The organism is Spirosoma horti (assembly GCF_054776595.1).
Genome location: NZ_BAAHBQ010000004.1, coordinates 692,057 through 796,742, shown reverse-complemented (window position 1 = coordinate 796,742; position 104,686 = coordinate 692,057). Strand labels below are relative to the sequence as shown.

Below are 104,686 nucleotides of genomic sequence, written 5' to 3'. Positions count from 1 at the left end.
AGGCGGGTGTTCACCTCTTCCATTTCGAACAGAGTCGTTAAGCCCCGTACTGCCGATGGTACTGCTGTCACAAGCGGGAGAGTAGGAAGATGCCACCTATTGAAACCACAGAAGGCCTGTCCCAAAAGGACAGGCTTTTTTGCGTTTAAAGACAATTAACGCTTAGTAAGCATTTACAGATCGACTAACTTTAGGTCTTTGTTTCACACAGAGCAATAATTAAGAGTCCGAACTATTTAATGCGCATCTTTCCTCTCGTAGTGGCATGTTTGTTATGTGCCCGTATCGTAGCATTTTCCCAGTCAGTTTCTGCCCAAACTGACCCGGTTGATTTAATAAATCCATTAATGGGCACGGCTTCCAAGCCAAGCTTATCTACGGGAAATACTTACCCGTCAATTTCCTTGCCCTGGGGAATGAATTGCTGGATGCCACAAACTGGCAAAATGGGCGATGGCTGGGCTTATACGTACGATGCCGATAAACTTCGTGGCTTTAAGCAGACCCACCAGCCCAGTCCCTGGATCAATGATTATGGCCAGTTTGCCATCATGCCAATCACGGGTAAACTTCGGTTTAATGAAGACGAACGAGCTAGCTGGTTCTCGCATAAATCAGAAATTGCTAAACCGTATTACTATAAAGTGTATCTGGCTGATCATGACGTAACGACGGAAATAAGCCCGACGGAACGTGCGGCAGCCTTACGATTTACATTTCCGCAAACAGAGGAGGCATATGTTGTGATTGACGCCCTGGATAAAGGTTCTTATGTGAAAGTTATCCCCGGCGAAAATAAAATCATTGGCTATACGACCAAGAACAGCGGGGGTGTACCGGATAACTTTAAAAATTTCTTTGTCATTCAATTTAATAAGCCGTTCGCTACTACAGCCGTATGGCATGGTAAGGAGCTAGAACTAAAAGAACTCGAACAAAAAGCAGATCACGTTGGGGCTGTTATTGGCTTTAAAACTAAAAAAGGGGAGCAGGTGTACGCTCGCGTCGCTTCGTCATTTATAAGTGCTGAACAGGCCGAACGGAACTTGGACGAGATCGGTAAAGATTCCTTTGATACAGTTAAAGACAAGGCAAAAGCTATCTGGAATAAGGAGCTAAGCAGAATTTCGGCTGAGGGAGGAACGGATGAGCAACTCAAGACCTTTTACTCCTGTCTCTACCGGACAATGCTTTTCCCGCGCAAATTCTACGAGTTGGATGCTACAAAAAAGATTGTGCATTACAGCCCTTATAACGGACAGGTCTTGCCCGGTTATATGTTCACCGATAACGGGTTTTGGGATACGTTTCGGGCGGTTTTTCCGCTCTTTAACTTAACTCAGCCGACCTTAAATTCACATATCATGGAAGGCCTTGTAAATGCTTACAAGGAGAGTGGATTTCTGCCCGAATGGGCCAGCCCAGGCCATCGGGACTGTATGATCGGCTCGAACTCGGCGTCAATCATTGCCGATGCTTATTTGAAAGGTAGTAGAGGGAGTTACGATATTAATACATTATACGAAGCCATTCTAAAGAATACCGAAACAGAAGGACCGTTTAGTTCAGTAGGCCGGAAAGGGGCGAGTTATTACAATAAGCTCGGCTACGTACCCTATGATGTGAAAATCAATGAAAACGCGGCTCGGACGCTGGAGTATGCGTACGACGACTTTACAATTTATCAATTGGCGAAAGAACTGAAGCGTCCACAGGCAGAAATAGACCGATTCGCCAAACGCTCACAAAATTACCGGAATCTCTTCGACCCATCGACCAAGCTCATGCGGGGGAAAAACGAGAATGGTACGTTTCAGGCCCTTTTCAACCCATTCAAATGGGGCGATGCGTTTACGGAGGGTAACAGCTGGCACTATACCTGGTCCGTTTTTCACGACGTACAGGGGCTGGTCGGTCTAATGGGTGGGCGTCGGGAATTTGTAAAGATGCTGGATTCGGTTTTTGTTGTGCCCCCAGTATTTGATGATTCGTATTACGGTACTGTCATTCATGAAATTCGCGAAATGCAAATTATGAATATGGGTAATTATGCCCATGGCAATCAGCCTATTCAGCACATGATTTATCTGTATAACTATGCAGGTCAGCCGTGGAAAACGCAGTATTGGTTGCGCGAAGTGATGAATCGACTTTATCAGCCCACACCCGATGGCTACTGTGGAGACGAGGATAATGGACAGACATCGGCCTGGTACGTATTCTCCGCAATGGGTTTCTATCCCGTTTGCCCCGCTACCGACCAGTATGTATTGGGCGCTCCACTGTTTAAGAAGATAACGGTGAAGCTCGAAAATGGGAAGACACTTACCATAAATGCGCCGGCAAACAATGCGCAAAACCGGTATGTTAAGGCTCTAAACGTAAACGGGAAACTGTATAATCCGAACTGGGTAAGCCACAAAGAGTTGATGCAGGGTGCCCGGTTAGACTTTCAGATGGTAGATAAGGCCAACACCCAACGCGGTACTGACGCGGCTAATTTCCCTTACTCGTTCTCGTCAGCCAAGAAATAAGAAGAAAGGTGAGTTCTGGGCGTCAGATGTTGTCCCAGAACTCGCCGATCTGTTTTAAGACCTCATCAACGGTATCTGCCACGAGTAACAAGGAGCGGTTCTCCGCTCGCAGGAAGCCGTCCTCTACCATTCGATCGAGTTGTTTAAGCATGAGGTCATAAAAGCCGTTTGTATTGATAATGGCGACGGGGCCATCATACAGCTTAAGTTGCCGCCAGGCCAGAATTTCAAATAGCTCATCCATTGTTCCGTAGCCGCCGGGCAGAGCAATAACGCCCTTAGCTAGCTGCACCATCTTGAATTTCCGCTCGTGCATCGTCTCCACAAAATGCAATTCAGTGAGGGTTTGGTGAGCTACTTCAAGGTCAGCCAGGAAGTTAGGAATCACGCCCGTTACCTCGCCACCGTTTTTTAGCACAGCGTTGGCGACATTGCCCATCAGACCAAAACCGCCCCCGCCGTAAATTAGCCGGATATTATTTGCCGCCATTTTATCGCCAAGTTCCGCAGCGACCTCATTATAGATTGGGTTGACGCCGAGACTGGACGCGCAGTAAACAACAATACTATGCATGGAAAATACGGGTCTTCGCCCATTAATAATTCAGAATAATTCCTGCTACACGAGTTGATCTGCAAGTACGTCAATGGTTAATCCACCAAAGTCACCGGAACTCATAAACAGAAAAACGTCGGCCGTGTTGCGCTGCTCGGTAAGAAAAGCCTGCAACTCATCAGGCGTTGTAAAAACGCGCAAACTAGGTTTTTCGAACGCCAAGAGTACATCATTGACCGTTATGGTGTCTGGATTGCCTTCTGACGCATTTTTATCAACGTAAACTACACCGACGTCCGCGACATCTAAGGTGCCCTTATATTGCTCTAAAAACGCTTTATTCAAGCTGCTGAACGTGTGAAGTTCAACAACAGCCAGCAGCTTCTTGTCTGGGTATTGTTGCTTGACAGCTTCCGTTGTCGCTTCGACCTTGGCGGGTGAGTGGGCAAAATCGCGATAGACGATCCGCTTATCGTTTCCGGCTAGCTTTTCCAGTCGCATAGCCACGTTTTTGAACGTTGGAATTGCTTCGTAGAACTGCTCTTCTGTAATGCCGATGCGGTCGCAGAGGGTCATAGCCCCAGCAATGTTTTTCAGATTGTGCTGGCCAAAGATCTGAACAGGCACTTTCGAACCTTTCTTGGTCAACAAAACAGTTTGCCCATCAACAATGGTTGCCGGATGTGGCAGGTACGGGATTTTCGTAATGTCCGTGCGTTCCTTCTGGCCAATGATGTCAAGCATATCATCGGATTCATCAAAAATCAGAATTCCTGCTTTAGGCATGGCTTCCGCCAATAATTCAAACGCATCGACGTATTCATCCCAGGTTGGGTAAATATTGACGTGATCCCACGCAATACCGCTTATGAGCGCAATATGTGGTTGATAATGGAGAAACTTTGGTCGGGCGTCGATGGGTGAAGATGGATATTCATCCCCTTCTAAAATGATAATCGGTGCATCAGGCGTCAACTGAGCCATGGTTTCAAAACCGTCTATCTGCTCACCAACCAGGTAATCGAATTTCCGTTTATGGTATTTCAGGACATGCAGAATCAGGGCTGTTATCGTTGTTTTGCCGTGGCTTCCGGCAATTACGATTCGTTGTTTCTGCTGGCTCTGCTGATACATGAATTCGGGATACGAATAAATAGGTAGCCCTAACTCCAGGGCTTTCACAAGCTCGGGATTGTCTTTACGGGCGTGCATACCAACAATGACAGCATCTAATTGAGCCATTATTTTATCGGGAAACCAGCCTGTTTGGGTTGGTAACAAGCCATGCTGTTGCAAACGGCTTCGCGATGGCTCGTGGATTTCATCATCGGAGCCAGTGATGGTGTAGCCTTGTTGTTGCAGCGCCAGGGCGAGATTATGCATGGCACTGCCGCCAATGGAAATAAAATGAATAACCTGAGACATTCGGTAAAATCAATCAGTGTCGAGTGACAAAAGTAGACGTTCTTTTTGGTTTGAAGAAAGAAGACAATCCCTTAAGGGAGAAAGTATGTTTCTACATTATTAATTTTCTGTTATTTCCGAATCAAACCCCTTACTTTTTCGTTGACTATCGTGCGCATGTCCTTTCTTTGGAAAGCCCGAATTTCGGGGTCAATTTCGCAGCTGTTTTTTCAAACCAAAACCGCAACGGTCAGCACCGTATCAACGGACTGTGCCGCAGTAGGACAACCCCATTTTATGCTCTAAACGCAGGGATGAAGACATATTATGACCTGATTGACCAGACGTTCGAATTTCCAACGCGGGAATTCAATGTCGAGAACAATGAACTGATGTTCAATAATGTTCCGCTGATGGATATTGTCAAGGAGTATGGTACGCCCTTGAAACTGACCTATTTGCCGAAGATTACGGAGCATATTGAACATGCTAAACTGCTGTTTAAAAATGCGATGAAACGGTATAACTACAAAGGTAACTACACCTACTGTTACTGTACCAAGTCATCTCACTTTCGGTTTGTGCTCGACGAAGTTCTCAAGAATAACGTACACCTCGAAACTTCTTCGGCTTATGATATTCAGATACTGAGAGAGTTATACAAGTCGGGTAAGGTGAATAAGAGCACGTACATTATTTGTAACGGCTACAAGCGTCCGCTTTACACGCAATATATCAGCGAACTTCTCAATGAAGGGTTTACCAATTGTATTCCGGTTCTCGATAACCTGAAAGAAATTGAAGCTTATGAGAACTCGGTAACGACTGATACCGTGAATTTTGGTATCCGAATTGCAACGGATGAAGAACCGAATTTTGCGTTTTATACCTCGCGTTTAGGCATTCGGTATAGTGACGTAAATGAACTGTACCGAAATAAAATCCAGCCCAATGAAAAATTCAAGCTCAAAATGCTGCACTTTTTCATTAACACGGGCATTAAAGACAGTGCCTATTATTGGAGCGAACTGAGCCGCTTCATGTATAAATATTGTGAATTACGGAAAATGTGCCCCGATCTCGACTCCATCGACATTGGGGGCGGCATGCCGATTCAGACGTCGTTCCAGTTTACGTATGATTACCAGGCCATGATTGATCAGATCGTGGAGAGTATTCAGTGGATTTGCAACAAGAACAACGTACCCGTGCCGCATATTTTCACGGAGTTTGGTTCTTATACGGTTGGCGAGAGCGGAGCGGTCATTTATAAAGTGATCGATCAGAAGCTACAGAATGACAAGGAGTTATGGTACATGATCGATGGTTCGTTCATTACGCAGCTACCCGACTCCTGGGGCTTAGGGCAGAAATACATCATGCTGTCGGTCAATAACTGGGAGAATCCTTATCAGAAGGTCAACCTGGGCGGATTAACGTGCGATTCGCATGATTTTTATAATACAGAAGCCCACAGCGCCGACTTGTACCTGCCAATTTTCGATCAGGATACGGAAGATCAATACATTGGTCTTTTTCACACAGGTGCTTACCAGGAATCGTTAGGTGGGTATGGTGGTATTCAGCATTGTCTCATTCCGGCTCCTCAACACGTTATTGTGGATAAGGATGAAGAGGGTAATCTGAGGACCCGGTTGTTTGCACCCGAACAAAATAGTGAGGTCATGCTTAAAATTCTGGGTTATGGTAATGCGGAGCCCGGTATGACAGAACTCGAAGCAACAGAAGCCGCCGAAGAGCGTGAAGAAGAAGCCGAGTTAGTGAAAGAAGAGAATTAGCATTTAAATTTTGTCCTACTGACGAAGCCGACCGGCTTTGTCGGTAGGACAAAAAATTACTTTACCGTACAGTTTTTGGCACTATATTCGTTTATCAATCTGAAGATTAGAGATAAAACGGGACCATTATATTTATGAAAAAATTACTAATACTTGGTGTGATACTGGCGACCTTATCGCTTGGATCTTGTTCGCGTAAGGCGAATTGCCCTGCCTATGGAAGTGTACAAAAGCCTGCTTCGGGACAGGTTCGGGCGTAAAAAGAGAACGTTCAAATAAAAACACCTCTGGTCTTTCTAAAAGCCAGAGGTGTTTTTATTTTTACTAATGACACCGTAAGGTGTGAAGTCTTTAGCACATGACTTTTAGGCATATTCCAGCACAAATCGGGATGCCTCCAATAAACTGGTTGCACAGCCGTCGTATTCGGCTGAGGGCTGCGGCTCATGGGCAATACGAACCGTTCGCACGCCAACGCGTCTACCCGCTTGCATATCACGAAGCGCATCACCAATCATCCAGGATACATCCGGCTCAATATTGTATTTGGCTATCGCTTTTTCGAGCAGCAACGAGCCCGGCTTTCGGGTAAGTGATTCGCTATCGTACTTAGGATGATGAGGACAGTAATAGATATCGTCAATGAGCTGGCCGCATTGATCCTGTAAGTAATTGTAACAGGCCATAACATCATCGCGCGTATACAACCCCTTGGCAATACCTGCCTGATTGGTAATAACGATCAATAAATAACCCGCGTCTTTTAATAAACGAAGTGCTTCGGGCACACCATCGGGAATGATAAAATCCTCGACTCGATACACATAGTCCGTTCGATCTTCGTTTAACACTCCATCGCGGTCTAGAAATATGCACTTGTTCATTAATACAGTCGTCGTTTGTTAGAAAGCAATAATACAATTAGTTAGTCAAATAATCGTATTATTGCTCTAAAAATATTGATAAATGTTATAAATGAAGACTAAGAGCTTCCTTTTAATCCGTTAAGTTACACCAGCACGCTTATACCTTATACGCCTAAGTCACGCAATCGTTGCTCTAATGCCTGGATTTTAGCGTCGGCATCAGCGAGTTTCTGGCGCTCCCGCTCCACAAGGTCTGGTTTAGCATTAGCAACAAATTTCTCGTTCGATAGTTTTTTCAGCGTCGATTCCCGGAAACCAATATTGTAGTCCAATTCTTTACGAGTGCTGGCAATCTCCTGTTCAACGTCAATTTCTCCGGCAATGTTGACAAAAAATTCATCACCTTTAATCAGGAAAGAAAGCGCCAGCCGATCAGTTGAAGCTGCTGATTCACCATCCGACTTCTCATTAACGTAACTAATGGCCGAAACATTGGCCATTTTCTGGATCAACGCGTCAAGTTTTTCAAACCGGCCAGATGAGGCTGTTTTTATGGCCAGCGGGAGTTCGGTTTTGGGCGAAATCTGCTTGGCGTTGCGGATATTCCGAATATTGGAGATAACATCGAACAACGTCTCAAAATCGGTCAATATTGACTCATCGACCGTTCCTGCTTTAGGAAATGGCGCGATACAGATACTATCACCGTCTTGCCGTTCGCGAATATCCTGCCAGATTTCTTCGCTAATAAAGGGCATAAACGGATGCGCCAATCGCATAAGCCGCTCAAAGAAATCAATCGTAGCCTCGTACGTAACCTTATCGATGGGTTGGGACTTTCCCGTTTCGGAGTCAAAGGGAGGCTTGACAAGTTCAAGGTATTGCGAACAGAAATCATCCCAGATGAGCTTGTAAACTGCCTGCAACGCATCCGAAATACGGAATTTACTGAAATCATCTTCGATCTGAAGCAGCGTCGCGTTCAGTTTCGATTCAAACCATTGAATAGCTAATGAATTACTATCAGGGGAATGACTATTTCCTATTAAAATATTCGCCAGACGATCAGAAGCAGCTTTATCAGATACACTCCACCCTTTCACCAACCGGAATGCGTTCCAGATTTTGTTGCTGAAATTCCGGCCCTGCTCGACCAGTTTCTCATCGAACATCAGGTCATTCCCTGCTGCCGAACTGAACAACATACCCGTGCGAACGCCATCGGCTCCGTACTGGTCGATGAGATCGAGCGGATCGGGTGAGTTGCCTAAGGATTTTGACATCTTCCGGCCGAGCTTGTCGCGAACGATACCGGTCAAGTAAACATTCTTGAAGGGCGCTTCACCCCGGTATTCATACCCGGCAATAATCATCCGGGCCACCCAGAAGAACAGGATTTCGGGGGCCGTAACAAGATCATTGGTTGGGTAGTAATAATTGATATCCGCGTTGTTGGGGTCTTTTAGCCCGTCAAAAACGGACATGGGCCACAACCACGACGAGAACCAGGTATCCAGCACATCTTCGTCCTGCGTCAGATCGGCCTCGGTCATGGCAAACAGCAGTTTTTCATGCTGCACTTTCTCCAGCGCTTCGTGCTTGTTTTTGGCTACGATAACCGTTCCATCCTGCATGTAAAACGCCGGAATCCGCTGGCCCCACCAGAGCTGACGGCTAATGCACCAGTCGTGGACGTTCTCCATCCAGGAGCGATACATGTTCTTGAACTTGGGCGGAACGAGCTGGATGGTGTCGTCCATAACGTTCTTAAGCGCGGGCTTCGATAGCTCGTCCATTTTCAGGAACCACTGCAACGAAAGCTTGGGCTCGATAACGGATCCGGTCCGCTCCGACGTACCGACATTGGATTTATAGTCTTCGGTTTTCTCCAGATTGCCTGACTCTTCCAGCAGTTTGATAATGGCTTTGCGGGCGGCAAAGCGGTCCATGCCAACCAAGATCTGCGCTTTCTCATTCAGCGTACCATCGTCGCTGAGAATATCCAGCACGGGCAGGTTGTGTGTGATACCCAACGCATAGTCATTCGGGTCGTGGGCGGGCGTTACTTTCAGGCCACCCGTTCCAAAATCCATCGTTACATACTCATCTGTAATGATGGGAATTTCGCGGTTGATGAGCGGAATAATAGCTTTACGGCCATGCAGGTGCGTAAAGCGTTCGTCATTTGGGTTCACGGCAATAGCCGCATCGGCCATAATCGTCTCTGGCCGAACGGTAGCAATCGTGATTGACTCCTGCCCGTTGCTGCCGGCTATTTCGTAGCGAATGTAGACCAGCTTTTGCTGAATCTCCTTCGTGATGACTTCCTCGTCGGAAACCGCCGTGCGTCCCTGCGGGTCCCAGTTGACCATCCGAACGCCCCGATAAATCTGGCCTTTTTCGTAGAGGTCAACAAATACATCGATTACGGAGTCGTACAAAGGGGGCTCCATCGTGAAGCGGGTACGATCCCAATCGCAGGAAGCGCCTAGTTTGCGAAGCTGCGACAGAATGATGCCGCCGTATTTGTGCGTCCATTCCCAGGCATATTCCAGGAACTCTTCGCGGGTCAAGTCTTTTTTATTGATGCCCCGTTCCTTTAGCATGGCCACCACTTTCGCTTCAGTTGCGATGCTGGCATGATCCGTTCCGGGTACCCAACAGGCGTTCTTACCTTCCATGCGCGCCTTCCGGACCAATACGTCCTGAATGGTGTTGTTGAGCATGTGGCCCATGTGCAACACACCCGTTACGTTCGGGGGCGGGATAACAACGGTATACGGCTCCCGATCGTCCGGGACTGACTTAAAGAATTGTTTATCAAGCCAATATTGATACCATTTGGCTTCAATTTCCTGGGGGGCGTATGTTTTTGAAATCTCCATAAATCAGCTGAAATTCTGTCTTCCAATAGTACCAGGACGGTTGATGTAGTAAAAACCGATGGTGAGGGCTACAGATAAAAAGCAAAATTAACTAAATTGGGTAGGGCGAAAAAACGAAAGCGGGTCTTTGCCAGTTTTATACGAACACTTCATGAATAGGCGAACATGGATTTTGGAAAAATACATAATCTCGATACTGTTAATTTCAACCTACCGCCCGGAGCGGCCTTCAATGGCCGAATTTGGGCGGCCGTTGAGCCGCTGCCTGTCAGCGATCGCTATAAACCTTCCGTTTTTATCGGTGGCCCTGTCTGGGCTAACAAAGATTATGTCGGGAAAGTGTACCCATCTCATGCCAGGGAGAAGGATTTTCTGCATTACTACACCCGGCAATTCAACACGATTGAGTTGAACCTGACCCATTACCAGATTCCAACGCCGGGTATGATTGAAAAGTGGAAGTCCGAAGCAACGGAAGGGTTCACCTACTGCCCTAAATTTCCGCAGGCCATCAGCCACGAACGCCATTTAATTGCCGCAGAAGGACTAACCGAAGAATTTGTCAATGCAGTACTGAGTCTAGAAGAGTTTCTGGGTATGACGTTTCTCCAACTGCCACCCACTTTTGGGCCGGACAAATGGCCGGTGCTCGAAGCCTACCTCAGAAGCCTGCCCGACGAACTGGATGTAGCGGTGGAGTTTCGCCATCCGGACTGGTTCAGCAAAGCGCAAGTCTGGCAGCAAACCCTTGAGCGACTGTATGGGCTGCATCGGCATGTGGTGATTACCGATGTGGCCGGTCGGCGGGATGTATTGCACATGGGGCTGAGCAGCCCCGTTCTGACCCTGCGGTTTATTGCCAATGAAGGTCACCCGACAGATTATACCCGTGCCGATGCCTGGGTACAACGGTTGAAGACCTGGTTTGATAAAGGACTGCAGAAAGCATATTTGTTTGTTCACGGCGGTGGTGACAACGACACGGCTCCCGAACTGATTCTGTATTGGACACGCGAATTGAACAAACACTGCGGGTTAAACCTGCCCGAGCCAGTGTTGCAACCGAAAGTAGTGCAGGGCAGTTTGTTTTAAATTATATTGCGTTCTATGAACTATAAAGATAGACTTGTTTCCGACTACCAGATTATGCTGGGTAAACCTGTCATTAAAGGTACTCGTATTACAGTGGAATTAATTCTGCGTAAACTGTCGGAAGGTGCTGTAATTGCTGATTTGTTAGCCATGTATCCGCACTTGCAGGAAGCAGATATATTGGCTGCACTAATGTACGCGTCTGATGTTATGGCTAATGAAGAGGTAATTATGCTGAAAGCAGCATGATAATCGCTGACGAAAACATTGATCATAGTCTTATCGTATCGATTCGTGAGTTAGGCATTGAGGTATACTCTGTGTATGAGTCTAATCGAGGCATCCGCGATGAAACCGTAATTGAGTCATCACGTAATCCGCCCCGGATAATTCTGACAGAGGATAAAGATTTTGGTGAGTGGGTATTTGCGCATAATGTAAAAGCAATTAGTGTTCTTCTTCTGCGGTATCACTTTAAAGAAACAGAGGCTATGCGCGAGATTTTGATCAAACTTCTGTCCGAAAGGCTTACCGAATTAGTCGGTTGTTTTACGACCGTAACAGTGCAAAAAATAAGAATACGCCGAATAGATTGATTCCTTTTTTTGCTAACCGAAAGTAGTGCAGGGCAGTTTGTTTTGATTTAAACGTCTGAGCGTTACCTTTGCTTCATGATTCTACAGGCAACAAAATATCGGCATCACCATTCTGAGCGGTAACGCAGCAGAACGAGATGCGCTTGTTTGTGAATTCGGTGAGATACTCCTGATTAACACACGATACAAAGCCCGGTTCTGCAAGGAGCCGGGCTTTTTTATGTATGAAAACGGTCATTATAAAATACAACGCGGGCAACGTTCAGTCGGTTATGTATGCCCTGGAGCGGCTGGGTGCCAGTTATCTGCTTACGGACGATGAGGCTGAAATCCGCTCGGCCGATAAGGTTATTTTTCCCGGCGTAGGCGAAGCCAGCACCGCTATGGCCTACCTGCGCGAACGTGGCCTCGATCAACTGATTCCATCGCTGAAACAGCCGGTGTTGGGAACTTGTGTGGGTATGCAGCTTATGTGCCGCCACTCGGAAGAGAATGACACGACCTGCATGGGGATCTTCGATATTGATGTCCGGCGGTTTCCGAATGAGCCGGGTTTTAAAGTGCCACATACTGGCTGGAACAATATACATAGCCTGCAAGGGCCACTAACACAAGGACTGCCCGATAGTGCCTACGTTTATTTTGTTCATAGTTTTGCGGCTGATATTTGCCCCGAAACCACGGCTGTCTGCGATTATGTCCGGCCCTTTAGTGCCATGTTGCACCGAGATAATTTCTATGCAGCGCAATTTCATGCCGAAATTAGTGGAAATGCCGGGCAACAAATTTTAGAGAATTTTTTGAAACTTTCTTAACCGCAACGGGTGCGCTAAGTACACAAAGAACTACCATTACGCTCTTTGCGAAATCTTTGCGCCTTCGGTTCCCATCCTATGCATATCATTCCCGCTATCGACCTGATTGACGGTAAAGCCGTTCGACTCACCCAGGGTGATTACAATCAGAAGAAAGAATATAACGCTCGTCCGTTGGAAGTAGCTCAGCAATTTGAAGATGCTGGTCTAACCCGCCTGCACCTGGTTGACCTCGACGGTGCTAAAGAAAAACGCGTCATAAACTGGAAAGTCCTGGAGTTGATCACGTCCAAAACCAGCCTGCATGTTGATTTTGGTGGCGGTGTACAATCTGATGAAGATTTACGGGTTGTGTTTGAATGCGGAGCTAAACAAGTAACGGGGGGAAGTATCGCCGTAAAGAATCCTGACCAGATGGAGCGCTGGCTCTCGCGACTCGGTTCGGAAAAACTCATTCTGGGAGCCGATGCCAAAAATGAGAAAATTGCCGTCAGTGGCTGGGAAGAGGGCACTGACGTATGGATTTATGACTTTCTGGAGAATTGGGTCAGCAAAGGGATCAAGTATGTCATCAGTACCGATGTCGCCAAGGATGGGTTATTGCAGGGTCCTTCGTTCGATCTATACCGGAACATGCAGGACCAGTTCCCGAATCTGAATATCATTGCCAGCGGGGGCGTCAGTAACATGGCCGACATTGAAACCCTGGCCGATATGAACGTCTTTGGCGTCATTGTCGGTAAGGCGATTTATGAGGGGCGCGTGACGTTGAAGGAGTTACAGAAAATGAACAATCTGTAAATACTATGAAACAGTCAACACTTTTAATATGGTTTTCGCTGTTATTAACCCCAAAAGTAATTGCTAACATTTCATATGATTCGACGGTGAAAAGAGTATTTCCCAAACTGGCGGAACAAATAGGTTTGAAAGATCCTGACCTAAAGACGGATGAATATGAAGTGCGAATCTGGTTCAGTGGAGGTCTACAATATGGGGATGCTCAAGCCGCTTATGTTTTGCGTAAAACGCAGAAATGGTTCACAGTAGTAAAGTATATCATTAATTCAGATGAGCGGGGCTTTCGATCTGTTAAACGATGGAAACCAGCCGTCACGGTTACGCTAGCTTTCTGGCAGAGGCTTTTGAAACAAAATATCCTCACTTTGCCGGATGATTCAGTTGTGTTCGATCGATTATATCCTAAATTAAGACCAATGTCACTTGTCGATACAGTTCAGGCTGGAATGGAGGCAGATGGAAGTTTTACGGTTAAGGGGCACAGGACGGCGAGAAGACGAAACCTTATCTCTGATGGAGACATTTATTCATTTGAGGTATTCGGGCTACATAGTTACCGTGTTTATAGCTATAGCAATCCCGATTTATATCTCAGGGATGAACCTAAATGTGAGGAACTACAGAATGTAGTTGATATTATAGATGATTTAAAGCTGCTATTTAGTTCTGATAAAGTAGGAAGAGAGAAGGCTAAAGCAATTAATGAGAATTGAATGATTCAGGAATACACCATCAGTACCGACAAGAAAAAGCTTGATCTTGAGGTCATTCACCAATTTCTGAGCCAGGAGGCTTATTGGTGCAAAAATATCCCGGTCGAGATTGTTAAACGGGCCATCGATAACTCCCTGTGTTTTGGCGTTTATCAGGGAACCAGCCAGGTGGGTTTTGCTCGCGTCATAACCGATTTGGCCACCTTCGGTTACCTGGCTGATGTGTTTATACTGCCCGAACATCGGGGCAAGGGTTTATCGAAACAACTCGTGGCGTTTATCAGGGACTATCCATCTTTGCAGGGCCTTCGCCGAATGATGCTGTTTACGCTCGATGCCCACGGGCTCTATAAGCAATTCGGTTTTGCGCCAGTTGAAAATCCCGAAAATGTACTAGCTATCAAAGCGTTTACCGCCTACTAATGCTTACAAAACGAATCATTCCCTGCCTGGATATTAAGGACGGCCGCACCGTAAAAGGGACCAACTTTGTCAACCTTCGCGATGCGGGCGATCCCGTTGCTCTGGCTGCTATTTATGCTGAACAGGGTGCCGATGAACTGGTTTTTCTGGACATCACGGCCACCGTCGACGAACGAAAAACACTTATTGAACTCGTTCGTAACGTTGCCCACACGATCAATATACCGTTTACGGTTGGCGGGGGCATCTCATCCGTAGCCGATGTGTCGGCGTTGCTTAACGCGGGTGCCGATAAGATTTCGATTAACTCATCGGCCGTTCGCAATCCCGATTTGATCAATGAACTGGCTCTGGAATTCGGAAGCCAGTGCGTAGTGGTAGCCATTGATACGCGTTATGTAGCTGGTGAGCATATCGTTCACACGCATGGTGGCCGAAAACCAACCGAACTTCGCACAATTGCCTGGGCAAAAGAAGTGGAGAATAGGGGAGCCGGTGAAATCCTGCTGACCTCGATGGATACCGACGGTACCAAAGCCGGGTTTGCCCTTGAACTGACAGCCCAGATTTCGGGAAACGCCAATATTCCCGTCATCGCATCCGGTGGAGCCGGTACGATGGACCATTTTGTGGATGTGTTCACCAGCGGAAAAGCCGATGCCGGCCTGGCTGCCAGTATCTTTCACTTCAAGGAAATTGACATCCCCGATCTGAAAGGGTATTTGCGGGAGAAGGGGATTGAAATGAGAATTTAGTTTTTGTCATGCTTCGAAGCATGACAAAAATTAAAATTTAAACCCCAGGTCCAGCGACACAACTCTGTTTTTGGACGTCAACTCGCTGGCCCGCGCTACGTTGATCAAGCCGCGCTGGTAACTCATGCCAATGTTAAACGCATTGTTCTGGTTAATTTTGTACTGTACGCCTGCACCCAGCAACAGTTCGATATCGCCAAAACCATATTGTCGGCGGGTGCCGCCACTCTCGGCCATATAGAGTCCATTGCGTGCGGGCTCCAGCGCCCGCTCTGCTAACTTAATACTGATCAGCCCACCCGTCTGTACATATAGACGCATGTTAGGGCCAATGTTGTTGGCAAATAGCTTCACCGTTGCCGGAATTTGCAGGTACTGCAAATTGTAAACAGACTCTTTTTCGGGGGCACCCGGATTCCAGACGATCTGGCCAAACGAGCCGGGCATCTGAAAACCCGACCGCTTGATGGTGTAGAAAAGGCCGGTGCTGAACGCGTAGCGATCTTTAAAGAAAAAATAATCGAGCGTTGGCCCTACGCTCATCCGCACGCCCGCGCCGTTGTTGCTGAATCCGCGATAGGTACCCGTTCCTTCGGCTGTGTTAAGATCGAGCGAGGGCGCAAATCGAATGCCCATTTCAATGAGGTGGCTGGGCCAGGTATAATCAGGGCCTGAACCATAGCCGTTGTTGTCGGTTGTTTGGTTCTCTGCCGCCTGCTGTTTCCGGCGCCGACGCTTGCGATCATCGTCATAGTCGCGACGGTTTTTGTCCTGACCGTCGTAATTATCGCCCAAAATTTTACGGAATCGTTTCTCCGTAACGCTCGATTCCTTCGTTCTCATTTGGTAGAGTGCGGGCGAAGAGGACTGCGCCCAACCACTGCCAGCAGCCAACATGACCAAAATCAATCCAAACCCTGCAACTTTTTTCATAATTTTGCACGTTTTCTATATTGAAAACACGTGATTTTCATGCAAATACGGTTGGCCATCGTAGGCCTTTTTTGTTTATTTCTAATGTCTTCGTGTACTAAAAACGAAGATGTTACCCTAATCCGGCTTGATCAACAGCTCTTCTCCAGTAAATCACCCGACAGCATTCGGGCTTTACTGAACCAGAATCAAGGTATATCTCAATTGTACTTTAACGCGAATGGAGCCGGAAATGATACGACACTCGTCCGAGATTTGACCAACCGGGTCAACAACCCGGCCCTCAATGAGTTCAATAACCAAATTCAGGCCGAGTTTGGCGACATGACCGACCTGAAAAAGCAACTGGCCGAAGCTTTTACGGCCATCAAAAAAAACTTTCCCGATTTCAAAGCACCTAAAGTGGTTACGCTTGTAACGGGGTTTCTCGGTCCTGACCTGGTGGTTAGCGATAGCCTGATCGTTATTGGTATCGACTATTTTGCCGGTCCCAAAGCCAAGTATCGCCCGCCGGGGCAGGAGTTTCCGCAATACATCCTACGTCGTTACCAGAAAGAATACATCGTTCCGGCCATTATTTTCGCCATCTCCGACAAATACAATGCCGCAAATCGGGCCGACCAGACCATGCTGGCCGATATGGTCTATTATGGCAAAGGTTATGTATTCACGAAAACAATGCTTCCAGAGGTTGCCGACAGTTTAGTCATCGGTTATTCAGACAAGCAACTGACCCAAACGTTTAACGCGCAGGATGTTGTTTGGGCGCATTTTATTGATAATCAATTGTTATATCAAACGAGTCCTGCCATAAAACAGCGATATTTGAACGAGCGGCCCTTTACGGCCGAAATCGGTCAGGCATGTCCCGGCGCTATTGGGCGTTGGGTCGGCTGGCGAATTGTGGGCCGGTACCACGATGAACACAGTAGCGTGGGTATTGCGGAATTAATGCGTACTGCCGATGCCCGTCTGATTTTCGAGCAATCGGGTTATAAAGGACAAAAAGAGTAGAGACGTAATTCGTTGCGTCTAGTCAACCAAACTAATGGCAAAAAGAGGAAATTTTGGCGCAGAAGCCAACGAGGAAGACAAGAAGAAATTCAGTCGCGATGGGTTTAAAAAAGCCGTCAGCATCTTTCGGTTTGTGAAACCCTATCGGGTTCAGTACATAATTGGGTTTGTGTTTTTGATCTTGTCAACGGGCACAACCATGAGTTTTGGGTTACTCATCGGGCAGATTACCAGTGTGATTCAGGGGAAATCTGCCTACACATTGAATCAGGTTACGCTGTTCTTTGTGGGGGTGCTCATTGCACAGGCTCTTTTCTCGTTCTTTCGGATTTATTTTTTCTCGCAGGTGAGCGAACGGGCCATGGCCGATGTACGACGGGCGGCTTACAGTAAAATTATCACGTTACCGATTCCCTTTTTCGAGCAACGGCGTGTAGGCGAATTGACGAGCCGGATCTCGGCCGATATTTCGCAATTGCAGGATGTGCTGACGCTGACCGTAGCTGAATTGTTCCGGCAGGTGGGTACGCTGACGATCGGTACGGCCATTATTTTCTACGTTTCCTGGAAATTGACACTCTTCATGCTGGCGACCTTCCCGGTTATCATCGTGGCGGCCATGTTTTTTGGCCGGTTTATTCGGAAGCTGTCGAAGAAAGCGCAGGATTTGCTGGCGCAGGCCAACATCATAGTTGAAGAAACCCTCCAATCGGTCAATGTGGTCAAGGCATTTACCAACGAAAAGCTAGAAATTAACCGTTATGGCAATGCTTTACAGCTTGTTGTCAACACTGCCTTACACGCGGCCCGCTTCCGGGGTGTATTTGTCTCATTCGTCATTTTCGCGCTCTTTGGCGGTATCATTGGCGTGGTATGGTATGGCGGTTCGCTGGTGATGTCCAACGAAATGCCATTTGCCGACCTACTGACATTTATCGTTTACACGACATTTATTGGTGGCTCGGTAGCGGGTATGGGCGATTTGTACGCTCAGCTGCAACGGACGATTGGCTCATCGGAGCGGATTCTGGAAATTCTGGAGGAACCATCCGAAGTCAATGCCGAAGAAGAAACACCTTTGTTTGTTCCGGTACATGGGCGTGTACAGTTCAACGATGTCCGGTTCTCCTATCCTTCCCGCCCAGACGTGCCGGTGTTGAAAGGTATTTCGCTCGATGTAGCCGCTGGTCGGAAAATTGCCTTGGTTGGGCAAAGTGGCGCTGGCAAATCGACCATTGTGCAGTTGCTGATGCGGTACTATCCAATTGGTGGTGGCCAGATTACGGTCGATAATCGTGATTTGTCGAGTTTTAACGTAACTGAATTAAGAAAGAACATTGCTGTGGTACCTCAAGAAGTGATGCTTTTTGGCGGTACCATTCTGGAAAATATTCAATATGGTAAACCCGGCGCGTCGGAAGCCGAAGTTCGCGAAGCCGCCAGGAAAGCGAATGCCCTTCAGTTCATCGATTCCTTTCCCGAAGGCCTGCAGACTGTTGTTGGCGAACGGGGTGTTAAACTGTCGGGTGGCCAGCGGCAGCGAATCGCGATTGCCCGCGCCATCCTGAAAGATCCGGCAATTTTGATTCTGGACGAAGCAACAAGTTCGCTCGATGCTGAATCGGAGCGTTTGGTGCAGGAAGCGCTGGACGTGCTGATGCAGAACCGGACAACGATCATTATTGCACACCGGCTGGCCACGATCCGCAAAGTGGATATGATCTACGTCATGCGCGAAGGGCAAATTGCCGAGTCGGGTAAGCACGATGAGCTGGCAACCCAAGAAGATGGTATCTACGCCAATCTGGTTAAATTGCAGTTTGAGACGACAGAATAATAAGTTCATGGTTTGTGGTTTGTCGTCTGTATCGACAAACCACAAACCATGAATCACAAACTCTTCAATAAAATGACTCCTGCTTCCAAAACGTTGAAAAACTTCAACCTCCGCCATACGAATGGCCGGGAGGAGGTGCTTGATTTGTTTCTGAACGCGGGTCACGCGCTGGCGCACAACGATGTTGAAAATGGCCTTGGTCCCGATCATGACCGGGTAACGATCTACAGAACGCTGCGGACATTCCTGGACAAGGGCTTGTTGCACAAAGTCCTGGACGACGAAGGAGGGACAAAGTATGCCCTATGCCGCGACAATTGTTCCGCTGGTCATCATCATCATGATCACGTGCATTTTAAATGTGAAACCTGCGGACAAACGACCTGCCTGGATAAAGTCAGTATTCCATCCATTGCATTACCGGAAGGATATAACCGGAAGGAAATGAATCTGCTCATCCAGGGCGTCTGTCAGGGTTGCAATAAGTAATTGACTCATTATTGTCGTGCTGACGAAGCCGGGCGGCCGGTGCCGAAGAATCTTCGGTAGCATAAAGACTAGTGATTGCCAACTTTAAAATGCTTCGGCACCGGCCGCCCGGCTTCGTCAGCATGACAATAGCAGAATGAATCCCGAAACCACTTTTCTCGAACGTCAGCAACAGTTTAATCAAAAGGAGCAGGTTGCCCAACGGAAATACAACCAATTGGCGTTCTGGCGGCTTGTCTGGTTCGTCGGAAGTGTGGTTGCCGTTTGGTTACTGATCCGGCTGGATCAGCAGCTCGCAGCAGTCGGTACCTTACTAGTGGGGTTGATTGGTTTTTTGGTTTTGCTGAAACAGCATCAGCGCATTCGGTATGAGCGAGACCTGAACCATCAGTTGTCGTTCATTAATCAGGACGAATCGGCCCGGCTTAAACGCCACTATGTACGTCCCGAAACGGGTGAGCAGTTCACGAGTCCTACACACTATTACACAGGTGACCTGGATGTGTTCGGCAAACACTCTCTCTTCAGGCTTCTTAACAGAACCCATACCTATGGTGGTCAGAAACGGCTCGCTACGTGGCTCAAAACCCCGTCGGGGTCCGATTCCATCCGGCTCCGTCAGGAAGCTTCAGCGGAGCTAAAACCAATGATTGACTGGCGCCAGGAGTTTGAAGCGCTGGCTTATATCGAATCAACAATCAGCCAATCGCCCGATGCGCTCATCAAATGGATCACGGCTGAAGTAGCGCCTGTACCGATTTATCTGACAGTTGTCCGGTTCCTTTTTCCAGCCATCACCCTAAGCTTGTTCATCGCCTGGCTGATTGGCTATGTTCCGGGAGTAACCATATTACTGGCTCTGGCGGTTCACGGCATCGTGCTGAGTCAAACGTCAGCGCGGGCTCAGGAGGTGAGCGAACAAACGTTTGAGATGTCAACAGCGCTGAAAGCATACCGATCCTTGTTTAGTCAGGCCGAACAGCTCAAAGGCGAAGCCGTCCGGCTGCAGGCTATCCGAAAGGCCCTGACAACTGACGAAAAATCAGCTTCTGAAGCGATTGGCCAGCTAGGCCAACTCACGGAAGGATTAAACTACCGACGAAATCCCTATTTCTTTCTTTTTTTCGGTGTAGCGACACTCTGGGATATTCACTACCTGCTCCGGCTCGAAAACTGGCGAAAAACCTATGGGCCATCGCTCAGCTACTGGTTCGAGGCACTCGGCGAACTGGAAGCTCTGAACAGTCTGGCGGGCTTCGCCTATGCCCATCCGACCTACACCATACCCGACATTGTCGACGATCAGTTTGTGCTAGAAATGGCGTCGGCTGCACACCCGCTGTTAGCCCCAAATAACAGCGTTGCCAATTCGCTTGTGCTACGAGGTTCTGGTAGAACGATCTTGATTACCGGCTCCAACATGTCGGGTAAGAGCACATTTCTGCGCACAGTAGGCACTAACGTCGTGCTGGCGCTTGCCGGGGCTGTCGTTCGGGCCGAGCGGTTCAGGTGTTCGCCTGTGCAGGTATTTACGAGTATGCGCACACAGGACTCACTCGAAGAAAGCACATCGTCATTCTACGCCGAGCTTAAGCGCCTTCAAACACTCATTGGTTTGACGGGGTCTAACCAGGTAAAGGCCTCGTCTGGCATCAAAGAGCTGCCTGTCCTTTATTTTCTTGACGAGATTTTAAAAGGAACAAATTCGGCTGATCGTCACCGCGGGGCAGAAGCCCTCATTCGTCAATTACATCGAACGACAGCTTCTGGCTTCGTCTCGACGCATGATCTCGAGTTAGGCCAGCTATCCGACGCGGATGGATTCGTCCGTAATTATCATTTTCAGTCTGATCTCAACAACGGCGAGTTGGTGTTTGATTATAAACTCCGCGATGGCATTTGTAAGAGTTTCAATGCCAGCCAACTTATGCGGGCAATCGGTATTGAAATGGATGCCGTTCAAAAATAGAGTCTGTGTGCGTGTAAAAGGACCGCTCTATTCATACGGATCATATACTGTAATTACGCAGATATATCTGGGCTAAATCCAAAACAACCCCAAGAACCCCTTGTTAGCTATAGTGAAAACAGTATATTTGCTGTCAGGAAAATAGTATGCATGCATACTGTTAATAGCTAAGTGAAGTAAATGACTGACAGACATAAGCTTTTGATAACATGGTGCATAAAAAAAGCCTTCTCAATTGAGAAGGCTTGCGTTAGGGTGGTGGTGATGGACGGAATCGAACCGCCGACACAAGGATTTTCAGTCCTTTGCTCTACCAACTGAGCTACATCACCCTGAAACGTGGGTGCAAAAGTAGGCGTTCCCCGGCTTTTTGCAACACATTTACTAAAATATTTTTAATAAAGTTATAGCGCCTTTGTCAATCGGTTGATTTTCAGGGGCAGTAAGTCACTTTAATCGAATGGAAATTTTTCAGCAAATTTTGTTTGTCGCAGCTTTAGTCGCCGTAGCCTGGTACATTACGCAGCGAATCCGACTCATTTCCCGGGCTATTAACCTCGGTCGACCCGAAAATCGGTCTGATCATGCCGGCGAACGGTTGAAAACAATGCTGCTCGTGGCGTTCGGTCAGAAGAAGATGTTTACCAACTTATTGGTTGGGGTTATGCACTTCGTCATTTATGCCGGGTTTATCATCATCAATCTTGAGATACTGGAAATTATTCTGGATGGCGTTTTGGGTACGCACCGTCTGTTTGCGCCTTACATCACACCCATTTACCCAATTCTGATTGACGTATTTGAGGTACTGGCTTTTGGCGTACTGGCTGTATGCGTCGTTTTTTTGTGCCGTCGATTTGTTGTTAAAGTGGCCCGCCTTCAACCCGAACGCCACCGCGAAATGGCTCGTTGGCCCCAGGTTGATGCCGCCATCATTCTAATCGCTGAAATTCTGCTGATGATTGCCTTTCTGACCTGGAATGCATCGGACAGCGTTCTGCGCGATCGTGGCGTTGGCCATTATGGCGAATTGAAAGGCATTGTGCCTGATTTTATCATTAGCCAATACCTGAAACCACTTTTCACAAATTTCAGCGACACGGCTTTGGTCGTTTATGAACGCATTGCCTGGTGGTTTCACATTCTGGGCATTCTGGCGTTTGCCATCTACGTGACCTATTCCAAGCACCTGCACATCGCCCTGGGCTTCCCGAACGTCTACTTCTCGGATCTCCAACCGAAAGGGAAAATGCAGAACATGCCCGAAATTACTAAAGAAGTTCAGCTTGCGCTTGGCTTGCCGGTTACTACCGAGGCCGATGGTTCGCAGCCGAATGACAATGGCCAGCAGCCGGCTGAAATTGGACGATTCGGCGCCAAAGACGTGCAGGACCTGAAATGGATAAACCTGATGAATGCCTATAGTTGCACGGAGTGCGGACGTTGTACGTCGGCCTGTCCAGCCAATATTACGGGTAAAAAATTGTCGCCCCGTAAAATCATGATGGATACGCGTGATCGGCTTGAAGACATTCAACGGGGCTGGAAAGAAAAGGGGAATGACTATCGGGATGATAAATCACTGTTGAACGATTACATTACGGCTGAAGAGCTGAATGCCTGTACCACCTGCCAGGCTTGTGTAATGGCCTGCCCGATTAACATCAATCCGCTGGACATCATTCTTCAATTGCGCCGGTATCGGGTCATGGAGGAGTCTGAAGCGCCAGCCTCCTGGAATGCCATGTTCAGCAATATAGAAAACAACATGGCTCCCTGGAAATTCTCACCAAGTGACCGGTTCAATTGGGCTGATCAGGTAAATGATTAACAGAGTTAGGGTTTATGGTTTACGGTGGCCCGACGCATCGGTTGCTCATATATCAGCCCACCATAAACCATAAACCCAATACCGAAAACATACTATCAATGTCTACAACGGAAAAAACATATAAAGTGCCCACCATGGCCGATATAACTGCCTCGGGCGAAGAACCAGAGATTCTGTTTTGGGTCGGCTGTGCTGGCTCGTTCGATGATCGCTACAAACGGGTAACCATTGCCTTCGTTCGCATCCTGAACCATGTAGGCATTAAGTTTGCCGTATTAGGGCCGGAAGAGGGCTGTACGGGCGATCCGGCTCGTCGGGCTGGAAACGAGTTTCTGTTTCAGATGCAGGCAATGTCCAATATTCAGATTCTGAACGGCTACAACGTGAAGAAAATCGTAACAGCCTGTCCGCACTGTTTCAATACGCTCAAAAACGAGTATCCTAAACTGGGCGGTAATTACGAAGTGATTCACCATTCCCAGTTTTTGCAGGGTCTTATCAACGAAGGGCGCGTTCGGGTTAAGGACGGTGAGTCGTTCAAAGGCCGTCGGATCACGTTTCATGACTCCTGCTACCTGGGCCGAGCCAATAAGGTGTATGAAGCGCCCCGCGAGGTCCTGGCGGCCCTGGATGCCGACTTAGTAGAGATGAAGCGCGTACGGGCAAATGGGCTCTGCTGTGGTGCCGGTGGAGGGCAGTACTTTAAAGAGCCAGAACCGGGTAAGAAAGACGTGAACGTCGAACGGGTAGAGGAAGCGCTCAGCACGGGTGCCGATACCATTGCCGTTGCCTGCCCGTTCTGTATGACCATGATGTCTGACGGTGTCAAGAACAAAAACAAGGAAGACTCTGTCCGGGTGTATGATATTTCGGAACTCATTGCCCAGGGCCAGGGACTTTAATTTAATGATGCCTTCTGAGCGATGAATTATTTCAAGCGAAACATCATTCATACGGTATCATTACTAATTCATCATTGACCGATGTACATTGATTTTGACAAATTGCCTGACACGGCCCGCATCTGGGTGTATCAGGCAGACCGCCCTTTGTCCGAGGGCGAGGTGAAGACGATTGACGAATCACTACGGTCGGCCTTAGGCCAGTGGGCAGCCCACGGCCAGCCATTGCTGGCTTCGGCGCATGTGGTCGAGAACCGGTTTGTGATTGTTGGTGTCGATGAAGATTATTCCTCTCCGAGTGGTTGCTCGATCGATGCTTCGGTGCGAACCGTACAGGAAATTGGCCGGCAAATAGCCGCTGACTTTTTTGATCGCAGCGTAGCTATACAGGCGACGGATGGATCAGTACTGACGTTCGCTTTACCGACGCTTAAAGCGGCTGTCGCCGATGGCACACTGACACCCGATACACCCGTATTCAATACATTAGTCAAAACGAAAGCTGAGCTTTTGTCAGATTGGCGGATTCGGGCTGCTGATTCGTGGTTAAAGCGCTATTTTAAATTTATACCTGCTTAGAATAAGAATTTAAGTAAGTAAAGCCGGTCAATTGCTTCCTTGGTTGGGGCGATTGATCGGCTTTAACGTTGGTACCTGTTGAAACGTTCACTGCCAAATCGTCATAGTAGCCTGATTTTAAACCTTTTTTTTGAACAAAGGATTGATTTTTGCAGTCAACTTCAGATAAGGCTTAGCGAATAGGTTTTCATAATTATTGAATTCGTTAGGTTCTGCCGACGGTAAACGGCAATTTACTCTTACTTTTATGGCGACTATACCCGAAGTTATGTCAGATACGCCAACTCGCGACGACCAGGACGCTGGCTCGGACCAATTGTTACCAGACGGAGATCCCGTTGAACAGCCCTCGGCTGATACACCCGCTCGCCGGTACACGGACGAGCAGAAATATCAGGTTTTCAATAAGGAGTTCATGCCTCACATCGACTCCATGTACAACTTTGCCTTTCGGCTGACGACCGATGAGGACGATGCCAATGATTTGGTGCAGGATACTTATTTAAAGGCATTCAGGTTTATTTCGTCATTTGAACAAGGAACTAACGCCAAAGCATGGCTGTTTCGAATTCTGAAGAACAGCTTCATTAATGATTACCGGAAAAAAAGTAAAGAGCCAGCTAAAGTAGATTATCAGGACGTTGAGACGACCTATAACTCTGAAGATGCTGAATCTGAACATACAGTCGACCTACGGGCTGAGTCTGTTTCCGATTTAATTGGCGATGAAGTGGCAACAGCGCTGAACTCGTTGCCGGTTGATTTCCGGACGGTTATTATTCTGTGTGACATCGAAGGATTCACGTATGAAGAAATGGCTAAGATTCTGGATATTCCAATAGGAACCGTACGGTCACGTTTGCACCGGGCTCGTAACCTCTTAAAAGAAAAATTGCGTGATTACGCATCTTCAATGGGTTATAAAGAAGAAAGTGAAGAATAAACCGAACTTTTTATAACTCTATATTGGTTCTGCTAATAACTTAACGGTATTATTATTCTTGGAATAAATTAAATTTTTCCAATGCAAACGTCATTGTCACCCTCATCTTCATCAGATGCGAAGCCCGAGATGAAAGAACATTGCAGCCACCAGGCTGACTGCCTGAAGATGATCCAATTGATTTTGGATGGGGAAGCCACAGAACAGCAACTCGCCCGATTGAAAGCAAATCTGGTATCCTGCCAACCGTGTATCCAAATGTATCACCTCGAAAAAGAGGTCAAAGAGTTATTGACAAAACGAATAGAAAAGAAGTGCTGCCCCGACCAACTCGTGGAAAGGATCAAAACCAAAATTCTGACGTTCAGTTAAGTAGCAAACGCGTTCAGTTGGGGTAATTAGGGTAATGCTCATGGCACCCTTAATTACCCCAATTTTTTATATACCCACCCAATCCAACACGACCGTGGACGGTAAACTCATTATTTTTTCTGCCCCTTCCGGCTCGGGCAAGACGACCATTGTCAAACATTTACTAGCCGAAAAGGCAAATCTTGGCTTTTCTATTTCGGCCTGCACGCGCGATCGCCGGGGCCGGGCCGAAGAAAATGGTAAAGATTACTACTTCCTGACGCCAGAAGAATTTAAGCACAAGATTGACCTGGACGAGTTTGTCGAATGGGAAGAAGTGTATGTAGGCGCTTTCTATGGCACATTGAAATCTGAAATTCAGCGGCTTTGGGACAGTGGAAAGCATGTGTTGTTCGATGTGGATGTGCAGGGCGGCTTAAAATTGAAAGAATACTATGGCGATAAAGCACTGGCCGTTTTCGTGAAAGTGCCGGATGAAGAAACGCTTCGCCAGCGCCTGATTGGCCGAGGCTCGGAAACCGAAGAAAGCTTATCTAAGCGACTCTTTAAGGTCCACTTTGAAATGAGTTTTCAGGATCGTTTCGACGTCATTCTGGTGAATGACGATCTGGAAACATCATTGAAGAAAGCCCAGAAGCTGGTCGATGATTTTGTGAATGAAAATAAGGTGCCGTCAAAAGGGACAATAATCTAACCGTATTGGGAGTGAATAAGTAAGCGTGTATACGACGGGCGTCAGCCCTAAACGGTAATCCACTCTTGTTCATGACTCGCTGCTCCTCACGCCTATGAAAATCGGCTTATTTTTTGGCTCCTTTAACCCTATTCATGTTGGTCACCTGATCATTGCCAACACGATGGCCACCACAACCGATCTTGAACAGGTATGGTTTGTGGTGTCTCCCCAAAATCCCTTCAAGAAGACCAAAAGCCTGCTGCATGAGTTCGACCGGATGGACATGGTTGAACGGGCCATCGCTGACAATAGCCGTTTAAAAGCGACAAATATTGAATTTTCGATGCCTAAGCCCAGCTATACCATCGATACATTGACGCGGCTTAGCGAAAAATACCCGCAGCATACGTTTCGGTTGATTATGGGGGAAGATAATCTGGAGCAGTTTGCCAATTGGAAAAACTACGATAAAATCCTGGAATACTACGGTCTGTACGTATATCCGCGACCGAAAAGTAAAGAAAGTGCGTTTAAAACGCACCCAAATGTTCGGTTGGTGGAAGCGCCTTTGCTGGATATTTCAGCGACGTTTATTCGGGATAGTATTCGGGCCAACCGCTCTATTCGATACATGGTTCCGGATGTAGTCGAGGAAATGATCGAGCGGAAAAAGTTTTATATATAATGTACCTACGAGCTTTAGCCCGTATTTTTATCGGTGCAAGCACGGGCTAAAGCCCGTGGGTATATAAAGTACATGAATTCGTTTCATGGAATCCCGTTCTGGAATGTAATCTCGGTGGCCAGACCAATGGCACTCATCCGGATAGCCACCGACCGGCTCATTGACTTGCCACCGGGTTGATCGCAATGGGGGCCTTTTTCAAGGAAATAAATGTAGAATTTTTGGTTCCGGTCGGCAATCTGATTGACATCAGGGCGGCCGAGTAATTCGCCAATCGTATTCGCGGTTTTGCCTTTCAGGTTTTGAATCTCGGCTCTAAAATCGGGTTCGAGGGTTCCCCGAACGCCATTGCACCCGCCCCGATCTCCGCGCCATTTCTTTAGATTCAGCTTGCCAAACTGGTCAGGTACTGGCGTACAACTACTAACCAGCACAGCCGCAAGTAATGCGTATAAACGTTTCATAGTCTGTTGATTGACCAAAAAAGCCCCAAGTAATCGGGGCCTTTGGTTATTCATTACTGCTCGTTATAGAGAACCTGAAGCAGCGTTTGGCCGACTGCCTTAAGCGTTCCCCGATCAATGTTGCTCATATTGTCTTCTGCGGTGTGCCAGGCAGGGAAGAAGCCGCCCGTGCCGATGTTCGTGTGAATGATGTCAATCATCGGAATCTTGGCAATTGTATTGGGTGCTACATGGTCGTCAGTGATCTGGCCACCGGGCGTATCGACAAAATACTGGCTATAGCCTGCTCGGCTGGCCGTTTGCCAAACGTTGTTAACAACCGTCGGCGCAAATTGCATGGAAAGCCCTTCTTTGGCAAAAGTAGCCCCCTTGGCACCAACCATGTCCAGCAAAATACCGTAATAGGCTGAGTAGCCCGGCTTATGAAGGTTTTTGGCCCAATAGCGTGATCCCAGACAGAAACCAATGTAGTCGAACTGGTTGCCGCTTTCTTTCTCAAAATCGTTGCTGGCTTTTTCCCCATTTCCCCAATCTTCGGCGTCGAAGAAAACAATGTCGATACCCACGGTTGGTTTTGTTTGGCTTTGCTGGATGGTACGCGCCAGTTCGAGTAAAACCCCGACACCACTGGCCCCGTCATTAGCCGCCGTGACTGGTTTCTTTTGATCGGCCACATCCGCATCCTGATCGGCGTGCGGGCGCGAGTCCCAATGCGAGGCCAGTACAATACGCTTGGTTGCCTTGGGATTTATACTGCCAATAATGTTACGGGCGTTCAGTTTCTTGCCATCCCAGGTGGTTGCCACAAAGGACTGCTCGGTTACCTCACAACCAAACTGCTTCAACTTGGCAGCCAGATAATTTCCCGTTTGCACGTGAGCGGGGGTATTGGGTACTCGTGGTCCAAAGGACACCTGACGATCGACATAGCTATAGGCGGAATCAGCGTTAAACGCTGGGGCCGAAACAGTAGCCGTAGCCGGTTGCTCAGTCGTCTGAGTAGCCTCGTTTTGCGATTGCTTGGTTCGACAGGCCCCCGCTGACAGCAGTAACAGGGCTGGAATAAGAAAATAATACGATTTATTCATTCAGGTAAGTCTGGGCCAATCTCCAGATTTGCCCGTCATTTTTACACTCAGGCCAAGCTGGAGCTTGGCCCAGATGCTGAACACTACTCTTCGTAGGCCCAGTCGATCTGATGTTTCATATCTTTAATGGCCAGTCCCTGTGCTTTAAAATACGACCGGATCTGGTCTACCTTGTCGTATTGCCGCTGTTCCTTATACTCACGATAGAGGGTTAGCAAGCCTTCCAGTACAGGTTGATTGTCGGTTCCTTCTTCGAGCAAGCCAAGCACGTCCTGCATGAACGTGATGAACGACTCCTTTAGTAACGTAAAGACCTCTTCGCCCAGTGCCGACGCCTGGAGCTGGTTGAGGTAAAGCATATTGATGTACTTCAGCAGGGTAAACAACTGCGCAATGCCAACGGCCGTGTTGAGGTCGTCATTCATGGCGTCATAAAACTGTTGAACGGCCTGCTGAATCTCTTGCTGTTTGGCTGCGTTAACGGCTCCTTCATCAGCTGAATAGGTCATCGATTTCACAACCCGCAAGCCATTGGCCAGCCGCCGGTAGCCTTTTTGAGCTGCTTTGAGCGCATCGTTCGAGAAGTCGAGCGTGCTGCGGTAGTGCGATTGGAGCATAAAGAAGCGTACCGTCATGGGGCTATAAGCCTGTTCGAGCAGATAATGACTACCTGCAAAAAGTTCTGACGGTAGAAACGAATTTCCCAATGACTTCGACATTTTCTGCCCATTCACGGTCAGCATGTTGGAGTGCATCCAGTACCGAACCGGATCAATGCCCGTCAGACCATCGCCCTGCGCAATTTCGCATTCATGATGGGGAAACTTTAGGTCCATACCGCCCCCGTGAATATCAAACTGTTTGCCTAAGTACTTTGTACTCATGCAGGTACACTCCAGGTGCCAGCCGGGGAAACCTTCGCCCCAGGGCGAGTTCCAGCGCATTAGGTGTTCGGGAGAAGCATTTTTCCAGATGGCAAAATCAAGCGGGCTGCGCTTTTCTGACTGCCCGTCCAACTCACGGGTTTCATTGAGTAAATCGTCCAAAATTCGGCCAGACAGTTTGCCATAGTTGCCACCCCGCTTGTTATATTCTTCAATGTTAAAATAAACCGAGCCGTTTGATTCATACGCCAGTCCATTTTCCAGCAATGCCTGAACGGCTTCGATCTGCTCGACCATATGGCCCGTTGCCGTTGGTTCGATACTGGGCGGGATGGTATTGAACTGCGCCATCACGGTATGAAAATCATTCGTGAAGCGCTGCACAATTTCCATGGGCTCTACCTTTTCCAACTTAGCCATCCGGCCAATTTTATCTTCTCCCTCATCACCATCGCCCACCAGGTGTCCTACGTCGGTAAGGTTACGGACGTAGCGCACCTTGTACCCGATGAATGTCAGGTAGCGATACAGCGTGTCGAAGGTCAAGAATGTACGGACATTGCCCAGGTGAACATAGTTATAGACTGTAGGGCCGCAGACATACATACCCACATAGGGGGAATTAAGTGCCTCAAACGGTTCTTTTTTGCGCGATAGGGTATTATATACCTGAAGTGGCTGCATTCTATTTTTAGTCATGTTCCATTCGCCTGATTCGACGAAGGAGGAGTCTTTCTGCATTTACCTGTCTACTTTCGAAGGGGATTCCTTCGGGTGGCGGCTTGCCCCGGGACAGGTAAAAACAAGCGCCCAAAGTTAGGGATTGTTCGTCGGAAAACGGTAGCCCGGATGGTTTTGGCTATATTCGCATTTTGTTTTGATAATAGACCCGTTCCGGTTCTGAAATGCAGGTAGTTGAGGTAGGCGAAAACGCCCGATATAAGAAAGAATTCATTCAGTTTCCCGTACGTCTCTATCGTGCTGACTCCTGCTGGATCAGGCCACTGGATGCCGATGTCGAAGAAGTGTTCGATCCCGTACGCAACAAGCGGTTTGAGCATGGCGAGTGTGTTCGGTATCTGCTGCTAAACGACAAAGGGGAAACCATTGGTCGCCTGGCCGCTTTTATCGACCATGAAATTGCCAATCTGGACAATGACCAGCCCACGGGCGGAGTAGGTTTTTTTGAGTGCATCGATGACCAGACGGCTGCTTTCAAGCTATTCGATGCCGGAAAAGCCTGGCTACAAAGCCGGGGAATGGAAGCGATGGACGGGCCTATTAATTTTGGCGACCGCGACCGCTGGTGGGGGCTGCTGGTGGATGGATTCGACAGAGAACCCAACTACTGTATGCCGTATACCAAAGCGTATTACATTCCTTTCTTCGAGAATTACGGGTTTAAGGACTATTTTAAGCAATATACATTTGGCATTCCGACCACCTGGTCGAAACTGGTAGACATGTCGCAGGCCGTGAAAGACCGGGCTCAACGCATCTTTCAAAATCCGGATTATACCTTTCGCACGATTGATAAAAAGCAGTTGCCCGCAGCCGCTGAACAGTTCAGGCATATTTATAATGCCGCCTGGGGTGGGCACAGTGGCGTAAAGGAAATGTCGGCCGCACAGGCGCAGTTGCTCATGCAGAAGCTAAAGCCCGTGATCGACGAAAAAATTATCTATTTTGCTTACTATCAGGGCGAGCCCGTTGCTTTCTTTGTTTGTTTGCCCGAACTCAATCAGGTATTCAAACACGTAAACGGTAAGTTGGACTTATTGGGTAAGCTGAAGTTTCTGTGGCATATTTTACTGAAGACTAATCATAAGGCCTTTGGTGTCGTGTTTGGCGTGGCCCCCGAGCATCAGGGAAAGGGCGTCGAGGCCGCCATTGCCTTGCGCATGCCCCATGAAGCCGACAACAACCCTAACTTCCAGTATACGGAGTTGGAAATGAACTGGGTAGGTGATTTCAACCCGATTATGGTGCGGTTTGTGAGTCAGTTAGGCTCGAAGATTGTGAAGACGCACATTACCTACCGCAAATTATTCGACGAAACAAAACCCTTCAAACGTTGCCCCGTGATAGGGCGAAAGAAGTGAAGTTAACCGGTTTGTGGTTCATTGTTCGCAGCCTGAGCAAATACCCACAAACCACAAACCACAAACTGCAAAAATGAGCTTACTTACCGTTGGTTCCGTCGCATTCGATGCCCTGGAAACCCCATTTGGCAAAACCGACAAAATTATTGGTGGAGCCGCTACTTATATCACCCTGTCGGCTTCGTACTTCACGAAGGAAAATAATCTGGTGGCTGTTGTCGGCGACGATTTCCCTCAGACAATGATCGATGGTCTCAATCAGCACGGCATCAATACCGATGGATTAGAAATTCGGGTGGGGGAGAAAACGTTCTTCTGGTCGGGTAAGTACCATAACGACATGAACACCCGCGATACGGTGGAAGTACAACTGAACGTAATGGAAGATTTCGACCCGAAAATTCCCGCATCGTATCAGGATTGTACGTACCTGATGCTGGGAAACACGGCACCCTCTATTCAGCAAATGGTCATTGAGCGCTTAAACGAACGGCCTAAACTGATCGTGCTGGACACCATGAATCTCTGGATCGAAATCGCCAACCCCGACCTGATGAGCCTGCTTAAGCTGGTCGATGTGCTGGTCGTTAACGACGAAGAAGCCCGCCAGTTAACACGAGAATATTCGTTGGTAAAGGCTGCGGCAAAAATCAAGACGATGGGGCCTAAAACCGTCATCATCAAAAAAGGTGAGCATGGAGCTCTGTTGTTCAGCGAGGAGAAAACATTCTTTGCGCCGGCGCTTCCACTCGAGGAAGTATTCGACCCAACCGGAGCGGGCGATACGTTTGCGGGTGGTTTTATTGGCTATCTGGCACAAACGGATGATATTTCCTTCGATAACATGAAGCGGGCAATCATTTATGGCTCAGCCATGGCATCGTTTTGTGTCGAGAAGTTTGGCGCCGAACGAATCATGAATCTAACACAGGAGGAAATCAAAGAGCGCGTAAACGAGTTCGTAACGCTATCTGCTTTTGGTTTATAAAGTCTGTCACTATAACGAAGAAGCCGCAGGTCATCTGACCTGCGGCTTCTTCGTTTGTTAATGATACTAGTTGGCTCAATTAGGCCAGGAAAGGCGTAACAAGCGCCAGAACGTCAGATTTGCTGAGTGGTTCATCAAACGCCTGGCTAACCATTTCAGCCGTGACGCGCGAATCGCCAGCCAGTGCTGTTGCCAGGTTTACACCAGCCTGCGTCAGGTTTTCCTCACCTTTATAGTTGCCTTCTACAACTAAAGGAAGACCTTGCAAAGCGGCAGTGCCACCCGTGATCCATCCTTTCTGACCCCGCATATACCGTACGTTTGCTGCGTGAGCGGCTTCGGTAGCGTGAATTTGAAGCGCAACCTGCAGAATGGCGGGTGCTGGCATCAAGTTAGGGGCCTGACCTTTGTAAGCGCGAACGCCTGTGTCTTCCAATGTCTGAGCAATGGCCGAGAATGTAGCGAAGTTGCTGAACGTATCGGTGAAGGTACCTTTCGCCGAGAAGTCAAACTTAGGTTCAGCTACAGCTTCAGCGCCAAGAACTGATTTTAACAAACGTACGTGCACCTGTTCGTGCTGACGGATCAGTTCAAACGCAGCTTTGTAGTTGTTTGGGATCATCGACAGGTTACGGCCTGCGTCATAAAAGCGGTACTCCAGATACTCTAACGTGAGCGCGAAGTTAAGCACATCTTTTACACCCTGTGGCAGCGAGCTCGACTGGCCATAAGCCGTCGTCAGTGCAGAAGCCATAATAGCTGGAGCAGCTGCGGCAATAGTTTTCTTTGTTAGGGAGCTAAATAGACCCCGACGCGAGACGTGGGCTAAGCGATCAAAAATCTCGCCATCCACTTTCTCAATTTCGCTAAGTATGTTCTGTAAGTTCATTGGAGTTGAGTGGTTTATGCGAGGCTGCTTACTAATGCGCTTGCGTCGATTGTTTCAAAGATGTATTTCTGTGCGATTGGCAATACGAACGTTGGCTCGTAAGCAAGGTGCAGACCGGTATCGCTCGTGACGATCGTTGGGCCAGCAAACGCATCTGAATGAGGGTATTGCAATTCACGCAGGATCGAATGGTGGCGAGTCTCAACCGAGACAATTTTACCGGCCAGTGTCAGATAATCTGCATTTTTGATGTACTTACCAGCGCCGTTATAAGCACCTACGCCTACTTTCTCGAACGCTTCGGCAGCACCTAATACAGAGGCACGGCTGTTAAAGTCGATGCTCGAGAAGTCGAATGTCAATTGTGGTACCAAAGCACCAACCGCAGCTTTGAAAAGGGCGCGGTGGATAATTTCGTGGCCACGGATATCCATCCACAACATTTGATCCGCCGATGACATGTTTGGGTAAGGTTTGGCAAGCACCATTTCGTAGAAAGCAGCTTCAAGCTGTTCCAGTACATAAGCAAAGCCAAGGATACCATTGTCTCCTGTTGGTAATGAAACCATTGGACCAGCGGCACGAGCGCCACTAGCAGGTACTACAGAAGTTTGATCCGCATTGGAGCAAGCTGTTAGCAAGCCACCTGTTACGGCTGCTGCTCCTGCTACTCGCAGAAACGACCGACGGCTGGCAGCGGCCTCCGAAGTTGTCGTCTCAGGCCGATTTGTAACGTTTTCCATTGAGTATAACTAGTTAAGTGTAAGCCTGGCTATTTGTCAACCAAGACGCTCATATCTACGCGAACCATGAAAATAGAGATTTTTAATAATTGCTAAACGATTTTAAATGATAATGACTGTTATGTCATATTGTTGATATTCAGCTAATTATGATATAATAATTTTAAATGTTCATAGAAAAAGACAAAATGTAAATTAATAAAGTAAGGACATATGGATACTTATAATGGCGCTTCACAAATGGTTGTTTCAAGCTTATAGTCGCAATCGTGAATAGTATACGTTTTTAGAAGAATACGAGTTAGTTATAAATACCGTTAATTTGGGTTTAAACTATAGTCAATAGCAGAATAGTAAGATGGCGGATTTTACGAATCAGGTTGCCTTCATTACGGGGGCCGGGTCAGGTATTGGGCGGGCCACAGCGCGAGCTTTTGCTGGAGCTAAGGCTCGGGTAGTGGTTGCCGAAATAAACGAAACGAATGGCCAGGAAACGGTTGAACAAATTCAACAGCTGGGCGCGGAAGCGCTGTTTGTCCGGTGCGATGTGGCTGATCCTGAACAGATTGAATTTGCCATCAGGCAGACCGTTAAAGCCTTCAACCGATTGGATATCGCCGTAAATAACGCGGGTATCGGTGGGAAATATGGGCGGTTAATCGAGCAGACGCCGAGCGATTTCGACCAGATGATGGCCATTAATGTTGGGGGTGTGTTTTATGGTATGCAGGCGCAGATACGGCAAATGCTCGCTCAGCAGGTCGCCGATAAATCGAATGCCGATGGGTCTGTAACGGGCGGGCGAATCGTGAATGTATCCAGTATTGCCGGGGTTCGGGGCATGCCAATGGGAGCTCCCTACAGTGCTGCCAAACACGCTGTCATTGGCTTGACGAAAACAGCTGCGCTGGAATATGTACGGCAAAATATTCGTATTAACGCCGTTTGCCCGGTTTATACTCATTCTACTATGGTCGACGAGCTTATCACAACAGCGCCCGGCATGGAGGAACGCATGCGCCGGATGATTCCTATGGGCCGTTTCGGACAACCGGAAGAAATTGCTCAGACAATTCTGTGGCTTTGTTCTACTGAAAACACCTTTTGTACAGGCCAGGCGATTCAGTTAGATGGAGGTATGACGGCAGGGTAAATGCTTGTTAGACAATTTGTTAGCCCAAATCAGATGTTATTCCTTCTTGGCTGACATCTGCTGGAATTGCTTTAGCCATTCATCCTCTTTAGCACGCATTTGGGCTTCTTCTTCATCTGTTTTGTCGCCGTAACCACACAGATGTAGCATGCCGTGGGCCAGTACCCGACGCATTTCCTGCTCGGGGGCGATGGCTAATTGCCGGGCATTATCGGCTACCCGATCAACGCTAATGAAGATATCACCCTCCAGAATGTCTTCCTCTTCGCTTTGATCAAAGGTGATAATGTCGGTGTAGTAATCATGCTGCAAATAATCCCGATTGACCTGTAGCACGTGCTCGTCGGAGCAAAAAACGTAGTTTAAGTCGCCAATGGTATAGCCTTCCAGGGCGGCCTGTTGTTTCAGCCATTGGGAAATTACCCGCTTCTGAAGAAGTTTGTAGGGAACGTCCTCGTTAAAAAAACGAATCATAAGTGATGGTCGTCTATTAAAGTAATGCATTTATAGTGGGCCATACATACCGGCAAGCGTCTGATCGACTGCCGTCCGGGCTCTCCAGAGAAACCAGTTCATGGTTGATGGCGCCTAAGCGTTCGTAAAATTTTCGGGCACTGGCATTCTGCGGCAGTACCCACAAATAAAAACCCGAATCTGGATTTATAGAGGCCGCCCAACGAGCGGCCGATTTGATAAGATGCGTACCGACTCCCTGCCCTTTCTGGCTTTTAAGAACGTGCAGGTTATCGAGTAATGTTCCCCAAATGGCATCGTGATCCACGTATACACAAGCAAACCCACAAATTGACTGGTTATATTCTGCAACAATAACATGCTGATTCGCTGCTGGCTGACTCAGACGATGCTGCCAAACCGAGCGCCGGTTTTCGAGTACACCACCGTCCAGAAATTCATCTTTCCAAATACCTCTGTAGTTTTGCTGCCAGCTAAGGCTATGGAGTTGAGCAATAGACTCCATATCATCAATACCTGCCTTTCGATACGTTATCATTCCTGGCTAGCGTTGTTTAATCTGCACAAAAGTCAGGTATTTCGTTCTAAATTCATCTCCCAGTTTACGTTTTAGCTCATGAAAGCAATTTTGCTTGCCGAAAAGAACCAGCCGGTACAACGTATTGATGCCCCCATGCCGACTGCCGGGCCCGGCGAAGTTCTTATTAACATAGATTCTGCGGCTTTGAACCACCGAGATGTCTTCATTCAGCAGGGGTTATATCCGGGTATCAAGTTGCCCGCTATTCTGGGTTCCGACGGTGCGGGGGTTGTGATGGACGTTGGTGAGGGCGTAGATGCAGCCTGGCGCGGGCAGGCCGTTATTATTAACCCGGCTATGTACTGGGGTGATAATCCGGGATTTTACGGGCCTGATTTCCAAATCCTGGGTATGCCTACCCATGGCACTTTCGCCGAATACCTGGTGGTCAATAAGGCCTATATTCATCCCAAGCCTGCACATTTATCATTCGAGCAGGCAGCTGCTCTTCCATTGGCGGGCCTGACTGCCTGGCGGGCGCTGATGACGCGGGCGGCCCTGCATACATCCGGCACACCCGAAAAGGTGCTTATTACGGGTATTGGTGGCGGAGCCGCTCTGTTTGCGTTACAATTTGCCGTAGGAGTCGGCGCCGAAGTTTGGGTAACATCGGGCTCTGACGAAAAACTGGCAAAAGCAAAGGCATTGGGTGCTACCGGCGGAATCAATTACCGTGACCCAGACTGGGCTAAAACGCTCATGAGCCAGACGGGTGGAGGCCGCAATGGCTATTTCAATGTTATTATTGACAGTGCGGGTGGCCCCGGTTTTGCTAAGTTGATTGACATGGCAGCGCCGGGCGGACGAATTGCCTTCTTTGGGGGAACAACCGGAAACATTACCGATATTATTCCGCCAAAAGTATTTTTCAAACAACTATCTATTTTCGGGTCAACGATGGGTACCGAACGCGAGTTTGCGGACATGCTCTCGTTTGTCGATGCACAAAAAATTGTGCCTGTTGTGGATGAGGTTTTGCCGCTCGATGAGATTGACGAAGCCATGAAAAAGATGGATTCAGGCCGACAGTTTGGGAAAATAATTCTTAAAGTAAATGGGTAACGACTTAGTAAGTTAATCTATACGTAGGTTTTAGCCCTAATTCATCTATATTTTCTGAGAAACAGGCCTTTAATTCATAGTTATCCACAACTCGATTGTGGATAACTAGGTACTTACGCACATTTTCGCGATTGATGGTAAATTGTAGTCAACCCTTCCTGTTGCGCGTTTTACCTTTGTGACTATGCTTACAGTAACGCACTCCATAAATCAAACGTTATCGGAACGATTGGTGGCTTATCAACAGGCGGGCTTGCTACGGCAACTCCGAACGGCCGATGAGTTTGTTGACTTTTGTTCCAACGATTATCTGGGTTTTGCCCGGTCTGCGTCTCTTCGACAAGCTATTCAGCAAGCGGATCGTCAAAGCGACAATGTGCGCACGGGGGCTACGGGTTCGCGCTTACTGGCGGGTCAAACAAGGTTAGCCGACGAGGTAGAACAGGAGCTGGCCCAATTCTACCAAACAGAAGCCGCCCTGCTTTTTAATTCCGGTTACGACGCTAATATTGGCCTGCTGGCCTGCCTACCGAAAGCGGGTGATACGCTGCTGACAGATGAACTGATCCACGCCAGTATGATCGACGGAGCACGGCTTAGTTATGCCACACGTGATCGATTCAAGCACAACGATCTGGCCGATTTGACCATGAAGCTTCAACAGGCAGCCCGGCAGGATGGCCAGATTTTCGTGGCCGTAGAGTCCGTTTATTCGATGGACGGCGACATGGCTCCGCTAACTGAGTTAGCTAACCTTTGCGATCAATATGGGGCGGCTTTACTCGTAGACGAAGCTCATGCAACGGGCGTGTATGGGTCCGGGCTCAATGGCCAGCAAGGAGAAGGGTTAGTCGTGGCGCTGGGTTTGCAGGACCGTGTGTTTGCCCGGGTACATACCTTCGGAAAAGCGCTGGGCGTTCATGGGGCGGCTATCGTCGGACCGGCTATACTCCGGCAATACCTGATCAATTTTGCCCGTCCCTTTATTTATACCACTGCGCTGCCTCCTCACAGCCTGCTGGCCATTCGCTGTGCACATGCGCATATAAGCCAGAATCCGGGCGCTTCCGACCAACTTCACAAACAACTTGCTTACTTCCGCCAACGGGTAGGCGAGGTGTTACCCAGTACAACCTGGACCGATAGCCAGTCGCCTATTCAGTGCCTGCTTATTCCGGGAAATGACCGGGCTCGGGCGGTCGCGGCTGAAGCGCAACGAATTGGGCTGGATGTACGGGCTATTCTGAGCCCTACGGTTCCGGCAGGGCAGGAGCGGTTGCGCCTTTGTGTTCACGCGTTTAATACAACGAACGAAATAGATAAACTGCTGGCTAGCCTACAAACGGCCCTGGCGGATAACTTAACTAATGAATAAGCAGACACTGATTGTTGCCGGAATTGGCACGGAGATTGGGAAAACGGTGGCTTCGGCAGTGCTGGTTGAAGCACTACAGGCAGATTATTGGAAACCAATTCAATCTGGTGGGCTGGATGATTCTGATACCGATACGGTGCGCCGGTTAATCAGTAATTCAACGTCTTATTTCTATCCCGAAGCATATCGGCTAACCCAACCGTTGTCGCCCCATGCAGCCGCCGAAATTGACGGGATCACCATTGAGCTGGATACGCTCACTCCGCCTAAAACGCAGAACAGGCTCATTATTGAGTTAGCTGGTGGCCTGATGGTGCCACTTAATAACCATGACCTGACGATTGATCTGGTGCAGAAATTAGGCTTCCCGGTCGTGCTGGTATCGCGGAATTATCTGGGTAGCATTAACCATACACTTCTATCGGTTGATGCGTGTCGAAGCCGCAACATACCGCTGCTCGGTATTCTGTTTAATGGCCCGACTGTACCTACTTCAGAGACGTTTATTTTAAACTACACAGATTTGCCCTGCCTGGGGAGAATAGGGCAGGAGGAGACTATAACAAAGGAAGTCATTAAAAAATACGCTGGTTCGTTAACACTAGACCTGTAAGGTTTTGGAAACCTTACAGGTCTTCTTGCTGCAGCACTACCAGGTTTTGATTAATTCATCGAAGCGCTCCAGCAAAAATTTGGCTTTTGGCCCCACATGTCCGTCACCAATAGTCAACTCACCAATTTGGGTGATGGGTAGTACTTTCTTGGTCGAACTGGTTGTAAATGCCTCATCGGCGTCGTACAGTTCAGATAATAATACGGGTCGTTCATCGACCTGAAAGTCGCCCTGAGCCAGTTGAATGATCGTTTTTCGAGTAATACCGTGCAGAATATGCCGGTCTGGCGTGATGAGTCGATCCCCTTTCACGATAAAAAAATTACTTCGGCTCAGTTCACTTATTTCTCCTCCTTTCTGGTAGAGCAGGTCGGAGGCACGGGCCGCCCGAATGGCTTCGGCCATGAGAATAACCCGTTTATAATCGGTGCTTTTTACTTCGGCCATCTCCCGAACATACTCATCCAGAATCACCTTTATGCCCTGCTCATACTGAATAGTGGGCGTTGGGTGGATCATCTCGGTGAGAATAAGCAGGTTAGGTCGTACCACGCTGATGCTGTCGGCCGAGTAACCGCCGGTCAGAATGAACCGAAATGCCAGGTCACTGGGTGCGGTTAGCCCGGTTTTCAGGCCCGCTTCATTGCTTTTCTCCAGCAGGTTCATAACGATCGCGTATGTTTCATCCTTGCTCAACGGCAGTGGCAAATGCATTCGCGAAGCAGAATTCTGAAATCGTTCCCAGTACCAGTCCCACTGAAATGGGCGGCCATTGTAGGTCAGAAAATAGTCAAACAGCCCATATCCCCGAAGCAGGCTGAGGTCTGTAATGCCAACTGCAAGCTGGTCGGTAGGGGCAATCGTGCCGTTGAAATAGCCGTAATGCATGGGCGATGGGTTGGGTAAACTCATGGTCAAATATACGTGAAAGGAGCTAACGGTGCCGGTGGCAGGCTTCATTGGCTATTTTTAGCCTAAGTCTTTAACAACCAGCTGCACCGTGTAGCGGCTCTTTTGCTCCAATAATAATCGTTTATTTGGCAACACACGCTCAATGGTCCCCTGATCGTAATAACGAATGGTAATCAGCTCGAGACCATCGTTGTAGCTGACCCGAAAATCCTGTTTCAGCAGATCCAGTAAAGCGGGCACCCGATCCGGATTGTTATCGACAACGACCGAAAAACTGATGGCTGTATTTTGCATCAGATTTATTTTGACGCCGGCCTGAGCAAATCGCCCGAAGATCCGGCTCAAATTATCTTCGGCTATGAATGAAAAGTCATTTGGATGAAGCGAGATCAGTACCTGATTGACTTTGAAGATAAACGACGGAACGGTCAGGTGACGTTCGTAATTGCCAATAACGGTGCCGGGTGCATCGGGCTTCAGAAATGACTTCACATAGAGCGGAATTCCCTTATTCTGTAACGGCTTAATTGTTTTCGGATGAATGACGGTAGCGCCATAATACGCCAGTTCGATCGCGTCCTGGTAGGTTAGTTTGTCAAGCAACACTGTTTCGTCGAACCACTTCGGGTCGGCGTTCAACACACCGGGCACATCTTTCCAGATGGTAACGCTGTCTGCCTGCAGGCAATACGCAAAAATGGCAGCTGTATAATCCGACCCTTCACGACCGAGGGTAGTGGTTCGACCGTCGTCCGTTTGCCCAATGAACCCCTGTGTTATATTAACGCCCGTTTTTTTTACCGCGCTTTTGATTTGCCGGCTTGTTACCTCCCAATCAACCCGGCCTTCCCTAAACGTTGTATCGGTTCGAACGACCTGGCGAGCATCAATCCAGCGGGTCGAAAGGCCTGTCTTGATCAGGTAAGCCGCGATAATCTGAGTGGACAAGAGTTCGCCCACCGAAACGATCTGGTCATACACCTCATCATAGAGAACACTGGCCGGGCTTTTTAGGTAATTTTCAAGTTGAGCGAACGTATGATGGACTTGGGTGAAGTTGCCGGTCAGGTCATTCATGATGTCCGTGTGGTAAGTCATTAAGTCCGCCAGTTGAGCCTGGAGGGCACCTGACCGCTTATCAACATAAGCCCGAACAATGCTTTCCAGTGCGTTGGTTGTCTTTCCCATCGCCGACACGACAACTACGGTATTCTGTCCTTGTGAGCTGACGATGTCGGCTAAATTACGCACTCCGGCAGCATCTTTAACGGAAGCACCACCAAATTTGAAAACTTTCATACCGGTAAAAAAAAGACAGGATTAACGGGATCGATAGGTTTTTGCCACCCTGTCAATCCCGTTAATCCTGTCGAAATGAAATTACTTAAACGCTTATCGTTCGGCCTGTAAAGAGTAACTCACGTACGGAATCGGCAATTCCCTGTGGATCAAATCCACATTCGTGCTGTAACTCAATCTGTTCGCCATGCTCGATGACGGCATCTGGAATACCCAGTCGTTTCACACGAGCCATATAGCCATTGTCGGCCATAAACTCGAGTACGGCGCTACCGAAGCCGCCCATTACGCAACCGTCCTCAACCGTCAATACGCGGTCGAATCGACTAAAAATCTGGTGTAATAAGGCCTCGTCAAGCGGTTTGACGTACCGCATGTCGAAGTGAGCTGGTTTGATTCCTTCTTTGGCCAGCAGGCGTACAGCGTCAACAGCGTAGTTACCGATATGACCGATCGTCAGGATAGCTACGTCTTCGCCATCAGAAATCAGTCGCCCTTTACCGACGGTCTGTTCTTCGAGTGGGGTGCGCCAGTTTGGCATTACGCCTTCGCCACGGGGGTAACGAATGGTGAAGGCCTGTTTGCCCTGCTGAATCGTATCTGATTGTGCGGTAAACATCATGTTGCGAAGCTCCTGTTCATTCATGGGAGCAGCCACAATCATATTGGGTATACAGCGCATATAAGCCAGGTCATAGGCACCGTGGTGTGTAGGTCCGTCGGCACCGGCAAAACCGGCCCGGTCGAGACAGAATACAACCGGTAGTTCCTGGATACAGACGTCGTGAATGACCTGATCGTAGGCCCGTTGCATGAACGTTGAGTAAATGTTGCAGAAAACGACTTCACCCTGCGTGGCCATACCCGCCGAAAACGTAACGGCGTGTTGCTCGGCGATACCCACATCAAAGGCCCGCTTTGGCATGGCCTTCATCATGATGTTCATCGAAGAGCCGGAGGGCATTGCCGGTGTAACGCCAACGATACGCGGATTTTTTTCGGCCAGCTCAACGAGCGTGTTGCCAAAAACGTCCTGATATTTGGGTGCCTGGGGCGTATCGTAAATTTTCTTCTGAATAACCCCCGTTACCTTGTCGAACAGGCCCGGCGCGTGCCATTTGGTCTGATCTTTTTCGGCGGGTGCATACCCTTTGCCTTTCACGGTAAGAACATGCAACAGTTTCGGCCCCGGAATGTGCTTCATATCGTCCAGAACACTAACCAGATGATCAATGTCATGACCGTCGATTGGGCCGAAATAGCGGAGGTTAAGCGACTCAAATAAATTGCTCTGCTCAAGTAACGAGCTCTTAATCCCCGACTGCACCTGCGATACCAACTCCTGGGCCGTTTTGCCGAGCTTGTCCATTTTTCCAAGCAAGTTCCAGACTTCATCTTTCACCCGGTTATAGGTTTGTGAAGTCGTGATGTCGGTCAGGTATTCGCGCAGAGCCCCCACATTAGGGTCGATGCTCATGCAATTATCGTTGAGGACAATGAGCAGATTGCTATCCGTAGCACCGGCATGATTCATTCCTTCGAAAGCTTCACCTGCGGTCAAGGCCCCATCGCCAATAACGGCAATGTGATTTCGTTGCGTGTTGCCCTGTAACTGTGAAGCGACAGCCATGCCTAATGCCGCCGAAATAGACGTAGAGGAATGACCGACGCCAAAGGAATCGTACTCGCTTTCTTTCCGTTTTGGAAAGCCGGAAAGTCCTTTATAGAAACGATTTGTGTGGAATTTTTCCCGCCGACCTGTCAAAATCTTATGGCCATAGGCCTGGTGGCCTACATCCCAAACCAACTGGTCGTCGGGAGTATTAAAAACATAATGAAGGGCAACGGTTAGTTCTACTACCCCCAGGCTGGCACCAAAATGGCCACCGAAAACAGATACATCGTCAATGATAAACTGACGTAATTCATCGGCGACCTGAGGCAAGCGGGATTTATCGAGTTTACGAAGATCTTCGGGAGTATTAATTGTGGCAAGGAGACTGCCGGGGGTAATCAGCATGGTGATAGCAGATAAGCGTCTGTCTTACAACAACACACGTATATAAACCTTTGTTCTGTTGGCGGCTTACCAACAGCGTTTGTAAAGCGAAGCTACTACAAATTTCACTAATTATAAAAAATCTAAGCCTTTGGTTGCCTGTATACATACGCAGGCACCAAAGGCTTAGATTTTTAATGGAAGGGTAAGTACTTTTCTCAGAGTCTTCCTGGTTGGGTCAACAGTATAAGTAACTATCGATCAGCGCTATTCTCATGTCAATTCCGTTGGCTAGCCCGAAAAAGCTTCTGTTTCTCTTCCCGGGTAAGGCTTTCGTATCCGGAGCGGGAAATTTTATCCAGAATAGTGTCTACTTCGTCCTGATCGGGCGTAGAAGCCGACGAAGAAGCAGATCCTGCGGGAGAGGCATACGTACTGGCCTGGGTATTGGCATTGCTTCGTTGCCGGTACGAGACCTTTATGGCGGGTTTAGGTCTTAGTAAATTACTCCAGCCATCAGCGAGCCAGTAGATCGGCCGCCCGAGGTCGGTGCCATTCTGTAACAATTTAACGTAAGCAAACCCCATCAATGCGCCACCAAGGTGGGCCAGATTACCACCGGCATTCAATCCGGCCGATTGGGCAACAGACAAAATGATGAAAAAGAAAACGATATACTTGATACGTACCGGTCCAAAGAATAACAGATGGAATGTATAGTTAGGCAGTAATGTAGCAGCGCCAACGGCTACCGAGAAGGCAGCAGCGGAAGCGCCCAGCATCCGGGCGGTATCTGCCTGACTCTGAAAGTAAGGCACCAGGTTATACATGGCCAAATACAGTAAGCCACCGGCCACTCCACCCATGATATACAGGCCCATCAGCCGACGATTACCCAGGTATTCGTCAATCAACCGGCCAAACCAGTATAAGAACAGCATGTTGTAGAGAATGTGGAAAATCTCTTCATGCGTGAAAAAATACGTAAATAGCGTCCAGGGTTTGTGCAAAAACGCATTTACATCACCTGGAATCAACAACTGCGACATGATGAAGCCATATCCTGAATTCTGAGCCATTGTCAAGCTGACTTTGGTAATCAACAGAACCAGAAATATGACGACATTGACTAATATCAATTGCACCAACGTGTTGTTGGGCTTATTGAATTCGCTCCGAAAATCATCGAACAACCCGCTCATCCCTAATAAAACGTTTTTCGTTGTGAACCCCAGTATTTCACCAATATAAATGCAAACAACATGCCACCGATATGGGCGAAATGAGCAACGTTGTCAGCTTGTGCCCGATAAACTCCCGAGTAAATTTCAAGGGCTCCGTAAAAGATAACGAGATACTTGGCCTTCACCGGTATAGGTGGAAACAATAAAAACAGTTGAGTGTTCGGAAACAATAATCCAAAACCCATAATCACACCAAAAATTGCCCCGGATGCGCCGACCATTGGTTCATCGACCTGATTTGTGAAGATCCGGTTGATAATGGTTACGCTATCCTGGATATTGTTGCTATCAGTTGGATAGACTTTGAATTTTTCAATAAAGGGCGCTAGCCCATCATAATAGGATCCCGCATGTTGATCCACAAACGACAGGAAACTTTCATAACCGGGATTCGCCCGGTAGGTCTGAACTGTTTCATATACGTCGTGCATCTCAAAATAGTTTACACCAGAAAATAATAATGCTGCGCCTAAACCCGTAAAAAAATAAAAGAACGTAAAGCGTTTGGGTCCCCAATATCTTTCCAGCATAGGCCCGAACACGACCAAACCAATCATGTTACTGAAAATGTGGTTGAAGCCACCATGCAGAAACATATGGGTTAATAACTGAATCGGGTTGAACTTATCCGATAAAAACGAATGTAATCCAAATTGCTGAATTATAGACTCGTTTGTAATGAAAAAAACCAATACGTTTAGTATTAACAGAACGCGAACTACTGGAGAAAGTGAAAACATGTTGTATTGACAAGTTAGGCTGATTAACTCAATTATCAGCGAAAAAGGCCCGCAATTTTATCCAACGATAACACCACCGTAACGGGTTCACCCGTTGGTGTGTAACTTGGGTTTGCAGACGCAAATAATTGATTGACTAAAGCTTTCCGTTCCGTTGTACTCAGTCGATTCCCATAACGCATAGCCGATCGACGCGCCAGCGAACGCGCCATCGACTCAACTCGGTCCAGCTTAAGTCGGCCAGTGTCTGCCCGCAGTTGGGCCAGCAGATTGGCAAATAGCTCCTCTTCATTTTCTCCCATAATCAGCGCCGGTACACCCCGAATAACAAAGGTGTTGGCCCCTAGTTCATCGAACTCAAATCCCAGATTCGTCAAATCATCACGTAGATCGAGCGCTAATTGAAAATCGACAGGCATCAACGTAATCGTCTTCGGAAACAATAGCTGCTGAGACGCTCCGTTCCGCTTGGTGAGGGCTGCCTGAAACTGATCATACAAAATGCGTTCATGCGCACGCCGTTGATCGATCAGCAACATGCCAGACTTGATGGGTGCCAATAGGTACCGATTCTGGATCTGAACAATGGTATCATCATCAACCAATACGGGTACGTCTTGTTCCGGCACTTCTAAACTAACCTTTAGCTGATTGGCCCGGCTTCCCAGCGTAATCGGTTCACCATCGGTCGATCCCTGTTCGGGCGATGGCAGAGGCTGGGCCGCACCACCTAACCAGTCGCCCCCTGTTTCAGGCGTATCGGTTGAGGTTACTGAGCGGTCATTTGGGGTAGGTGCGGCAATGCCGTCGTATAAAGCCTGCCAATTGTTGACAGAGGGCTTTTTAGGAATATCAAAACTGCTACCTGCTGCTTTGTCCAGCGAATCATTTCGCGATGAGCTTCGGTCATTAACAGGCTGGGTTCCCCCAGATGCCCAGGAAGGGCTCATAGGGCGGGCATTTGTATTCGATGGTGTCGATGGCGTGATGGGCGAAACAGGGCTATCTGTTCTCATTTCCGAAGTCTCAGATTTTGCCGGTCCTGGACGAACACCAGCCAGAAAGTTTACGTCTGAGTCAAAATCAAGCGAAGGAAAAAGGTTATAGAGGCCTACCGCTTTCCGAACGGCGGCCATCATAATCGCATAGACAGACCGCTCGTCGTCAAACTTTATTTCTGTTTTGGTCGGGTGAATATTGATGTCGATGTGTGATGGGTCGATGTCAATAAACAATACGTAGAAGGGGTGGCTGCCTTCGGGCAAGGTACCTTCGTAGGCGCCAACGACTGCATGGTGCAGGTAATTATGTCTGATAAATCGATTGTTGACAAAAAAGAACTGCTCGTTCCGGGCCTTCTTGGCCGACTCGGGCTTCCCAATATAGCCATGGACGGTTACGTAAGGCGTTTGCTCTTCGCAGAAGTTAAGCTGCTCGCGGTAGCTTTTGCCAAACATGTCAACAATCCGGCGGCTCAGCTTCCCGGCGGGAAGGTTATAAATTTCCTGATCGTTATGAAAAAGAGAAAACGCGACTTCCGGATTGGCCAGCGCTACCCGCTGAAACTCGTCAATGATATGCCGCATTTCGACGGAATTCGACTTCAGGAAATTTCGACGGGCCGGTACGTTGAAGAACAGGTTTTTGATCAGCAGGTTGGTGCCGGGCAGGCATGAAATGGATTCCTGCGCTTTGATGTCTGAACCCTCGATCCGAATCAACGTACCCAGTTCTTCCTCTGCCCGCCTTGTTCGCATCTCGATTTGGGCCACCGCAGCAATCGAGGCCAAGGCTTCTCCCCGAAAGCCCATCGTTCGGATACGGAACAAGTCGTCGGATGTGCGGATTTTAGACGTTGCATGCCGTTCAAAACTCATGCGTGCGTCAGTTTCAGTCATGCCGAGACCATCGTCGACAATTTGAATCAAATTACGACCAGCTTCCCGAATAATGACCTGTACGGACTTCGCTTTAGCATCTACCGAATTTTCGAGCAATTCTTTCACCACCGAGGCCGGTCGCTGAACAACTTCGCCAGCGGCTATCTGGTTAGCAATCGAATCGGGTAGTAGCTGAATGACGTTTAACATAACGGATAAAATCTCCTTGAACGGCTGGTTGCCGTACTAGACAATATACAAAATAACCCGTTAAAAGCCCTTATAATTCAACAGAATCTGAGGGAAATTTACCAGATACAAAATGCCGCCAGCGCGAAACGGATTAGGTCTCGTACTGGCGGCATTAAAGGCTTTCAGCCGGAAATCGTTAGACTTTGATTTCTACATCAACACCACTTGGCAGTTCGAGCTTCATCAGCGCGTCTACCGTTTTAGCACTGCTGCTGTAGATATCTACTAACCGCTTGTACGTGCAAAGCTGGAACTGCTCCCGAGCTTTTTTGTTGACGTGGGGCGACCGCAGAACGGTGTAGATTTCTTTGTTCGTTGGCAAAGGGATGGGACCACTTACGATAGCACCCGTTGATTTAACCGCTTTCACGATTTTCTCCGCCGACTTGTCAACCAGCATGTGGTCGAACGACTTTAGCTTAATGCGAATTTTTTGACTCATTGTGTTGTGGTTCGTTATGTGAACAGGGCCGCCGAAAGAACCATTTACTCCGACGACACAAAAAAAAGGTAGTCGACCGGTTCTGACCGACTACCCTGGATCTATAAAGACGTATTACTTGCTACCTTTTTCTTTCGCTACAACCGTGTCCGAGATGTTCTGCGGTACCACTTCGTAGTGAGCAAATGTTAAGTTAGCCGTAGCACGACCCGACGACATGGTGCGTAGGTCCGTTACGTAACCAAACAGTTCAGACAGTGGAACGTCGGCTTTGATTACCTGCGAACCTGCTTTCGTATCCATGCCTTTCATCACACCCCGACGACGGTTCAGGTCACCCGTAATTGGACCCGTGTATTCTTCTGGTGTCAGCACTTCAACGGCCATGATTGGTTCGAGCAGTTTCGGACCAGCCTGACGGGCTGCTTCACGGAAGCCTAAACGAGCTGCCATTTCGAACGAAAGGGCGTCGGAGTCAACATCGTGATACGAGCCGTGGAACAACCGAACTTTCATGCTTTCGAGTGGGAAGCCTGCCAGCGGTCCGTTTTTCAGCGACTCGTCAAAGCCTTTCTGAACGGCTGGGATGAATTCGCGGGGGATAACACCACCCACAATGCCATTCACAAACTCCAGACCTGACTGAACAACACCCGTTTCGTCTTCGCTCCGTGGTCCAAGTTCAAACACGATGTCGGCGAATTTACCGCGACCACCCGTTTGCTTCTTGTACACTTCCCGGTGCTCGACGTTTTTGGTCAGCTTCTCTTTGTAAGCTACCTGTGGCGCGCCCTGGTTTACTTCGACCTTAAATTCACGACGCATCCGGTCAATGATGATCTCGAGGTGAAGCTCGCCCATACCACGGATAATGGTTTGGCCGGTTTCTTCGTTCGATTCGACTTTGAGGGTCGGATCTTCTTCAATCAGTTTACCAATTGCTTTCGAGAAGTTGTCCTGATCGGCTGATTTCTTCGGCTCGATAGCGTAACCAATAACGGGCTCGGGGAATACCATCGACTCCAGAACGATTGGGTTCTTTTCGTCAGACAGTGTATCGCCCGTCTTGATGTCTTTGAACCCAACAACGGCACCGATGTCACCGGCTTCCAGACGATCAATCTGGTTTTGCTTGTTGGCGTGCATCTGGAAAATCCGCGAAATCCGCTCTTTGTTGCCCGAACGGTTGTTCAGAACGTAAGAACCTGATTCGAGAACACCCGAGTATGAACGTACAAAGCAAAGACGACCTACATAAGGATCGGTTGCAATTTTGAACGCAAGCGCAGAGAAGGGCTCGGTCGACGAAGGTTTCCGGGAGATCTCTTCACCTGTATCCGGGTTCGTTCCTTTGATGCTCTCTTTGTCCAACGGCGATGGCAACAGAGCCATCACGTAATCGAGCATGGTTTGAACACCCTTGTTTTTGAAGGACGAACCGCAAAGCATCGGAACAACTTTCATCGCGATGGTTGCTTTGCGCAAAGCCGCCAGGATTTCATCTTCCGAGATCGATTCTGGATCTTCGAAATACTTCTCCATCAGCGAATCGTCGAATTCGGCAACTGCTTCAAGAAGTTTCTCCCGCCATTCCGTTGCCTCGTCCAGCATATCGGCTGGAATTGGAACTTCCTGGAATGTCATTCCTTTATCGTCTTCGTTCCACTGAATACCACGGAAGTTTACCAGATCAACTACACCTTTGAAGTTTTCTTCTTCGCCGATGGGCAACTGAAGAGGAACAGCGTAGCTACCCAGCATTTCCTTCACCTGCTTACACACGTTCAGAAAATCGGCACCGGAGCGGTCCATTTTGTTGACGAAGCCCAGACGAGCGACGTTGTAGTTGTTGGCCAGACGCCAGTTGGTTTCTGACTGAGGCTCAACGCCGTCAACGGCGCTGAACAGGAACACCAGACCATCCAGTACACGCAGCGAACGGTTCACTTCAACGGTGAAGTCAACGTGGCCCGGCGTGTCAATGATGTTGATGTGGTACTTATTCTCGCGGTAGGTCCAGTCAACAGTTGTAGCGGCTGAGGTAATGGTAATACCCCGCTCCTGCTCCTGCTCCATCCAGTCCATCGTAGCGGCACCATCGTGTACCTCTCCGATCTTGTGGCTTACCCCTGCGTAATAGAGAATTCGTTCGGTTGTGGTCGTCTTACCCGCATCAATGTGGGCAGCGATACCGATGTTTCTCGTGAAATTTAAATCGCGAGCCATTAGCTTGTTATACTGAGAGTTATGTTTTTCTAAAATCGAAGGAAGAAGCCATTCCAGTTTGTAGAAGGCTCCTTTGCGAATCAGGACGCAAAATTACTGAAAGTCAACCACAAATCAAATTGAAACACAAAGAATATAGTCGAAGCTAGTCCTTGTAATATCCATATATGGTACTAATTTCGTTAACTAAAAGTATACCGTAACTTGAAAATTATGAAAAATCCGTATGTAGCTCTGCTGCGTACTGCCTGGACATATGCCCGGCAAGAAAAACGTCAGTACGTTTTTGTTTATTTTCTCTTTGTTCTGGCCAACGTGGCGAGTGCCGCAAATCCGCTTCTGTTCGGTTGGTTTGTTGGCGAACTACAACAGCAACGGACCGATATTCCCCAGCTCATCTGGACGTATGCCGGAGGCTATATGGGGCTAATGTTGCTGGAGTGGGCTTTTCATGGTCCGGCGCGCGTTATGGAACGTCGGCTGGCGTTCAATCTGAGTCGTAATTTTCTGGATGAACTCTTTCACCAAACCCTGCACTTGCCAGTGGGCTGGCACAAGGATCATCATAGTGGCGCGACCATCAACCGGATTCGGAAGGCCTACGATGCGCTGAAAACATTTTTTCAGGGTGGATTTGTGTATTTGCATGCGTTCTCGAAACTGATATTTTCCTTCGGGGCGATGCTGTACTTTTCTCCTTTATTTGGCTGTATTGGCCTGGCGCTGGGTGCGCTGACCGTTTGGGTTATTCTGCGCTTCGATCGTCCATTTATTAAAGCGCTCGATGAAACCAACGAGCGCGAGCATGTCGTTTCATCGACTCTTTTCGATAGCCTATCGAACATCATTACGGTGATTACCTTGCGGTTAGAGCAACGGGTTCAGGCCAGTTTTGCGCAGAAAGTAGCGACCGTTTTTCCGCCGTTCATGCGGCAGGTTCGGATTAATGAGTGGAAATGGTTTGTGGCCTCTATACTGGTCGCGCTCATTTACATCGTTCTGGCAACGGGCTATATTTATCAGCACTACATTCCCGGACAGGTTTTCCTGATTGGCGGATTAGTGACGCTACTGGGCTATGTCAATCAGTTTACGAGTGTATTTCATGATGTGGCCTATCAATATACCCAGATTGTGCAGTTCAATACCGATGTACAGACCGTGCGCAGTATCAGTGAAGCGTATGCGCAGCACGAACGCCCAGACAATGAATCAATGCCTGCCAACTGGCAAACCATTGATATTGCCGGGCTTAATTTCTCGCATGGTCGACTTCAGCATTCACGGCATAAAATTCCTAATCTGAGCAATTTGCGAATTTGTCTGAGCCGGGGTAAACGGGTAGCCTTTATTGGCGAAAGCGGTTCGGGTAAAAGCACGTTGCTGACGCTTCTACGAGGATTGTATCCGCCAGAACCGGGCCTGACGGTATGGGTTGATGGCCAGGAAATGCACGACTTGAATGCCGTGACGAACACGGTAACTCTTTTTCCACAGGAACCGGAAATTTTTGAAAATACGATTGCGTATAATATTACGCTTGGCCTGCCATTCAGTGACGAAGCCATCGATGAGGTTTGCCGGGTAGCCCGTTTCAACGATGTCGTGCAGCATCTGCCAAACGGTCTGGAAACGAATATCCAGGAAAAAGGAGTGAACCTGTCGGGTGGGCAACGGCAACGGTTGGCGCTGGCACGGGGTGTTCTGGCTGCCCGCACCAGCGATATTGTATTGCTGGACGAACCAACCAGCAGCGTAGATCCGAAGACAGAACTAGCCATTTATCGGGAGTTACTGCATGAGTTTTCCGATAAAGCAGTTGTTTCGACGCTGCACCGGCTTCATCTGCTGCCCATGTTCGACTACATCTACATTATGGAAAAAGGTAGCATAGTGGATGAGGGGAGTTTTTCAGAACTGCGTCATCGGAGCGTCATTTTCCAGGAGATGTGGGCGCACCAGCAGGAAGTGATGCATCAGGAAGACTTAGTTGTCGTATAAGTCATATTTAACGAAAATGGCCGGGCTACTCACGTGAGTAGCCCGGCCATTTTATATAAGGTAAGTGCTTTTTCTATTATTCAACGGGAGCCTCAACGATGGCGACAATTTTCCAGAGTGCCCGTATGTCCTGTAATGGAACGGTTACATTGCCGCCATTAGGATTGTCGGAATGGAGCGTCAGGTATTTACGGGTCAGGAGTTCGTTGTCCCGAATGCGTTTGACAACAAAATAATCCCGATACATAATGGCATACACGCCCCCTGACTGGTATTCCCAGTTATTTTCACTAACCGGTATGGCCAGCACTTTGGCACCGTGGGTTAGCTGGGGACTCATACTACTCCCCGAAATCTCGAGAACAACGCCATTCTTATGCCCCTTCATAATGGGTTTCCGAACACGAAACGACTCTACATCATTCATGCTGATACCATCACTGAAGCTCTCGACGAAACTGGCATAGAATTTAACCGGCACGAAGGGCACTTCAATCGTATCATCGTCTGAAGGCATAATGCGGGCGTTGGCCTGTGGGGCGTTGAGGATAGGCGTAATTCCCCGAATCAGATAATCGGCACTGATCTGAGGATAGCAGGCCAGTAAACTCATAATGGTATCGTAAGAAGGTTTGGCCCGACCATTCAAAATATTATAAAATTTTGATGGGTTTTCGCCTAACTCCTTGGCAATCTGATAAATGGTTATGCCCAGGGCATCAAAAACCTGCTTTAGTCGATCTTGGACGGTCACGGAGGTTAGATTTTCATTTAGACAATTTTTAACCATTGTCGTCTGGATAAGTAGTATATATAATACAAGTAAAATATATTGCGCTTGTATTACAGCAAACATAGTCAAAATATAGACGAGTTCATGTACCTAAAGAGACTTTCTTACCTAAAAATTAATGAACCATAACCGACTCTCTACTCATACGCTGCCAACCGTATTGTTTGTGGATATGAACAGCTTCTTTGCTTCCTGCGAACAGCAGGACAATTACTGGCTGCGCGGGCGGCCCGTTGGGGTATGCGTTTATACAGGGCGGAAAGGCTGTGTTATTGCGCCTTCGGTAGAAGCCAAAATACGAGGTATAAAAACGGGTATGCGGCTGGACGAAGCCATGACGCTATGCCCCGAACTCGTTCCCATAGAAACTCATCCAGCTCGGTATCGGGAGTACCATGTCAAGATTATTGATGTTCTGCGCACATTCTCGGACGATGTTGTACCCAAAAGTATTGACGAAGCTGTTGTCGATTTAACGAATTACCAGTTGGTGTATAAAGACATGCCGCAGACTGCCCTGGCGATTAAACAGGCCATCCGGCAAAAAGTGGGCGATTGGCTGCGTTGTTCAATTGGCATTGCCCCGAATGTCTTTCTGGCCAAACTGGCATCTGATATTCAGAAGCCGGATGGGCTCACGGTGATCACGCCAGAAACGATTGATCAGGTGTTACAAACGCTTCGACTGACTGACTTGCCGGGCATTGGGCACCGAATGGCCGAGCGGCTTCAGGCAGGTGGTGTACATACGCCACTCGATCTCAGATATGCTTCGCCGGAGCACCTCCGGGCCGTATGTAAAAGTATTATTGGCTGGCACTGGCACCTGCGGCTTAACTTTGGTGGCGAGGTGGATCTGGATACCAATACCGATAACAAAAGTATGTCGGCTATGCGCACCGTTTCGGCCGATCAGCGCAACACCCCTGAACGTCTGGAGGAATTAGTGCAATCGCTCTGTCTGACACTCGAACGACGGATGGTGCGGCAGGGCGTTTTTTGTCAGGATATGTCCTTTTCCTGCCGCTACCAGAATGGAAAAACCTATAATTACGAAGTACATTTTTCAGAACCGAAGCAGGACGGCCCCGAACTCTTTACCCTGATTATGGAGCGGTTGGCGAAGTTTCAACAGGCACATCGGTGCGAACCTGTTCTGAACGAACACCTGCGTAGCGTGGCCGTAGCGGTGTATCGATTTATACCAACGGAAGTTGTGCCGCTAAGCCTGTTTGGCAACGATACGCGTAAAAACAAATTCCGCCAGACGCTTTATGATGTGAAAACAAAATTCGGCCCCGATAAACTGCTGCGGGCCACCGAACTGCGCGACAATCCGGCCTATAGGGATGTAATTGGCTTCGGAAACATAAAAGATCTCTAAAGTCAGGGCCAAACACAGCGTTTAGCCCTGACTCAGAAATCAATGAAGTGCCCCCATTTTACCGGCCTGAAAATCGCTGAAGGCTTCCATGATTTCCTCCCGTGTGTTCATCACAAATGGGCCATACACCGCTAATGGCTCCCGAATAGGCTCTCCGGCCAGAATAAGTACCTTCACTCCTGACGTAGTCGCCAGATCAACGGTGTCGCCATCAATGGATGTAAGCGCGACCTGACCACGCTCAATTGGTTTACCATTTATGGTTCCCTGACCACTCAATACATAAACCATAAGGCTATGTTCGGCCGGAACCGTAATCGGTTCAGATTGGCCACTGGTCAGCGTTAAATCAGCAACGATAATGGGGCTGAACGTATTCGCCGGACCTTGTAAACCGGCCAGCTCGCCCGCGATGACGCGTAGTTGGCCGCCATTGGGTAACGTACCCTTCGGAATGCGCGATGATGCAATGTCCTGATAACGCGGTGGACTCATTTTGTCTTTGGCTCGTAAGTTTACCCACAATTGAACAAAGTCGAGCTTGCCGCCTTGCCGGGAAAACGCCTGTTCGTGTTTTTCTTCGTGAATAATGCCCGAAGCTGCGGTCATCCACTGCACATCACCTGCAAACAGCTTTCCGTGGTTACCCGCCGAATCACGATGCTCCAGTGCCCCATCGTACACAATAGTTACCGTCTCGAACCCCCGGTGCGGGTGCTCATCAACGCCTTTCGGCCGATCGGACGGCTGCACCTGCATAGGTCCGTGATGATCCAACAACAAAAAGGGATTGAACGGCCGGGATCCCTGCGGATGAAAAGCATTTAAACCAATGAAGCCATCACCAACACTATTGGGCGTGGCTGTGTGTATATCAGAAATTGTACGTTGCGTTGTCATAATACGTGTAGATACATGTAATTTGAAAACCAACTTATTTTCCGACTAGTTCATTTGATTTTGGTTAGCCGACAAGAACCGCCAACCAGCTTAATGCTGTATAAGGCGTTGTTCGTTCGGACAGAAAAAGGTTGTTCGACCGCCCACGACGGAGCGTTCTATACGGGTATGGCAGCGGGGACAGAACTTGTGCGCTTCTACATCGTCGTAGGGGGAATTGTCCCATTCCCGAACGTGGATCAGAAAGCTATTCGGAAAATCCCGGTAAGTAGCTTCGTAGCGGATTGCCGTTTCAAGAACAAGCAGGATGGCTGCGTGAAGCGCGCTCATTTGCGCATCCGTGAGAGTATCCGCCCGTTGTTCGGGGTGTATAAAGGCTTGAAAAAGCACTTCGTCGACAATCCAGTTGCCTAATCCGGCTACTACACTTTGATCAAGTAGAACGGGTTTAATAAGGGCTTTTTTACGTCGTACCCGATTGGCCAGGGTTTCTGGGGAGATAGCAAGACCGTCTTCTCCAATCTTTTTGCGCATTAAAAACGTAGGTATGTCGTCTATCAAGCCGATACGCTCAAATTTACGAGGACAGAGAAAGCCAAGATTGAAGCCATTGGTAAACTCAAAAACGATGCGGGCAAAGCGGGGTCGTTCCAGCGAAGCGTGGTAATATTCCAGATCACCCGTCATACCGAAATGCATGTGTACGATTGTGTCGGGTGCATCGGTCAAAACAAACAGGTTCTTGCCCACACGTTGTGTAGCCGTAAACTGCCTGCCGATCAGTGCGTTTTGTAGTATTGATAAATCAGTTGTTAACAGCTTTTTGTCTTCAACATCAATATGGCTTATCGGCTGAAAAAGTGATGATGTTTCGAGGTACTGGCGTCTGATTTCAACTTCTGGCAGCTCCGGCATTGGTTGTGAGTTTGCGAAACAACCATTGGTTCACAGAAGTTGTTTTTCACTATTTATTCGCCAATCCAAGTGGAGAGTTTAGCATTGTTAAAAAAAAGTATTTATTTTGCGGTGTATTTGTCTGACAGTCAGAAGTCATTTTTGGCATAATTAGGAGTTAGATTAAAAACATTTTTAGAGGGCTATACGTTGTAGGAAGGCAATAGGTTGACCAGGGCGACGTTCCATTACAAACCTATTCAGGCTTAGCCCTTGCTTTTAGTACCGATTGTTATTTGCGCATTCACTAAAAAACCTCAGATGTAACAACCTCTACACAACCGCGAAAGCGGCTTTTTTTACAAGTTTGTGCATGTTCAATTGTTAAACTGAAAATTTTCAATGGAAAATAATTCGCAAAAGTCCAAAACAAACGGGGCCCTTCTGGCAGCTCTCATTATTATGACTGGCCTGGCTGGCGTGTCGAGTTACCTGTACTTCGATCAGAAGAAAGTCTCTGAAAATCAAGAGGTGACCATCTCTGAGCGGGTAGAAGAATTGTCGACAACCCGCGTCAAACTGGATTCGATTTCGACCGCTTTGGATGCTAAGATTGCTGAAGTACAAAAGTTGGGTGGCGACGTTTCGGAGCTGGAAAAAATGAAAGTGCAACTGGAGCAGGATAAAGCTTCTTTGCGGAAAGGAAACCGAATCTCTATCGCTAAATACGACGCTAAAATCAAGCAATACGAAGCGTTTCTGGTCGAAAAAGACACGCTCATTGCTAATCTACAGCGTGAAAACGTAACCCTGGCGTCGAATGTTAAAGTACTGGATGAAGAGAATACAGGTCTGAAAACAGAGCGGCAACGCCTGACGGATTCAGTAACGACAGTTGTTTCTCAAAATCAGGAGCTTTCTACTAAAGTTACACGGGCTGCTGCCTTGAAAGCACAAAACGTGAAAGTGTTTGCTGTGAACGCCAAGGGCAAAGTAAAGGAAGACGACTCTTATAAAGCTAAACGGTTAGACAAAATTAAACTGGTTTATACACTGCTTGACAACCCGCTGACCAAAGAAGAGCCTAAAGACGTATTCGTTCGGGTACTTGACCCATCGGGCGCTGTTGTATCTGACATGGCGAATGGATCGGGTACGTTCTCTGTAGACGGTAACGAAACCATTTATACCACAAAGCAAACGGTGAACTACACCAGCAATGGCCAAAATGTTGAGCTGCTGTATACCCGTGGTATTCCCTATAAACCCGGCAAATACACAGTAGAGCTCTATTCGGAAGGTTTCCGGATTGGTTCGGGCGAGTTTGCGGTTCGTTAGAACAAGCATCGATCTCAATAAAAAAGCGCGGTACCCAACGGTATCGCGCTTTTTTATTTGCTTAACTCTATAACAGATGGGCATTTTGAGCCGAAAATAACAAGGTGTATCTATTGCCTTACACCAGCGAAGTAGAGAGTCTCCTGTGGGTCGCTCTGTAAATTGATCCGCAGCAGCTTGCCTTGCTTTTCCATGCCGTTGTCGGTAAAAACCCGATCTGTCTGTAAAGTACCAATGTTCGAATTGGCAATCCGTAATTGAACACCGTTAGCCTGACGGCTCAGGCTGACATTCTCAATTAAACGGCTGGTTTTAACCGGAGAAAGCTTGGTGTAAACCAATGTAACAGTGCTGTCAGATTGAGCTTTTAATTCAGCATAGGGCATTTGCCCGGCCGAAATGGCAACACAGGAAGGATCAAGATAGAAGTTAGTCCGGTAGGTGCCGACTACTTCACTGGCCAACGAGGTTGCATTGGGTTGAATATCACCCTCGTGCTGGCAGGCAGTCAGCGTTCCTAGCAAAGCGCAGAAAAGCAGTCGTTTTTTCATAGTTATTACCTATTTAATTGGGAGACCCAACTGAGTTTGAAAGGGTTGGAGTCTCACTCACTTTTTTTTCGGTCTCCGCTGGCTCTAAATTAACAGCCTCAACCCAGACTTTCATCTCATTCAATGTCATTTGACCAAATTGAGTTGTGAAGGCTACATCAGCCGCATCGCGGCCATAGGCTACCGTAATACGATTGCCCATGGGTTTTGCTTGGGTGGCATCGAACGTAAACCAGCGCCCGTCTACATACGCTTCGAACCAGGCATGAAGATCCATCGGATCGAGCTGATATAAATAACCAACAACCATGCGGGCCGGAATATTCAGCGCCCGGCAAAGTGATATGCCCAGATGCGTAAAGTCCCGACAAACGCCAATCCGGCTGGCGGCCGTATCAACTGCCGATGTACTGGCATTACTGGTTCCATACTGGTACGTTATCGTTTCATTGATCCATTTACGGATTGCTTCCGCCTGGTCGTAGCCTGATTCCACGTTTTCTGTTATCTGGGCGGCCAGATCGCCTAACTGATCCGACTGGCAATACCGACTTGGAAGCGTATAATGCAGCACATCGTCGGGGAGTTCTTCCACTGGCGTATAGGGCGCACCGGGAGCCGTGTCGATGAGGTCGGCTGTTTGTACAGTGGCCGAGAAATGAATCGAAAATGGGCCTTCTGGAGCTACTACCCGTTGGCAGAGGTTCCCATACATGTCGGTAAACTCAGTGATATTGACAGCGGGGGTGATTTGGTATTCCTCCCGCATGATCCACTGACCCGCACCGGATCGGGGGCGAAGCATTAAGATAAGTGGAGTTGGCGTTTCGGCAAAAAAGGATAATTCACAGCCAGCATTGAGTTGCATCTCTAATAGCAGTAAGAATAATGGGGAGTTCGTTTAACATATAGATTAACACACGTTAACGCTGATAGTTAGTAAATTGAGACTCTTTATTTACTCACTTCCTGACAATCACAAACTCCACACGCCTATTTTTCTGGCGTCCATCGTCTGTGTCATTGGGGGCAATGGGTTTTGATTCGCCAAAGCCTTTACTGGCTATCCGGTCGGGTTCAATACCTTTGCTGATGAAATACTCACGGACAGAATCGGCCCGATCCTGCGAAAGTTTGGCGTTTATTTCGTTGGAACCCGTGTTATCCGTATGCCCACGCACTTCAATAACCATTTTCGGGCTCTCATTCAGGGTCGTGACAAGCCGGTCGAGTTCGGGTCCTGACTCCGGCCGAAGTTCAGATTTACCCGTGTCGAAAAAGATGTTGTTCAATCGCACAACGCTTCCGCTTACCAAAGGGATCATGTTCAGTTGTTTACCCGTAATCTCCTGAAACCCTTTGGCTTGTGTCAGGTCAATGTTATCACCTTCGGCAATGAAATCTTTCGCGATAGCCCGCATGGAATATTTCTGCCCATATGGCAACACGATTTTATACTCACCCGTAATGGGGTCGGAGGTAGCTTCGCCCACTTCGGCACCATCAGGCAAGGTTTGATAGATAATGCGAGCCTCCACCGGTTTCCCCGTGGTTTGATTGATAACCTTGCCACTAATAAGTGCAACAGGGTCTGGGCGAGGAGCTTCCGTTTTACCAGCCACATCATCGCCACCGCCACCCAATTTGCCGGGTTGGTTATCGGGCTGACTATCGCTGAGCTTCACCCGAACAATGTCGCCCTTCCCCAGCGTGTTTTTGAACGTGGTCAGATACGCATAATCGCCCGAGGCACTAAGCGTGTAATACGCATCGTACCCATCGGTATTGACCTTTGGCCCGAGGTTAACCGGCTTCGACCAGTGTTTCCATGTTTTGTCTACGCGTTTGCAGACATAGATGTCGTTGCTACCCAATCCGCCCTCCCGATTGCTGGAGAAATACAGCGTAGCACCATCAGGGGCCAAAAAAGGCGTTGTTTCGGTAAATTTCGTATTGACCTCATCGCCAAGGTCCATTGGCTTGGTCCATGACCCATCTTTCTGCCGGAAACTAACATAGATGTCGTCTTCCTTGCTGTTTTTCTTCTCGCTGAATGCCATCAGTAGCACCTTCCCATCCGCTGACATAAAGCCACAGTCAAACTGGCCTTTACTCATGTTGACATAGTTAGGAATGTCTATTTTCTGCGGTGGCGACCAGCCGCCAGGGGTTTTCTTACTCAGCGAAAAACCCCTGGTTTCGTAGGTTCCGTTGTTGTATTGCCCTTTTATGAGCATACTGTTGCCATCAGGCGTGATGCTATACGCGCAATTGTATTCGTCTTTGTTGAGAGGGAAACCCATCCGTCGGGCGGGGCCCCACCTACCACTGGCAGGATCGAATTCCGAATACCAGATATCCTGACTGCCTTTTGTACCGTGTGTATTATTAGGGTGGCTGATCCGGGCAAAGTAGAGCGTCTTCCCATCCGGTGAAATCATCGGATTAATCTCGTTATATTCCGAGTTGACCTGATTACCCAGGTTTTCAACCCCTGGGTTTGCACTAGCCGTCTGGGTCGAGTCTCCCTTGGGTTGCCCGTTTGTAAGCAACGAGATATGCAGTAAAAAACAGGCTACAAAAGTGCCGGAAACATTCATGGATCTAACAAGGAACAGTAAGGTGCTTATAGAAAGAACGTTGGTGTGAGTGGGTTTTGTATGAAACCGATTTTGTTACACCACCCGCAACTTTGCAAAGCTGAGGAGCAGGACTTTTTCGCCTGCGTTCTCAAAAGCAATCGTCGCTTTTCGTTCAGTTCCATTTACATCTACAGCTTTAACCGTGCCAAAACCAAACTTGGCGTGCTCAACGCGCTGGCCAGCCGCCAGCTCGGCTGTGCTGCTTGGCGCAAAATCGGCCGAAGGTGTATGCGATACCAGCGGCTGTGGCGCTTGCGAACGAGCTGTTTTCTGCGCCAGCGACCGAACGAAGCTCATCGAGCCGGTTGATGTGCTTTCGCTCCGATCCCGTTCCGGACGGTCAAAATCCATCCGGCTGGGGGCCGATCGCTGTTTGGCCATCTTCAGGTATTGCTGGTCCATTTCCATCAAAAAGCGGCTGGGTTCGCACATCTTCAGACGACCATAATGGTAGCGCGTTTCGGCATACGACATCGTCAGGCGCTTTTCGGCACGCGTGACGGCTACGTAAAAAAGGCGCCGTTCTTCTTCCAGGTCGTTGCGGCTTTCGAGCATCATCTGACTTGGAAACAGGTCTTCCTCCAGGCCAACAATGTGTACATTCTTGAATTCCAGGCCCTTTGCTGCGTGGATGGTCATCAGAGTCACCTTGTCGTTGTCGCCGTCGTCTTCTTTTTCGTCGGCTGTGGTAAGCAGCGATACCGACTGTAGGAACGCGCTCAGGCTCTTTTCTTCATTGTCGGGGTTATCGACAAATTCCTTGATCGCGTTCAGCAATTCCTGTACGTTCTCGTAACGAGCCAGACCTTCAACGGTCTTATCGTCGTACAGCTCTTTGAGTAGGCCCGACGCTTTGGCAATGTGCGAAGCTACTTCGAACGCATCTTTCTGATCGAGCAGGAGTTTGAAGCTCTTGATCAGATCGGCAAACGCTTCAATGGCAATCGCCGACCGACCGGCCACATGCTTTGATATCTCGGCAACAATCTCCCAGATCGAGTCCTGTTTTTCGGCCGCAATCACGCTAAGCTTGGCAATGGTCGTATCGCCAATGCCTCGTTTGGGTAAGTTAATGATCCGCTTGAACGCTTCTTCGTCCTGTTGGTTGACCGTAAAGCGCAGGTACGCGATCAAATCCTTGATTTCTTTCCGCTGGTAGAACGACAGGCCGCCAATGATGCGATACTTGATGCTCACCTTGCGTAAGGCTTCTTCAAAAGCCCGCGACTGTGCGTTGGTTCGGTAGAGAATGGCAAAGTCGTTATTGACCAGCGAACCGTTCATTTTCGCTTCAAAGATGGACGAAGCTACCAGCCGACCTTCTTCATTGTCGGATGAGGCTTTAATAACATCAATCAGCGTACCGTCTTCATTGTCGGTGAAAACGTGTTTTTCTAGCTGATTTTTGTTCCGGGAAATAATGGAGTTAGCTGCCTGAACAATCGTTTTGGTAGACCGGTAATTCTGCTCCAGCTTAACGATCTTGACGTTTTCTTTGCCGTAATCACGCTGGAAGTTGAGGATGTTTTCGATGTTAGCCCCCCGGAACGCGTAAATGCTTTGCGCATCGTCGCCCACGATACAGATGTTCTGGTGAACAGCGGCCAGTTTGCGGGTGATGAGGTACTGAGAGACGTTCGTATCCTGAAACTCATCGACCATTACGTGCTGAAACTTGTGCTGGTATTTGTTCAGAATATCCAGATGATCGCGGAACAGCACGTTCGTATTGAACAGCAGATCATCGAAGTCCATGGCATTGGCTGCAAAGCAACGTACCGCATACTGTTTGTAAATCCGGCCAATATGGGGCATTCGGGCTGCCTCGTCATCCGCCAGAATAACCGCATTGTTCAGGTAATCTTCCGGGCCGATGAGCCGGTTTTTCGCACCGGAAATACGGCTAAAAACACTGTTAACACGATATACTTTATCATCGAGCCCCATTTCTTTAACGATACTACGCAGCAGCGACTTGGAGTCGTCGGTGTCGTAGATCGAAAAGTTGCTTGTATAGCCAATAGCCTTGGCTTCGATCCGTAAAATCTTGGCAAACACCGAGTGAAAGGTACCCATCCAGATGTTACGGGCTTCCGTACCGACAACTTTCTCGATACGACTCCGCATTTCGCCAGCCGCTTTGTTGGTAAACGTCAGCGACAGAATACGGAACGGGTCAACTCCGGTTTCAATCAGGTGGGCAATCCGGTAAGTCAGTACGCGGGTTTTCCCCGAACCGGCCCCGGCTATAATCATTAGCGGGCCGCTGCCGTGCATAACGGCCTCCCGCTGAGGGTCATTTAATCCAGAAATATAATCAACCATTCCGCTCATTTCTCTTCCTTCTATAACAAGTAAAAGTAAGAAAAAATTTTGTCGGGGCCGTCAGGAAGACGACCAATACTCAGACCATCGGCCCCATATCAACGCCCATCAGATCGGATACCGACGAAGGCGTGGCGACTCCACCATCGCCTTTGCGGTAACGGAACCACTCGCGGCTCTTATAATTGTAAACAAAGCCTTCAAGAATGCCGTAATCATCCTCTTCAATTAATCGGATAATTTTCTTTAAGTCATGACCAGACGTTCTGGGTTGTGCTACTTCTATAATAATTCGGGTTAACTGCGCTTCATTATCGAACAATAGTACGTCGGGTACTTGATGGCCGGGTCCCTCACCCAAGGGAGTTTCTGGCAACGGTTCCAGCAAAATAGCCCTCTCACGGTAGAATAAAATGCCTAAGCCGACCGTCAATTTACTGATTACCCGCTGGTGGTCGAGAGGTGAATTGGTGCCATCGTCTTCCTGCACCAGAAAAGGCGAATTATAGTTTTGCTCATACATGGCCATTAGACGAATTTGTCTCTCTAAGTTACAGAAAAACAGCGCGTAAGCAGAGAACTGGCGAAAACGTTTAAAATTTCTCAATTATTGTGCAACGTTCTCAATTTTCCCGTTTCTTTCTGTCGTTAACAAACTAAATTACCGAAGACGCTGAACCTGTTGGAATCGAACCGAAACGTGGGGCCGTCATACCCGGACCGTCATGCCGACCTCGTCAAACGCTGCCAACAGGGTGAGCGACGAGCGCAGTATGACTTGTATCAACAATACGTTAAGGCAATGTATAACGTTTGTCTGCGAATTGTAAACCACGAAGCTGAGGCCGAAGATGTGCTACAGGAGGCTTTCGTGGATGCCTTCAGTCATATTAATTCGTTTCGGGGGCAAAGTACCTTTGGCGCGTGGTTAAAACAGATTGTTGTGCACCGGGCCATCAACCACCTGCGTAGTAGACGATTAGAGCTGGTGGATATTGAGTCGCACCGGCTGGGTGAAGATGACGGCCTCGACTATGCCGATACGGAGCCTTATGACGAAGAAACTACCCAACTGGAGGTTGAGCGCGTTAAGCAGGCCATGCAGCAACTACCAGAGGGCTACCGAGTAGTATTGTCATTATACTTATTTGAAGGCTATGATCATGAAGAAATCGGTAATGTCCTCAACATAAGTGAAACCACATCGCGGACACAATATTTACGGGGCAAAAAACGATTACTGGAATTGTTGTAAGTTCTGTGTGAAGGACAGCAAAAGAAGAGTACAACTAACAAATACGAACGACGAATCAACAGATTCGACACCATAAAGATGAAAAAAGATAATCTTGAACGCTTCGTCCGTGATAACCGCGAAGCCTTTGACGACAAGGAGCCACCCAACAATTTGTGGCAACGACTAGAAAATGGGCTGGATAAACAGCAAACGAACCGGGAATCGCCGTTTACCCAGATTCATAAAACCTCCGACCAGACTCTATCAGCCGATGGGAAAGGATCGCGGGCAGGCGGGCGGCAGATTGGCTGGCCTTCGCTCGATTGGCGCGTGGCGGCATCCATTGCTGTACTTCTGCTGGCTGGTGCTTTTATGTACATGAATCAACAGTATGGCGTTACGCACCAACCCGATGTGGTAGCCGCCAGCCCCATGTACGCCAAAGAAGTCGTACAATACACTCGATTGATTGATGATAAGCGGGCTGAACTGAAACAGATGACGGAAGATAATCCGGCGCTCTATCAGGAATTTGCGACCGACCTTGTGCGGCTCGAAAAGTCATATAAATCGTTAAAAGCCGATTTGCCTCAAAACCCGAATCAGGAAATGCTCATTCAGGCCATGATACAGAATTTGCAACTCCAGATTAACCTGCTCAATGAACAGCTGCGCGTTATTCAGCGCATTAAACAACAAACTCATGAAAATCCTGTGTAGTCTATTGTTGTGCCTGCTACCAATGCTTACCTGGGCCGAAGAGCAAGTAGGACTTAGCACAATTGAAAAAAAGAAGACCATTATCAAATTGTTCGATGTGAACAGTAGCGATAATTTATTGATCGACAACCAGTTCGGCCAAGTATCGGTTGGCTTGTGGGACAAAAGTGAAATCCGTGTTCAGATTACGATCATTGCCAATTCTGATTCCGACGAACGTGTTCAGAAATTCCTGGATGCGGTCTCAATTGAAGAAAAACGTACGGGCAATCAAATCATGGTTCGTACGAACTTTAGCCAGAACACCGTCTCCAACTGGAGCTTTGGGAAGTGGAAAGACGGTGGGGAGCGCAATTTTGTTAAAATCAATTACGAAGTAATGATGCCCCGACAGAATGCGTTAAGCGTGCGAAACAAGTTTGGCAACACGAACATCCCGGCGTTTCAGGCTCCCTTAACGGTCTATAGCCGATACGGTAACTTCAGTGCCGATGACCTGACCAGTCGTCAGAACGATATTGATGTAGCCTATGGCAAAGCCGATATCGGCAACTTTGGGCAAGGAAAGGTGGACATGGCGTATGGCGATCTCGAACTTTCCCGGGCCAATGTGCTGGTATTGACCAATAAATTTGGTAAAATGAGCATTGGTAACGTAGGAAAACTGGACGCCGATATCAATTATTCGGGGGCCAAAATTGGTACACTACGCGAATCCGGAAAGATCAAAATCGAGTTTTCGAGTGGATTCCGAATAGATCAATTGCCCAAAACAGCCGAAAATTTGAGCATTCAGGCCGCTTATTCGTCTATTGGCTTACCGCTCGACAACGATAACGACTGCGACTTCGACGTAACCGTAAGTTATGGCAATTTTAACTACGGATCAGGCTCAACCATGCACTTTACTTCGCAGCCGAGTGACAATGATAATCACCGCGGCCCACGACTCACCAAGCAATATATTGGCAAAGTCGGAAGCGGCTCCGGCACCAAAGTACGCGTCGTATCGAAATTCGGGAATGTGAGTTTCAGGTAATTTCTCAACCCGTATTTAGGTGATTCTTCTGATTTTGCTTTAGCTGAAAACTGACTGGTAAAATCGTAGTTGATCAAAAAATCACCTGAGTTCCGGTTCAGATAACTTCTCGATTACCGCTTTATGTTGTGGATACGCGCGCAGGAGCTTCGCCTGACTAGCTATCTCGAAATCCGTAAAGTCGAAGCCGGGTGCTACGGTGCAGCCGACCAACGAAAAGTCGGTGCCCAGCGCTGGCTTTGAGCCAAACCAGCAGCCCGCTGGCACAACCGCCTGAAATACCTCGCCCTGTTCCGGGTTGTTACCCAGCCGAATAATGGTTAATTCACCGGCTGGCGTGATGACAAAAATCTCGAGCGCACCGCCAGCGTAGAAATGCCAGATTTCGTCGGACGCAATCCGGTGAAGGGCTGAAATGTGATGACTTTCGAGCAGGAAATAAATCGCGGTGCCAAACGAACGTGCCCCATCGAACCGATCCGGCAACCCTATTTTCGGAATCAGCTCGGCAGCTCGGTATGTTTCGGCAAAGTAACCACCCTCAGGGTGCGGCTGCATGGCAAACTTGTCGACGTAATAAGCAGCGGTCATGATTAGTTTTGAATGATCGAGTGATTGAATAAATAAGGGTCTTTATTCAATCACTCGATCATTCAACATTATAGTTTACTGCGCAGCTTTCACTACGGTCAGGAAATCGCGGGATTTGAGGGAAGCTCCGCCAATGAGCCCGCCATCTACGTCGGGCCGCGCGAAGAGTTCTTCGGCATTCTGCGCGTTGGCGCTGCCACCGTACAAAATTGTTGTGTCCTGGGCTACAGAATCACCATATTGGCTGGCGATGTGCTGGCGCAATTCGAAGTGCATATCCTGCGCCTGCGCCGATGAAGCCGTCAGGCCAGTGCCAATCGCCCAGATCGGTTCGTAGGCAATAACAATGTTGGCAAACGAATCGGCCGAAAGGTGAAACAGACTTTCGGTGATCTGGTCTTTTACGAAACCGATGAAATCGCCGTTTTCGCGCAGATCGCGAGATTCACCGCAGCAGAAGATAGGCTTCAGGCCATTCTCAAGAGCTACGTTTACTTTCTCAGCCAGTTGTGCGTTCGTTTCGTTGAAATATTGCCGGCGTTCGCTGTGGCCGATGATAACATACTCAACACCAATGGATTGAAGCATAGGCGCCGAAATCTCGCCAGTGTAGGCTCCGGATGCTTTCTCGTGGCAGTTTTGTGCACCCAGTGCAATTTTGCCGCCAACTGGTACGTATTGCCGTGCAGTAGCCAGGTATAAAGACGGAGGACATAAAACGACTTCCACATCGCCCGTGACCTCATCTTTCACCATGTTGATTACTTCCGATAGCAATGCTTTCGCTTCTTCGGATGTCTTATTCATTTTCCAGTTGCCGGCAACGATTTTCTTACGCATAGATAATTAATAATGAGGTCAAAATCAGATTCTTAAACCCAAGTGTACTATTACTTCACAGGTATTTTTGGGCGAAATTAGGGCTTTTCAGTCGAACACCTTGCCCAACAGACACTAAATTTTGATTACCTATCAATAAGTATAAACCGCTATCTGAAGAAAGCATAAACTAACTTTATGGTTATTGTGTTATTCGGATAAAAAAATGAGTAATTTTAATGTAACAAATCTACTGTATGAAAACGCTGGCATTGATAATCGGGCTATTAGGCATCTGTGCCGTTGCCTGGGGAGATGATCAAGAGCGCCGAGCCGCCAAGGCAAAGGATCGTACACCTGATAAGGAGCGTTATGGCTTTTTTATTGCTGATAATCGTTCCTGGACGCGGATTCCGTTTCAGCTCCATTCGAACCTGATCATTGTGCCGGTTAGTATCAATGGATCGGATACCCTTAAGTTTATTCTGGATACGGGCGTTAGCAATACCATTATTACCGATCCCAGCGCTTTTCGTAAAAAACCGCTTACCCTGACACGCAAGGTTAAAATCAGTGGGGCGGGAGAGGGGGGAAGCCTGACTGCGTCTATCGCTATCGACAACACATTGATGATGGGCGGCCTACGGGCAGCACACCATAATCTGGTTATTCTGGATGAAGACATTTTACGGTTATCGGAGTATGTAGGGACACCCGTTCATGGCATTTTTGGCTATGAAGTCTTTGCGAACTTCGTTGTAAACGTAGATTTCCAACGGCGCGAAATTACGTTGATGAAACCCGAAAAATACAGTTATAAGAAGCGTAAAGGCGACCGGTATCCGATTACCATTCAGGATACAAAAGCCTATACGGATGCGCTATCCGTATTTGATGGGGAAAAGAGTCTGCCGCTTCGGGTTGTGCTGGATACAGGTGCCGGGCATGCGCTGCTACTTGATCGATCGCGGAGTTCGGCCTCAATGCCAATGCCCGTCAAAAGTATTCGGGCCCAGTTGGGACGGGGGCTTAACGGCGTCATCAATGGAGTGATGGGGCGTATTCAGAAAGTCCGGTTTGGGCGCTACGAGCTGGATAACATCCTGGCGTCGTTTCCGGATAGTCTCGGATTTGGCATGAAATTGGTCGATATGCCCGAGCGGCAGGGAAACGTAGGCTGTGAGTTGCTCCGCCGTTTTAATGTCACGTTCAATTATCCGGATCGTTATATCGTCATGAAGCCCATTAAACGGCTCCTGAAAGAAACGTTTGAGCATGACATGAGTGGCATGGAACTACGAGCCAAAGGTGAACAATTTCGTAATTATTACGTCGATAAAGTCGTGGCTGGTTCCCCCGCCGATCTGGCTGGTTTAGTAGAGGGCGACGAAGTGTTGTTTGTCAATAGTAACTCGGCTAATGAATTGACCGTTAGTGATATCTATAAAATACTTCAGAAGGGGGAAGGAAAAGAAGTGTCGATTCTGGTTCGGCGTAATGGCCAGATTATTATCACGAGTTTTGTGCTTAAACGATTGATTTGACGGAATGCGGACAGGATGTCGGAAGGCCGCACCATTGCATTACACTAAGTCAATCCATGCGTTCTAGTTTAAATCGGAACGTAGTGCCCCGATCTACTTTGCTCATCACTGAAATCTTGGCTTTGTGGGCGTTCAGAATATGTTTGACGATCGCCAGACCAAGGCCTGTTCCACCCCGATCTTTGGAGCGGCTTTTTTCAACCCGGTAAAAGCGTTCAAAGATGCGGCTCAAATGTTCAGGTGGAATACCGGGCCCATCATCGCGAATGGATACGAGTATAGATTTTTTATCATCTTCGAAATTGACCTGCACGCGGCCATTTTCATTGCCGTATTTTACTGCGTTTTCAATCAGGTTCGTCATCACCTGTGTGATACGTTGCGCATCGGCTTTTACCCAAACGGGTCCGGCATGAGAGCTTTTTAGCTGGAGCGACGTATTTTTTGCATGCGCAATTTTCTCTAGTTGTTCAAAGATATCCTGCGTAACATGCGTCAGGTCAACCCGTTCGAAGTTCATGCGCACTTCTCCCGTTTCCAGCTGCGAAAGAGCGACCAGGTCTTTAACCAGCGCATCGAGGCCGTCGAGGCTTCTGGCAGCTTTCGCCAGGAATTTGTCCCGCACCTTCTCATCATCCACGGCCCCGTCGATCAGGGTATGAATAAAACCCTGAGCGGCAAAGATCGGCGTCTTCAGCTCGTGCGACACATCAGCCAGAAACTCCCGCCGGAAGAGTTCCAACCGCTTTAGTTCGTCAATTTCCTTTTGCTTCCGGGCGACATAGACAAAAATCTCATCGTTCAGCTTCTTGAATGGATTCGTATTCTTGATAATTGACTTTCGAGAGATATTAAAGTCGCGAATTTTCAGTTTATGAATGGTTTTATACATCTTATTTACCTCCCGAAAGACGAGAAGTTCAATCGCGTAGAAAACCAGAAAAAAAGAGATAACAAACGATGAGATACCCACCACAAAGAGCATGGTGCTGGTAACGCCTTCCACAAACGTCAGAAACGCCAGTGTTAACGCCGAAATCAGGCAGGCCAGTAAAAGCGCAATTAAGCGGGGACTTAGGGACATAGGGTAAAGTTAAGTAGTTTCCGGTTTGTCGTTTACGGTTGGCCAAGACGTAATTACTCGTGCGCTAGCCAACCATAAACGACAAACCGGAAACCATAAACTTCATTTATTCGGGCTGGTCGGTAAACATATACCCAACGCCCTTCAGGGTACGAATGTGGGTATCGCCGATTTTTTCGCGGAGCTTACGGATGTGAACATCTACCGTGCGTTCGAGAACATAAATGTCGGCACCCCAGATTTTTTGGAGCAACTCCTCCCGACTGCAAACTTTGTTCGGGTGCTGAGCCAGAAAGAATAGTAGTTCAAACTCCTTCTTCGGTAAAATCACCGACTTGTCATTCTGACTTACAGAATAGTTTTTACGGTTGATCAGCAGATCGGCAATGGCAATCTGTTCGCCGGGGTCTGCTTTCTGCGCTTCGCGCCGGAATAGGGCGTTAATACGGCTCATCAGGGCGCGGGGCTTGATGGGCTTGGTAATGTAGTCGTCGGCACCCACGTCGAAAGCTGCCACTTCGGAGTATTCTTCCGAGCGGGCGGTCAAATAAAGGATGAACGTCTGGCGCAATTCGGGTATATTACGCAGCTGCCGTCCGGCTTCGATGCCGTCCATATGAGGCATCATAATATCGAGCAGAACTAATTCGGGCATATACGTCTTGGCAATTTCAACGGCTTTTCGGCCGTCAGTTGCGGTACGGACGTCATAGCCCTCCTTGTCTAGATTGTATTCGAGCATCTCCACAATATCGGCGTCGTCGTCAACGACTAAAACGCGGTGCAGAGGTTGAGCAGCCTTGGCAGCACTCATACGGAACTGGTTTGATAAGAATGGTTTACCTTGGTAAAAGGTTACCGAATGATCGGTAGCCCGAAGTTACGTGGCTTATCTACAACGTTACGAATCAGGAATGCATACTTAACAAAAACTTAACACCTCCGAACGGTATATTTTTGCCGATCACTACGTGAAAATGAGTTTGTTATTCCTGGTATGAGACGGCTATTGTCGTGAATAAATACGAAATTTGTGGGTTGGTTACATCAGCCCACAAACCAAAATTACCAAAAATAACGTCTATAATTTGCGCTTGTCTCTACTTATATTATGAATATTCGCTCTCGGGAAATTGAACTCCCTGCCTACGCAAAATTAATCTGCGTGCTGCTCTCTCTTGTCGTTATTGTTTACGGTCTGCATGTATTGCAAGGGTTGTTGATTCCATTGGTTTTTGCCATTTTATTTGCTGTTTTACTATTTCCGCTGGCTAACCGGCTCGAAAACTGGCGTGTGCCCAGAGTACTGGCCATTGTTTTGTGTCTGGTGTTGACGCTGGGCGTTTTGACCGCCTTGTTCTGGGGTATTTCGGTTCAGATCAGTAACTTTTCGGAAGTGGTTCCAAAGTTTATTGAAAAGGGTACCGCCTATATAAACAGCTTGCGAACTTTTGCGGATGAAAAGCTCAATATTGATCGGCAACGGCAGGTGTCGGAGATTCAAAAGTATCTGAATCAGGCCCTGGCTGAGGGAGGCACTATTCTCACAACAACCTTACTGGCTACTACCAGCATTATCACGAATCTTTTCCTGATTCTACTATTTGCTTTCTTTTTCCTGCTTTACCGCGACTTCTTTCGGTCTTTTTTCTACAAAGTATTCGAAGATACCCGCCGGTCGAAAATTGATGACGTAATGAGTCGGATTTATGAGGTAGTGAAAGATTACCTGGCGGGTCTGGTGCTGGTCATTCTTATTATTGGTACCCTCATGACGGTCGGGTTACTTATTCTTGGCGTTGATTACGCGGTGTTTTTTGGTTTCTTCGGGGCCTGTCTGGTGCTTATTCCTTATTTTGGTATCTCGATGGGGTCATTGCTGCCAGCCGCCTATACGCTCGTCACGCAGGACAACCCAATTAAAGCGTTGGGTGTTATTGGGGTTTTTTTGTTTGTGCAGACCCTCGAAGGAAATTTTATCACCCCATATATCGTCGGTTCGAAAGTCAGTATCAACCCACTGGCGGCCATCGTTGTCCTGATCTTATGGGAAAACGTTTGGGGCCTGCCTGGGCTTGTGTTAGCCTTACCCATGACGGCAATTATAAAGGTTGTATTCGACTCGGTCGAAGCGCTTAAACCCTACGGGTTTCTTATCGGCGAAGCTGAGAAACCACGTCCACCCATTAAAAACTTCCAGGAACTTGCCGAACAACTACCCAAACGAGCCAAAAAAGTCGGTAAAGTCGAAGAGAAGAATTAAAGAGTGAATGAGCCTCCTGTTGAACCGCTCTTTCACTCATTCACTCTATCGCTCTTTAAAAATTCAGCGGATCAAGATTTTTAAAATGCCCGTTCATCCGAATGCGTTGTTTAGTCCGTTCCATATCCGATACCACCGGCAATACCTTGTTAAGGTGCTGAATCAGGAAAAGCTGGCGTTCGGCTTCGGTTTCGAGAGTCAAAAGCTCATACTCCTGTTCAATGGATAGGCCAACTTTGTGGGCTACCCGATAGGAGAGGTTTTCGGTCGAAGGGCCGTAATCGGTTTCAATCTGCAGCAGTTCATAAAGGCGCTCCAACCGCTCGATCAGGGCCGAAGAATGGGCACTGAAACTATCTCCTGACTCGATTAATTCGACTTCGCCACCTGCATAGAGCTTGCCAGACAAGGGATTTTCGAAATTCACCAGTCTGAAAACCCCCAGTCCTTTCGATTTAATATCCATCCGGCCATCTGGATAGCGTTTATGCAGCGTTGTCACATGCATTTCAGTACCATAGCCGGGTAATTTGTTATTCAAAAAAGCGGGTATGCCAAAGGTCTTTTCTTCCTCCAGACATTCGTCGATGAGCTGGCGGTAGCGTGGTTCGAAAATATGCAGATTCAAATCCTCGCCGGGATAAACGATCAGATTAAGCGGGAACAGCGAAAGCGTCTTTTCCATAGAGCTGAAAAGATACAGGTTTTTGCGAAAAATAGTCTCTTTTGCAATCTCTAAAGCGATAGGTGATCCGAAAAAATACGGTCAGACTCCACAAAACGCACCTGTCTGGCTCGTGCATCGGCATAAATTGGCTCGGCCAGATGACCTAGACCTGTCACATCCGACATGCAGTCGGTCACAACAACGATTTTCGCCACCAGTTCGGGGGCCACATCCAGAAGTTGCTTAAGGCTGTTGGCTACGCAGTGCGACTTGGCCTCGCCCATCAGGTAAACGCTATCGAAACGGGCTAAATCGGCAATAAGATCTGTGTTGAGTTGCGTTTCGGGAACGGCCGGATCGGGTACCTGGGCCCTAAAAATGCCAAAATGTTCGGTCAGCGGATACAACCCTTTTTGTACGGCCAAATAATCGAGATCCCGTTGCCGGGACCAGCCCTTTAGCGCATCAAGCAGGGTATCGTGCAGGGATGCACCGCGAGAGCCAATCAAACAATGTTCGGGCCAGATAAAATGCGTAAACTGACCATCAGCTTCAAGGGCATGGATGTATTCACGAGCTTTATCTGCCGAAAAACGGGGTTTCCAGTGTCCAGTATCCACATCGGCGGCCGTAATCGGAGTAAATGGGGCCGGGTGTTTCCCATCAGCATCATGCCAGAAGAGTGGGTGGGCAATGTCCAGCACATGATGCGTATCCAGCGTAACCACGATATGGTCAATCAGGTGAGCGTGTTTCCGAATCAGCCCCGCCATACGCTCAACATCCTGCTCGGCCCCCGGCACAAACAAGGCGCCGTCTGGATGGCAGAAATCAAATTGTGTATCGATTATCAGAAAAGCATTCTTCATAAACTCCGCTGCTCAGTTTTACCCAACAAGAAACGTGGGTAGGTTATTCGGTGCCAAAATTGCAAATCCACCGGTGAAAGTAAAGGGGAATAGTTAGAAATAAGCGAAACTCCGGTCGGCTTTCTCAGTCAATTAACCCGCGCTTGCCCCTTTTTCGTTACTTTGATGTATGAACTATAATGAACTTCAATTGCGCCTGTCGCCTGATTACACCGACATCCTGACGGCCGAGCTGGCTGAGCTTGGTTATGAGTCATTTGTAGAAACCGATGAGGGACTGAACGCTTATATTATCGAGCCTGATTTCAATGAGCAGGCCCTACAGGAATTGATTGCTAAATACGCTGCGCAGACAGCAATAGCCTATGAAGTCAATTCGTTAGAAAAACGGAACTGGAATGCCGAATGGGAGAGGGATTATGAGCCGATAGAAGTTGCCGACCAGGTCCGAGTCCGGGCGTCCTTCCATGAGTCGGATGCCCGGTTTCGTTACGACATTGTTATTAACCCGAAGATGTCGTTCGGAACGGGCCACCACGAAACGACAGCCATGATGATGGAGCAGCAGCTTAGTCTGGATTTTTCGGGTAAAACAGTTCTCGACGTGGGCAGCGGAACCGGTATTCTGGCGGTTTTGGCCGCGAAGATGGGGGCTGAAAAAGTGCTGGCGTTCGATATTGAGGAATGGGCCGTTGAAAACGCCCGCGAAAATGCCGAACTGAACGACTGTCCGCAAGTTGGGGTATTCATGGGTACAATTGCCGATGTTGATCCGACCAGCCGGTATGAGATTATACTAGCCAACATTAACCGAAACGTATTGCTGGCCGAAATTGCTACCTATACCAAGTTGCTAACCGAAAACGGGCATCTGGTAGTCAGTGGCTTCTATGACCACGATGCCGCTGATATTGAACAGAAAGCTGTTGCGGCTGGATTGGTCATGGCTAATCGGCTGACAACAAACCAATGGACGTCTTTATCATTTTACAAACTCTGACAGGAACACGGAGCAAACGAACGTATTTCCTGCCCGCTATCGACTAGATATGAATCGCATACAGTACAGCCTGATCATAACGCTCCTCACCTTAACCACCGCCTTGGGTCAGGCGGTGCGGCTTTCCGATAAACCGGATCAGTTTATGGCCGAGGTGCAAAAGTTGATGGCTACGGGTGGACCCGCAGCCGTTCGGGCCGGGACAGATCTACAGTCGCTCTGGTCGGAAAGTAAGTTGTCGGCACCGCAACAGGAGCGTGTGATGGCACTCAGCCGGAAAATGAACCAGAAGCGGCTTCCGGCGGCTACTCATTTTGTGCCGTTTTATGAAGCACTTTACCAGGCCGCCAATGCCCCGCAGGCCGGACCGGCTACCGTTGACGGTATTTTAACAATCGCCGAAAAGCTCTTTGACGCCAATGATCCTAAGGTGTTTGCTCGCAGTCTGGAAACGGCCCGGCGGTTTATGGAACGGCGCGAACTGTATGCCAGTACCTACAATAAGCTCTACGCACTGGGCGGTACCTACCAGTTTCGGTATGTAGACGGCCTGCAACCCGTGCAGCCGGGAGCTGTTCAAACACCCGCCGACTCAATCGCAGCCGTTAAAGCAGCCATTGAGCGCTCTCGGTTTGATGGTTGGGATACACCTGCTTCAACCGACTCGACACAGCCCCGTCAGCTTGGCCCTCAATACATTCCGCAGCGTCGGCCAATGCCCGCCGTCGTCGGGGTGGTACTCAGCCTGAAAGACGTTTCGCTGGCCATCAGGGCCAATGGCGATTCTGCCGTTCTGGCTAATACTAGCGGTAATCTGATGCTTAAAGAGGGCATTTTAGTTGGACAGGGAGGGAAGTTTACCTGGGAGACGGCCGGCCGACCCGATATTTTCGTTACCTTAAGCGACTACGCGATGCCGGTTATGACTCCCCGGCTTCAGGCCGACGATGTGACCCTGGCGTATGGCACAAGCAAGCCCGTAAAAGGCGTTTTCGAATATGTCAGTAAGAAGAAAGGCGGGCCTGTAACCTATCCGCGCTTCATGTCGTGGCAAAACGATGTGAAACTGCCCGATCTGGGCCCTGATCTGGAGTATCGGGGTGGTTTGGCTTTGTCGGGCACGCAGATGGTGGGTGCGTCAGCTAGCGGGCAACCTGCTCAAATCATTGTGAAATACAACGGCAAACCGGCCTTTAAGGCGAGCAGTCGCCGGTTTGAGTTTGGCTTGAGTGACACAACAAAGTTTGTCAGCACCAGTTCGGGGGCGGTTCGCCCTGACTCGACCCAGGCCGGGTTGGCGCAGTCGGGTTTTAATACGACACCTGAACCCATCAAAACGACCGGGGCCAGTGCGCGATCCATGATTTCGGCTGCGTCTGCTGCCTTTGTGGGTTATGTCGATACGGATTCGATTTCGCATCCATCAGTGATGTTTCGCTATGACAAGAACCAGCGGATTGCCTGGCTCGACCGCGAACAACGAACGGATTATGCCCGGGTGCCCTATGCCGATTCGTATCACAAGTTTTACATTATGCCCGAAGTGGTGCGCTGGGATTTGCCCCGTCGGAAAGTCGATTTCTATCAGGTGGGTGCCAAGCGTGAAGTACCTGTTCGTTTCGAATCATACGACTACTTTCAACCCCAACGCTATGCCGACCTGACGGTTGATTATGGGTTCCACCCGCTGCAAATCGTCGCGAACTACATCTCGACCAAAAAACAGCAGACCTTCCTGGACGACGATATTGTCCAGTTCGCGAAAAATGTCAATTCAAAATCGTTACGGGGAGCGCTCAACCGCATGGTGCTGGAAGGGTATATTGACCGAGACCCAAATACCTCTCTGATGCGATTGAGCCGGAAAGGGTACCTCTACGTTTTAGCCTACACCCAAAAACGGGATTACGACAACTTCCAGGTACAGTCGCTGTTTGCCTCAAACGACAGCATCAAAAATGCGACCATCAACCTCGACGATAAACTACTGACGATTCGGGGCGTTGAGCGATTTGTTTTGTCTGATTCATTAAAAATAGTCGGTTTCCCATCCGACAAAACCCTGCGGGTGGGGAAAGGCCGGGCCTTTACGCTAAATGGTCAACTGAAAGCGGGAAACCTCCGCTACGCAGGCCGTGATCTTAAATTCGATTACGACAAGTTTGGCATGACCATGAACAAAATTGACTCGATCACTTTCTCGTCGCCGAAACTGGCGGCCCAGGGCAAAGAAGGTGAAATTGGGGGCGACATTAAATACGAGAATCCTGGAACGGTTTACCTGGGTAGTGCCGACAACAAGTCGGGGCGGATTGCGGGTAAGAAAACCACCCAGCGCCTGGTGATGCCCGAGGGAATGACGGTTTATTTTAACCAACCTGTTCGGGGAAATATTCTTTACAATCAGAAAGTCTACTTCAAGATTCCGGCCATTGACAACGACAGTCTGGGAAAAGGGGATATCTCGTTCATCGGCACGTTCTACTCCGATGGTATTTTCCCGCCTTTCAAAGCCGAGCTAAAAACAATGCCCGACAATACCCTTGGTTTCGTGCACAAAGCACCGGCAACGGGCTACCCGGTGTACAGTAGTAAAAAAGGCGCTGCGCCCTCGACGGTTAAATTCACCGGCGAGTTGACCATGGATAAGAGTGGACTTCGGGCGGAGGGCATTCTGAATCACCTGACCGCCAGCCTCAACACCAAGGGTATTCTGTTCATGACTGATTCGCTGCTGGCTTCGGGAGAGAAAGGCGAAATTAAAGAAGGTGTGATCGGGAAAGGCTATTTCCCGCAGGTTCAGCTGAATAACTACAGTTTAAAATGGTGGCCCAAAGCGGATAGCATGGTCATCACGACGCAGAAAAACAACTTCAATTTTTATAATGCTACGACCAACCTCGAAGGTGGATTGGCGCTCCGCTCATCGGGCTTGTTTGGCAACGGAACCTTACGACGGAAAGATTCCGAAGCTATTTCGGGTAGTATCAAGTTCAACAAGGAAGGGTTTATTGCCACAAATGCCCAGTTCAAAATAATCTCGGATAAAGAAACGCCAGGCACCCAAATCGGCAAACCCATTCTGCTGGGCAATGGCATCGACGTCGATTTCAACCAGACGAAAGGAATTGTCGGCTTGGTTATCAATAAAAAGGAAAGCCTGGACGATACAATAAGCGCCAGCATGGAGTTTCCGTTTGCGGCCTACAAAACCAGTATTAACCGGGCGGTATGGAACATAAATGCGAAGACGATTGCCATGAAGGGCGACGTAAAAACATCAACGTTCACCGCTACGGCCGATGAACAGGAAAAGCTGACCTTCAACGGATCGGCTGCCTTGTACGATGTGGAAAAACGCGTGCTCAACATCAGCGGTGTGCCCTATGTTACCTCCGCCGATGCCCGAATTTACCCCGAGAAAGGCCAGTTAACGATCCGTCGAAATGGGGAGATGTTACCGCTGAAAAACGCCCGGCTGGAACTGGATACGATCAGTCTGTTTCACCGTCTGAAAAACGGAAACATTCAGATTCTGTCCCGCACGCGTTTTGCGGGTGATGCAACGTATCAGTTTGCAACGGCTAAAGGTGACACGGCCAGTATTAAAATGGGCAGTTTCGAGCTAAAAGAAGCCCCCGCTGTGGCACCGGCAACCCTGACGGCCGATACAAAGAAAACCCCTAAAAGCCGCCGGAGTAGTAGCAAAACGGCAGCAACTACGACGTATTTTACCGTTGCCCGTGCCGAGGTGGATGAGGACGATAACCTGCAACTGGCGCCGAAAATGCTCTTTAAAGGGGCCATTACCATGCAGGCTCCCGCCCCCGACCTGGCTATGGACGGCTTCATTAAACCAGCCTTGAAAAAGCGGCAGGATCTGGTGGGTGGCTGGATTCCGTTCAAGGAAAAGGTGGAGGAACGGCTGGAAGTAAAAGTTGATAAGAACTTAAAGAACGAAGGTGGGCAACCGTTGGTGGCGGGTATCCATTTCCGGCTGGGTGGCGCGGGTCTTTATCCAACGTTCTTGTCGCCAAAAGAAGATTCGAAAGACGACGACCTGTTTACGGCAACGGGCATTATGCGGTATGACGAAAAGGATAAGGTGTACCGGATCGCGTCGAAAGGCAGTGATCTCGCTGCTGGAGAACCCGTGGCTGCGGCTACTACTACGGTGGATAGCGTTAAGACTAGCCCGGTCAAAACGGATAGCACGAAAGCCGACAGTACAAAAACCGATATCGCCGTTGCGGTTGTTGAGGAAGAGGTTGAAAACGCGTTCACGTTCAACGATGCTCGTGGTCTTATGACGTTTAAGGGTAAGTTAAACCTGCTGAATGCTGCTCCACATGAGTACTTGCTGGCATCCGGATCAGCGCGGGTGAACATAGATAGTAGCCAGTATCGGTTCAATACGTTGCTGGCGTTTGCTTTTCCCGTACCGGATCCAATTAATGGGCTCATTTCGGATAAACTAGTCAAAGCGAATCTGGAAGAGAAAAATGACGAAGCTGCCGACGATGACCTGAACCGATTATCGGATAAACTACTGCCGCTAATTGGGCAGCAGGCGGTGGATGCCTACCGGGTCAAGGCTCAAAATCAGCACGCACCGCTCAATCAGGCATCCCCGAAACTGAACGCCATGCTGGTGCTGGCAAATGCCAACCTGCGCTGGTCTACGAAATACAATGCGTTCTACAGCACGGGTCGGTTAGGCGTCTCGAACATGATGGCGACGGACATAAACGCTCAGATGGATGGTTTTATCGAAATTCGGAAAGGGGCCAACGGCGATGAAGCGAGCATTTACCTGGAAGCATCGCCGGATGTGTGGGTATTCTATGATTACAAACCGGGCAGCACGCCAACGGCGCTTGGGCAATTAGCCATTGTAACTTCAGAGCAGGAGATCAATGACCGGTTGTTGGCTGGTTCAAAGAACTCGTCAAAAGCCACGCTTGACGTCGTTGCGGCCACGGCGGATGAGAAAGCTCTTTTTGTGGATCGTTATCTGGACCAGTATAAGACGAAAGCCAAAGCGGCTCCCAAGCCTAAGCCACAGCCGGGCCAAAAAGTGGTGAAGGAGGAGAAAAAGAAAGACGAGAAGAAAAAAGACAAAGAAGCCGAGAAAGAAGGGTTTTAACGGTTAAATCAGGTTGACCCCTTTTCGGTCAGATTGGAAGGTTTATTCTGTTATTCCGAAGCCAGAGGGAATCTTCAAATGGGGTGATTTATATTACCCGAAGATGCCTCCTGGCGTCGTAATAATACACACGGGACTCGGAAAAGGCTCTTTTTTTAGCAGATTCTCTGTTTATTTGTCAACGGACCATAACCAGTACGACTAACCGTTTACGTGAGAGCCCTATGGCGCGATTTGCGCACCCATCTTCGCACCGACTTCCGACCTGACCTTTACGCAGCCACGGCTCTTTGGGTGGCCTTTCTTCTCGCAGTCAATTATTACGTTGATCTCGAAGATGCGTATATCGACTCGCATCAAGGGAAACCCATCTGGCCATTTCTGTACTTTTGCCTATATGCTACGGCCTATTATGGTAGCGTTTGGCTCTGGACACATTTTCACCACCGGCCCGACATCTGGCGCAACCGGGCGTTCTGGCTCCGGAGTGGAACGGCCTTGGTTTGTTACGCTGTCTACGCCGGTTTTTATGCCCATAGCTACTGGAGCCGACAGTTGTTTGATGGGCAGATCTATGTATTTGCCTACTACTGTCTGCATAATTTACAGTCGGTACTGACCATTGTCTTGCCGCTTTTTTTATTCTATAAATTCCTGGACCCCTATCCAAGCGCTTTCTACGGTATGACTCCGAAGCGAAAAGGATTGGTGCTCTATGCCATTCTGCTGGGACTAATGATCCCGCTAATCACGCTGGCGTCGTTTCAGGCTGACTTTCTCCAGGCATACCCAACCTACCGTGATACAAACGCCAACGAGTTTTTTGGTGTGCCGGAATGGGTAACGGCGCTCGCTTACGAACTGTGTTACGGCTGGGATTTTGTGCCTACAGAATTGCTCTTCCGGGGCTTTCTCGTGATCGGTATGAGTCAGGTATTGGGCCGTGGGGCCGTGCTGCCAATGGTTGTCTGGTACTGCACCGTTCATTTCGGTCGCCCGTTAGGCGAAGCCGTTTCTTCGCTGTTTGGTGGGTATTTACTGGGCGTTCTTGCCTTAAGTACCCGTAGCATCTGGGGCGGGCTTCTCATTCATATTGGCATTGCCTGGGGTATGGAAATTGCGGCATTTCTGCAGGGTACAAGTCGGTGAGACTATCCCTTAAACTATTGAACCATGAATTCCAGAAAGACCTCCGCTCCGCCCGTCATTCCACCCGGTAAAAAATTTGATGCCATTGTTGTTGGTTCGGGGATTAGCGGTGGCTGGTCGGCAAAGGAGTTATGCGAAAAAGGCCTGAATGTACTAATGCTGGAGCGTGGTCGGATGATTGAACACGTCTCCGATTACCATACGGCAACCATGAATCCATGGGATTTTTCGCACCATAATCAGGCCGTACCACGCGAGGTTATGAAGCAGTATCCCGTGCAGAACCGAACGGGCTTTACCATTACCGAAGCGACTCACCAGCACTTTGTTAATGACCTGGAGAATCCATACATCGAAGAAAAACCATTTGACTGGATTCGCGGGTATCACGTTGGGGGTAAGTCGTTGATGTGGGGTCGGTATTCATTTCGTTTTTCAGACCTCGATTTTGACGCGAATGCTAAAGAAGGCATTGCTACCGATTGGCCCATTCGGTATAAAGACATTGCGCCCTGGTACGACTATGTCGAAAAGTTTGCGGGTATAGCCGGAGATCGTGATGGGCTACCCCATCTGCCCGATGGTCAATTTCAACCCGCTATGCCCGATAACTGCGTAGAAGCGCATTTTCGGCAAACGGTGAACGCGGGCTTTCCCGATCGCAACGTGATTTCGGCGCGGGCTGCGCACCTGACTGCGCCTACGCAGGAGCAAATGAACCTGGGCCGCGCTAAGTGTCAGTACCGAAACCTATGTATGCGCGGTTGCCCTTACGGAGCGTATTTTAGTACCCAGTCGGCCACCTTACCCGCGGCCCGCCGAACCAAGCGACTCACGGTTCGGCCGCACTCGATTGTCAACTCGATAATCTATGATGAAAAGACGGGTAGGGCAACGGGCGTTCGGGTAATTGATGAGCAAACGCACCAATGGCACGAGTTTTACGCCAGTATTATTTTCCTGAACGCGTCGGCACTGGGATCTACCTATATCCTGCTGAATTCTACCTCGAAGCGGTTTCCGGACGGTATGGACGACAGTGGGCAACTGGGGCGTAACCTGATGGATCATCACTTCCACGTCGGTGCTACGGCCGATTATGAGCATGATCTGGATAAGTATTACTACGGGCGGCATCCGGCGGGTTTATATATCCCGCGTTTTCGAAATGTGCCGGGGCAGGAGAAACAGGCATTCAAACGAGGATATGGGTTTGAAGTCTACACAAGCCGGGAGAATTGGGAGCATGCCCATCATGAAGATGGGTTTGGGGCTGATTTTAAGGAAAAAGCCACCCAGTTTGGCACCTGGAAAATTACGCTGGATGCGTTCGGCGAATGCATGCCTTATGAAGATAACCGGGTGTACCTGACCCGCGATGTAACGGATAAGTGGGGACAGCCAGTTCTGAAAATGGATGTGCACTATCGGGACAACGAAACCCTGATGCGAAAAGACGCCCAGGAGCAGGCCGTACAGATGTTGGAAAAAGCCGGTTTCTCGAATATTAACGGCTTCGACGCTCAGGCACATCCTGGCTTAAGCATTCATGAAATGGGCACAGCTCGCATGGGTACATCGCCCAAAAACTCAGTCTTCAACAAGTTCAACCAGCACCATATTGTAAAAAACGTATTCTGTACCGATGGCGCAGCCATGACCTCGTCGCCCTGCCAAAACCCTTCGCTTACCTACATGGCCTTATCAGCCCGCGCTGCCGATTATGCCGTAAAAGCGTTGAAGCGGGGCGACTTGAAGCGATAGCCAACACGAAAACTAACGAACGATCTTTTCTCAATCTTCCCGTACGCGAATATTGGCCTGAACAACGGCCGCCGTTTTACTTCGAACGGCGGAGGTGATAAAAAAGCCCGTCGCCTTTCGTCCGGTAACGTTGGTGTTGATGATATTGGTGGGTACATTGACGGAGGGAGTGGCAAACAGCCCCCCGTTTGTGATCTGGGTGCGCAACGCCTGCCAGAAATCAAAGGCATCGGCCGTGAGCGACTGAAGCTCTACTTTCACGACATCATTCATGGCGTATAAACTATCCGGGTTGACCGATCGTCGGATAGGCGCAATAAACGTCAGGCCATCGGTAACATTATTCACCCCTCGAAACCCGCCGTCCTGCGAGGTGATGATGTTCTCTGGTTTATTCTGCAACTCGCCATTTCGGAAAAAACGGATGCGGTAGTAATCAACGCCACCGGCAATATCGACCGCATAAAATTCAGCCCGGTATCCTTCCGTTTTCGAGATTGGGTTAATCTTTCGTTTTATGAAAATGATCGAGTCGATTGGTGGCAACCGATTCATCTTCGAACTGGCCCGGTACGTATCGCCCTGATAGGCAACCGTGAGCTGGTACGTCCGTCCGATATGCCCCAGCGTGTCTTTACCCGTTGGTTGCCAAACATAATAGCCGTCATTGTCTGAATCCGAAAACGCGTACGTCTTACCGGCATCATCCGAAACCGTAACCGTTGCGCTGGTGGCAGGTGTAGGCTGACTATTATCGAAGTAGGCTGCTGTTTGGGTGAGCCGAATGGTTTGCTGGCCGGGCTGATCGGTCAAGGTTCCGTCGACCGATAACTGAATTGGCCCCGTATTGAGTTTGGCATCGATCACCGTTGTGCAACTGGTCAGAAACTGAACCGCTACAGCGATAAAGAAAACAAAAAGCGTTGATTTCATGCTGGTGGTGCCACCCTTCCGGACTGGCTATTAATCTATGAGTTGACCAACCCGGAGGTTGCTATCACTAAAATTTAAAGTTGTACGTCACCGACGGAATCAGGGTTGCAAAAACAGAGTAGCGGATCGCTTCTGTTAGGCGGGGATTGTCGGTATTGGGCTGGAAGTACACGGAAAACGCGTTTTTCCGGGCGTAGACATTGTATACCGAAAATACCCAGTTATCTTCTTTCCGTTTGCCCGGCCGTTTGCGGCCTTGTAGGGTGGCTGCCAGATCGAGCCGGTGATAGGCCGGAATGCGGTAATTATTCCGGGAATTGTCGGTGTTTTGGGGCACCACAAACCCTTCATATTCAAAGCGATTTGTGGGGAAAGTGCCGGGTGTACCACTGGCCAGTGTAAACGTAGCCGAAAAATTCCAGCGCTTGGCTTGTAGCGGATCGAAGAGCAGTACCGACGTCAGTGTGTGCCGTTTGTCGAATCGCGTTGGATACCAGTTATTGTTATTGATGCCGTTGACCTGCCGCTCGGTTTTAGCCAGCGTATAACTGATCCAGCCGTTGACAACGCCCGTGTTTCGTTTGATGAAGAATTCAGCTCCGTAGGCACGTCCTTTGCCACTCAGCAGATCGCCCTCCAGATATTTGTTCAGGATCAGGCTGGCCCCATCGATGTAATCGATCTGGTTCTGGAGCCATTTGTAGTAAACCTCGACCGAGGCTTCGAACTCGCTGCCAGCGCCCTTTGAGCGACCGAAATTTTTGAAATAGCCCCCCGCCAGCTGATCACCGATCTGCGGTTTGATGTTGTTGGTCGACGGCGTCCAGATGTCCAGCGGAGTCGACGCCGTTGTGTTGGAAACCAGGTGGATATACTGGGCCAGTCGGTTATAACTGAATTTGAGCGAGCTATTGCTGGTCAGGTCATACTTGGCCGAAAAGCGGGGCTCCCAGTTGCCGTAGGTTTTAATGACTTCTCCGCCCCGGTAGTCCACTGTTGTGATCACTTCGCGCCGGGTTCCTAGCGGTACATCTGTCTGGAATGTATAGGCTTCGCCCGGTCCTGTGTAATTGAACAATGAATAACGCAGCCCATACTGGAGTTGCAGTTTCGATGTCAGCTGCTGTTCGTTGCCAATGTATAAAGCGGCTTCGAGCGCGTGTTTATTAGCAATACCAAACGTGCGCACACTGCCCGAACTGGCGGCTGTGGCCATACCCGGCTGGAAATCATGGATAATAGCCTGACCACCAAAGGATATCGTGTTCTTGCCAAGAAACAACGAAAAATCAGGCTTCAGACTGTAGTCGACAATACGGGAATCCGTGCGGAAAAAGTCGTTTGGCCGTTTCTGCTTCAGGTCGGAATTCAGGGAGTAATCATAATTACTGTAATAGGCCGTGGTGTTCAGGAACAGCCGGTCGCTGAACACGTGATTCCAGCGGGCCGACAGCGTTGTGTTCCCCCAGTTGAAGCCAAAGTCAGACCCGAATACATCGCGGCCGAGGTAGCCTGATATAAATACGGTATTCTTGTCATTGATGTGGTAATTAGCTTTCGCCGTAAGGTCGTAGAAATAGAATTTTGCCCCTTTCAGATCGCCCGTCAGAAAGGGCTGCGCCAGAATATCGGCATAGGAGCGCCGGGCAGCGACAATAAATGAGCCTTTTCCTTTAAATAAAGGCCGCTCATAAGACAAACGACTGAAAATAAGGCCGATGCCGCCATTCAGTTCGGGTTTCTTGGCGTTGCCCTCCTTTAGGCGCACATCGAGAATGGACGAAATCCGGCCACCGTAATTTGATGGAATGCCGCCTTTGATCAGCTTTACGTCCTTCACCGCGTCGGGATTAAATACCGAAAAGAAGCCAAACAGGTGAGACGAATTGTAAACCGGCGCTTCATCGAGCAAGACCAGATTTTGGTCGATACTACCTCCGCGCACGTTGAAGCCCGTCGCGCCTTCGCCTACGGTCGAGACGCCAGGGAGCAATTGAATGCTCCGGATCACATCGACTTCGCCAAGCAGCGCCGGAATTCGTTGCAACGTTTTTACATCGATCCGATTGACGCTCATTTCAATATTCTTCACATTGTCGTCCTCACGCGTCGTCGACACGACAACTTCCTGAAGCTGTTTGCCTTCCTGGCCCAGTTCAAGATCAAGACGGACGTTCTGGTTGGCCAGATTAACGGTTTTGTTCTGTTTTTCGTAGCCAACGTAACTGATAACCAGGTTGTAAGTTCCTGGCTGTAGGGTAACCGCGTAAAAGCCATAGCTATTGGTTACGGCTCCCGTACCCGTTTCTTTAACGTAGACAGAGACGCCAATTAGCCCTTCGCCATTGCCTGCATCCTTAATATACCCGCTGATGGTTAGGCCCGCTGATCGAGTTCCTTTCTCGGGTACGTTGAGTCGAGTGTTAAGTGATTCCTGGGCTTTGGCGGCTTGTAAGGGTAGTATGTATATAAAAAGGCCGCATAGCCAAAGTGGTATCGTGTGTTTCATGGCGTTATCAATAAGCCACACATACGAATGATGGTGGTTCAGGTTGCTAACGCAAAAGTACGTTTAGGTCTAGTAAGCTTGGGTAAAAAATAGATGAAGCAACTAAATATAAGGGTGAACGGCTGCCTGTATAGGATAAAACTAATAATGGATACACCGAGCCGCAAGGAATTCACCTTGTTAGCTATCCTGTTTCTTGATTTGGTTGATTAGCTTCTTCGCTTCTTTATCGTCTGTTTCTGGAAAATGCACGGGTAGCGATTCCAGAATCTCGGTCAGAATAGACGCGATGATCAACTGTTGATTAACCCGGTCGTCGCTTGGAATTACATACCAGGGATTTTGCCGGGTAGCCGTCGCGTTGACCGTATCTTCGTACGCCTGCATGTACTGGGGCCAGAATTTTCGCTCTTCCAGGTCCGTTGGACTTAGCTTCCATTGCTTTTCAGTATCTTCCAGCCGGGCAATGAGCCGTTTGCCCTGCTCATGTTTGTCGACATGCAGGTAAAATTTCACAATAGGGAAGCCATTCCGAAACAGATAGTCTTCAAAATGGACTATGTCTCCAAACCGTTGCTTCCAGAGTGTTGCTTCATTCGTTGGCAAGAGGTTTTCGGGAATAGACTGCTCCTTGAGCCGCTCCGGATGCACGCGCAGGGCGAGGACTTCTTCGTAATACGAGCGGTTGAAAACCCCAATGTTGCCGCGCTCAGGCAGCTCCTGCCAGAAACGCCATAAGAAATCATGCTTTAAGTCGCTCTTATCGGGCTTCTTGAAGGGCGCTATCTGAAAACGGGACGGGTTGACACCCTTAAATATCCGACGGATGCTACTGTCTTTGCCGGCGGCATCCATGGCCTGAAAGACAACCAGCAGCCCATAATGCTCGTCGGCATGCATTTTATTTTGCGCTTGGTCCATGCGCTCGGCCAGAGCGTCCAGTTGCCGACTCTGGTCAGCTTCGTCCGTATAAAATGGATCAATATGAGTGGCGGTCTCCTTACTCGAAAACGGCCGCTTCTCATCGTATCGAAAATCTTTGGTGTTTATTTTTTTCATAATGTAACCGACCCATCGAAGAGAAGCCGCAGTTTAGACTAAAATGGCGGCTTCGCTGTGTAGAAGACAGATCGGCCGCGCTATTATTGAGCTTGAATAACCGGAATCAATTTCTGTAAGGCCTTGAAACGGTCATTGTCGGGTTCCGGCTCGGCAATTGGTAATTTTTTGAGTTCATCAATAATGATCCGGCCTACCAGCAGCCGCATATTTTTCTTATCGTCGGCGGGAATCACGTACCAGGGCGCTTTATCGGTGGCGGTTTCGCTGATGCAGGTTTCATAGGCATCCTGATAGTCATCCCAGAAATCACGTTCCTTTACATCGCCTTCCTCAAACTTCCAGTTCTTCTCTGCCTCCTCGATTCGGGCAATAAGCCGCTCGCCCTGTTCTTTCTTGGATACGTGCAGGTAGAACTTGACCGTTGGAAAGCCATTGCGATATAGAAAAGTTTCCATGTCCCGAATAGCCTCATAGCGGTGCTTGAACAGCTTATCCAGATCCTCCGTTGCTTTCTCGGGTAACCGCTGGCTCTCCGTCAAAATCTCGGGATGAACTTTAGTGACCAGCACTTCTTCGTAATACGAGCGGTTGAAAATTCCAATGGTGCCGCGTTCAGGTAATTCGCGCCAGCTGCGCCACAGGAAATCGTGGTCAAGCTCCTGATCGGTTGGCCGTTTGAAGGAATAGACCCGTACACCTGCCGGATTGGTTCCTGTAAATACGTGCTGGATGGTACCGTCTTTGCCGGCGGCATCGAGAGCCTGAAAGACCGTTAATAATCCAAAACGGTTGTGAGCATACATACGCTCCTGCCATTTGTCGATCTCGGCCGCCTGTTGCCGAAGTAGAGCTTCGTAGTGGTCAGCATCTTCGTAGAGATCATCTACTTTGGTGGGTGCTTTTTTTAATTTGAATGGCTTGTCGCCATCGTAGCGGAAACGGTCGGTATTGAAGTCTTTCACAGGCAGGGGGCGCAAACTTTACGCATGACAGTTATGTTAAACAATCAGGAAAATTAACCTAATTAAACCTATAAGGTTTGAGAAACCCATCGGGTAGCCCGGCTTGCAGGTTTATAGAAACACGATTTATGACCACAAATCAATCGGCCAATTTGGCCAAAGCGACTTTTGGAACGGGTTGTTTCTGGTGTACAGAAGCCTTGTATGAATCGCTCGACGGTGTCATTGGCGCTGTCTCCGGCTACGAGGGTGGCCAAAAACCAAACCCAACATACAAAGAAGTATGTACCGGCACTACGGGCCATGCGGAGTGTGTAGAGGTTACCTACGACCCGTCAACGATTACTTACCAGGAATTACTGGAGGCTTTCTTCCGTGGGCATGACCCAACGTCGCTCAACCGCCAGGGCGAAGATGTAGGAACGCAGTATCGGTCGGTGATTTTTTACCACAACGACGAGCAAAAGCAACTGGCTGAAACAGCAAAAGCTGAGTTAGACAAATCTGGCGCTTATGATCGCCCAATTGTGACGGAGATCAGCCCTGCCGAAACCTTCTACGAAGCGGAAGCCTATCACCAGAGTTATTTCGCCAACAACCCTAATCAGGGCTATTGCGCTTTTGTCATTGCGCCCAAGCTCGACAAGTTCAGGAAGGTGTTCAAAGAGAAATTGAAACCAACGATGGCCAATTAATAGAATTGTCACTTAAGGCGGTAAACAGAAAGAGACAACTCCTGTGGGGTTGTCTCTTTCTGTTTACAGGGCTATTGAACAAACAAGGAATGATTGCCTAAAAGTCAATCTTTTATGGCTGATTCGTTACTTTGGTGTAAGCACGAAGTCTACAGTTGGTTATGTTTGTCGCCTGTGAGATTATATGACCGAATAATAAGTGGGTATTCTTTTTGCTTGGTGGCCCAACATATTCGCATTTACTTTGTCTCAAATTTTAACATAAATCAATTTCGTCGCATGAAAAAATTTCACTTTTCTATTTTACTTGTTCTTGGATTACTGGCCGGAACACAGTCATTTGCACAGCTTGCCATTGATAAGGGCACTAAATTCATAAACCTGGGTATTGGCGTAGGGGGCTATTCCAGTGCAGGTGGTATTGCCTTTGGTGGTTCAGCCGATTTTGGTGTAGCACCAAATATCACTGTAGGTGGCCAGGTCGCCTATCGTAGCTTCAACTATGGCTACTTAGGGTTTAATGATAAAGTCAATTATCTGTATTTTGCCGCTCGTGGTTCTTATCACTTCAATGAAATTTTGAACTTGAGCACTGACAAAGCTGATTTGTATGCAGGCATTGGCTTAGGTTACGAAAGCGTTTCGTATTCAAGTAGCTTTGGCAATGGCTTTAACACGTTTGGTAGCGGTATTTTTGTCCCTATCCATTTAGGTGGCCGTTATTTCTTTAGCGAAAAAGTAGGCGGTTTTGCTGAATTAGGAACGGGTATTGCTCCGCTCTTACTGGGCGTAACATTCAAGTTTTAATTGACCAAGAGCACACAAAAAGGGCCGTCTGAACTTCAGACGGCCCTTTTTGTGTGTAAGCAATAAATTATTTACTCGCTACTTCTTTCAAACTCTTGATGCCCATATTCCAGAGAATGAAGGAGTAGATATCGGCGGCTGTTTCGATGTTCTTTTTGGTATTACTGGCACCGTGGCCGGAGTTGGTGTCGATTCGGATCAGCACTGGATTGGCTCCTTTATATAGTTCCTGTAACGTAGCCGCGTATTTGAACGAGTGAGCCGGAACGACCCGGTCGTCGTGGTCGGCGGTGGTGATCAGCGTGGCGGGGTAGTTAATGCCTGGCTTGATGTTATGCAGGGGCGAATAGGCGTAGAGCGCCTTGAATTCGTCGGCATTATCGCTGCTACCGTAGTCGGCGATCCAGTTCCAGCCGATAGTAAATTTGTGGAACCGCAGCATGTCCATAACGCCCACCTGCGGAATTGCCACCCGGAATAAGTCGGGACGCTGGTTCATCACCGCCCCAACCAGCAAGCCGCCGTTCGATCCGCCCTGAACCGCCAGTTTGGCTGGACTCGTGTATTTCTGGGCGATCAGGTACTCAGCAGCAGCAATGAAGTCATCGAAGACATTCTGTTTTTTGAGCTTCATACCCTGCTCATGCCATTTTTCGCCGTATTCGCTGCCACCCCGTAAATTAGCCTGGGCATAGATTCCACCCTGCTCCAGAAATGGAATCCGGAACGGGCTGAACGACGGAGGGAGGCTAACGTTAAACCCGCCGTAGCCATACAGAAGTGTTGGATTGGTGCCGTCAAGTTTTAAGCCTTTGCGGTAGGTCAGAAACATGGGTACTTTCGTGCCGTCCTTGCTGGTATAGAATACCTGCTTCGTTTCGTAGTCCGACGGGTTAAAATCTACTTCGGGCGCGCGGAAAACGGTGCTTTTGTGCGTCGCAATGTCATAGCGATAAATGGTGGGCGGAAAGGTGAAGGACGTAAACGTGTAGAACACAAATTTGTCATCTTTTTCGCCCCCAAAGCCACCTGCCGAGCCAATAGCGGGCAATTTGACATCGCCTTCTGATTTTCCGGCATAGTTGAAAACGTCAATTTTCGACGTTACGTCTTTGGCGTATTCAACGAACAATTTACCCCCGGCAGCGCTAACACTTCCTTCGGCAATGGGCTCCGGCTTTTCGGGAATCAGGGTCGAAAAAGCCTTCTTTTTCGTATCATAAGCAACGACCTTGCTATTGGGTGCTTTTTCGTTGGTCAAAATCAGGAGCCGGTCGCCGTCATTATCGATCACGCCATAACTAAAATTGGTAATTTCGGACACAACCGGAACAAACGTTTTTTGAGGAGAGGTGGCATCTATGAACAATAGAGAATTACCGTCTTTCCCCTGGCCCCGGTCGCTGATGGATAATAAGGCGAAGCGCTCATCATCGGTCGTACTGACAATGTGAAACCGTTGCGGATGTTTAGCGTCTTCATAAACCAACCGGTCGGCCGATTGGGGTGTATTCAGTTTGTGGAAAAAGACCTGATGGTTTTCATTTTTTGCCGCCAGTGCGCTGCCTTCGGGTTTCGGGTACCGGCTATAATAGAAACCGTCGCCCTGCCAGGCCGCCCCCGAGACTTTTACCCATTCGATTTTATCGGATAAATACGTCTTGGTCGCCAGGTCCATAACCTGGTACTCCTGCCAGTCGGACCCGCCTTTCGACAAGCCGACAACAGCGTATTTGCCATCTTTTGAGAGCGAAAAAGCCCCCAGACGCGTGGTACCATCGGCCGATAATTTATTTGGATCGATCACTAACTCAGGTTTGCCATCGAGCCCTTTTTGGCGGTACAACACGGCTTGGTTCTGTAGACCATCATTTTTCGAGAAGTAAAACCAATCGCCTTTTCGGCTCGGTGCCGAATATTTCGGGTAGTTGTAAACCTGTTCGAGCCGATCCTGAAACTGTTTCCGGTAGGGAATTTGGGCTAGGTAGTCGAACGTGACTTTATTTTCGGCTTTTACCCAATCGGCGGTTTCAGCGGAGCGATCATCTTCCAGCCAGCGGTAAGGATCGGCGACCTGCGTGCCATGGTAATTATCGGCCTGATCGGTTTTTCGGGCCGAAGGGTACGTTAAGGGGCTTGCTGACTGGCCCAATGCAACAGACGAACTCAACATAAACGATAAGCGGATGAAGGTAGAAACGCGCATACGTTGGCGGTGATTAAGGCGAAGACGAAATGTAAGACTAGTTACGGCGGACAGCCTGAAAAACCAAATAACCAGCAATGGGCCACTCAAGCCCATCAGGAAGCGCATTGCGCAGGCATTCCACACCGCTAGCCCGTTATCCGACTAGCGGGTATATTCGATACGAGGATTAATCCGGGGAATCAACCCTTGCGAATCATGGCGCAGCAGCATTTCAAACAGCAGAACAGTGGCCGCTGCATCACCCTGAGCACGGTGTCGACCGTTCAATGGGATTTCGAGGGAGCGGCAAAGTTTGCCCAGGCTATAGGAAGGGTGACCCGGCAGCAACTTGCGGCTCGTGCGAACCGTGCAGAGGGTGCGCCGTAAATAATCGTGCCCCAGCCAATTTAACTCTTTTTGAATAAACCCGAAGTCGAAACCAACATTATGGGCTACGAAAATAGCATCTTTTGTGATGTTCAGCACATCATTGGCAACCTCGGCAAACGTAGGCTCGTTCTCGACCATCTCATTAGAGATGCCCGTTAGATGCCGGATGAACGGGGGAATGGGACATTCCGGGTTCAACAGGGAGTGGAAGGAATCAACCACCTGCTGTCCGTCGTGGCGGAAAATGGCAATCTCAGTAAGCCGGGTAGGGCCTTTTACGCCCCCAGTAGTTTCAACGTCAACGATGCAATACACATAGAGAAAGTTTACGGTCTTGGCTTGACGGCTTCAGTACCTGGTTCGCCAATGCCTCAACAGGCCGTGGCTTGCAGTTCATGCAGTACTGAACGTTGTAAACAAGGAACCGAATACACTATAAAGGTACGGTTTTACCGCGAAGCCTGCAACGCCGGGTTTCGAATTGACTGTTTGTCAACGCCCGGACGAATCACAACGCCCTCCCGAATGAGCCGAAGGGTATAGTCCAGTATATAATCCCGGTTGTTCATCAGGTCATCGAAATTGCGGGTAACGATAAAATCTGGCTCGACGGTAAAGCCATTTGCCCGTTCGGTTTCAACGGCATGCGTCAGTTTCTTGAGCGGAATGCGCACCTGGAGCCGCGAATTGGGTAGGGTTATCGTTTTGAAGTGTCCCGCAAAGTCGCCCCAATAGGCACTGCCACTCGCTTCTCCGACGTAGGTTCCCAGGCCAGCATCGAGCGTTTTGGCCAGCACGGTTGTGGTGGCCGAAAATGACGCGCCATTCACTAAAAAATAGAGATTGCCGGAAAAGGAATCCCGATGCCTGGGGCGATAGCGCCGGTTAGCCGAACGGCTGGCAAATCCACCACTGTTGTCTGTTCGGTATTGCAGGCTGAAATTGAGCGCTGAAAAAGGATTCCAACGGGTAACGAGTTCGGTGCGGGCAGCCCGTTTCATTTCTTCGTGGTCCATGATGCGGAAGGGTTTCGGCATCCAGTAGCGTAGTAAACGGGCGGAGTTGACCACAATTCCTCCGCCATTTCCCTGCATGTCTATGACCAGATTTTGTACATTCTCCTGGCGTATTTGTTTGAATGCCCGCTTTAGTCGGCGGTTGAAGCCCCATTGAAACGGGTCTTTTCGCTTGGTTCCCATGAAAGTGGATACCCGCAGTACGGCGGTGTGCGTGAGCGTATCCACCGTGCGTACCGACAGATTTGGGCGTCTATCAAGCTCAACACCATACCGGCGCTGTATTCTGGCCCGAAAGCTGTCCAGCGTCAGGCAGCGTAAGCGCGTTTGCCGAACGAGAGAGTCGCCCGTAAGCCGATACGTAATCCGAACGGAATCGGCTGAACCAAACCAGGCTGCGTAATAGTCGGCAAATTGCACCATGCTCCACTGCCTGCGCCCGGTAAGGTTGTCGCCATCGGAGCCGGAGTGATCAGCATTCATCAGTTCACGGTGTACATCGGCCACTGGCCGACCGTTGATGGTCAGTAGTTCGGTGCCTCGCTGAAGTGTACTGTCCGATGATACGTTATGACTGATAAAATACTGGGATTCGACCAGCCGAATATAAAACGGCAGGAACCGGGTGTACTTGCCGATGTAGTTCTTACGATGGTTCAGGTTGGTGTGTCCGTCCTTGATGGCAGCCACTAATGGGCTGACGTGGTGATAAAACGACAGGTAGTCGGTTGGGGAGTTGAGGTGGTTATACAACGAATCGTATAACTGCTCCATCCGGGCCTGGGGTGTATAATAACCCATGCCTGGATGGAGCAAGTCGAGTTTCCGCTTGAGGTAGCTCAAATCAGCTCGGGTTTGAGCAGGTGTGAGCACCTGAGCCAACGAAATCTGGTAACTTAAGCTAATAAATAAACTTACTAGACGCAGTGTTGCCTTAATCTTCATCGTTTCACGTTACGGTAGGAATTACCCCTATAGGGTTTCCATTAATTCGTTCCGTGAATATAAAGTTTAAGGCAACTATAATCAATAAAAAATGTTTAATACTTTATTAAAATTTTGTAAGAGGTGGCTTTGGCGGCTGATTTCTAATCGTCTTTCCGATGCGGAATCACCGTCCAATGCTTTGCACCGGGTAAATGCTCGGCCGCAATTGCCGCAGCAACTTCTTCTAAATTTTCTTCATTTGTGCTGAAAAACAAGCTTTTAGGTTGATCGTCGGTCTCGGTTGTCCGCACCTCATAATACTCGTTGTGGTGTTCGATTGCGTGTTTCTCGACAAGTTGGTATTGTGCCATAGTAGTAAACTGGTTTGGTAACGATAACTCCTAATTTGAAAAGATGGTTAGCCAAGAACCGTAATTAATATGGCTCCTGCAACCATAACACCTGCTCCGATCAACTTTCGCAGAATATCTCTTTCGCGGAAAAAGTGATAACCGAAGAGCACACTGACCAGCGCCGATGTCTGAAATAAGGCCAGCGCATAGCCCACGGGCATATTGGCTAAGACAACAGTACTGGCTATTTGCGTAAGGCCAACCAGTAGACAAAGGGCCATGTACGTGTTTTTCTGCGCCAACAGTAGCCTTGTCTGGACACGCCATGTACTCTGCAAGGTGCCTATAATCCAAATGAAGGTAAACCCAAAGCCCAGCATGCACCAGTAAAAGAACACGATGGTGGGTGTCGACAAAAGAATGGCTTTCTTAAGAAAGACTCCATCGACGGCCGAAAATACCAGGGCTGCCAGCCGTAGTTTGACTTCGGGGCGCTGAAATAAGCGAATTGGGGATGTCTTTACGGATAAGGCCCCAGGCTGCCGGCGGTCGTTCAGAACAATATAACTGCCTGCTATAATGAGTAGTAGTCCAGTCAGACCCCACCAGCCCGGAATCTCATTCAGCAGAAAAATACTGACCAGCATGCCAACAACGGATTTATAGGCGTTGATCGGTCCCAGCACCGATAAGTCGCCCAGGTGCATGGCTTTTACCAGAAATACATTGCCGAACATGGCAAACAGGCTGGCCATCAGCATACTCGTCCAGAATTCAGAGGGTAGACTTGTAAACCGGAGCTGCGGCCAAAAGACGAGGCAAATCAGTAGCAATAATCCGTAGGTTGCCGATGTTACGAATAAAGGGTCAGCCGCCCGTTGGGTCAGTTGCTTCTGGAATACGTTTGCGAGTGGATTGGCCACAATACGGACCAGAACAGCCAGCGAGAGGAAGGGTAGACTAGATGAAAGCATAAGTAAAAACGTATCTAACCCGGTCGGCTCTCTTGCCAAAAGGTCAGCCTGGCGGAAATATACCGAGCATAGTACCGGATTTGGTATGCCTGCCAATTCGTAGAAAGCTTTTTTTTGCGCATCACTTTCCTGATTAACAAACGTTTCGTACCTTTGCGGTCTTATTTTTTGAACCGGGCCACCGGAGTGGAGGAGATACGAGGTGAACACATTACGCGCATACGACATCCATATCGTTGGTCTTGACAACAAACGCTACGAGTACGATTTCACATCGGACAGTTCATTTTTTGCCGCGCTTGAGCAGGACTTGATCAAAGCGGGAAACGTTAAGACACATGTGGTGCTCGAAAAGTCGGAGACGATGATTCGTCTGGACTTGCACATCGTCGGTACGGTTGAGCAAACCTGTGACCGTAGCCTCGACGAATATGATGAACCGGTCGATACGCAGCAGACAATGCTGCTGAAATTTGGCGACCACAATGAAGAGTTAAGTGACGAGATCGAACTCATTGAACGGAACACGGCGACGATAAACGTAGCCCGTTACATTTTTGAGTTCCTGAGCCTGTCACTGCCGATGAAGCGGCTTCATCCCCGCTTCCGGGACGAGGAGGATCAGGACGACGAGCAGGAGGTAAAGCTCATTTACAGCTCCGGCACTAGTGCTGAAACGAATGATGACGAAGCAAACGACCAGCCGGAAGTAGATCCTCGCTGGGCCGCTTTGCGAAAATTAAGTGACAACTAATTTTAGTTGTAGAGTTACAAGATTGTAAAACGGTTCGCCGTGGTGGTTATTCAACGAATGACTGATACGCAATCTGCCAACTCGAAAACTAGGTGACTATATAACTTTATAACTATAAGACTGAATCATGGCACACCCCAAACGACGCCACTCCAGCACCCGGCGCGATAAGCGCAGAACGCACTATAAGGCTACGCCTGTGGCGCTTTCAACCGACGCCCAGACTGGCGAAGTACACGAGCGGCATCACGCCCACGTTTTTGAAGGCAATCTGTTCTACAAAGGGCAAATGATCATTGAGAATTACGCGAAAACAGCCTAAATTTCGTCCATTTTTGAAAAGTATTTCGTTGCCGTCTTTCCGAAGATGAACGCGAAATACTTTTTTATTGCCAGCCACCTCCCTATTTTTACGCGTATTTAGTTTGAAAACCAGCTTAACTGGGGAGATATTGAACAAACGGAGTCAATGAAAATTGCAGTGGACGCAATGGGTGGCGATTTTGCTCCCGACGCTATCGTGGAAGGAGTATTGATGGCTGCTGCTGAATTGCCGGAAGATGTAACGGTTGTGCTGATTGGCAGACAGGGTGTTGTGCAGGAGTTAATCCAGAAGCACAGGGCTCATCCAGTTGCCAATATTGAATTGGTAAACGCCGATGACGTTATCGAAATGAGTGAGCATCCCACCAAGGCGCTCTCGCAGAAACCCAATTCCAGTATCGGGGTTGGGTTTAAACTTTTGAAGGATGGTAAGGTTCAGGCGTTTTGTAGTGCCGGTAATACCGGTGCTATGCACGTGGGGGCCTTGTTTAGCATAAAAGCGATCGAGGGCGTTTTGCGCCCTTGTATCGCGGGCTTTGTACCACAACTCACGGGCGGCTATGCCGTTATGCTCGATATTGGAGCCAATGCCGATTGCAAGCCCGAAATGCTGGCTCAGTTCGGACATATCGGCTCCATTTATGCCCAATCGACGTTTAATATTGCCAAACCGCGTGTCGCTCTGATGAATATTGGCTCGGAAGAGCAAAAAGGGTCATTGGTTGCCCAAGCTGCCCATCAACTCCTGAAAGACAATAATCGGATTAACTTTGTGGGTAACATGGAGGGGGGAGACTTCTTTGCCGGCCTGGCCGATGTCATTATAACCGATGGGTTTACCGGCAACGCCATGTTTAAATTAGGGGAGTCATTTTATACGGTGGCCGCACAGCGAGGCCTGAGTGATGAATTTCTGGATAAAACCAACTACGAATCGGTTGGCGGAAGTCCAATTCTGGGGGTTAACGGAAACGTGATTATTGCCCACGGTATTTCATCGCCCTTAGCGATCAAAAATATGATTAATCTGGCCATTCGGCAGGTTGAGTCCGACGCATACACTAAAATTGCACAGGCACTCAGTTAAGCAGGTACTTGTATCAGTGAACAGTAAGCACTTTTTATCCATCTGAATTCACTGATACTTGTTCACCAGCTACTGTTTACTGATAACTGTACTATCATCCTATGAGTAAAGCTGCCATAACTGGAGTTCATGGTTATGTTCCCGATTATGTGCTCACCAATGCCGAATTGGAGCGCATGGTGGATACGAACGATGAATGGATTACGAGCCGTACGGGTATCAAAGAACGGCACATTTTAAAAGGCGAGGGCATGGGCTCGTCGCACATGGGGGCAAAAGCCGTGGCAGGTTTGCTCGAAAAATTAAAGATTAAACCTGAAGAAGTCGATCTGCTGATTTGTGCGACGACTACACCCGATTTCGTTTTCCCCTGTACCGCCAATCTGATTTGCGATATGGTGGGCATCCGGAATGTAGGAAGTTTCGATATTCAGGCAGCTTGTTCTGGTTTTCTGTATGCCATAACAGTGGGTTCGCAATTCATCGAAACGGGTAAGTACAAAAAAGTAGTTGTCGTGGGGGCCGACAAGATGTCGGCAATTACCGATTATACCGACCGAACAACCTGTGTTTTATTTGGTGATGGAGCCGGGGCTGTTATGCTTGAACCCAATACGGAGGGTCTTGGTATTCTGGATTCCATAATCAAGTCGGATGGGGTAGGGCAAAACCACCTTTTCCAAAAAGCAGGGGGTAGCCGCTATCCGCCCACACACGAAACCGTTGAAAAACGCTGGCATTATGTCTATCAGGATGGGCCATCGGTGTTCAAATTTGCGGTAAAGAATATGGCCGACGTGTCGGCTGAGATTATGGAGCGAAATCAGCTGTCTGGCAGTGATGTTGCCTGGTTAGTGCCCCATCAGGCAAATAAACGCATTATTGACGCTACAGCCCATCGAATGGGCATTCAGACTGATAAAGTCATGATGAATATCCACCGATATGGAAATACAACAGCGGCTACAATCCCACTTTGCCTGTTCGACTATGAATCGCAGTTGAAAAAAGGGGATAATCTGGTATTGGCTGCCTTTGGCGGTGGCTTTACATGGGGAGCCGCTTACGTAAAATGGGCGTATTAAAATGAGTTATTAGGTTTATGGTTTACGGCTTATGGGTAGCTAACGCAAGAATACCAGCGTGTCAGCTACCTATAAACCGTAAACCATAAACCACAAACTATAAAATCAATACATGGCAACGACCGCAGATATCCGTAATGGATTGGTTCTTAATTACAACAACGATCTTTTTCAAATTACTGAATTTCAACATGTGAAGCCGGGAAAAGGCGCGGCTTTTGTACGAACAAAGTTGAAAAGCCTGACAACGGGCCGGGTAATTGATAATACATTCAACTCGGGCGCAACCATTTACCCGGTACGGGTTGAGCGTCGGAAATTTCAATACCTGTACAAAGACGAATCGGGCTATAACTTTATGGACCAGGAATCGTTCGATCAGATTAACCTGGATGATAAACTTGTCGAAGGAGCCGATCTGATGAAAGAGGGACAGGAAGTCGAAATCCTGATCAACGCCGACAGCGATACGCCCCTATCGTGCGAATTGCCGCCTTTCGTTGAACTGGAAGTGACCTATGCCGAACCAGGCATTAAAGGTGATACGGCTAACAGCCCCAAAAAGCGGGTGGAAGTGGAGTCGGGAGCAAAAATTATGGTACCTCTCTTTATCGAATCAGGTCAAAAGATTCGGGTCGATACGCGTACCCGTGATTATGTAGAACGAGTGAAATAAATGTTGACTGATGGAGTGTAGAGGAAGAATGGTTTCGAATTAATCATTTATCATTCACAAGTCATCATTGCTCCGGCGCCTGTTATCATCAAAAGCTATGAATACAAAAGACATACAGCAACTCATCGACTTCATCTCGCAATCGGGTTTAGACGAAGTCAACATCGAAACGACTGACCTGAAAATCAGCGTTAAGCGCTATGGAACCGGTGTGCCAGCCGCAGCGGCTGCCCCTGTAGCCGCTGCTCCTGTAGTCCAGGCCCCTGTTGCCCAGCCACAGGCCGTTGCTGTACCAGCAGCTCCGGTCGCGGTACCGGCAGCCGCCCCACAGGCCGATACGTCAAAGTACATTACTATCAAATCGCCGATGATCGGCACGTTCTACCGGACGGCCAATCCCGACGCACCAATGTTCGTTGAAGTAGGTGATAGCATAACCGAAGGTAAAGTGGTTTGTATTATCGAAGCCATGAAACTGTTCAACGAAATCGAGTCGGAAGTATCGGGCCGTATCGTGAAGGTTCTCGTTGAGAACGCTACACCCGTTGAATACGACCAACCGCTGTTTTTGGTAGAACCCATTTAATTTAATTAGTGAATGAGTGAATGAGTGATTGAGTGATTGAATAGCTGACGCAAGTTTATTTATTCAATCACTCAATCACTCAATCACTCATTCACCATTTATACCATGTTCAAAAAAATCTTAATCGCCAATCGGGGAGAAATCGCTCTGCGTATCATTCGGACATGTCGCGAAATGGGTATCAAAACGGTAGCCGTTTATTCGACCGCCGATCGCGATAGCCTGCATGTGCGTTTCGCCGATGAGGCCGTTTGCATTGGCCCACCCATCAGCAAACAATCGTATTTAAGTATTCCAAGCATCATTTCGGCTGCCGAAGTAACGGGGGCCGATGCCATTCACCCCGGCTACGGGTTTCTGTCAGAGAATGCCGAATTCTCGCAGATCTGCGCCGATTACGGAATTAAATTTATTGGTGCCACTGCCGAGCAGATCAACGGTATGGGCGATAAAGCGACCGCTAAAGCAACCATGCGAGCGGCTGGCGTTCCCGTTATTCCGGGCTCAGAAGGACTGCTGGAGTCTGTTGAACAAGGCAAGAAACTATCGGCAGGCATGGGCTATCCGGTGATTGTGAAAGCAACCGCTGGTGGTGGTGGCCGTGGCATGCGCATTATTCGGACGGAAGATGAATTTGAAAAAGCCTGGAATGACGCCCGTACCGAAGCCGGAGCTGCCTTTGGCAACGATGGCCTTTATCTGGAAAAATTCGTTGAAGAACCGCGCCACATTGAAATTCAGATTGTAGGCGATCAGTATGGTAAAGTTTGCCACCTGTCGGAGCGAGATTGTTCAATCCAGCGCCGGCACCAAAAGCTGATCGAAGAAACACCGTCGCCGGTCGTTTCGCCCGAGCTGCGGGAACGAATGGGCGAGGCAGCCATCAAAGGCGCTCAGGCCATCGGCTACGAAGGGGCCGGAACGGTTGAGTTTCTCGTCGATAAACATGGCGATTTCTACTTCATGGAAATGAACACCCGGATTCAGGTAGAACACCCGATAACGGAAGAAGTAACGGATTTCGATCTGATCAAAGAACAGATAAAGGTGGCCGCCGGAGCCGAAATTTCGGGCCGGAATTATACACCTAAACTCTACGCCATGGAGTGCCGGATCAATGCCGAAGACCCGGCAAACGGGTTTCGTCCATCGCCGGGCAAAATTACCAATTTGCATTTCCCCGGTGGACATGGCGTCCGGATCGACAGTCACGTGTATAGTGGGTATACCATTCCGCCCAACTATGACTCGATGATCGCTAAACTGATCGTGTCGGGTCAATCACGGGAAGAGGTTATTACACGGATGAAGCGGGCACTCCAGGAATTTGTGATCGAAGGTATCAAAACGACGATTCCTTTCCATATCAGATTAATGGACGATGCTAAGTTTCGCTCCGGCCAGTTTACGACGGCTTTCCTGGATACATTTGATTTTAGTAAATTGTAGTGTAGCGCGGACAAGATGTCTGTGTTACATTAAAAAAACGGGGTGTCTTGCTTTAGTGACAAGACACCCCGTTTTCTTATACTTACCGCATGAATCACCTCGCTACAGCCGATTACATTGTTTTTTTCGTTTACTTCATCATCGTTGTTGGGTATGGTTACTGGGTTTACCGGCGGAAACGCCAGGCCCAAATGAACACAACCGACTTTTTTCTGGCGGAAGGGTCGCTAACCTGGTGGGCCATTGGTGCTTCGTTGATTGCATCTAACATTTCGGCAGAGCATTTTATTGGGATGGCGGGTTCGGGCTTTGCCATGGGGCTGGCTATATCGTCTTATGAATGGTTTGCTGCGGCTACGCTGATTATTGTGGCCGTATTTTTCATTCCTATTTACCTGCGAAATCACATTTACACCATGCCCCAATTTCTGGCGCAGCGGTATAGCGACACCGTAAGTACCATTCTGGCGGTATTCTGGCTGGTCGTTTATGTGTTGGTCAACCTGACATCAATTCTGTATCTGGGCGCCATTGCCATTGAGTCGCTGGTCGGTATCTCCTTCACGACCTGCACCATTGGGCTGGCTTTATTTGCCATTTTTATTACGCTCGGTGGTATGAAAGTAATTGGGTATACCGATGTTATTCAGGTAGTTGTCCTGATTTTTGGCGGGTTGGTCGTGACGTATTTAGCTTTACAACTGGTTGCGCAGGAAACGGGTACGGCGGGCGTCTGGAACGGACTGCTGGCTATTCATAAACAGGCCGATAGCCATTTTCACATGTTTTTCCCCAAAGGCCATCCGCATTACGACGTGTTGCCGGGAATGGCGCTGGTAACGGGCGGCATGTGGATCAATAACCTGTCGTACTGGGGCTGTAATCAGTACATCGTTCAGCGGGCGTTGGGCGCCGATTTGAAGACTGCTCGCTCGGGTATTCTGTTTGCCGCCTTCCTGAAATTATTGATTCCGGTCATTGTGGTTATCCCCGGTATTGCAGCCTTTGTGCTGTACCAGAGTGGGCCTTTTCGTGATGCCATGACGGATGCCGCAGGCGTGGTCAAACCCGATCATGCTTATCCTGTTTTAATGAATCTGTTGCCCATTGGTATGAAAGGGCTGGCCTTTGCTGCGCTGACGGCAGCAGTGGTTGCTTCACTGGCCGGGAAATGTAACTCCATTTCAACCATTTTTACGCTCGATCTGTACAAGAAATACGTCGACAAATCGGCGTCCGAGCAGAAACTGGTGAATGTTGGTCGCTGGGCCATTATTGTGTCGTTTGGGGTGGCTATTCTGCTGGCGCCCATGCTTCGCTCGCTCGATCAGGTATACCAGTATATACAGGAATACACCAATTTTATCACACCTGGCGTATTCGCCATTTTCCTGCTCGGCTTTTTCTGGAAGCGGGCAACGAACCGGGCCGCCATGACCGTGGCTATCCTGACAATTCCTTTCTCAACCCTGCTGAAATTCTGGCCTGAGGTGATGGGCTTGTTCGATATTCAGGTTGACTCTATTCCGTTTTTACACCGAACAACCCTGGTTTTTTGCATCGACATGGTGCTCATGGTGGTCGTGTCGCTCACCGATCCGGCGGGGTATGCAACTGGAAAGAGCATTGAGGTGGATCAACGCATGTTCCGGGTTACCCCTTCCTTCGTGGCTGGGTCGGTAGGGATTTTTGCTGTTCTGGCTGTCCTATACACCATGTTCTGGTAATATCAATCCGGATCCATTTGAACGGGCATATAGACTTGTCCTGGATTCCCTGACGTAGTGAGTAGACTGCCCGATAACTTTTGTTCTATACCGCTGGTTAACAGCAAGAAATTTATAAATTTGCCTCCTAAATTTATTTGGCTATGATGAGTGAAACTGCCCCCCTTGCCAGTCTCGATCAGTGGGAAGATGACGTGCTGAGTCGCTACCCTGAACCTGAGCATAAGTCGAAAGAAGATTACCGAAACTACGACTCACCAGAGCGCGATACCGTTCGGGAGTTCTACCGACTGAATCATACCTATCAAACGTATGATTTTGTTCGGGAGAAAGAGCGCGAGTTCCTGGCTTTCGATAAAAAAGAACTACCCGTTTGGGGGGCAATGGAGTTTTTGAATACGCTCGTAGACGATTCTGACCCAGATACTGATCTTGACCAACTGCAGCACCTTCTTCAAACAGCGGAAGCCATCCGGGCCGATGGTCACCCGGACTGGTTTGTGCTGACCGGGTTTTTGCATGATATGGGTAAGGTGTTATGCCTGTTCGGCGAGCCTCAGTGGGCCGTCGTTGGCGATACGTTC

The 104,686-nt window shown here is 48.6% G+C and carries 93 protein-coding genes, 1 tRNA gene and 1 rRNA gene (1 of these 95 only partly in view); 51 read left to right on the top strand and 44 right to left on the bottom strand.

Annotated features, from left to right (window positions below):
- Together rrf and ACYVAM_RS15045 are read left to right on the top strand one after the other, a co-directional pair.
- Nucleotides 1–98 (top strand): 5S ribosomal RNA (gene rrf / locus ACYVAM_RS15050); the annotation flags it as partial.
- Between the two features lie 141 nt (nucleotides 99–239).
- Entirely contained in the window at nucleotides 240–2,534 is a 2,295-nt protein-coding gene (locus tag ACYVAM_RS15045) for a GH92 family glycosyl hydrolase (protein ID WP_461068312.1), read from the top strand.
- Nucleotides 2,535–2,556: 22 nt separating this feature from the next.
- Here ACYVAM_RS15045 and ACYVAM_RS15040 read toward each other — a convergent pair whose 3' ends face one another.
- Nucleotides 2,557–3,108 carry an LOG family protein gene (locus tag ACYVAM_RS15040; protein ID WP_461068310.1) on the bottom strand — a complete coding sequence of 184 codons (552 nt, stop codon included), beginning with the start codon at nucleotides 3,106–3,108 and terminating at the stop codon, nucleotides 2,557–2,559.
- Nucleotides 3,109–3,153: 45 nt separating this feature from the next.
- The gene (locus tag ACYVAM_RS15035) at nucleotides 3,154–4,515 is read right to left on the bottom strand and encodes a UDP-N-acetylmuramate--L-alanine ligase (RefSeq protein ID WP_461068308.1); all 1,362 of its coding nucleotides are present in this window, start codon (nucleotides 4,513–4,515) and stop codon (nucleotides 3,154–3,156) included.
- Nucleotides 4,516–4,808: 293 nt separating this feature from the next.
- Here ACYVAM_RS15035 and ACYVAM_RS15030 point away from each other — a divergent pair, with 293 nt between their 5' ends.
- Complete coding sequence (locus ACYVAM_RS15030; RefSeq protein WP_461068306.1) at nucleotides 4,809–6,293, top strand: type III PLP-dependent enzyme domain-containing protein; 1,485 nt, start codon at nucleotides 4,809–4,811, stop codon at nucleotides 6,291–6,293.
- Between the two features lie 365 nt (nucleotides 6,294–6,658).
- Here ACYVAM_RS15030 and ACYVAM_RS15025 read toward each other — a convergent pair whose 3' ends face one another.
- Nucleotides 6,659–7,177, bottom strand: coding sequence for a D-glycero-alpha-D-manno-heptose-1,7-bisphosphate 7-phosphatase (locus ACYVAM_RS15025; protein WP_461068304.1), 519 nt, complete (start codon nucleotides 7,175–7,177; stop codon nucleotides 6,659–6,661).
- Between the two features lie 146 nt (nucleotides 7,178–7,323).
- Nucleotides 7,324–10,044 (bottom strand): valine--tRNA ligase, encoded by a 2,721-nt coding sequence (locus tag ACYVAM_RS15020; protein ID WP_461068302.1) that lies wholly within the window; start codon nucleotides 10,042–10,044, stop codon nucleotides 7,324–7,326.
- A 165-nt stretch (nucleotides 10,045–10,209) separates the two neighbouring features.
- Here ACYVAM_RS15020 and ACYVAM_RS15015 point away from each other — a divergent pair, with 165 nt between their 5' ends.
- From ACYVAM_RS15015 to hisF, 8 genes are all read left to right on the top strand, one after another.
- Nucleotides 10,210–11,136, top strand: a complete 927-nt coding sequence (locus ACYVAM_RS15015) for a DUF72 domain-containing protein (RefSeq protein WP_461068300.1) — start codon at nucleotides 10,210–10,212, stop codon at nucleotides 11,134–11,136.
- Between the two features lie 15 nt (nucleotides 11,137–11,151).
- Nucleotides 11,152–11,385: a DUF433 domain-containing protein gene (locus ACYVAM_RS15010; RefSeq protein WP_046578369.1), complete on the top strand. Its 234-nt coding sequence runs from the start codon at nucleotides 11,152–11,154 to the stop codon at nucleotides 11,383–11,385.
- Nucleotides 11,382–11,732 (top strand): DUF5615 family PIN-like protein, encoded by a 351-nt coding sequence (locus ACYVAM_RS15005; protein WP_461068298.1) that lies wholly within the window; start codon nucleotides 11,382–11,384, stop codon nucleotides 11,730–11,732. Before ACYVAM_RS15010 ends, ACYVAM_RS15005 begins: the two co-directional genes overlap by 4 nt.
- Nucleotides 11,733–11,956: 224 nt before the next feature.
- Nucleotides 11,957–12,547, top strand: a complete 591-nt coding sequence (hisH, locus tag ACYVAM_RS15000; RefSeq protein ID WP_461068296.1) for an imidazole glycerol phosphate synthase subunit HisH — start codon at nucleotides 11,957–11,959, stop codon at nucleotides 12,545–12,547.
- A 78-nt stretch (nucleotides 12,548–12,625) separates the two neighbouring features.
- Complete coding sequence (gene hisA, locus ACYVAM_RS14995) at nucleotides 12,626–13,348, top strand: 1-(5-phosphoribosyl)-5-[(5-phosphoribosylamino)methylideneamino]imidazole-4-carboxamide isomerase (RefSeq protein ID WP_461068294.1); 723 nt, start codon at nucleotides 12,626–12,628, stop codon at nucleotides 13,346–13,348.
- Between the two features lie 5 nt (nucleotides 13,349–13,353).
- On the top strand, nucleotides 13,354–14,061 hold the full coding sequence (locus ACYVAM_RS14990; RefSeq protein ID WP_461068292.1) for a hypothetical protein: 708 nt from the start codon (nucleotides 13,354–13,356) through the stop codon (nucleotides 14,059–14,061).
- Nucleotides 14,062–14,484 (top strand): GNAT family N-acetyltransferase, encoded by a 423-nt coding sequence (locus ACYVAM_RS14985; protein ID WP_461068290.1) that lies wholly within the window; start codon nucleotides 14,062–14,064, stop codon nucleotides 14,482–14,484.
- Entirely contained in the window at nucleotides 14,484–15,239 is a 756-nt protein-coding gene (hisF, locus tag ACYVAM_RS14980) for an imidazole glycerol phosphate synthase subunit HisF (RefSeq protein ID WP_461068288.1), read from the top strand. The genes ACYVAM_RS14985 and hisF overlap by 1 nt, the downstream gene beginning before the upstream one ends.
- 30 nt (nucleotides 15,240–15,269) lie before the next feature.
- On the opposite strand, the gene ACYVAM_RS14975 is transcribed toward hisF, so the two are convergent.
- Nucleotides 15,270–16,172 carry a porin family protein gene (locus ACYVAM_RS14975; protein ID WP_461068286.1) on the bottom strand — a complete coding sequence of 301 codons (903 nt, stop codon included), beginning with the start codon at nucleotides 16,170–16,172 and terminating at the stop codon, nucleotides 15,270–15,272.
- 39 nt (nucleotides 16,173–16,211) lie between these two features.
- Here ACYVAM_RS14975 and gldB point away from each other — a divergent pair, with 39 nt between their 5' ends.
- From gldB to ACYVAM_RS14955, 4 genes are all read left to right on the top strand, one after another.
- Entirely contained in the window at nucleotides 16,212–17,186 is a 975-nt protein-coding gene (gene gldB / locus ACYVAM_RS14970) for a gliding motility lipoprotein GldB (RefSeq protein WP_461068284.1), read from the top strand.
- 34 nt (nucleotides 17,187–17,220) lie between these two features.
- Entirely contained in the window at nucleotides 17,221–19,023 is a 1,803-nt protein-coding gene (locus ACYVAM_RS14965; protein ID WP_461068282.1) for an ABC transporter ATP-binding protein, read from the top strand.
- Nucleotides 19,024–19,095: 72 nt separating this feature from the next.
- Entirely contained in the window at nucleotides 19,096–19,512 is a 417-nt protein-coding gene (locus ACYVAM_RS14960) for a Fur family transcriptional regulator (RefSeq protein ID WP_461068339.1), read from the top strand.
- Between the two features lie 136 nt (nucleotides 19,513–19,648).
- A complete protein-coding gene (locus ACYVAM_RS14955; RefSeq protein WP_461068280.1) occupies nucleotides 19,649–21,481 on the top strand; it encodes a MutS-related protein in 1,833 nt (610 codons plus the stop codon).
- Between the two features lie 256 nt (nucleotides 21,482–21,737).
- Here ACYVAM_RS14955 and ACYVAM_RS14950 read toward each other — a convergent pair.
- Nucleotides 21,738–21,813, bottom strand: a tRNA-Phe gene (locus tag ACYVAM_RS14950).
- Nucleotides 21,814–21,941: 128 nt separating this feature from the next.
- Between ACYVAM_RS14950 and ACYVAM_RS14945 the strand changes: the two genes are divergently transcribed.
- The 7 genes from ACYVAM_RS14945 to nadD all read left to right on the top strand — a co-directional run bounded on the left by ACYVAM_RS14945 (nucleotide 21,942) and on the right by nadD (nucleotide 27,469).
- Entirely contained in the window at nucleotides 21,942–23,312 is a 1,371-nt protein-coding gene (locus ACYVAM_RS14945) for a 4Fe-4S dicluster domain-containing protein (RefSeq protein ID WP_461068278.1), read from the top strand.
- Between the two features lie 98 nt (nucleotides 23,313–23,410).
- The gene (locus ACYVAM_RS14940; protein ID WP_461068276.1) at nucleotides 23,411–24,214 is read left to right on the top strand and encodes a (Fe-S)-binding protein; all 804 of its coding nucleotides are present in this window, start codon (nucleotides 23,411–23,413) and stop codon (nucleotides 24,212–24,214) included.
- Nucleotides 24,215–24,295: 81 nt separating this feature from the next.
- On the top strand, nucleotides 24,296–24,793 hold the full coding sequence (locus ACYVAM_RS14935) for a hypothetical protein (RefSeq protein ID WP_461068274.1): 498 nt from the start codon (nucleotides 24,296–24,298) through the stop codon (nucleotides 24,791–24,793).
- A gap of 247 nt (nucleotides 24,794–25,040) precedes the next feature.
- Entirely contained in the window at nucleotides 25,041–25,736 is a 696-nt protein-coding gene (locus tag ACYVAM_RS14930) for a sigma-70 family RNA polymerase sigma factor (RefSeq protein ID WP_461068272.1), read from the top strand.
- Nucleotides 25,737–25,817: 81 nt separating this feature from the next.
- A complete protein-coding gene (locus ACYVAM_RS14925; RefSeq protein ID WP_461068270.1) occupies nucleotides 25,818–26,108 on the top strand; it encodes a hypothetical protein in 291 nt (96 codons plus the stop codon).
- 94 nt (nucleotides 26,109–26,202) lie between these two features.
- Nucleotides 26,203–26,802 (top strand): guanylate kinase, encoded by a 600-nt coding sequence (gmk, locus tag ACYVAM_RS14920; protein WP_461068337.1) that lies wholly within the window; start codon nucleotides 26,203–26,205, stop codon nucleotides 26,800–26,802.
- Nucleotides 26,803–26,896: 94 nt separating this feature from the next.
- Nucleotides 26,897–27,469 carry a nicotinate (nicotinamide) nucleotide adenylyltransferase gene (gene nadD, locus ACYVAM_RS14915; protein WP_461068268.1) on the top strand — a complete coding sequence of 191 codons (573 nt, stop codon included), beginning with the start codon at nucleotides 26,897–26,899 and terminating at the stop codon, nucleotides 27,467–27,469.
- An 83-nt stretch (nucleotides 27,470–27,552) separates the two neighbouring features.
- Here the strand turns inward: nadD and ACYVAM_RS14910 are convergent, their stop codons facing one another.
- The 3 genes from ACYVAM_RS14910 to cysS form a co-directional block, all read right to left on the bottom strand.
- On the bottom strand, nucleotides 27,553–27,933 hold the full coding sequence (locus ACYVAM_RS14910) for a hypothetical protein (protein WP_461068266.1): 381 nt from the start codon (nucleotides 27,931–27,933) through the stop codon (nucleotides 27,553–27,555).
- A gap of 53 nt (nucleotides 27,934–27,986) precedes the next feature.
- Nucleotides 27,987–29,021 carry a M28 family peptidase gene (locus ACYVAM_RS14905; RefSeq protein WP_461068264.1) on the bottom strand — a complete coding sequence of 345 codons (1,035 nt, stop codon included), beginning with the start codon at nucleotides 29,019–29,021 and terminating at the stop codon, nucleotides 27,987–27,989.
- A gap of 83 nt (nucleotides 29,022–29,104) precedes the next feature.
- A complete protein-coding gene (gene cysS, locus ACYVAM_RS14900; RefSeq protein WP_461068335.1) occupies nucleotides 29,105–30,589 on the bottom strand; it encodes a cysteine--tRNA ligase in 1,485 nt (494 codons plus the stop codon).
- Nucleotides 30,590–30,810: 221 nt separating this feature from the next.
- Here cysS and ACYVAM_RS14895 point away from each other — a divergent pair, with 221 nt between their 5' ends.
- Both ACYVAM_RS14895 and ACYVAM_RS14890 read left to right on the top strand, forming a co-directional pair.
- On the top strand, nucleotides 30,811–32,007 hold the full coding sequence (locus tag ACYVAM_RS14895) for a hypothetical protein (RefSeq protein ID WP_461068262.1): 1,197 nt from the start codon (nucleotides 30,811–30,813) through the stop codon (nucleotides 32,005–32,007).
- A 73-nt stretch (nucleotides 32,008–32,080) separates the two neighbouring features.
- Nucleotides 32,081–32,995 (top strand): PfkB family carbohydrate kinase, encoded by a 915-nt coding sequence (locus ACYVAM_RS14890; protein ID WP_461068261.1) that lies wholly within the window; start codon nucleotides 32,081–32,083, stop codon nucleotides 32,993–32,995.
- A 79-nt stretch (nucleotides 32,996–33,074) separates the two neighbouring features.
- Here ACYVAM_RS14890 and ACYVAM_RS14885 read toward each other — a convergent pair whose 3' ends face one another.
- Nucleotides 33,075–33,884 (bottom strand): ferritin-like domain-containing protein, encoded by an 810-nt coding sequence (locus ACYVAM_RS14885; RefSeq protein WP_461068259.1) that lies wholly within the window; start codon nucleotides 33,882–33,884, stop codon nucleotides 33,075–33,077.
- Between the two features lie 14 nt (nucleotides 33,885–33,898).
- Entirely contained in the window at nucleotides 33,899–34,627 is a 729-nt protein-coding gene (locus ACYVAM_RS14880; RefSeq protein WP_046578333.1) for a ferritin-like domain-containing protein, read from the bottom strand.
- Nucleotides 34,628–34,985: 358 nt separating this feature from the next.
- Between ACYVAM_RS14880 and ACYVAM_RS14875 the strand changes: the two genes are divergently transcribed.
- Nucleotides 34,986–35,780 carry an SDR family NAD(P)-dependent oxidoreductase gene (locus ACYVAM_RS14875; protein ID WP_461068256.1) on the top strand — a complete coding sequence of 265 codons (795 nt, stop codon included), beginning with the start codon at nucleotides 34,986–34,988 and terminating at the stop codon, nucleotides 35,778–35,780.
- Between the two features lie 36 nt (nucleotides 35,781–35,816).
- Here the strand turns inward: ACYVAM_RS14875 and ybeY are convergent, their stop codons facing one another.
- Together ybeY and ACYVAM_RS14865 are read right to left on the bottom strand one after the other, a co-directional pair.
- Nucleotides 35,817–36,254, bottom strand: coding sequence for an rRNA maturation RNase YbeY (gene ybeY / locus ACYVAM_RS14870; protein WP_461068254.1), 438 nt, complete (start codon nucleotides 36,252–36,254; stop codon nucleotides 35,817–35,819).
- 16 nt (nucleotides 36,255–36,270) lie between these two features.
- Nucleotides 36,271–36,792 carry a GNAT family N-acetyltransferase gene (locus ACYVAM_RS14865; RefSeq protein WP_461068252.1) on the bottom strand — a complete coding sequence of 174 codons (522 nt, stop codon included), beginning with the start codon at nucleotides 36,790–36,792 and terminating at the stop codon, nucleotides 36,271–36,273.
- Nucleotides 36,793–36,870: 78 nt separating this feature from the next.
- Here ACYVAM_RS14865 and ACYVAM_RS14860 point away from each other — a divergent pair, with 78 nt between their 5' ends.
- From ACYVAM_RS14860 to bioD, 3 genes are all read left to right on the top strand, one after another.
- The gene (locus tag ACYVAM_RS14860; protein ID WP_461068250.1) at nucleotides 36,871–37,896 is read left to right on the top strand and encodes a zinc-binding dehydrogenase; all 1,026 of its coding nucleotides are present in this window, start codon (nucleotides 36,871–36,873) and stop codon (nucleotides 37,894–37,896) included.
- A gap of 184 nt (nucleotides 37,897–38,080) precedes the next feature.
- Complete coding sequence (locus tag ACYVAM_RS14855) at nucleotides 38,081–39,271, top strand: aminotransferase class I/II-fold pyridoxal phosphate-dependent enzyme (protein ID WP_461068248.1); 1,191 nt, start codon at nucleotides 38,081–38,083, stop codon at nucleotides 39,269–39,271.
- Nucleotides 39,264–39,884: a dethiobiotin synthase gene (bioD, locus tag ACYVAM_RS14850; RefSeq protein WP_461068246.1), complete on the top strand. Its 621-nt coding sequence runs from the start codon at nucleotides 39,264–39,266 to the stop codon at nucleotides 39,882–39,884. Before ACYVAM_RS14855 ends, bioD begins: the two co-directional genes overlap by 8 nt.
- 36 nt (nucleotides 39,885–39,920) lie before the next feature.
- Here bioD and ACYVAM_RS14845 read toward each other — a convergent pair whose 3' ends face one another.
- The 8 genes from ACYVAM_RS14845 to fusA form a co-directional block, all read right to left on the bottom strand.
- Nucleotides 39,921–40,772 (bottom strand): aminotransferase class IV, encoded by an 852-nt coding sequence (locus ACYVAM_RS14845; protein ID WP_461068333.1) that lies wholly within the window; start codon nucleotides 40,770–40,772, stop codon nucleotides 39,921–39,923.
- A gap of 81 nt (nucleotides 40,773–40,853) precedes the next feature.
- Nucleotides 40,854–42,095, bottom strand: coding sequence for an aspartate kinase (locus tag ACYVAM_RS14840; RefSeq protein ID WP_461068244.1), 1,242 nt, complete (start codon nucleotides 42,093–42,095; stop codon nucleotides 40,854–40,856).
- Nucleotides 42,096–42,180: 85 nt separating this feature from the next.
- Nucleotides 42,181–44,115: a 1-deoxy-D-xylulose-5-phosphate synthase gene (gene dxs / locus ACYVAM_RS14835; protein WP_461068242.1), complete on the bottom strand. Its 1,935-nt coding sequence runs from the start codon at nucleotides 44,113–44,115 to the stop codon at nucleotides 42,181–42,183.
- Between the two features lie 257 nt (nucleotides 44,116–44,372).
- The gene (locus ACYVAM_RS14830; RefSeq protein ID WP_461068240.1) at nucleotides 44,373–45,296 is read right to left on the bottom strand and encodes a rhomboid family intramembrane serine protease; all 924 of its coding nucleotides are present in this window, start codon (nucleotides 45,294–45,296) and stop codon (nucleotides 44,373–44,375) included.
- Nucleotides 45,297–45,298: 2 nt separating this feature from the next.
- Nucleotides 45,299–46,078: a rhomboid family intramembrane serine protease gene (locus ACYVAM_RS14825; protein ID WP_461068238.1), complete on the bottom strand. Its 780-nt coding sequence runs from the start codon at nucleotides 46,076–46,078 to the stop codon at nucleotides 45,299–45,301.
- Nucleotides 46,079–46,113: 35 nt separating this feature from the next.
- Nucleotides 46,114–48,168 carry a DNA mismatch repair endonuclease MutL gene (mutL, locus tag ACYVAM_RS14820; RefSeq protein ID WP_461068236.1) on the bottom strand — a complete coding sequence of 685 codons (2,055 nt, stop codon included), beginning with the start codon at nucleotides 48,166–48,168 and terminating at the stop codon, nucleotides 46,114–46,116.
- Between the two features lie 178 nt (nucleotides 48,169–48,346).
- Entirely contained in the window at nucleotides 48,347–48,652 is a 306-nt protein-coding gene (rpsJ, locus tag ACYVAM_RS14815) for a 30S ribosomal protein S10 (protein WP_012930032.1), read from the bottom strand.
- A gap of 114 nt (nucleotides 48,653–48,766) precedes the next feature.
- The gene (gene fusA, locus ACYVAM_RS14810; protein WP_461068234.1) at nucleotides 48,767–50,878 is read right to left on the bottom strand and encodes an elongation factor G; all 2,112 of its coding nucleotides are present in this window, start codon (nucleotides 50,876–50,878) and stop codon (nucleotides 48,767–48,769) included.
- Between the two features lie 213 nt (nucleotides 50,879–51,091).
- Between fusA and ACYVAM_RS14805 the strand changes: the two genes are divergently transcribed.
- Nucleotides 51,092–52,879 (top strand): ABC transporter ATP-binding protein, encoded by a 1,788-nt coding sequence (locus ACYVAM_RS14805; protein WP_461068232.1) that lies wholly within the window; start codon nucleotides 51,092–51,094, stop codon nucleotides 52,877–52,879.
- 76 nt (nucleotides 52,880–52,955) lie between these two features.
- Here the strand turns inward: ACYVAM_RS14805 and ACYVAM_RS14800 are convergent, their stop codons facing one another.
- Nucleotides 52,956–53,669, bottom strand: a complete 714-nt coding sequence (locus tag ACYVAM_RS14800) for a LexA family transcriptional regulator (RefSeq protein WP_461068230.1) — start codon at nucleotides 53,667–53,669, stop codon at nucleotides 52,956–52,958.
- A gap of 121 nt (nucleotides 53,670–53,790) precedes the next feature.
- On the opposite strand from ACYVAM_RS14800, the gene ACYVAM_RS14795 reads away from it, so the two are divergent.
- Nucleotides 53,791–55,056, top strand: a complete 1,266-nt coding sequence (locus ACYVAM_RS14795; RefSeq protein WP_461068228.1) for a DNA polymerase Y family protein — start codon at nucleotides 53,791–53,793, stop codon at nucleotides 55,054–55,056.
- Between the two features lie 39 nt (nucleotides 55,057–55,095).
- Here the strand turns inward: ACYVAM_RS14795 and ACYVAM_RS14790 are convergent, their stop codons facing one another.
- Both ACYVAM_RS14790 and ACYVAM_RS14785 read right to left on the bottom strand, forming a co-directional pair.
- Nucleotides 55,096–55,956 (bottom strand): pirin family protein, encoded by an 861-nt coding sequence (locus ACYVAM_RS14790; protein WP_461068226.1) that lies wholly within the window; start codon nucleotides 55,954–55,956, stop codon nucleotides 55,096–55,098.
- Between the two features lie 90 nt (nucleotides 55,957–56,046).
- A complete protein-coding gene (locus ACYVAM_RS14785) occupies nucleotides 56,047–56,871 on the bottom strand; it encodes an Fpg/Nei family DNA glycosylase (protein ID WP_461068224.1) in 825 nt (274 codons plus the stop codon).
- A gap of 381 nt (nucleotides 56,872–57,252) precedes the next feature.
- Between ACYVAM_RS14785 and ACYVAM_RS14780 the strand changes: the two genes are divergently transcribed.
- Nucleotides 57,253–58,188, top strand: coding sequence for a hypothetical protein (locus ACYVAM_RS14780; protein WP_461068222.1), 936 nt, complete (start codon nucleotides 57,253–57,255; stop codon nucleotides 58,186–58,188).
- A gap of 110 nt (nucleotides 58,189–58,298) precedes the next feature.
- Here ACYVAM_RS14780 and ACYVAM_RS14775 read toward each other — a convergent pair whose 3' ends face one another.
- From ACYVAM_RS14775 to ACYVAM_RS14755, 5 genes are all read right to left on the bottom strand, one after another.
- On the bottom strand, nucleotides 58,299–58,739 hold the full coding sequence (locus ACYVAM_RS14775) for a hypothetical protein (RefSeq protein WP_461068220.1): 441 nt from the start codon (nucleotides 58,737–58,739) through the stop codon (nucleotides 58,299–58,301).
- 13 nt (nucleotides 58,740–58,752) lie between these two features.
- The gene (locus tag ACYVAM_RS14770) at nucleotides 58,753–59,607 is read right to left on the bottom strand and encodes a transglutaminase domain-containing protein (protein WP_461068218.1); all 855 of its coding nucleotides are present in this window, start codon (nucleotides 59,605–59,607) and stop codon (nucleotides 58,753–58,755) included.
- 94 nt (nucleotides 59,608–59,701) lie between these two features.
- Nucleotides 59,702–61,339, bottom strand: coding sequence for an OmpA family protein (locus tag ACYVAM_RS14765; RefSeq protein ID WP_461068216.1), 1,638 nt, complete (start codon nucleotides 61,337–61,339; stop codon nucleotides 59,702–59,704).
- A 75-nt stretch (nucleotides 61,340–61,414) separates the two neighbouring features.
- Nucleotides 61,415–63,706 carry an ATP-dependent helicase gene (locus ACYVAM_RS14760; RefSeq protein WP_461068214.1) on the bottom strand — a complete coding sequence of 764 codons (2,292 nt, stop codon included), beginning with the start codon at nucleotides 63,704–63,706 and terminating at the stop codon, nucleotides 61,415–61,417.
- A 79-nt stretch (nucleotides 63,707–63,785) separates the two neighbouring features.
- On the bottom strand, nucleotides 63,786–64,229 hold the full coding sequence (locus ACYVAM_RS14755) for a hypothetical protein (protein ID WP_461068212.1): 444 nt from the start codon (nucleotides 64,227–64,229) through the stop codon (nucleotides 63,786–63,788).
- Nucleotides 64,230–64,388: 159 nt separating this feature from the next.
- Here ACYVAM_RS14755 and ACYVAM_RS14750 point away from each other — a divergent pair, with 159 nt between their 5' ends.
- The 3 genes from ACYVAM_RS14750 (at nucleotide 64,389) to ACYVAM_RS14740 (ending at nucleotide 66,702) form a co-directional block, all read left to right on the top strand.
- Nucleotides 64,389–64,961 carry an RNA polymerase sigma factor gene (locus ACYVAM_RS14750; protein WP_461068210.1) on the top strand — a complete coding sequence of 191 codons (573 nt, stop codon included), beginning with the start codon at nucleotides 64,389–64,391 and terminating at the stop codon, nucleotides 64,959–64,961.
- Nucleotides 64,962–65,039: 78 nt separating this feature from the next.
- Entirely contained in the window at nucleotides 65,040–65,663 is a 624-nt protein-coding gene (locus ACYVAM_RS14745; protein WP_461068208.1) for a hypothetical protein, read from the top strand.
- On the top strand, nucleotides 65,647–66,702 hold the full coding sequence (locus ACYVAM_RS14740; protein ID WP_461068206.1) for a hypothetical protein: 1,056 nt from the start codon (nucleotides 65,647–65,649) through the stop codon (nucleotides 66,700–66,702). Before ACYVAM_RS14745 ends, ACYVAM_RS14740 begins: the two co-directional genes overlap by 17 nt.
- 81 nt (nucleotides 66,703–66,783) lie before the next feature.
- Here the strand turns inward: ACYVAM_RS14740 and ACYVAM_RS14735 are convergent, their stop codons facing one another.
- Nucleotides 66,784–67,293 carry a cupin domain-containing protein gene (locus ACYVAM_RS14735; protein WP_461068204.1) on the bottom strand — a complete coding sequence of 170 codons (510 nt, stop codon included), beginning with the start codon at nucleotides 67,291–67,293 and terminating at the stop codon, nucleotides 66,784–66,786.
- A 75-nt stretch (nucleotides 67,294–67,368) separates the two neighbouring features.
- A complete protein-coding gene (gene tpiA, locus ACYVAM_RS14730; protein ID WP_461068202.1) occupies nucleotides 67,369–68,133 on the bottom strand; it encodes a triose-phosphate isomerase in 765 nt (254 codons plus the stop codon).
- Between the two features lie 236 nt (nucleotides 68,134–68,369).
- Here tpiA and ACYVAM_RS14725 point away from each other — a divergent pair, with 236 nt between their 5' ends.
- Nucleotides 68,370–69,656, top strand: coding sequence for a pepsin/retropepsin-like aspartic protease family protein (locus tag ACYVAM_RS14725; RefSeq protein ID WP_461068200.1), 1,287 nt, complete (start codon nucleotides 68,370–68,372; stop codon nucleotides 69,654–69,656).
- A 49-nt stretch (nucleotides 69,657–69,705) separates the two neighbouring features.
- Here ACYVAM_RS14725 and ACYVAM_RS14720 read toward each other — a convergent pair whose 3' ends face one another.
- Together ACYVAM_RS14720 and ACYVAM_RS14715 are read right to left on the bottom strand one after the other, a co-directional pair.
- On the bottom strand, nucleotides 69,706–70,740 hold the full coding sequence (locus ACYVAM_RS14720) for a sensor histidine kinase (protein ID WP_461068198.1): 1,035 nt from the start codon (nucleotides 70,738–70,740) through the stop codon (nucleotides 69,706–69,708).
- Nucleotides 70,741–70,846: 106 nt separating this feature from the next.
- Nucleotides 70,847–71,554, bottom strand: a complete 708-nt coding sequence (locus ACYVAM_RS14715) for a response regulator transcription factor (protein ID WP_046578271.1) — start codon at nucleotides 71,552–71,554, stop codon at nucleotides 70,847–70,849.
- Between the two features lie 297 nt (nucleotides 71,555–71,851).
- Between ACYVAM_RS14715 and ACYVAM_RS14710 the strand changes: the two genes are divergently transcribed.
- Nucleotides 71,852–73,003, top strand: a complete 1,152-nt coding sequence (locus tag ACYVAM_RS14710) for an AI-2E family transporter (protein WP_461068196.1) — start codon at nucleotides 71,852–71,854, stop codon at nucleotides 73,001–73,003.
- Between the two features lie 55 nt (nucleotides 73,004–73,058).
- On the opposite strand, the gene ACYVAM_RS14705 is transcribed toward ACYVAM_RS14710, so the two are convergent.
- Nucleotides 73,059–73,688, bottom strand: coding sequence for an LON peptidase substrate-binding domain-containing protein (locus ACYVAM_RS14705; RefSeq protein ID WP_461068194.1), 630 nt, complete (start codon nucleotides 73,686–73,688; stop codon nucleotides 73,059–73,061).
- A gap of 50 nt (nucleotides 73,689–73,738) precedes the next feature.
- Nucleotides 73,739–74,539, bottom strand: a complete 801-nt coding sequence (locus ACYVAM_RS14700; RefSeq protein ID WP_461068192.1) for a cysteine hydrolase family protein — start codon at nucleotides 74,537–74,539, stop codon at nucleotides 73,739–73,741.
- Between the two features lie 169 nt (nucleotides 74,540–74,708).
- On the opposite strand from ACYVAM_RS14700, the gene prmA reads away from it, so the two are divergent.
- The 4 genes from prmA to ACYVAM_RS14680 all read left to right on the top strand — a co-directional run bounded on the left by prmA (nucleotide 74,709) and on the right by ACYVAM_RS14680 (nucleotide 83,598).
- Nucleotides 74,709–75,539, top strand: coding sequence for a 50S ribosomal protein L11 methyltransferase (gene prmA / locus ACYVAM_RS14695; protein ID WP_461068190.1), 831 nt, complete (start codon nucleotides 74,709–74,711; stop codon nucleotides 75,537–75,539).
- A gap of 49 nt (nucleotides 75,540–75,588) precedes the next feature.
- The gene (locus ACYVAM_RS14690; protein ID WP_461068188.1) at nucleotides 75,589–80,685 is read left to right on the top strand and encodes a hypothetical protein; all 5,097 of its coding nucleotides are present in this window, start codon (nucleotides 75,589–75,591) and stop codon (nucleotides 80,683–80,685) included.
- A 213-nt stretch (nucleotides 80,686–80,898) separates the two neighbouring features.
- Nucleotides 80,899–81,834 (top strand): CPBP family intramembrane glutamic endopeptidase, encoded by a 936-nt coding sequence (locus ACYVAM_RS14685; RefSeq protein WP_461068186.1) that lies wholly within the window; start codon nucleotides 80,899–80,901, stop codon nucleotides 81,832–81,834.
- Between the two features lie 24 nt (nucleotides 81,835–81,858).
- Nucleotides 81,859–83,598 carry a GMC oxidoreductase gene (locus tag ACYVAM_RS14680; RefSeq protein WP_461068184.1) on the top strand — a complete coding sequence of 580 codons (1,740 nt, stop codon included), beginning with the start codon at nucleotides 81,859–81,861 and terminating at the stop codon, nucleotides 83,596–83,598.
- Nucleotides 83,599–83,628: 30 nt separating this feature from the next.
- Here the strand turns inward: ACYVAM_RS14680 and ACYVAM_RS14675 are convergent, their stop codons facing one another.
- The 4 genes from ACYVAM_RS14675 to ACYVAM_RS14660 all read right to left on the bottom strand — a co-directional run bounded on the left by ACYVAM_RS14675 (nucleotide 83,629) and on the right by ACYVAM_RS14660 (nucleotide 89,064).
- Nucleotides 83,629–84,531, bottom strand: coding sequence for a DUF4249 domain-containing protein (locus ACYVAM_RS14675; protein WP_461068182.1), 903 nt, complete (start codon nucleotides 84,529–84,531; stop codon nucleotides 83,629–83,631).
- A gap of 67 nt (nucleotides 84,532–84,598) precedes the next feature.
- Nucleotides 84,599–87,040, bottom strand: a complete 2,442-nt coding sequence (locus ACYVAM_RS14670) for a TonB-dependent receptor (RefSeq protein ID WP_461068180.1) — start codon at nucleotides 87,038–87,040, stop codon at nucleotides 84,599–84,601.
- A gap of 180 nt (nucleotides 87,041–87,220) precedes the next feature.
- Nucleotides 87,221–88,099 (bottom strand): PPK2 family polyphosphate kinase, encoded by an 879-nt coding sequence (locus tag ACYVAM_RS14665; RefSeq protein WP_461068178.1) that lies wholly within the window; start codon nucleotides 88,097–88,099, stop codon nucleotides 87,221–87,223.
- An 83-nt stretch (nucleotides 88,100–88,182) separates the two neighbouring features.
- Complete coding sequence (locus ACYVAM_RS14660; RefSeq protein WP_461068331.1) at nucleotides 88,183–89,064, bottom strand: PPK2 family polyphosphate kinase; 882 nt, start codon at nucleotides 89,062–89,064, stop codon at nucleotides 88,183–88,185.
- 128 nt (nucleotides 89,065–89,192) lie between these two features.
- Between ACYVAM_RS14660 and msrA the strand changes: the two genes are divergently transcribed.
- A complete protein-coding gene (msrA, locus tag ACYVAM_RS14655; protein WP_461068176.1) occupies nucleotides 89,193–89,759 on the top strand; it encodes a peptide-methionine (S)-S-oxide reductase MsrA in 567 nt (188 codons plus the stop codon).
- 279 nt (nucleotides 89,760–90,038) lie between these two features.
- Nucleotides 90,039–90,566: a hypothetical protein gene (locus ACYVAM_RS14650; RefSeq protein WP_461068174.1), complete on the top strand. Its 528-nt coding sequence runs from the start codon at nucleotides 90,039–90,041 to the stop codon at nucleotides 90,564–90,566.
- A gap of 67 nt (nucleotides 90,567–90,633) precedes the next feature.
- On the opposite strand, the gene ACYVAM_RS14645 is transcribed toward ACYVAM_RS14650, so the two are convergent.
- From ACYVAM_RS14645 to ACYVAM_RS14625, 5 genes are all read right to left on the bottom strand, one after another.
- A complete protein-coding gene (locus ACYVAM_RS14645) occupies nucleotides 90,634–92,739 on the bottom strand; it encodes a prolyl oligopeptidase family serine peptidase (RefSeq protein ID WP_461068329.1) in 2,106 nt (701 codons plus the stop codon).
- Nucleotides 92,740–92,916: 177 nt separating this feature from the next.
- Nucleotides 92,917–93,459 (bottom strand): 3'-5' exonuclease, encoded by a 543-nt coding sequence (locus ACYVAM_RS14640; RefSeq protein ID WP_461068172.1) that lies wholly within the window; start codon nucleotides 93,457–93,459, stop codon nucleotides 92,917–92,919.
- Between the two features lie 134 nt (nucleotides 93,460–93,593).
- The gene (locus ACYVAM_RS14635) at nucleotides 93,594–95,105 is read right to left on the bottom strand and encodes a S41 family peptidase (RefSeq protein ID WP_461068170.1); all 1,512 of its coding nucleotides are present in this window, start codon (nucleotides 95,103–95,105) and stop codon (nucleotides 93,594–93,596) included.
- Nucleotides 95,106–95,248: 143 nt separating this feature from the next.
- Nucleotides 95,249–95,458 (bottom strand): hypothetical protein, encoded by a 210-nt coding sequence (locus tag ACYVAM_RS14630; RefSeq protein WP_461068168.1) that lies wholly within the window; start codon nucleotides 95,456–95,458, stop codon nucleotides 95,249–95,251.
- 47 nt (nucleotides 95,459–95,505) lie between these two features.
- The gene (locus tag ACYVAM_RS14625) at nucleotides 95,506–96,414 is read right to left on the bottom strand and encodes an EamA family transporter (protein WP_461068166.1); all 909 of its coding nucleotides are present in this window, start codon (nucleotides 96,412–96,414) and stop codon (nucleotides 95,506–95,508) included.
- A gap of 202 nt (nucleotides 96,415–96,616) precedes the next feature.
- On the opposite strand from ACYVAM_RS14625, the gene ACYVAM_RS14620 reads away from it, so the two are divergent.
- The 9 genes from ACYVAM_RS14620 to ACYVAM_RS14580 form a co-directional block, all read left to right on the top strand.
- Nucleotides 96,617–97,168, top strand: coding sequence for a YceD family protein (locus ACYVAM_RS14620; protein ID WP_461068164.1), 552 nt, complete (start codon nucleotides 96,617–96,619; stop codon nucleotides 97,166–97,168).
- A gap of 127 nt (nucleotides 97,169–97,295) precedes the next feature.
- Nucleotides 97,296–97,490: a 50S ribosomal protein L32 gene (gene rpmF / locus ACYVAM_RS14615; RefSeq protein ID WP_012929722.1), complete on the top strand. Its 195-nt coding sequence runs from the start codon at nucleotides 97,296–97,298 to the stop codon at nucleotides 97,488–97,490.
- A gap of 147 nt (nucleotides 97,491–97,637) precedes the next feature.
- A complete protein-coding gene (plsX, locus tag ACYVAM_RS14610; protein ID WP_461068162.1) occupies nucleotides 97,638–98,579 on the top strand; it encodes a phosphate acyltransferase PlsX in 942 nt (313 codons plus the stop codon).
- Between the two features lie 101 nt (nucleotides 98,580–98,680).
- Nucleotides 98,681–99,664: a beta-ketoacyl-ACP synthase III gene (locus tag ACYVAM_RS14605; RefSeq protein WP_461068160.1), complete on the top strand. Its 984-nt coding sequence runs from the start codon at nucleotides 98,681–98,683 to the stop codon at nucleotides 99,662–99,664.
- 112 nt (nucleotides 99,665–99,776) lie between these two features.
- Nucleotides 99,777–100,340, top strand: a complete 564-nt coding sequence (gene efp, locus ACYVAM_RS14600) for an elongation factor P (RefSeq protein WP_461068158.1) — start codon at nucleotides 99,777–99,779, stop codon at nucleotides 100,338–100,340.
- 97 nt (nucleotides 100,341–100,437) lie between these two features.
- Complete coding sequence (gene accB / locus ACYVAM_RS14595; protein ID WP_461068156.1) at nucleotides 100,438–100,926, top strand: acetyl-CoA carboxylase biotin carboxyl carrier protein; 489 nt, start codon at nucleotides 100,438–100,440, stop codon at nucleotides 100,924–100,926.
- Between the two features lie 105 nt (nucleotides 100,927–101,031).
- Nucleotides 101,032–102,375 (top strand): acetyl-CoA carboxylase biotin carboxylase subunit, encoded by a 1,344-nt coding sequence (accC, locus tag ACYVAM_RS14590; RefSeq protein WP_461068154.1) that lies wholly within the window; start codon nucleotides 101,032–101,034, stop codon nucleotides 102,373–102,375.
- Between the two features lie 89 nt (nucleotides 102,376–102,464).
- Nucleotides 102,465–104,102, top strand: a complete 1,638-nt coding sequence (locus ACYVAM_RS14585; RefSeq protein ID WP_461068152.1) for a sodium/sugar symporter — start codon at nucleotides 102,465–102,467, stop codon at nucleotides 104,100–104,102.
- 143 nt (nucleotides 104,103–104,245) lie between these two features.
- Nucleotides 104,246–104,686, top strand: partial view of an inositol oxygenase family protein gene (locus tag ACYVAM_RS14580; protein WP_046578220.1) — the 5' portion only. 414 nt of this gene lie beyond the right edge of the window; only the first 441 of its 855 coding nucleotides appear in the window; its start codon is at nucleotides 104,246–104,248; the stop codon falls past the right edge of the window.

Coding starts and splice junctions, on each gene's coding strand:
- ybeY (WP_461068254.1), bottom strand. CDS start 36,254: ATGATTCGTTTTTTTAACGAGGACGTTCCCTACAAACTTCTTCAGAAG.
- accC (WP_461068154.1), top strand. CDS start 101,032: ATGTTCAAAAAAATCTTAATCGCCAATCGGGGAGAAATCGCTCTGCGT.
- efp (WP_461068158.1), top strand. CDS start 99,777: ATGGCAACGACCGCAGATATCCGTAATGGATTGGTTCTTAATTACAAC.
- ACYVAM_RS14665 (WP_461068178.1), bottom strand. CDS start 88,099: ATGAAAAAAATAAACACCAAAGATTTTCGATACGATGAGAAGCGGCCG.
- ACYVAM_RS15030 (WP_461068306.1), top strand. CDS start 4,809: ATGAAGACATATTATGACCTGATTGACCAGACGTTCGAATTTCCAACG.
- bioD (WP_461068246.1), top strand. CDS start 39,264: ATGAATAAGCAGACACTGATTGTTGCCGGAATTGGCACGGAGATTGGG.
- ACYVAM_RS14890 (WP_461068261.1), top strand. CDS start 32,081: ATGAGCTTACTTACCGTTGGTTCCGTCGCATTCGATGCCCTGGAAACC.
- ACYVAM_RS14680 (WP_461068184.1), top strand. CDS start 81,859: ATGAATTCCAGAAAGACCTCCGCTCCGCCCGTCATTCCACCCGGTAAA.
- ACYVAM_RS14645 (WP_461068329.1), bottom strand. CDS start 92,739: ATGTTGAGTTCGTCTGTTGCATTGGGCCAGTCAGCAAGCCCCTTAACG.
- ACYVAM_RS14700 (WP_461068192.1), bottom strand. CDS start 74,539: ATGAAGAATGCTTTTCTGATAATCGATACACAATTTGATTTCTGCCAT.
- ACYVAM_RS14935 (WP_461068274.1), top strand. CDS start 24,296: ATGTACATTGATTTTGACAAATTGCCTGACACGGCCCGCATCTGGGTG.
- tpiA (WP_461068202.1), bottom strand. CDS start 68,133: ATGCGTAAGAAAATCGTTGCCGGCAACTGGAAAATGAATAAGACATCC.
- ACYVAM_RS15040 (WP_461068310.1), bottom strand. CDS start 3,108: ATGCATAGTATTGTTGTTTACTGCGCGTCCAGTCTCGGCGTCAACCCA.
- fusA (WP_461068234.1), bottom strand. CDS start 50,878: ATGGCTCGCGATTTAAATTTCACGAGAAACATCGGTATCGCTGCCCAC.
- ACYVAM_RS14755 (WP_461068212.1), bottom strand. CDS start 64,229: ATGTATGAGCAAAACTATAATTCGCCTTTTCTGGTGCAGGAAGACGAT.
- ACYVAM_RS14895 (WP_461068262.1), top strand. CDS start 30,811: ATGCAGGTAGTTGAGGTAGGCGAAAACGCCCGATATAAGAAAGAATTC.
- ACYVAM_RS14830 (WP_461068240.1), bottom strand. CDS start 45,296: ATGAGCGGGTTGTTCGATGATTTTCGGAGCGAATTCAATAAGCCCAAC.
- cysS (WP_461068335.1), bottom strand. CDS start 30,589: ATGCAGCCACTTCAGGTATATAATACCCTATCGCGCAAAAAAGAACCG.
- ACYVAM_RS14635 (WP_461068170.1), bottom strand. CDS start 95,105: ATGAAGATTAAGGCAACACTGCGTCTAGTAAGTTTATTTATTAGCTTA.
- ACYVAM_RS14785 (WP_461068224.1), bottom strand. CDS start 56,871: ATGCCGGAGCTGCCAGAAGTTGAAATCAGACGCCAGTACCTCGAAACA.
- ACYVAM_RS14690 (WP_461068188.1), top strand. CDS start 75,589: ATGAATCGCATACAGTACAGCCTGATCATAACGCTCCTCACCTTAACC.
- ACYVAM_RS14855 (WP_461068248.1), top strand. CDS start 38,081: ATGCTTACAGTAACGCACTCCATAAATCAAACGTTATCGGAACGATTG.
- ACYVAM_RS14715 (WP_046578271.1), bottom strand. CDS start 71,554: ATGAGTGCTGCCAAGGCTGCTCAACCTCTGCACCGCGTTTTAGTCGTT.
- ACYVAM_RS14930 (WP_461068272.1), top strand. CDS start 25,041: ATGGCGACTATACCCGAAGTTATGTCAGATACGCCAACTCGCGACGAC.
- ACYVAM_RS14880 (WP_046578333.1), bottom strand. CDS start 34,627: ATGGAAAACGTTACAAATCGGCCTGAGACGACAACTTCGGAGGCCGCT.
- ACYVAM_RS15025 (WP_461068304.1), bottom strand. CDS start 7,177: ATGAACAAGTGCATATTTCTAGACCGCGATGGAGTGTTAAACGAAGAT.
- ACYVAM_RS14650 (WP_461068174.1), top strand. CDS start 90,039: ATGAAAAAATTTCACTTTTCTATTTTACTTGTTCTTGGATTACTGGCC.
- ACYVAM_RS14945 (WP_461068278.1), top strand. CDS start 21,942: ATGGAAATTTTTCAGCAAATTTTGTTTGTCGCAGCTTTAGTCGCCGTA.
- ACYVAM_RS14710 (WP_461068196.1), top strand. CDS start 71,852: ATGAATATTCGCTCTCGGGAAATTGAACTCCCTGCCTACGCAAAATTA.
- hisH (WP_461068296.1), top strand. CDS start 11,957: ATGAAAACGGTCATTATAAAATACAACGCGGGCAACGTTCAGTCGGTT.
- ACYVAM_RS14780 (WP_461068222.1), top strand. CDS start 57,253: ATGGAAAATAATTCGCAAAAGTCCAAAACAAACGGGGCCCTTCTGGCA.
- accB (WP_461068156.1), top strand. CDS start 100,438: ATGAATACAAAAGACATACAGCAACTCATCGACTTCATCTCGCAATCG.
- ACYVAM_RS14675 (WP_461068182.1), bottom strand. CDS start 84,531: ATGAAATCAACGCTTTTTGTTTTCTTTATCGCTGTAGCGGTTCAGTTT.
- ACYVAM_RS14625 (WP_461068166.1), bottom strand. CDS start 96,414: ATGCTTTCATCTAGTCTACCCTTCCTCTCGCTGGCTGTTCTGGTCCGT.
- ACYVAM_RS14630 (WP_461068168.1), bottom strand. CDS start 95,458: ATGGCACAATACCAACTTGTCGAGAAACACGCAATCGAACACCACAAC.
- hisA (WP_461068294.1), top strand. CDS start 12,626: ATGCATATCATTCCCGCTATCGACCTGATTGACGGTAAAGCCGTTCGA.
- ACYVAM_RS14765 (WP_461068216.1), bottom strand. CDS start 61,339: ATGAATGTTTCCGGCACTTTTGTAGCCTGTTTTTTACTGCATATCTCG.
- ACYVAM_RS14670 (WP_461068180.1), bottom strand. CDS start 87,040: ATGAAACACACGATACCACTTTGGCTATGCGGCCTTTTTATATACATA.
- ACYVAM_RS14790 (WP_461068226.1), bottom strand. CDS start 55,956: ATGACAACGCAACGTACAATTTCTGATATACACACAGCCACGCCCAAT.
- ACYVAM_RS14805 (WP_461068232.1), top strand. CDS start 51,092: ATGAAAAATCCGTATGTAGCTCTGCTGCGTACTGCCTGGACATATGCC.
- ACYVAM_RS15045 (WP_461068312.1), top strand. CDS start 240: ATGCGCATCTTTCCTCTCGTAGTGGCATGTTTGTTATGTGCCCGTATC.
- ACYVAM_RS14960 (WP_461068339.1), top strand. CDS start 19,096: ATGACTCCTGCTTCCAAAACGTTGAAAAACTTCAACCTCCGCCATACG.
- ACYVAM_RS15005 (WP_461068298.1), top strand. CDS start 11,382: ATGATAATCGCTGACGAAAACATTGATCATAGTCTTATCGTATCGATT.
- mutL (WP_461068236.1), bottom strand. CDS start 48,168: ATGTTAAACGTCATTCAGCTACTACCCGATTCGATTGCTAACCAGATA.
- ACYVAM_RS14840 (WP_461068244.1), bottom strand. CDS start 42,095: ATGAAAGTTTTCAAATTTGGTGGTGCTTCCGTTAAAGATGCTGCCGGA.
- ACYVAM_RS15015 (WP_461068300.1), top strand. CDS start 10,210: ATGGATTTTGGAAAAATACATAATCTCGATACTGTTAATTTCAACCTA.
- ACYVAM_RS14985 (WP_461068290.1), top strand. CDS start 14,062: ATGATTCAGGAATACACCATCAGTACCGACAAGAAAAAGCTTGATCTT.
- ACYVAM_RS14735 (WP_461068204.1), bottom strand. CDS start 67,293: ATGACCGCTGCTTATTACGTCGACAAGTTTGCCATGCAGCCGCACCCT.
- gldB (WP_461068284.1), top strand. CDS start 16,212: ATGCAAATACGGTTGGCCATCGTAGGCCTTTTTTGTTTATTTCTAATG.
- ACYVAM_RS14875 (WP_461068256.1), top strand. CDS start 34,986: ATGGCGGATTTTACGAATCAGGTTGCCTTCATTACGGGGGCCGGGTCA.
- ACYVAM_RS14585 (WP_461068152.1), top strand. CDS start 102,465: ATGAATCACCTCGCTACAGCCGATTACATTGTTTTTTTCGTTTACTTC.
- ACYVAM_RS14885 (WP_461068259.1), bottom strand. CDS start 33,884: ATGAACTTACAGAACATACTTAGCGAAATTGAGAAAGTGGATGGCGAG.
- ACYVAM_RS14965 (WP_461068282.1), top strand. CDS start 17,221: ATGGCAAAAAGAGGAAATTTTGGCGCAGAAGCCAACGAGGAAGACAAG.
- prmA (WP_461068190.1), top strand. CDS start 74,709: ATGAACTATAATGAACTTCAATTGCGCCTGTCGCCTGATTACACCGAC.
- ACYVAM_RS14865 (WP_461068252.1), bottom strand. CDS start 36,792: ATGATAACGTATCGAAAGGCAGGTATTGATGATATGGAGTCTATTGCT.
- ACYVAM_RS14825 (WP_461068238.1), bottom strand. CDS start 46,078: ATGTTTTCACTTTCTCCAGTAGTTCGCGTTCTGTTAATACTAAACGTA.
- ACYVAM_RS14605 (WP_461068160.1), top strand. CDS start 98,681: ATGAGTAAAGCTGCCATAACTGGAGTTCATGGTTATGTTCCCGATTAT.
- ACYVAM_RS15035 (WP_461068308.1), bottom strand. CDS start 4,515: ATGTCTCAGGTTATTCATTTTATTTCCATTGGCGGCAGTGCCATGCAT.
- hisF (WP_461068288.1), top strand. CDS start 14,484: ATGCTTACAAAACGAATCATTCCCTGCCTGGATATTAAGGACGGCCGC.
- ACYVAM_RS14720 (WP_461068198.1), bottom strand. CDS start 70,740: ATGTCCCTAAGTCCCCGCTTAATTGCGCTTTTACTGGCCTGCCTGATT.
- ACYVAM_RS14795 (WP_461068228.1), top strand. CDS start 53,791: ATGAACCATAACCGACTCTCTACTCATACGCTGCCAACCGTATTGTTT.
- ACYVAM_RS15010 (WP_046578369.1), top strand. CDS start 11,152: ATGAACTATAAAGATAGACTTGTTTCCGACTACCAGATTATGCTGGGT.
- ACYVAM_RS14905 (WP_461068264.1), bottom strand. CDS start 29,021: ATGAATAAATCGTATTATTTTCTTATTCCAGCCCTGTTACTGCTGTCA.
- ACYVAM_RS14910 (WP_461068266.1), bottom strand. CDS start 27,933: ATGAAACGTTTATACGCATTACTTGCGGCTGTGCTGGTTAGTAGTTGT.
- ACYVAM_RS14955 (WP_461068280.1), top strand. CDS start 19,649: ATGAATCCCGAAACCACTTTTCTCGAACGTCAGCAACAGTTTAATCAA.
- dxs (WP_461068242.1), bottom strand. CDS start 44,115: ATGCTGATTACCCCCGGCAGTCTCCTTGCCACAATTAATACTCCCGAA.
- msrA (WP_461068176.1), top strand. CDS start 89,193: ATGACCACAAATCAATCGGCCAATTTGGCCAAAGCGACTTTTGGAACG.
- ACYVAM_RS14770 (WP_461068218.1), bottom strand. CDS start 59,607: ATGCAACTCAATGCTGGCTGTGAATTATCCTTTTTTGCCGAAACGCCA.
- ACYVAM_RS14925 (WP_461068270.1), top strand. CDS start 25,818: ATGCAAACGTCATTGTCACCCTCATCTTCATCAGATGCGAAGCCCGAG.
- ACYVAM_RS14990 (WP_461068292.1), top strand. CDS start 13,354: ATGAAACAGTCAACACTTTTAATATGGTTTTCGCTGTTATTAACCCCA.
- ACYVAM_RS14800 (WP_461068230.1), bottom strand. CDS start 53,669: ATGGTTAAAAATTGTCTAAATGAAAATCTAACCTCCGTGACCGTCCAA.
- nadD (WP_461068268.1), top strand. CDS start 26,897: ATGAAAATCGGCTTATTTTTTGGCTCCTTTAACCCTATTCATGTTGGT.
- ACYVAM_RS14845 (WP_461068333.1), bottom strand. CDS start 40,772: ATGCATTACGGCTATTTCAACGGCACGATTGCCCCTACCGACCAGCTT.
- ACYVAM_RS14860 (WP_461068250.1), top strand. CDS start 36,871: ATGAAAGCAATTTTGCTTGCCGAAAAGAACCAGCCGGTACAACGTATT.
- ACYVAM_RS14745 (WP_461068208.1), top strand. CDS start 65,040: ATGAAAAAAGATAATCTTGAACGCTTCGTCCGTGATAACCGCGAAGCC.
- ACYVAM_RS14760 (WP_461068214.1), bottom strand. CDS start 63,706: ATGGTTGATTATATTTCTGGATTAAATGACCCTCAGCGGGAGGCCGTT.
- ACYVAM_RS14975 (WP_461068286.1), bottom strand. CDS start 16,172: ATGAAAAAAGTTGCAGGGTTTGGATTGATTTTGGTCATGTTGGCTGCT.
- ACYVAM_RS14940 (WP_461068276.1), top strand. CDS start 23,411: ATGTCTACAACGGAAAAAACATATAAAGTGCCCACCATGGCCGATATA.
- plsX (WP_461068162.1), top strand. CDS start 97,638: ATGAAAATTGCAGTGGACGCAATGGGTGGCGATTTTGCTCCCGACGCT.
- ACYVAM_RS14775 (WP_461068220.1), bottom strand. CDS start 58,739: ATGAAAAAACGACTGCTTTTCTGCGCTTTGCTAGGAACGCTGACTGCC.
- ACYVAM_RS15020 (WP_461068302.1), bottom strand. CDS start 10,044: ATGGAGATTTCAAAAACATACGCCCCCCAGGAAATTGAAGCCAAATGG.
- ACYVAM_RS14705 (WP_461068194.1), bottom strand. CDS start 73,688: ATGGAAAAGACGCTTTCGCTGTTCCCGCTTAATCTGATCGTTTATCCC.
- ACYVAM_RS14725 (WP_461068200.1), top strand. CDS start 68,370: ATGAAAACGCTGGCATTGATAATCGGGCTATTAGGCATCTGTGCCGTT.
- rpmF (WP_012929722.1), top strand. CDS start 97,296: ATGGCACACCCCAAACGACGCCACTCCAGCACCCGGCGCGATAAGCGC.
- ACYVAM_RS14740 (WP_461068206.1), top strand. CDS start 65,647: ATGAAAATCCTGTGTAGTCTATTGTTGTGCCTGCTACCAATGCTTACC.
- rpsJ (WP_012930032.1), bottom strand. CDS start 48,652: ATGAGTCAAAAAATTCGCATTAAGCTAAAGTCGTTCGACCACATGCTG.